Here is a 109557-nt window from a genome sequence, read left to right as displayed (position 1 = left end):
CCAAACCGTTGAGGAAGACGGATTGCTGACGATGTGGACGATCTGGGCGGCCTCGCAAGTCGAGCCACATTCGGTGCGCATCGTGCTGACCTATGATAACGGGCTTGAGAACAGCGAGGATGGCAAGCGGACGATCGCCGCCGCCTGCTATGGGCTGCGCCGGCCATTTGCGGCGCTCGAAGGTCACCTTGCCGGCCGACAGTGGATCGTCGGCGAGCGCTTCACCGTCGCCGATCTCAACATTGCCGAGGTGCTGCGCTATGCCCAGAGCGAGGCGGATCTTTTCGATGCACATCCGAACATCAAGGCCTGGATCGAGCGCTGCCAGTCTCGCCCAGCTTACAAGGCGATGCAGGAGGCCCGCGGCAAAGAGCCGATCGAAGTTTGAAACTTACGGGAAAAGCGCCAAGGTGACCGCCATTTCCTCGCGGATCCAGGCCTTGAAATCCTTGACCTTCTTCGGCTCGCGCGCGCCTTCGGCCGTCACAAAATAATGGCCGAAGCCGGTTTTCGCGCGAATGCCGAAGGGTGCCGCCAGCCGGCCTTCGGCAAGCGCGAAGGCGGCAAGCGTCTGCCAAGCGAGCATGACGCCCTGGCCGGCGATCGCCGCATCGAGGCAGAGCGAGGCATCGTTGAAGACGTGGCGCGTCGACAGCGTCGCGCCCGACAGCCCGGCCTCGCGCATCCAGACTTCCCAGCTGAACATGGCAAGGCCATCGATGATGGCAGGCAAAGCGAGGATGTCGGCGGGCTGTTTCAGGTTTGCCGCCATCTCGGGCGAACAAACGGGAAAGACCTCCTGCTCTAGCAGCAGTTCGGCCTTCACATCGGGCCATTTGCCGGCGCCGACGCGGATGCCAATGTCGACGTCTGAGATCGCGGGATTGACGAGATTGGTCGTTGCATCCAGCCGCAGCTTGATGTCGGGGTAACGTTCGGCGAACCGATGAAGCCGATGGACGAGCCAGCGGGCGGCGAAGACCGGCGCCACCGAAATGGTCAGGATCGTATCGTCCTTGCGGCTTGCGATCGAGACTGCCTGCGAAAGACGGGCAAAGCCTTCGTCGAGCGCTGCAAGCACCGGCCGGCCGGCTTCGGTAGCGATCATGCCCCGGGCGGTGCGCTCGAAGATCACTTGCCCCAACTGCGCTTCGGCCTTGATCACCTGCTGGCTGACGGCGCCGACCGAGACGCCGAGCTCGTCTGCCGCCGCCTGCAACGAGCCGAGACGACCGACGGCCTCGAGCGCGCGCAGGCCGTTTAGATGGACGCTATTCAGGTTCTTCATATAGTTTTTCTATAACGGCACCGCAGTAATCTCAATTGAAAAAGCATCGGCGCAGGCAGACATTGCAACCATCCAGGATCCCCGCTCGGCCAGCGATGGCACGATGCGCGGGAGAGCTTGTTCGGCACCAGCCGCCGGGTGATCATCTTTCCGTGCCGCTGGAGAATGCGAGGTTTGCCATGTCGTGGCTGAAGTTTTTCTTGAAGTCTGCCGCGGGCACGCAGATCGACCCGGCCTGGAAGGATGACCCGTTGCGGCATCCCGAGGTCCAACGCATGTCGCTGCGCGAAATCGCCGATCTGCCGCTGGGAGCGGATGCCGGTTTTCATGCCGAGGCCAGGCCGCAGCTGGCGAAATGCGCGTGGGCACCGCTGCCGCACATTTGCTGAATTAGACGTGGCGATCGCGCCGGTGGTGAATGCAGGAAGCAGCGCTGGAGGGCGTCCTTCTAGGCTCCGCCCTTTGGGCTGCGTGCCTCAGGATGAGGAGCGTTGGAGAGTGCCGCAGCCAATTGGAGGCGTTGGTGGTTCCGAACCGAAGCGCTCCGAGAGCCTTATCCTGAGGTGCCCCGCAGGGGCCTCGAAGGACGAGGCGGGCATGCTGCCGTTGAAGCATGCCGTTCATTATCTCGTCGGATTGCCCGGATCCTCGCTGACGCCGACGCGGTGGCGATAAACCATTTCCCAACCCTTCCAGCCGTTGAACAGAAGAAGGGCGGTCGCGATCAACGACAGCACCAATCCGGTCGGCACGATGAAGTCGCCGCCTTCGGCCAATCGGCGCCAGAGGTTGACGGCCTCGATCAGGACGAGGACGACATTGCCGATCATATGGAACCAGGCGTCGCGCAGGTCGCGAATGCGGCTGTCGCCGAGAAAGTCGGTCAATCCGGCAACGGCCGCCAGCGCCGCCATGACAAGGCCGGCGCCGAGCATCCAGTTGGTCGCATCTGCCCAGGCGGGATCGCCTGATCTGGCGTAGAAGATGTCGACGACCAGCGTGCCGACGAAGGCAGCGACCGGGAACGGGATCAACATCGGGTGGATCGGATGACCGGCAATACTCAGGGTGCTTTTCGGATTCATCTTATTGTCCTCCGACCTTTTTCAAAGCGTCTTCCCTATGGGCGGCTATATGATCGCTCTTGTCGCTCTTGATCTCGTACTGGGGCGACGCCTCGGTCGCCCGATGGCGATGCCCTTTGTAATGGAAATCCCGGGTGTGGATCGCAATGATGCGGCCGGAGACCTGCCCGGCCTCCGAATTCCAGGTAACGTGACCTCCCCGAGCAAATTTGGCCATGTCGAACAACTCGCCGGATTCCAGTTGCATCTAACATCTGAACCGCCTTGTTTGTTCCCGTCATAATCGACGTGCTGAAACCTGCGGCTGTGGAGAAGAGAGGCCGGCACAGAAGGTCCGCGCCTCGCAAAAAGCATCGCCCGGCAGAAGCCTCTCTGCCGATATGCGCTTATCCGCGTTGATCGCCAGCTCATCAAGGAGAGCCCACTATGAAAGACGTCGTCGCTTTGGTCACCGGCGGGAGCCGCGGCATAGGGCGCGGCATTGCCCTTGCTCTGCTTGCCGAAGGCGTCACCGTTCATGTGACCGGCAGGACGCGTTTCGAGGCGGAGGCAAAGCAAGCGGGATCGGCGGGATCGCTCGAGGGGCTCGAGTTTGAAGCGGCAAAACTGCCGGGGCGCCTTTCCGTCCATCGATGCGATCACGCTAGCGACGCCGACAGCGAGCGGGTGGCCGAAGCGATCCGGGCCGGCGGCAGGCTGGATATTCTGGTGAACAATGCATGGCCGGGCTACGAACGTATGCTGGAAGACGGGGAATTCACCTGGCCCAGGCCATTTTGGGAGCAGCCGGTGTGGCGGTGGGAGGCGATGATTGGCACCGCGCTCAGGGGCGCTTTCATGATGTCGCGCGCGGTCGCTCCGTTGATGATCTCGGCGCGACGCGGCCTCATCGTCAACATCTCCTTCTGGGCCGCCCAACTCTACGATGGCAATGCGGTCTATGGCATCGCCAAGGCCGCCGCCGACAAGATGGCCGCAGACTTCGCCCATGAGCTGCGCCCTCACAGTGTCGCCGCCGTTGCGATTTATCCGGGGCTCGTCCGCACCGAAGCCGTTCTTGAGAACGCCGAGCATTTCGACATGAGCAATTCGGAATCACCTCAGTTCATCGGCCATGTCATTGGCGGGCTGTGGCGCGACCCGCTGCTCATGTCGAAATCCGGGCGGGTGCTGATCGCCGCGGCATTGGCGCGGGAATACGGCATCGCCGATGTCGACGGCACCCGGCCGGTTCCGCTTAGCGCTGCCGACTTTGCCGGGAACGCCGGGCCCTCTGCCGGAGCCAGCGAACTGGAAGACTGTTGAAATATCGAGGGCCCGATGATAATTGCTGAGTCGGGTCTGCAGTTCACCCAGGCATCGCCGTTCTTCGGAACACGCTAAACCTGACAATAACCGAGATATGGACATCGATCCCGTGCCATGTCGGAAGGGCGATCACCGGTAATCCATCCGGAACGGCACGACCAAAGGATAGGTCATGTCCAGAAAACTCATTCCTCTCCAGGTGAGCGATGCGTCCTCATTTGCCAAGTCGCTGCGCCTCCAGCTCTCCGCCCACGAAGGGCTTCCATCTCACCTCCAATTCTTGAACATGCTGGCACGGGCTGCCGGTTACGGCAATTTCCAGAGCCTGCGTGCAAAAGCCGGTCCCGCAAAGAGCGAGGGGCAGCTACCGGCATCCGTGCCTGCCGCCTATGTCGAGATCGACCGGAAGCATATCGATCGCGTTCAGCGCAGCTTTGACGAAGAGCTCCGCCTAGTGCGCTGGCCCTCGCGGCGCATGGATCAGATCACGGCGCTTTGGCTTCTGTGGTCACAGATTCCCTCGACCACGGAGATGTCCGAGAAGGAGGTCAATGCTCTTCTTCGCGACAGGCACCTGTTTGGAGATCACGCATTGCTGCGTCGGGAACTCTGCGAGCTCGGACTGATGAGCCGGACGCGCGACGGCAGCGTCTACCGGCGCGTCGAACGGCCGATGCCGATACACGCATCGGCAATCCTCAGTCAGCGTTCCGAACGCCAAGCGAGCTGATGCCGACCTCCGCGGAAGCGCCTGATCGAAGAGAGCCTTCGATCAGGCGCCTCATTCTTCTTGCGTATCATCATCGCCGCCCTGCCTCTTGCGGCGCGGACGGAGATTGCCGAAGCCCATATAGTGATCGGCATCCGAGGTGTTCCATCGGCCTGCGAGGAAGATGATCCCAATGGCCGCGGCAACGATGAGCAAGGCGTAGATCTTGTCCATGCCTTCAATGTAGCGCAGGCGGAGATCGATCAAGGTCGTGGCGACACAAGGCCGAAGTGATCGATCGAAACGCAACTTCAGCTTGAACGAATCCCACTTCGCGTTAGCCTGCGTTCTCAGGCCCATCGCCGCCCGAGTCGGCTCGCTTCATATCCGAGGGAATAGACATGCCGGCTTTGATCGAAGCACGGGGCGTCAGCAAGCGCTTCCGGCAGCACAAGAGATTTCCGGGTCTCATCGGCGCCTTCAAGACGCTGGTGACCAGCGAATATACCGAGGTTCAGGCCGTTTCCGATATCAGCTTCGATATTACGGCCGGCGAGGCAGTCGGCTATCTCGGCCCGAACGGCGCCGGCAAATCGACGATGATCAAGATGATGACCGGCATTCTGGTGCCGAGTTCAGGAACGCTTTCGGTGCTCGGCCGCACGCCGCATCTCTCCCGCATGGATAATGCGCGCGAGATCGGCGTCGTCTTCGGCCAGCGCAGCCAGCTGTGGTGGGATCTGCCGCTGATCGACAGCTTCACCCTGCACCAGCGCATCTATGATATCCCGGCCGCCCGCTATACGAACAATCTGCGCCAGTTCAGCGAGCTGCTCGACCTCTCGCCCTTCCTCGACCGGGCGGTGCGCCAGCTCAGCCTCGGCCAGCGCATGCGCGCCGAGATCGTCATGTCGCTGCTGCACGATCCGAAGATCCTGTTTCTCGACGAACCGACGATCGGGCTCGATGTGGTCGCCAAGGATGCCGTGCGGCGCTTTCTCGCCGAGATCAACCGGGAACGCGGCGTCACGATCATCCTCACCACTCATGATCTGCAGGACATCGAGACGATCTGCCCGCGACTGATCATGGTCGATCACTCCAGGCTGATCTTCGACGGCGAATTGCGCAGCCTGCGCGCCGCCCTCGGCTCGGCCCGGCGGCTGACGCTGGAATTTGCCAGTGACCCGGGGCCATTGCGGCTCAGCACGGCGTCGCTCGTCAGCGATGAGGGCCTGCGCAAGGAATATCTGATCGAGCGCGAGGACGTGTCGCTGGTCAAGATCCTTTCGGAGGTCGGTAGCGACCGCGACCTCAAGGATGTAGCGCTGCACGAGCCCGACATCGAAGAGGTCATCCGCACCTTCTACCAGGGCCGCAACGCCAGGGCCCGAGCCTCATGAGCACCTATCTCGCCTTCACCCGCAACGCCCAGGCGCCCACACCATGAGCGCTTATCTGGCCTTCACACGCAGCGCCTTCCACGCGCAGCTCGCCTACCGCAACGAGGTCTGGGCCAACATCTTCGGCAAGCTGGTGCAGGTCGTCGCCCGCGTCGCCATCTGGCTCGCCGTTTATGCCGGCGTCGGCGCGACCGTCGTCGACGGCGTCTCGCTGCAGCAGATGGTGACCTACGCCCTGCTCGGCGGCGCTGTCATGGGCGCCACCCGTCCTGAAAGGGTCATCGGCGAGATCGGCCGGTCGCTCAAAACAGGCGATATCGCCGTCTGGCTGCTGAAGCCGCTTTCCTATCCGCTCTATCTCTTCGCCAATGAATGCGGCAGCTTTTCCTACCGCCTGGCGACGCAGGTGATCCCGACCGTCGCCTTCACCGCCTTGTTTTACGGCATGCTGGCGCCGGCGAGCCTGTTTCACGGTCTGATGTTTATCGCCTTCTGGGCGCTATCTTTCGTGCTGATCTTCCTGATGTCGGCGCTGTTCGGGCTGATCGCCTTCTGGCTGATGACGAGCTTCTCGCTGGACTGGATTCTCGGCGCCCTGCTGCATCTGTTCTCCGGCCTGCTGGTGCCCTTCTGGTTCTTCCCCGAGCCCTTAGCGACGATCGCCCGCCACTTGCCCTTCGCCTGGGTCGTCTATTATCCCAATGCGGTCTATCTCGGCAGGCTTTCCGTCGCCGATACCTGGCTGCATCTCGGCCTCGGTCTCGGCTGGGCCGGACTGTTCCTTTTGGGCGTGCTCTGGCTATGGCGCCTGGCCTCGCGCCGCATAACCGTGCAGGGAGGCTGATCGTGCTCCTCCATCACCTCCGCGTCATTCCGATTCTGGTGCGCATGCATGTGCGCTCGCAAATGGAATATCGCGGCGCCTTCTGGCTCGACCGGCTTGCGCAGATCCTTTCCTATGGCAGCGTCTTTGCCACGATCGGCATTCTGCTTGCCCGCTTCCAGACGCTTGGCGGCTGGACCTGGCCGGAGCTGGCGCTGCTCTTCAGCTTTCAGCTGCTTGCCTATTCTCTCGGTGCGGCTATGAGCTTCGTGCAATTGCGCGATCTCGAGGAGCTGGTGCGACTCGGCACCTACGACACGCTCCTGGTCAAGCCGTTCAGCCCCTGGGCCTATCTCGTCTTTTCCGGCCTCAATATCGGCTATGCCGGCCATATTATCCTGGCAGTGCCGCTGCTCTGCTGGGCTGTCCTGTCGGTCGACTTCGCCTGGTCTGCCGCGTCCGTGGCGTTCCTGCTGGCCGCGATCGTCAGCGCGACGCTGCTCACCGGTGCGATGATCACCATGATCGGCGCGACGGCACTGATGTGGGTACGCTCGAACCACCTCTTCTCGATCTTCTTCGGCTTCTGGGAACTGACGCGTTATCCGCTCAACATCTTTCCCGGCAGCATCCAGCTGACCCTGATCACCGCCGTGCCGCTGGCGCTGACCAGCTCGGTCCCGGTCGGCGCCCTGCTCGGAAAGCCGATCCCGATTCTCGGCGATTGGGCCGAGCCGGTGGCGCTCGCCGCCGGCCCGGTCTGGGTGCTCATCGGCATCGCCCACTGGCGCTACGCCACCCGCAAATACCAGGGCGCCGGCGGCTGATGATCGGCCAGCCGAGAACACCCTCATTGACCTGCCGCCCTTCCGCTCTTATATAGCTAGACAGTCTAGCCAGGAGCAGTTTATGGAATGGCAATTGCAGGACGCGAAGAACCAGTTCTCGAAAGTGGTGCAGAAGGCGCGAGACGAAGGACCGCAAGTGGTCACCTTGCGCGGTGAGCGCGCGGCTGTCGTATTGTCCGCCGGCGATTACGACGCCCTGCGTGCCGGCCGTCCGACGCTGGTCGATGATCTGCTGGGCGGCCCTGCCTGGGACGATGATCTCGCCGATGCGGTCGAAGCGAGGGCCAAGAGTCCCAGCCGTGGCGTGACCTTCTGATGTATCTCGTCGATACCAATATCGTCTCTGAGGCGCGACGCAGCACGCCGCAGGCGGTTTCCTGGCTGCGCTCCGTCGATCCGCTGAGCATCCATCTGAGCGCGTTGACGCTCGGCGAGATCATGCGCGGCATTGCCCTCAAACAGAGGTCGGATCCGAAGGCCGCGACCCACTTAGCCGAGTGGCTGCGCAAGCTGCGCCACGACCATGGCAGCCGTATCCTTCCGGTGACCGATCAGATTGCCGTGGAATGGGGCCGCATCGCAGCAATCCGGCCGCGCGGCGACATTGATGGACTGATCGCTGCGACGGCGATCGTCCACGATCTCATCGTCGTCACCCGCAATGTCGGCGATTTCCGCGACACCGGTGCATCCGTAATCGACCCCTGGCAGACGTCAGCGTGAATGCAGGGGCGGCTACGACCGGCCCCGCATCACAGACGGGTTTTAACATCTCAGGGCGGATCAGCCCCGGTCATAGGCCAGCGCCCGCTGGACGGCGGGGCGCTGCAGCATGCGGGCGTGATGGTCGCTGACCTTTGCGAAACGGGCGGGATCGACGCCGTCGGACGGCAGCCAGTCGGTCATGACGAAGAGATAGGGATCGGCAAGCGAATAGGTCTCGCCCATCACCCACGGGCCCTCGAACATCTTCTCTTCGATCAGCATGAAGCAATCGGCCATATTCTGCGGCACCTTCGCCTTCATCGCCTCGAGCGCCGCCGGCTCGTCGGCCCAGCGGGAGCCGCGCGGGCGGTGGGCATGGTTCACATGCACGGTCGAGCAGAGATAGCTGTTCAAGGATTGCAGCCGCGCCATTTCGAAGGCATCGCCGAGCGGCGCGAGCTTCGCGGCCGGGGCGCTTTCAGCAATGAAGCCGAGGATCGCCGGCGTTTCCGTCAGCACGCCGCGCTCGGTAACGAGCGCCGGCACCCGGCCCTTCGGATTGATCTTCAGATAGTCCGGCGAACGCTGCTCGCCGTCGCGGAAGTTGAGCTTTTTTATTTCGAATGCAAGGCCGGATTCTTCGAGAGCAATCAGGCTTGCGAGCGCGCAGGTTCCGGATGCGTAATATAATGTCAGCATGGTTATCGACTCCCTTTCGGCACGTCTTATAGCGCGGGGATTGGTGCGCCGGAACCGGGGGAGATGGCGGTTGCCTAGGCTTTCGGGAGCCGGACAATGAACGGCGTGCCGGGAGGCTGCCCCTCATCCGGCTGCCGCCACCTTCTCCCCGTTCTGACGGGGAGAAGGGGCATGCCGCACCCGCTTCCTCTATCTCAAGGTTGCGTTTGGCACGTCCCCTCTCCCCGTCAGAACGGGGAGAGGGCTAAGTGAGGGGCGCCCCACGGGACACCCTTACTCACCCGCAGCCCGGCACATCCTCCAGCCGATGCCAGACCGGGATGCCGCGTTCCCTGGCGATGCGAACGTCGTTATCCGCGCCCTTCGATTCACCCGGCAAGCGCAGCACGCCCTCGCAGAGCTGCAGCAGCCGGCCGGCGACCGGGTGGAAGATCTGCTCGTAGAGCGCATCGCCGACCGATCTGCCGCCGGCGGCGTGCCAGATCGGCAGGGCCACCCATTCGCCGATCATCGGCACATGGCCGGCCTCGAACAAGGCATAAGAGGGTTCTTCCAGCCGCTTCAGGTTGGCGGCCATCTTTTCCGGGTCGTCGCCCGTCCCGGACCGATAAGGCCCGGCAATCAAAATCAACATGATCCACTCCATCGCTCCGCTTCTGTGCGAGCACTCCCGGCCTCATGCACGGGATTTCCTGAAAATGCACGATATTTCTTGAATGTCGAGTCATTTCATGCAAGATCATGCCATCTCGTGAATTTTCGTGCGGAGACACAATGCTGACGACGCAGCGCAAGACCCTGATTCTCGACATCTTGCGCCGCGACGGCCAGGTGATCGCCAAGCGTGTCGCTGAGGATTTTTCGCTTTCGGAAGACACGATCCGGCGGGACCTCAGGGAAATGGCGGCGGAGGGACTCTTGAAACGCGTGCATGGCGGTGCGATGCCGCTGGCACCGGAGCTGCCGGATTTCACGGCGCGGCGCAGCGTCTCGTCCGAAATCAAGGCGCGGCTCGGAGCCGCGGCGGCGGCGATGGTCAGGCCGGGGCAGATGATCTTCCTCGACGGCGGCACGACGACCGCCGAAATCGCCCGGCATTTGCCGCGCGACATGGCGCTGACGGTCGCGACCCACAGTCCGACGATCGCGGCCGAGCTCGAGCACCATCCGACGGCCGAGGTGATCCTGGCCGGCGGACGGCTCTACAAACATTCAATGGTGGCGACCGGCGCTGCGGCGATGGCGGCGATTTCGCAGCTGCGCCCCGATCTCTTCTTCCTCGGCGTCACCGCCGCCCACCCCGTGCACGGGCTTTCCACCGGCGATTTCGAGGAAGCGGCGATCAAGCGGCATATCGCCCGCTGCGCAGCCGAAACGCATGTGCTGCTGACGGAGGAGAAGTTCGATCTCGTCTCGCCCTGCCCAGTGCTCGGCATTGCCGAGGTGGCGGGACTGATCGTGCCGACGGAAATGACGCCCGAGCGGCTGAAGCCTTATCGCGACCTCAACGGTACAATCACTGCAGCCTAATCATTCGCTAAAAAGTCAGGGCACAAGATCGTGCGAAAACCGCGCACAGTTTTCGGCATCATGCCGAGAAGACAGAGGTCGCTCTGATATCGCCGACATGGATGCCGTTCCAGTTGCGCATCGGCATCGCGGAAAAGGCCCTCAAGGCTGCATGCACCGTCTCTTCAGTCTCGAAGAAGCGGGCGAGTGTGGCCGCCACCATGGCTTCGGCGGCGCGGGTGGCGCCATCCTCGCATTTGAGCGCCATGGCGATGCCCTTTTCCGGGATGGCGGCGCAGAAGACGCCCTCGGCCCCCGTCTTGACGAAGATGCGGCCGGGGGCGACCTGCATCAGCTTGGTGCAGGCGCGGCCGGAGCCGGCGACATAGAAGGGCTCGGCCATGCAGGCCTCGATCAGACGCCGGGATGCTTTGGCGCGTAAGGGTTCCAGGCCGATCCCGGTCGCCATCTTCGCAAAGCCGTGGGCCAAGCTGCGCAAAGGCACGGCGTAGGTCGGGATGGAGCAGCCGTCGGTGCCGCAGCTCTCGGCGCCGAGCACGGCTCCAGTCAGGCTTTCCATCACTGCTCGGATCTCGACCTGCAGCGGGTGCTCGTAGCCGACATAACCTTTTGGGTCGATATCGCGGTGGCAGCAGGCGCAGATGAAACCGGCGTGCTTCCCCGAGCAATTGTTGTGCAGCGCCGTCGGTGCGCCGAGCGTGCGGGCCTGATGGATCAGGACTTTCTGGTTCATCGACCAGTGGGCGCCGCATTCCAGCGCTTCGGCATTGCGGCCGGCACGCGACAGCATCGAGGCGGCAAGCGCCACATGTTCGTCCTCGCCATTATGCGAGGAGCAGGCGAGCGCCAGCTCCTTATCACTGAAGCCATAGGCATCGGCCGCACCGCTCTCGACAAGCGGCAGCGCCTGCATCGCCTTGCAGGCCGAGCGTGGGAAGACGGCGGCGTCGATGTCGCCGAGCGAAAAGACAAGCTTGCCGTCGCCATCGACGACCGCCACCGCGCCACGATGACGGCTTTCGACGAGCAGGCCGCGGGTGACTTCGACGGTGACGGGATTGGTCATGGGCTCTCATCCGAATGCTGGCGGGATGCGGCAGGCATAACGCGTCGGAGCGCGAAAGCCAACGGGGTTCAGATGGCACCACAATCCGGCGACGGCCGTGAGTTTGGTGCCTCCTCCGTCATCCCAGGCCCTTCAGCCCGGATCCAGCCGGGCTCGACCAGGCAGGCCGGTCGGTCGGCCATCACCTCATCCAACACCCATCACAGAAACTGACGCAAGCGATCGAAAACTATCGTTTCTCTGATGTGTCTGTTGCGGCTAAGAGTGGTGCATCAGGAACCGCCCCCATGTCATCCAGCTTTTCCCTCATCCTGCGCGACAACAGGATCCGCATTCCCGCCGTAACGCTCGTCGCGCTTGCCTTTACCTATGCCTCGACCGTGCCTTACCAGTCGATCATCGGGATCAACGAACTGGGCTTAAGCAACGGCGCCTATTCGGCGCTGGTGTTCTTCTCGGCGATCGTCAACGTTGCGACGAGTCTGACGCTCGGCATCTGGTCGGACAGGCTGAAGGAGCGCCGGCCGCTGGTGCTGGGGCTTTCGGTCGCCGGCATGCTCGGCTTCGGGTCGATCGCGATCATTCACAGCCCGGCAATCTTTATCTTTTCGACGCTGCTGCTGGTGCCGATGAGCGGCTCCACCTATTCGCTGCTCTTCGCCAGCCTGCGCGCCAGGACCAACCAGATGGAGCGTGGCGAGGGCGCGGCGGTGACGGCGACGGTGCGGGCGCTGTTTTCCGGCTCTTGGGCGCTGGCGCCGGGGCTGATCGGCCTTTATCTCGTCAATTCGCCATCGATGACGCCGGCCTATGGCATCGCGGCACTCGCCAGTTGCACCTGCTTCTGCCTGTATTTCTTCTTCGCCCCCGGCAACGGCAGCGCCGGCCCTGCTGCCGATCCGGTGGGTTTCCTCGCTTCGCTGAAACGGATCTTCATGCCGAACGTGCTGATCCGCGTCGTCATCATGTCGCTGCTCTTCGCGTTGCAGCGGCTGAACGGCATGCTTCTGCCGCTGATCATCACACGTGCGGCGGGCGGAAACGTCGCCGATGTCGGTTTCATCGCCGGGCTGACGGCGCTTCTCGAAATGCCGTTCATGATGATGTGGGGCCTAGCGCAGCGGCGCTTCCGCACCGCGCATGTGCTGGCCTTCGGCGCGCTGATCTACTGCGCCTACCTGCTGCTGCTCGGATTTGCTTCCGCGCCCTGGCACATCTATGCGCTGCTGCTCGTCAATGCCTGCGGCGCGGCGGCAATCCTCAGCGTGCCGATCACCTATCTGCAGGACCTGATCGCCGACCGGCCGGGGCTCGGAACCTCGCTGCTCTCGCTCAATACCTTCATCGGCACCGGCATCGCCGCCGGGCTCTTCGCATTCGGCACATCGCTCACCGATTATTCCGGCACCGCCTTCGTCGGCGCCGGCGCGGGTCTCGCGGCGATCGGAGCGTTGCTCCATCTGGAAAGCAGCAGGCGGCAGGCGCGGCAGCCGGCCTGAGTGCGGCGCAGGGCACACGCCCGCTTCAATCGCCAAGGCTTACCGCGTCGTGATGCGGTAGGCGCAGCGGCGGGCGCCGGTGAGGATATGTTCGCTGCGCTCGACGTCGGCGCTGAGGACAGCGCGGAACGTTTCGAGTTCGGAGCGGCAGAAGCCGGCGCAGGCGGTGGCCGCCGCGCAGATCGGACAGTGATTTTCAACCAGCATGAAGGAGCCGTCCGCCTCCTGCCAGCTGTCGGCCATATAACCCTCGCGGGTGCGGATCGCAGCCAGGCCCTCGACACGCGCGGCCAGGTCGCCGGCGTTTTCGAGCTCGTGGCGATAGCGCTTCAGGGTCTCGGCCTCGCGGGCGGAGATGACGGTGTCGAGCGCTCCCGCTCCAAGCTGATCGACGAGGGTACCGAGGAGAGCGGCCGTCAGTTCGGCATGGCCGTCGGGGAAGCGGCGATTGCCGGCCGCCGTCAGATGCCAGAGCTGACGCGGCCTGCCCCTGCCGGCAGCGGCAACAGTGACCGGCTCCACCAGCCCCTCCTCTGCCATCTTCGCCAGCTGCTGGCGGGCCGCCTCGCCGGAAATGCCAAGCGCATCGCCGATCGCCGAGCCAAGCTGCGGGCCGTCGGTCTTGAGCAAGATCAGAATTCGGTTGGCCGGGGACTGACGCATATTTTCCAAGCGAAGCCTTGTTTTAATTGGAGCGACGTGTAATTTTCCAATTTATATCTTGGAAAATAATTGCCCGCCAGCAAAAACATTGGGAGCCTCCCATGTCCGATATCGACCAGACCATTGCCATTCCGAATGCCAGTTCCGTCTTCCGCCTGTTCCTGCCGGAACACCTGCCGGCGACCTTCATGCTTGCCAGCGGCGTGACGCTTTACGCGGTCGAGAGTTATATCACCGCCACCATCACCCCCTCGATCGTGCGCGATATCGGCGGCCTTGCCCTGATTTCCTGGGTGACGAGCTTGTTCGTGGCGGCCGCCATTCTCGGTTCGATCTTCGTCGCCATGCGCCCCCGGGGAATCGGGCTCCGTGTGGTCTATGTGATCGCGGCGCTGATCTTCGGCGTCGGCAGCATAGTCGCGGCAATCGGTCCCTCGATGCCGGTGGTGCTGATCGGCCGCGTTGCCCAGGGCCTGGGCACTGGAGCGCTGGCGGCCCTCGGCTATGCCTTCATCCGCTACGTCTATCCGGAACCATTATGGCCGAAAGCCTCGACACTCTATGCGGCGATCTGGGGTGTGGCGACCGTCATCGGGCCGACGCTCGGCGGCTTCTTTTCCTCAGGCAGCAATTGGCGCTACGCCTTCGTCGTGCTCGTGCCGCTCGGTCTTGCGATGGCGGCGCTGGCGCCGCGGCTTTTGCCCGAGGTCAGGGACGAACGCGAACAGGCGGGAACACCGGTCCTGCAGATCGGGCTGCTGCTTACCGCCGTGCTGATGGTCAGCACGGCCGGCGCGATCGACGTGACAGCCGTCAAGGCCGTACTGATCATCGCCTCGGTCGTCGCGGTCTCTGCCATGCTCGTTATCGAGGGCCGAAGCCGCAACCGGCTGCTGCCGTCCGGCGCCGTCAACCTTTCCCGGCCGATTTGCCGCGTCTATCTGGCGATGCTCGTCATGACCGTCGTGCTTGTCAGCGACGTCTTCATTCCTTATTTTCTGCAGGTGCTGCATGGAGTAACGCCGCTGATCTCGGGTTATCTGGTGGCGCTGGTCGCCCTCGGCTGGACCTTCGCCGCCTTCCTCAGCAGTTCGTTGAGCGGCCGACAAGCTTATCTGGCGATCATTGCCGGCGCGCTGATCGAGACGGCGGCGACCGCTTCGCTGGTTCTGTTTCTCGCCAAGGACAATCCGCAGGGGCATTTGCCGCTCATCCTGCCGGCGGCGGCCGCCATGTTCATGATGGGCTTCGGCATCGGTCTCGGCTGGGCGCATTTGGTCGCCATGGTGCTGAAGCTCGTCGCCAGCAACGAACAGGACAAGGCATCAGCGGCAATCCCGACGATGAGCTCGCTTGGCGGCGCCTTCGGCGCGGCCTTCGCGGGCGTCATCGCCAATGGCGCCGGCCTCGTCGATCCGGGCGGCATATCAGGCGCGCTGTCGGCGGCGCACTGGCTTTATCTGCTGATGGCGCTGCCCGGCGTTTTGGCGGTCGGCGTATCTATAACGCTCGGCCGACGCGCAGCATGATCTTGCCGACATGGCTGCCCTCTTCCAGCAGCCGGTGCGCCTCAACGACGTCTTCGAAGGCGAAGACCTTCTGAACGACGGGGGCGATGGTGCCTGCTTCGAGCAGCGGCCAGACCTCCGAGAGCAGATCGTCGCGAATGGCTCGTTTTTCCTCGGCCGTGCGCGGGCGCATGGTGGAGCCGGTGACCGTCAGACGCTTGACCATGATCGGCGAGAGATTGACCTTTTCGGCGACGGCCCCGCCCAGGAAGGCGATGATCGACAGGCAGCCGTCCTTTGCAAGCGAGGCGATGTTGCGCTCGAAATAGGCGGCGCCGATCATATCAAGGATGACATCGACGCCGTGACCAGTCTCGGCCTTGATCACCGCGGCGAAATCCTCGTCCCTGTAGTTGATGGCGCGTTTGGCGCCGAGCCTTTCGCAGGCCTCGCATTTTTCCTTTGAGCCTGCCGTGGCGTAGACCTCGGCGCCGAAGGCGCGGGCGAGCTGGATCGCCGTCGTGCCGATACCGCTCGTGCCGCCATGGATCAGCACGCTTTCGCCTTCGGTCAGCCCGGCCATCTGGAAGAGATTGGCCCAGACAGTGAAGAAGGTCTCGGGAAGGGCCGCGGCCTTGACCGCATCATAGCCCTTGGGAAAGGGCAGAACCTGCCCTGCCGGCAGCAGGCAATATTCGGCATAGGCGCCGCCATTGGCAAGCCCGCAGACCTTGTCGCCGACCGCGTGGCCTACGACACCCGGGCCGACGGCGACGATTTCGCCTGCCAGCTCCAGCCCCAGAATCGGGCTCGCATCCTTGGGTGGAGGATAGCTGCCCTGACGCTGGGCAATATCGGGACGGTTGACGCCGATCGCCTCGGCGCGCACGAGGACCTCGCCTTCGCCGGCCTTCGGCAGCGGACGCTTGCCGATCACCATCACATCAGGCCCGCCGAAGGACTTGAGATCGACGAAACGCATTTCCTGAGGCAGTGACATGGCGCGGCCCTCCTGATCCCGGAGGTTCGGAATAGATCAGCCCGGCCGGCTTGGGAAGGCTAGAAGCGGCAAGGGCGTCAATTCGCCTCGCCCAGGAAATGGAAGGCGAGACCCTCCTCGCTCTCCTTGGCGGCCGACTTGATGACGGCAATTTCGGCGCTGACTCGGTTGATATCGTCGATGACGAGGCCTTCCGGCAGATCGAGAACGCCAATCGAGCAGCGCATCAGCGGGAACAGAGCCTCGGTGCCGGTGCGGTCGTGGCCGAGGATACGGCCGGCGGCGCGGTGCTCGTCGGAATAAAGATCGAGCACGTCGTCGTGGAAATCGCTGATCAGCCGGTCGAGGATCTCGGTCAGCTCCTCCTTGGTCCAGCCGACGACGCCGATGAAGAAATCGTCGCCGCCGACATGGCCGAGGAAATGGCGCTCGGCGAAGAAATAGCGGCGCATCAGCGCGGCAAACAGCGAGATCGCGTGGTCACCGAGATGGAAGCCGTAAGCATCGTTGAAAGGCTTGAAATTGTCGAAGTCGCAATAGCAGAAATGCCGGACCTCATCGCCGTCGCGGCCGGACTGGCGCATGAAATCGCGGATGGCGTGGTTGCCCGGTAGGCCGGTCAGCGGGTTCTGGTCCTGGGCGGTCTTAAGTTGCTTCTCGTTGATGACCTTGATCAGCGAAGCGGCGGAAACGACGCCGGCATAACGCATATTGTCGGTCAGGATCAGGCAATCGCTGCCTTCCATATTGGCGAAGATCGCCATCAGCTGCTCGGCATCGCTGTCGAGGCCGACGATCGGCGCCATCTCGACGAAATGCGAAATCGAGCGCTCGTACATCTTGTTCTTCAGGAGGTCGCGGCCAAAGGGCTGATAGATATATTCCTTGAGATGATGCTCATGGATAACGCCGCGCGGCTCGTCATTAGCGTTGAGGACGGGAAAGAAGGCCTGGCGCGGATTGCGGCGGAAGAGCTCGAAGACGCTGTCGATGCTGTCGTTTTCGTAGACCGTCGGCAAGAGCTCGATCTGCTTGCGGATGAGGATTTCGTCGAGCGACTGGCTGCCGCGCTTGCTCTTGCCGAGCTCCTGCAGATGCGGAAAGGATGGGGCCAGCTCCGACATATGCGTCGTCGGCCGCGAGATGAACCAGCCCTGGACGAGGTCGACGCCATATTCGCGGCAGGCGATGAATTCGGCTTCGGTCTCGATGCCTTCGGCGATGACGCGCGTTCCGAGCACGTGGGCGATGTTGACGATGCTCTTCAGCAGATGGCGCTTGCGCGGGCTGCGGTCGATCTCAGCTACGAAATGGCGGTCGATCTTCAGATAGTCCACGGCATGATCGCAAAGCAGTTTCATCTCGCCGTGACCGACGCCGAAATCGTCGATCGCCAGCTTGAAGCCGGCCTTGCGCAGCGTGGAAACCAGGGCGGCGAATTCCGGCACGCTGGTATTGTCGAAACGTTCGGAAAATTCGAAACAGATGGAGGACGGCGGAATATTGGCTGTCCGCAAATGTTGCAGCAGGCTTTCGACCAGGCGCTCGCCATTGGGGATCAACCGGACGTCGAGATTGAGGAACAGGGTCGAGGTGGAGAAATTCGACAACGTCGCGAACTTGGCGAGCGCACGGCTGGCGACCATCTGTTCGAGCTGCAGCAGTTGGCCGGTCCGATGCGCCTCGTCGAGAATGTCGGCCGGCGTGTCGTAGCCGATGCGTTCCTGGCCGCGCATAAGGGACTCGTAACCGAACACCGTACCGGTGCCGGCTTCGACGATCGGCTGGAAGGCGTTCTCGACCACGAGCTTGGCAAGAGTTACCATCTGATCGCTCGCATAGCGGCGCAGGACGCCAGGCTCGACGGCGCCAGCCAAGGATATTGCAGTGTTCATTGTGGGCCGATCTCCACTGCGACTTGTTCTTCTTGCTCAGAAACCTGCCGCAGAAGGATCAACGAACCCTTTCGCCAATATGAAAGTTTTGTGAAAGACGCGGATCCCCGCCACGCTCCCGCGTGAATTCGAATTCACGAGCACAATCAGGCGCTTGTTCAGGCGGAGCGACGGCGCTGCGCCTCGTGATCGGCGAACATGTCGGCGACGCATCTGCCGCCGGAGGCGACGCTCTCGTCATCGAGGAGATCTGCCTTGATTTCGCCGAGCTTGCGGGCGGTATCCCAGAGGCGAAGCGCCTCGCGGACGACCTCACTGCTCGAGGCGTAACCACCCGTGTCGACGGCGGCACGGATGCCCGCTGCCTGTTGCGGAGAGAGGGAAACGGTGACCATCGGCATGAACTTCCTCCCTTTTTTTCTTCAGGCAGAACCCTGCCGTTGGGGGACGCATGACCATTTTCGGCATTCCCGGCGCTTCAAGCCGGCGCCTTGGTGCGTTCGCACAACCATCCGGCATGCCGGACGGTCCTAATCCGTAAAGTCTAATCCCCCGCCATTCCCTTGTCAAAAAAGAAAAGGTCCATCGCGGTTCAACTGCGCAAGCCAAGGCCAACGGCGATCATCGTCCACCCCTGGACCATCAGGTCGAAGGCTAGAAAAAGGCCAAGGATCCAGAGGCTGTTGACCGGCCAGCCCAGTGCGATGACAAAGCCGGCCAGCGCCGTCATGACGCCGCTTGCAGCGATCCAGCGCCAACCCTTGAGCGGTCGCATGCGCATCCCGACCCAGAGACGGAATATGCCGGCCACCAACAGCGCAATGGCAAGAAACAGGGTCAAGGCGGCCGAGGTGAAGATGGGATTGACGAAGGCGCAGATACCGGCAAGCACGTAAAGCACGCCGCTCAAAGCCCAGAAGAGCACCTGATCCCAGCGGCGCAACTGAAAAGCGTGGACGAGATAGATGACGCCGCCGGCCAGCATGAGCATGCCGACATAAAAAACCGAGGCGACGGTCGCCATCAGCAAATTGCTGAGGGCGATGAGGCCGCAGATAAGAAGCAGAACCCCGAGGCCGAGGAACCATACCCATTTCGACCGCAGCGAGGATTCCGGCATTTCGTTGAAGACGCTGGTCATAGCACACCTCCTGATCACTTGAATATGTTGCCCCAGCTCTTCCGGAAAAGATGTGAGCCAAATCAATTCGCCGAAGATTTTTGTTGATTGATCAATCAATCAAAAATACCATGCCGCGGTTTTCAAAGGGTTGCGGTCTTGCCGAAAGTTGGAATGGAGCCGGTGCGCCGCAAGGCGCTTGTCGATGCGGCGCTGCGGGTGATCGGCGATCACGGCTCGCTTGCCGTCACCATGTCCGACATCGCCCGCAAGGCCGGCGTCTCGCCTGCCCTCGCCCATCATTATTTCGGCAGCAAGGAGCAATTGCTGATCGAGACGATCCGCTCGCTGCTGAGACAGTTGCGCAGCGATACGGTGGCAGCACTCAAGGCAGCGAAGACGCCGCGTGAACGGCTTTCGGCGGTGATCCGCGTCAGCTTCCACGCCGACCAGTTCGCGCCGGAGACGATTGCCGCCTGGCTTGCCTTTTATGCCGAAGCGCAGCGTTCCGAGGAGACGCGGCGCTTTCTAGTGATCTATGCCAGCCGGCTGCGCTCGAACCTGCTTGCCGATCTCAAGGCGCTGCTGCCGGCCGACGCCGCAGAACGCATCGCCGAGGGCGCTGCGGCGATGATCGACGGGCTCTATATCAGGCAGAGTCTGAAATCGGCGCCGATCGGCATCGAAGCCTCGATCGCGCTGACGGAGGATTATCTGAACGCGCTTCTATCCACCACCTCCCCCAAGGACAAATGACATGAAAGCCCAGCCGAAAGCCTCGCACTTCATCGACGGCGAATATGTCGAGGATACCGACGGCACCGTCATCGAGAGCCTCTATCCCGCTACCGGCGAAGTGATCGCCCGGCTGCATGCCGCAACGCCTGCAATCGTCGAAAAGGCGATTGCAGCCGCCAAACGCGCCCAGCCGGAATGGGCGGCGATGAGCCCGATGGCGCGCGGACGCATCCTCAAGCGCGCCGCCGAGATCATGCGCGAGCGCAACCGTGAGCTTTCCGAACTGGAGACGCTCGATACCGGCAAGCCAATCCAGGAAACGATCGTGGCCGACCCGACCTCGGGTGCGGATGCCTTCGAATTCTTTGGCGGCGTCGCACCCGCCGGCCTCAACGGCGCCCATATCCCGCTCGGGCAGGATTTTGCCTATACCAAGCGCGTGCCCCTCGGCGTCTGCGTCGGCATCGGCGCCTGGAACTATCCGCAGCAGATCGCCTGCTGGAAAGCTGCCCCGGCGCTTGTCTGCGGTAATGCCATGGTGTTCAAGCCTTCCGAGAACACGCCGCTCGGCGCCCTGAAGATCGCCGAGATCCTGCATGAGGCGGGATTGCCAAGGGGGCTCTTCAACGTGATCCAGGGCGACCGCGACACCGGGCCGCTGCTCGTCAACCATCCCGATGTCGCCAAGGTGTCGCTGACCGGCTCGGTGCCGACGGGCCGCAGGGTCGCGGCCGCCGCCGCCGGCAGCCTCAAGCATGTGACGATGGAGCTCGGCGGCAAGTCGCCGCTCATCGTCTTCGACGACGCCGATCTCGATTCGGCGGTCGGCGGGGCGATGCTCGGCAATTTCTATTCCACCGGCCAAGTCTGCTCGAACGGCACGCGCGTCTTCGTGCAGAAGGCGATCAAGTCCGAATTCCTGAAGCGGCTGAAGGCGCGCACCGAGGCGATGCTGATCGGCGACCCGCTTGATGAGGCGACGCAGGTCGGGCCGATGGTCTCCTGGGCGCAGCGCGAGAAGGTGATCGCCTATATCGAGAAGGGCAAGGCCGAAGGCGCGACGCTTGTTGCCGGCGGCGGCATTCCGAACAACGTTTCGGGAGAAGGATATTACGTGCAGCCGACCGTCTTTGCCGATGTCACCGACAATATGACCATCGCCCGCGAGGAGATCTTCGGGCCGGTCATGTCGGTGCTCAATTTCGACGATGAGGACGAGGTGATCGCGCGCGCCAATGCCAGCGAATTCGGCCTCTCCGGCGGCGTCTTCACCGCCGACCTCACCCGCGCCCACCGCGTCGTCGACCGGCTGGAGGCCGGCACGCTGTGGATCAACACCTATAATCTCTGCCCGGTGGAAATCCCCTTCGGCGGCTCGAAACAATCCGGCTTCGGCCGCGAGAATTCGCTGGCGGCGCTGGAGCATTATTCCGAGCTGAAGACGGTTTACGTCAGCATGGGGGCGGTGGCGGCGCCTTATTGAGAAATATGTGACCTTGCCCCTCACCCTAACCCTCTCCCCGTAAGAACGGGGAGAGGGGACGTGCCAAACGCAGCGTCAAGGTTGAGCGAAGCCGGTGCGGCATATCCCCTTCGCCCCGTTTACGGGGAGAAGGTGCCGGCAGGCGGATGAGGGGCCGGCTCTGAGAAAACAGGAAGCAGCCGGATCACGGCAGCTCAAGGAAAACAAAAAGATGCAACAAGCAGATTTCGTCATCATCGGCTCCGGCTCGGCCGGCTCGGCGCTGGCCTACCGTCTCTCGGAAGACGGCAGGAACAGCGTCCTCGTCATCGAGGCGGGCGGCAGCGATTTCGGGCCGTTCATCCAGATGCCGGCAGCGCTTGCCTGGCCGATGAGCATGAAGCGCTATAATTGGGGCTATCTCTCCGAGCCGGAGCCGAACCTCAACAACCGGCGCATCACTGCGCCGCGCGGCAAGGTGATCGGCGGCTCCTCCTCGATCAACGGCATGGTCTATGTGCGCGGCCATGCCGAGGACTTCAACCGCTGGGAGGAGCTCGGCGCCAGCGGCTGGGCCTATGCCGATGTCCTCCCGTATTTCAAGCGGATGGAGCATTCGCATGGCGGCGAAGAGGGCTGGCGCGGCACGGACGGGCCGCTGCACGTGCAGCGCGGCGGCTTCACCAATCCGCTCTTCCGGGCTTTCATCGAGGCCGGCAAGCAGGCGGGCTTCGAGACGACGGAGGATTATAACGGCAGCAAGCAGGAAGGCTTCGGGCTGATGGAGCAGACCATCTTTGCCGGCCGCCGCTGGTCTGCCGCCAACGCCTATCTGAAGCCGGCGCTGAAGCGTGACAATGTCAGGATCGTCTATGGCCTGGCGAGCAAGATCGTCATCGAGAACGGGCGGGCGACCGGCGTCGAGATCGAACGCGGCGGCAGGACAGAGGTGGTGAAGGCCAACCGCGAGGTGATCATCTCCGCCTCCTCCTTCAATTCGCCGAAGCTTCTGATGCTGTCCGGCATCGGACCGGCCGAGCATCTGAAGGAAATGGGCATCGAGGTGAAGGCCGACCGGCCTGGTGTCGGCGCCAATCTGCAGGACCATATGGAATTCTATTTTCAGCAGGTGAGCACCAAGCCGGTGTCGCTCTACTCCTGGCTGCCCTGGTTCTGGCAGGGCGTGGCGGGCGCGCAATGGCTGCTCTCCAAGGGCGGGCTCGGGGCCTCCAACCAGTTCGAGGCCTGCGCCTTCCTGCGCTCGGCACCCGGGCTGAAGCAGCCCGATATCCAATATCATTTCCTGCCGGTGGCGATCAGCTATGACGGCAAGGCGGCGGCCAAGAGCCACGGCTTCCAGGTGCATGTCGGCTACAATCTGTCGAAATCGCGCGGCAGCGTGACGCTGCGCTCGCCCGACCCCAAGGCCGATCCGGTGCTGCGCTTCAACTATATGAGCCATCAGGAAGACTGGGAGAAATTCCGCCACTGCGTGCGGCTGACCCGCGAGATCTTCGGGCAGAAGGCCTTCGACACCTATCGCGGCCCGGAAATCCAGCCGGGCGAAGCGGTGCAGAGCGACGATGAAATCGATGCCTTCCTGCGCGAACATCTGGAAAGCGCCTATCACCCCTGCGGCACCTGCAAGATGGGCGCCAAGGACGATCCGATGGCGGTCGTCGATCCGCAGACGCGGGTGATCGGCGTCGACGGCCTGAGGGTCGCCGACAGCTCGATCTTCCCGCACGTCACCTACGGCAACCTCAATGGCCCCTCGATTATGACCGGCGAGAAGGCGGCGGATCATATCCTCGGCAAGCAGCCGCTGGCGCGCTCGAACCAGGAGCCGTGGGTCAACCCGCGGGCGGCGGTCAGCGATCGCTGATATCGAGTCGTTGGGTCTCAGAGAAATCCGATCCACCGTCCCGCCAATACAGCGGCGATCCAGATCGCGATAGACAGGGCTGCGGAGAAGCGCAGGCTTGACCGTATCAGGCCAGTAGCGATGAGTGTTTTCCACCCTTGCCCGGAATGAACCATCACTAGGTTGAGCAGGCCCAGCCCAATCAGCCCGAGCTTGGCGAGAAAGGCGGGGTTCACGGCATATTCGACCGCCCGCACGCTGAAGAGGCAGAAGCCGGTCGCGATCGCCAGGACGAGGCCGACTCCGGCCGAATGGGAGAGAAACGGCGCGACGACTTCGACGGGTACCTTGCGGAAGCAGCCGGCAAGCCTGAGATCAAGCGGCAGAATGGCGCCGACCAGGAGGCCGATCGACAGAATGTGAGCGGCATTGACGATCATATAGAGCGTCCCCGAGCGCCTCAGAGCAACCGCGGGTGCCGTGGCCGACAGCCATTCGAGAATGTCGATCACGACAGCTCAGTTCGTCCGGATGCGGTCGGGATAGATATCGTAGCGCTTCTCGCCGATGGTGATGCGGACTGCCTTCATCCGCTTTTCCTTCGGATCCTGGGAACGGTTTCCGAGCGCCACGACCTGATCGCCGGGCTTTGCGACGCCTTCGACGAAGCCGGAGCGTTCCGTCTGCCGCGGATTGCCGAGTTCGACGCGCCAGACACCGTCATCGGCGGTAGCGACATCGAGTGTCGGATGCGGCCAGCCCATCGATATTTTCTCGATGGTGCCGCGCAGCTCGATCTGGTCCGCCTCGGCCCACGACCAGCCGTGATGGGCGGCAGCACCCGTGGCGAAAACCGCCAAGAGCATTGCCGCGGCTAGTACCCGCTTTACTGAAACTATCGGCATGATGGTTCTCCCTACCCGAATGGGCAGGCAGGTGGAGCATGCCGGCGGGAAGGAAAGGTATTTCACCAAATCTTGAAGAAAGAGGTGGTTCCCTTCCAGCAAACCGGTTTAGGAAGAGGCCTTATCCAATATTCCCAGGCCTGCCAGTGTCCTATCGCAAGTCCAGACTTCTTCGCAGATCCCGTGTCCTCTGGGGCTCCTTTTCGCTGTGGCGTCCGCGGCTGATCTTCTGGTTCGGCGCCTTCGCGATCGGCATCATCAGCGTCGGCTTCGCCAGGCTTGCCGATCTGGCGCAGCGCGGCTTTGCCGGCGTAACCGCCTCCGGCCAATGGGGTTTTTTGCTGCCGCTCATCATCACCCCGCTCGGCTTCATGCTGTCGGCCTATCTCGCGGCAACATTCTTCCCGAACGCGCAGGGCAGCGGCATTCCGCAGGCGATTGCCGCGCGCCATCTGCGCGATGCGGAGGACCGCACGCGGCTGCTGTCGCTGCGGCTCGTCGTCGGCAAGATCCTGCTGACCGTTCTGGGGCTCGCGAGCGGCGCATCGATCGGCCGTGAGGGACCGACCGTGCAGGTGGGCGCATCGATCATGCTGGCCGTCGCCCGCTTCGGTGGCATGGCGCAGGCGCGCGGGCTTATCCTCGCCGGTTCGGCGGCCGGCATCGCCGCGGCCTTCAACACGCCGCTCGCCGGCATCGTCTTCGCCATCGAGGAAATGAGCCGGACCTATGAGTCCCGAGCGAACGGCCTTGTTTTAACGGCCGTCATCCTTTCGGGTCTTGCCGCCCTCGGACTTGCCGGCAGCTACAATTATTTCGGGTCCACCGCGGTCGCCCCGGCCTCGGTGGGCGACTGGGAACTGGTGCCCATCTGCGGCATCGGCGGCGGCGCACTGGGTGCGGCTTTCAGCGGGCTTGCGCTCCATCTCGGACAGCAGGTTCGCCGGTGGGCACATCCGCAGCCGCTGCCGCGGATGGTGATGCTGGCAGCGGCCTGCGGGCTTGTCGTCGCGGCGATCGGCATCCTCTCGGGCGGCATGACCTTCGGAACGGGCTACGACCAGGCGAAAGGCGCCGTCGAGGGCAATCCCCTGCCCCTGCTGTTCTTCCTCGAAAAGCTTCTTGCGGGCTTTCTGTCGATGATGTCGGGGATTCCGGGCGGCATCTTCGCGCCCTCGCTCTCCGTCGGCGCCGGCTTCGGCAGCACGATCGGCCAGATCATGGGCAGCAGCATAGCGCTTGCGGCTATTCTCGGCATGGCCGGATATTTCTCCGGCGTGGTGCAGGCACCGATGACCGCCTTCGTCATCATTCTGGAAATGACCGGCGACCATCAGGCCGTCATTCCGATCATGGCGGTATCGATGATCGGCTACATCACCTCGCGCATCCTGTCGCGCGAGCCGCTCTATCACGGCCTGTCACGCGTCTTCATCGCCGCAGCGATCCGAGCCCGGCGCGCCAGGGAAACGGCTGAGAGCTGATCAGGCGAGCAGGCGGGTGACTTCGGCGCCTTGCCGCGGGGCGACGGCATCGGCGATCGTAGTCGAGAACAGCACCTTGCGTGTGGCGTCGGCCACTTTGGCGAAGACGTGTCTGATTTCGCAATTCTGTTCGCCGTCGCAATCGTCGCACCTGCGATAGGCGGTGATCGACAGGCACGGCAGCGGGGCGATCGGACCATCGATGATGCGCAGGATTTCGCCGAAGGTGATGGTGTGGGCGGGCTTGAGCAGGAGATAGCCACCCTGCTTGCCCCGGCGGCTGACGACGATGCCGTGATGTTTGAGGTCTAGCAGGATCTGTTCGAGGAACTTCTTCGGGATCTTCTGCTGCGCAGCGATATCGGAAATCATCACCGGTTCGTCGGCATCGGCATCCGCCAGAACCGTCAGCGCCCGCAGAGCATATTTCGCCTTTTGCGTAATCATCTCAGACCGTCAACACACACAGGCAGCGCGAATCTTCGCACCGCTTCAAGATTACTTTCGCCTCTATTGCACAACCAGCATGAACGGAATTTGAACGCGCCGGAGAAAGACTTGAGAGACAAGCACTTCGGCCTTGTTTTTCATTCTTGGCCAAGCTCAAGCAATTTATGCTAAAACAGCGCGTCCCGCACCTTTTTCAGCATCAATTCAGATTTCCGATTGACAGGCTGCGTGTAACTCTACTAATTTTATAGACATTCAAGCTGCCAATGCCGATTTCCATCCGCGGGCGGCTGCTTTTCTGCATCGCGGCAGCTTCGGAGAGATATTTGCTCCTGTGGCCGCAGCTTTCGAAATCCCTTTTTCTGTCCGATCCAGGCTTGAACTGCGATACTCCGGTCAACTAAGGACAGGATTCTCATGACTGTTATCAATCCGAATGCAGAAGCCGAGGCGCTGAACGACAAGCTGGCAGGCCTCGACCTTGCCGGACGTCTGTCGCTGGTGGCAGGCCTTGGCGGCCGCGTGGTGTTCACCACCTCGCTCGGGATCGAGGACCAGGTGATCACCGCCGAAATCGGCACGCACCGCCTGCCGATCGACATTGCGACGCTGGAAACCGGCCGCCTGTTTGCCGAGACGCTTGATCTGATTACCGAGACGGAAGCCCAGTACGACATCCATATCCAGCGCTTCGGGCCTGAGAAGGCCGATATCGACGCCTATGCTGCGCAATACGGCCTCAATGGTTTCTACGACAGCGTCGAGGCCAGGCATGCCTGTTGCGGCGTGCGCAAGCTGAAGCCGCTTGCGCGTGCGCTCGAAGGCGCGACGATCTGGATCACCGGCCTGCGCCGCGGGCAATCGGCCAACCGCGCCGAAACGCCCTTTGCCGAATATGACGCCGAACGGCACCTCCTGAAGGTCAATCCGCTGGCCGATTGGGACATCGAGGCGATCAAGGCCTTCGTTTCCGAAAACGGCGTGCCGGTCAATCCGCTGCATGCGCGCGGCTACCCCTCGATCGGCTGCGAGCCCTGCACGAGGGCGATCAAGCCCGGCGAGCCGGAACGCGCCGGCCGCTGGTGGTGGGAGCAGGACGAGAAGCGCGAATGCGGCCTGCATGTCGCCGAAGAGGCCGCGGCAATCGCCGCACAATAACCATCTTCCCGGCTTTTCGGATCAGGGCGCGGCGATCGCCGCAGCCATGGGGGAAGCGAGTTTCCCCGGGAGAGCCACAATCGAGAAAAGCTTGCGGGCAGCCGCAAGGACCGACAGTCTGGAGTAAGACATGCCCGATAGCCGTCCGGATACGGAACTCAGCAATCCCCAGAGCGCCAAGGCGCCGCTCGACCCGCATCTGAAGGCGCTGGAAAACGAATCCATCCACATCTTCCGCGAAGTCGCAGCCGAATTCGAGCGTCCCGTCATGCTCTATTCGATCGGCAAGGATTCCTCGGTGCTGCTGCACCTGGCGCGCAAGGCTTTCTATCCCGGCCGCGTGCCCTTCCCGCTCTTACATGTGAACACCGGCTGGAAGTTCCGCGAGATGATCGCCTTCCGCGACGAGACCGCTAAGAAGTACGATCTCGATCTCATCGAGCATATCAATCCGCGAGGCGCGGCCGAAAACATCACGCCCTTCACTCACGGCTCGGCGGCCTTCACCGACATCATGAAGACCGAAAGCCTGCGCCAGGCGCTCGATGCCGGCCAATTCGACGCCGCTTTCGGCGGCGCGCGGCGCGACGAGGAGGCGAGCCGCGCCAAGGAGCGCATCTATTCCTTCCGCACGCCCGACCATCGCTGGGACCCGCGCAATCAGCGGCCGGAACTCTGGAACATCTACAACGGCATGATCCGCAAGGGGGAGAGCGTGCGCGCCTTTCCGCTGTCGAACTGGACCGAGGTCGATATCTGGCGCTACATCCAGGCCGAGGACATCCCGCTCGTGCCGCTCTACTACGCCCGCAAGCGCAAGTTCGTCGAGCGCGACGGCATGATCATCCTTGCCGAGGATCCGCGCCTCGAGCTGCTGCCCGGCGAAGTGCGCCAGGAGGGCATGATCCGCTTCCGCACGCTCGGCGACTTCCCGCTGACCGGCGCCATCCGCTCCGAGGCGAGCACGCTCGAAGAGGTGATCGCCGAACTCGAAATTGCAACGGTGTCCGAACGCCAGGGCCGCGCCATCGACCGCGACCAGTCCGGCTCCATGGAAAAGAAGAAGCGTGAAGGATATTTCTGAGATGACCGCAGTCCAAACCGCCGTCTCGGCCGCAACCGTCGCCAGCCTGCCCGCCGCCGAGCCGCAGAAGGCTCAACGTGACTCGCGCCCGCTGCGCCTGATTACCTGCGGCAGCGTCGATGACGGCAAGTCGACCCTGATCGGCCGCCTGCTCTGGGACACCAAGGCCGTCAAGGAAGACCAGGCCGCCACGCTGCAGCGCGATTCCACCGGCAAGCAGAACGACCTCGGCCTGCCCGACTTCGCGCTCTTGCTCGACGGCTTGCAGGCCGAACGCGAACAGGGCATCACCATCGATGTCGCCTATCGCTATTTCTCGACCGACAAGCGCTCCTTCATCGTCGCCGACACGCCCGGTCACGAGCAATATACCCGCAACATGGCGACCGGCGCCTCGACCGCCGATCTCGCCATCCTGCTCGTCGATGCGCGTCTCGGCATCCTCGAACAGACGCGCCGCCACGCGACGATCGCCTCGCTGCTCGGCATCAGGCAGTTCGTGCTTTCCGTCAATAAGATCGACCTGACGGGCTATGACCGCGCCGGCTTCGAGAAGATCAGCCACGAATTCCGCGAATTCGCTCTGTCGCTCGGCGTCAAGCAGATCACCGCCATTCCGATGTCGGCGCTGAAGGGCGAAAATGTCGTCTATTCCGGCCAGGGCGCCATGCCCTGGTACACTGGCCCGACGCTGGTGGAAACTTTGGAGCTTGCGACCGTGCGCTCGTCGCAGACGGTCGGCTTCCGCCTGTCGGTGCAGCGTGTGTCGCGTCCGGGCGAAAGCTTCCGCGGCTACCAGGGCACGGTTGCCGGCGGCTCGGTCAAGCCGGGCGACAGCGTCATGATCCTGCCGTCGGGCATGGTCGCCAACGTCTCCAAGATCGTCACCTTCGATCTCGTGCGCAACGCCGCCGTTGCCGGCGACGCGATCACGCTGGTGCTCGACCGCCAGGTCGACGTGGCACGCGGCGACATGATCGTCTCGATCGACGCCCAGCCGCAGGTCGGCCTGGCCTTCGACGCGCAGATCGTCGCGCTGCAGCCCGAAGGCATCGAGCCCGGCAAGCGCTACTGGCTGAAGAGCGGCAGCCGCCGCCAGCGCGTCCAGGTGCAGCCGCTCAGCCAGCTCGAATTGAAGACCGGCACCTGGAACCCCGCCCAGCGGCTCTACATGAACGCCATCGGCAAGGTCCGGCTTGCCTTTGACGAAGCGGCGATCTTCGATCCTTACGAGCAGAACCGCCAGTCCGGCTCCTTCATCCTGATCGATCCGGAGACCAACAACACGGTCGCCGGCGGCATGGTGACCGGCAAACGCACCGAACTCGGCGGCCTGCACAATGGCGAAGCCCGCGTCATCCTCTCGCTGCCGGCCGACTTGGCCGAGCAGATCATGGCCAGCGAACTCTTCGCCAGCCGCAGCCACGAGGCCGAGGTCCGGCGGATGACGGCAGCCGAGGCGGCCGAGTTGTGGTCGAGCGCCGCAAGCGATATTTGATCATGGATCAAGGGGCCAGCCAGACTGGCCTCTTTTCCAAACGCGGACTCCCCAAGCAGACCTCCGCTGAGAGGTTGCAGCCCTGAGAACAGTCACTTGACCGCCCTGCGAACGGTTTCGATGAGAAGACCGAAATCAGTGGGCTTTTCCAGGATGACCGCGCCCGCGAGGACTGGGTCAGATGCAAGTTCATGGGCAGGACTTGCTGTCGCCAGAACGATCGGGACATTCAACTGGCGAAGCTTCGCAGCTACCGCGGTCACTCTTGCCTCGCCGAGATGAACGTCAAGGACAGCAACGTCAGGTCGATCCTGCTCCAGCAGATCGAGAGCGCGCTCGTTCGATGACACCGGGCCAAGCACCTGCAATCCGGCAGCGGTCAGTTTACGTCGGAGTTCATCGGCGATGAAGAACTCGTCCTCGACGACGAGGACCTTGGTCGCGCCTGCCCTCGTGTCGACAATATCGCTCACATGACCTCACATCGGGAATTTGATCGTCGCAGTGAAACCACTGGGAGGATAGTTAAGTTCCACGCTTCCACCGATATGGGCGGCGAGGCCCTCGATTAGTTCGGTCCCGTAGCCCTGGCGTACAGACTCATGAATAGGCGGCCCTGCTTCCTCGCGCCACTGACATACGAGCCACGTCCGGTCCCGCGGCCCGGCTTCCATTTCCCACGTCACCCTTATCTTTCCGCCGGGCACCGAGGCAGCACCATGCTTCAACGCGTTCGTGCCGAGTTCGTGCAGGATCATGCTGACCGGGAGAACCTTTGAACTTCCAAATTCTACGGACGGTCCAGAGCATTCGAGCCGTTCCCAAACCGTCGCACCGACCGCGCCTCGCAGCAATGCTTCGAACTCAGTCAGCCCGCCAATGGCAGCAACTTCCTGAGCTCGAAAGGTGATATCCAGCCTTCCAAGCAGCGCTTCCTTGAAGCTTGCCACAGCCGGATCGTCGGTCCTGGTGTTGTTCACGACCGACTGAACGACGGCCGACAGGTTCCTCAGCCGATGCCGCATCTCGGCCACGATGAAGTCCATCTCGGCATCGTGGCGCCGGCGCTCCGTCACGTCGTCGAAGATGACCAGGATGTTGGGACTGTTGTTATCCGGATGAACGAGGCGGCGGGCATCGACAAGGAATGTACGCTGGCCGATCGTCGGGAATTCATGCTTCACTTCGAAGCCAATGACGGCGGCCGCCCGTGGGATCACCGAGGCTATGAGCTGCCGAAGCTCCGGAATATCCCATTGCCCATTTCCAAGCCGGAAGAAGTTCTGTGAGAGGATGTCGTCCCGCTCGACTTCGAAAGTCTTGATGAACGCATTGTTTGCGGTCGTCACACAGAAATTCTGATCCAGCACGACAACGGGCTGGGTCATCGTGTCGACGATGCCCTGGGCCTGTACGTGCCCGGTCTTCATCAGGCGATACAAATCTTCCAGCAACATCGATGGCATTCCCTCCTCACCGCACGCTTAACGAGTCGACAATATGAAGGCCCCACAGCCCCTGCGTCTAAAGTAATCTTTTCTGCATGGCTGGCAATGTCCGCCAGGTGGCGGCCCGGTCACCCGTGACAGCGTCATGGGCTGCCACCGGCTGCCCTGCCACCGAGACTATGTTTGCCATCCGTTGGCCGCTTTCTCCCGGTCGGATTCTGGCCGCGTGCTTGGAACTAATGACGGGCGAGACTGTTTCAGCTGTGACTTTGGCATGACGTTGACACGCCCTTCTGGCTGGGTAAGCCTCGATTTTGAGGAGACTTGCATCATGAAGAATTCGTCCACAATTCGTTCAGTCGCGGCTGCGGTTATCGCGGCAGCGGGAGTAAGCTTCGCCGGCTCCGCGCATGCCGACAGCGGTACGATCAGCTTCTCGGTCTACAAGGCTGCCTTCTTTGTGGGTGGCACTGGAGGCGAAGGCACGCTGACCTTCCATGGTCGCCGCTATCCCATCACTGTCGGCGGCATCTCGGGTGGCCTCGCCTTCGGGGCTTCTAAGACCAATTTTCATGGTACCGTTCGCCATATCCGCCGCGCTCAAGATGTGACGGGGGTCTACGGTGCGGCGGGTGGTGGCGGCGCTGTCGGCAAAGGGGCCCAGATGATCGTCATGACCAATGAGAAGGGCGCCGAACTCGAACTCTCGGGCAAGCAGGTAGGCCTGCAAGTCAACGCCGATCTCAGCGGCATTGCCATCACGGTAAAGTAAGGGCCGTCCCGAAGTGGTCGCGATGCGCAGAGTTGCTAGAGGCTTGCGGCCGGTCAGTGTGCGACAATTCACAGATTGGCCGCTAAAAAATCAGTGTTTGCAGAAAACGGACTTTTTCAATTCACGATTCGCTGTTTACCGCTTGCCCGCGGTCTCATGTGAGCACATTCTTAAATTGGATCCTGGCGGTGCGGTAAGACGAGAGGTCAGGCCTGCAACGCTCAATTTCGACCTCGCAGTACTTCACGTGGCGCCTTTGCTCGACTGATCCCGAGCGAGGAGGTTGTCCATGTCCACGCCCTATGTCGACCATCCGCTACAACCGGGCGACCGGGTCCCGAACGTTGAGTTTGATGCCATCTCGCACGAGGGGAAAATCGCACTTGATGATTTTCGTGGCCGCAGCCCGTTGTTGATCGGTTTGTTTCGAGGCCTGCATTGCCCGTTCTGCCGGCGCCATGTCGCCGCCATGTCATATCTCAACCCGGTACTGCGTGAGAAAGGCGTTCAATCCCTGGCTGTTGTAAACACCCCGGTCGAACGCGCGCGGCTCTATTTCCGTTACCATCCCATACCCGATCTTCTTGCTGCTTCCGACCCGGTACGGGCTTCGCACCAAGCCTTCGGCTTACGCGAGGTCGGGATCGATACGCTCATGGCGATACGGATCGATCTTCCGGGCGAGTTGCCCGAGCCTATGGACGTGAGGGCAATGGACGAATTTATCAATGAGAAGGAAGGATATCAAATGACGGAAGCCGATCAGCAGATGATGACCGCCGACCATGGGCAGCTTGTCGGTCAGTTCCTCATCGACCGGGAGGGCATCGTACGGTGGAGCTTTACTGAAGCTCTGGAGCCCGGGCTACAAACATTCAAGGCACCGAATTCCCAGGAATTGATGTCGGTAGCTTCCCAAGTCGCACCTTGAGAGGAAAACTCGCTCGACGCCCACCGCCCGGTGGTGAGTTCCGGAACTGCTGCGACCTTTTGCGGTAGAACACTCCGCATCACGCGGATATATAGATCATGCTGCGTTGGCTTTTTAGCGGTACCCGATGCCCAATTCTCCCGATTCCTCAGGTGAAAGCGTTAGCAGCTCGATCTCGGGTCGCAATCAGACAGCAGATCCGGCGGCGCAAGCGGCTGCCTCGGATCCACCAGACATTACCAAAGTCGACGACCCGCAACCGCCCCACGGATCCTTCGGCCAAACCAGACAGGCCGCGAGCAATCTATTGCATGCGCTGCGTCACGATTTGCGGGCAAGTGCCGCCTTGGCGAAGAGCAGGACGGCCGCTTCGCTTTTGAGGCGGAAGCTCAGGAGGTCGATGCGGCGGGCAGCCACATCGGCTCCAACCCAGTGGATGACCACCGCTCTGGCCAGAACCCGCCGCAGGATTCGCGATCGGCGCACCAATCCGGCTGAAAGCAGCCAGCCCCGGTCCCTTCTGGCGGGCTGGCGGAAATACGCTCTCGGGTCGATCCTTCTTGTCTGCCTCCTCGTCGGAAGCGTGCTGGTGTGGGCATTGAAAGACGTGCCCTGGAGCGAGATCCGGGATGGAACGTTGAAGCCGGTCGTGGTGCTGGAAACCGCCGACGGCGCGCCATTGGTGAGACAGGGGCCTTATCAAGGTCCCTATGCGCGATACGACCAGTTTCCACCCCATCTGATCGATGCCGTGCTGTCGATCGAGGACCGCCGGTTCATGGATCATTTCGGCGTCGACCCCAGGGGCATCGGCAGGGCGTTTCTGCGGAACTTGGAGGCCGGCGCGGTGGTGGAGGGCGGCAGCACCATCACCCAGCAACTCATCAAGCTGCAATATCTCGACAGCGACCGGACGATCAAACGAAAGATACAGGAGCTTGTCATCGCCGTCTGGCTGGAGTGGAAGCTCGGCAAGCGGGAAATCCTGACGCGCTATCTCAACAGCGTCTATCTTGGCGCCGGTGCGACCGGCATGCCCGCCGCCGCGCGCATCTATTTCAACAAGGATATCGGCGCCCTCAACCTTCCGGAGTCGGCGATGCTGGCGGGGTTGCTGCGGGCGCCCAGCCAATGGAACCCCATCGACAATTTCGAAGGCGCCCGGCAGCGCACCCTGGTCGTTCTCGACGCGATGACGGCCAATGGCAAGATCACCGCGCCACAGGCGACGGAGGCCAAGACGAGCTTTGCCAAGCTGCATCCAACGACGCCGACCCCGCGCTCCGGGAGCTGGTTTGCAGACTGGATTTCGCCGCAGGCGAGCGAAATCGCCGGCTCCTCGCCAGGGTCGACGACGGTGCGCACCACGCTGGTGCCGCAGTTACAGCAGATCGCCGAGAGGATCGTGAAACGGTCTTTGGACGGCGAAGGAAAATCCGTAGGAGCATCGCAGGCTGCGCTGCTTGCGATGACACCGGACGGCGCTGTCGTTGCCATGGTTGGCGGGCGCGACTACAAGGCGAGCCAGTTCAACCGCGCCGTCACTGCGATGCGCCAGCCGGGCTCCACCTTCAAGCTGTTCGTCTACTACGCAGCATTGAAGGCTGGGCTCACCTTGTCCGACCAGATTCTGGACGCACCAATTGAAATCGACGGCTGGTCGCCGGAAAATTCCGGCGGCAACTATAGTGGGTGGGTGACGCTCGCCGAGGCGTTCGCGCGATCGCTCAATGCCGCGTCGGTATCGCTTGCCCAAGAGGTCGGTCTGGACAATGTGATTGCCGCGGCGCGCGAACTCGGCATCGATGCGCCACTGGCCGACACGCCGTCATTGGCGCTCGGTACCTCCGAAGTCAATCTGCTCAATCTCACCAGCGCCTATGCCTCCGTCCAGCTCGGCAAGGCCCCCGTCAAGCCCTGGGGTATCATCGATTTCCAAGCGGCAGGGCAGCCAAAGGCCTTTCGCGTTGGCGCCCAATCGAAGCCGAATGTCGATCTTTCGCCTTACCAGTCCGACCTCCTCGGACTCCTGCAGTTGGTGGTCGAGCGCGGCACCGGACGTGGTGCAGATCCCGGCACCTTTGCGGCCGGCAAGACCGGCACCAGCCAGAACAATCGTGATGCCTGGTTCGTCGGCTTCACGGACGCCCTCGTCGTTGGCGTCTGGGTTGGTAATGATGATGACGCGCCGATGAAGGGGGTGACGGGCGGCGCCCTGCCCGCCCATATTTGGCGGGATTTCATCCGCGAGGCGACGATCGAGCCGACGCTCAACGGAGTGCGGTCGAGCGAAGCGGTCGTCGACGGTCAAGCCGCCCCGCAGTCCTGCAACATCACCGCCTGCTCGCGCAGCTACCGCTCCTTTCGCCCATCCGATTGTACCTATCAGCCCTATTCGGGCGGCCGAAGGCTTTGCGAAAAGTGATCTGGTTCTGCAGAGATCCAACCGCGGGGACTACCGGCCAAAAGCGTTTTTCAGCGCATCGACGACGACGCGGACGGAGGGAACGTCCTTGATATCGGCATGGACCACCAGCCAGACCTCTCTCGTCAACGGCTGTTCGGTCTCGATGCGCTGGAGACCGCTGGACTCCGCGACGGCGAAATCGGGGAGCATGACGACACCTGCACCAAGGCTTGCAGTTGCAGCCTGAAACTCCAAAACGGACGATCTCACAGCGATCGGCCGGCCGGCGGCCAGTTCGATCAGCCGCAATTGCTGCGGTGAGGCATTCATGGTTTCGTCGTAACCGATGAAGGTCCAGTCCGACGGCGGAACCGTTTCGAGATAGGCCTTCGATGCGTAGAGATGAAAGCTTGTCTCGCCGAGCTTGGCGACCGCGTAATCTCCGTCCTCCGGACGCGACATTCGCACGGCCACATCCGCCTCCCGCCTGTTGAGGGAGGCGAGGCGCTTTTCTCCGACAAGCGTGATCTCAACGCCGGGATGGTCTCGCCTGGCGGCTGCGATGGGTTTTGCAAGCAGCATGCTCGATAGCGCGGGAGGGGCACTGATCCTGACATGGCCGCGCAATTCCGTGGCGCTGCTGCGACCGAGTTGCTCGATGGCCGCTGTCTGGACGGCGACGAGAGCGGCGTATCTCGCAACCTGCTCTCCGTCCGACGTCAAGATGATGCGGCGTCCGCGGCGATCTACGAGTTTGCGTCCGAGACTGGATTCGAGCGACGAAACGCGGCGACTGACGGTGGCATGTTCGACGCCGAGTTGTCTTGCTGCACCAAGCAAGGTTCCCGATTGCGCGAGCGCCAGGAAATGCCGAAGGTCGTCCCAATCGAGTTTTGTGAAATCTCTCCCAACCATTGTGCAGCAATAGGGAATTTTCACCCATACCGCCATCGCTTAATTTGCCCGGATCAAGGAGATCACGAGCGATGACTGACCAGATCGTATGGCTGAATGTCCCCGGCGACATCACCCAATTCCATGTTGAGCAGCACCAGTGGGAAGGCCCCGGCCCTGGCGAGATCCGAATCCGTCACGAGGCGGTCGGAACGAACTTTCTCGATGTTTACCACCGAAAAGGTATCTACCCGATGCCGTCCTACCCCGCGGTGATCGGCGCCGAAGCGGCTGGAATCGTCGAGGCTGTCGGTTCGGGCGTCTCGATGTTCGGAAGAGGTGATCGCGTCGCCTATGCCGGGCCTCCGGTCGGCGCCTATCGCTCCGCGCGCAACATCGCCGCTGAAAGGGCGATCAAGCTGCCGGATACCCTTTCGGCAAAAACGGCGGCGAGTTCGCTCCTCAAAGGCATGACCGCCTACATGCTGTTGAAGAAGACCTATGATGTGCGTGCAGGAAACCACGTTCTGATCCATGCGGCTGCCGGCGGGCTCGGCAGCATCCTGGTTCGCTGGGCCAAGTCGCTCGGAGCCACGGTGATCGGAACGGTCGGTTCCTCCGAAAAGGCAGCCCTCGCCAGATCTTGTGGAGCCGATCACCTGATCGTCGGGCGCGGCGCCGATTTCGTCGCGGAAGTGAAGCGGCTGACGAACGGGCTCGGCGTCGACGTCGCCTATGACGGGATCGGCGGGGATACGCTTCTCAAAAGCATACACTCTGTCCGCCCATTCGGCATGGCTGTCACCATCGGTCAGGCCGCCGGCGCCATTCCACCGGTGCCTGTCGAGGAACTTCGCCCGGGCAAGGCGCTCTGCCATCCGAGCATCATGGCCTGGTGCGCCGACGTCGGACAATATCGCGAGGCTGCTCTCGCTGCGATCGGGGCGATGGAATCGGGGATCGTTTCGCAGATCGGCGCCGAATACCGTTTGGCCGATGTTGCGAAGGCGCACGAAGAGATGGAATCCGGGCGCGCGGCGGGCAGTATCCTGCTGATACCCTGATTGCTTCGAGAAAGAACACTGGCAGAGATCATGGATCGCCAGCGCTTCCGATCGCGCGGCGGCCTTCGACGGTCTGATCCGGTCGGGCGATCCACAGCGACCAGATGGAGATATTTATCCAAAAAATGGCATTATCTTATCCATTCCGGCCATCTACAGCGGGAAAACCTATTTCGATAGAATGCCGCCATCGAGGTGGGCGATCGGCAATGGACTGCCCGCGCCCTGCCTCGCAAAGACGGCGGCCTGTCTGGTCGTCTTCGAATGACGGGAAAGGATGAAAGACATGTCTACAACCAACAAGCCACTGATCGCAGTCACGGGCGCAACGAGCAAACAGGGGCGGAGCGTCGTTGCGACGCTTCTTGAAAGCCAGCGTTTCCGCGTCCGTGCTCTCACTCGAAGAAAGGATTCGCCCGAAGCCCTGCGTCTCGAAAAACTCGGCGCGGAAATCGCCGCCGTGCCCCTCGAACTCGGCCTTCAGAAGGAATTCGCTGCGGCATTCAAGGGCGCGGATGGCGCGTTTCTGATGACGCCGCCGATCGCCCCGCCAGAGACGACCGAAGCACCTCTCGGCCGGCAACTGGCGGACGCTGCCGTGGAGGCCGGCGTAGGGCACATCGTCTTCAGCACGCTGGAGAATGTCGACAAGATCACCGGTGGGACGAAATATGCGCCGCATTTTACCGACAAGGCGCGCGTTGCAGATTACATACGCGCCCTGCCGATTTCTCATTCCTTCGTCATGCTGGCATTCTTCTACACAAACCTTATCGAGTATTATGCGCCGCGGATGGAAGGCGACACCCTGCTCTTGCCGATTTACCTTCCGGAAGATTTCCGGGCGCCTTTTGTCGATCCGCTGACGGCGACGGGGCCTGTCGTCCTGGAGATTTTCTCAAATCCTGAGCGCTACAACGGCAAAACGCTGCCGATCGTCGGCGATATCATTTCTCCGCGGGAAATGGTCGAAACCTTCCGACGCGTCACCGGCCTCAAGGCCGAGTATCGAAATGCTTTCACCAGGGATGGCCTTCTGCGCTATTTCCCGGAATTTGCCGCCAACGAATTTCTGGTTCGAGAGCTTCTCGGAATGGTCGAATATGCGGTCGAATATGGCTATTTCGGCAAGGAACACGATCTCGAATGGAGCCGCCGGCTCAATCCAGAGACGCTCAACTGGGAGCAGTTTCTGCGGACGACGGGATGGCGCGGCGACAAGCGGTCGTTCGGAAGTTGAATCAGCGGCTTACGACGGCCGGATTCCCGGCAGCTTGGCAATCTCGGCGGCAAGAAAGTCGACCAGCAGCCGAACGCGGGCAATGGCTGCACGCTCCGGAACAATCAGCAAGCTTAGCGGAACCGGCGAAGGCCGATAGTCGCCAAGCACCACTTCAAGCCGGCCGTCGTCCAGCAGATCTTGAACCAGCCAGAGATGAGTAGGACCGATGCCGCGTCCGGCGGCAAGAGCTTCGCGCGCCGCAAGCCCGTGATCGACACGCAGCCGACCGCCGACCGGGATCATGAATCTGGCGCCATCGGGGGCGGAAAGAACGAGCTGGTTGCTGCCTGCCACATTGGACATCACGATGGTTTCGTAGCGTGACAGATCGGCCGGACGCTCCGGCCGCCCCCGGGCGGACAAATAGGCCGGAGCGCCAACCAGCAGCCGCTGGCTCTCTCCGACCGCATGAAGTTTCATCGAGCTGTCGGCGAGAGGTCCAAGGCGAAGCGCCACGTCAACGCCTTCGCGAACCAGGTCGATGCGTTCGTCCGTCAGGTTGAGGTCGATGCGGATGTCCGGATGCGTGTCTTGGAAGTCGAAGATCATACGCGTGACATGCATCACACCGAGCGCTGCCGTACAGGAAAGCCGAACAGCCCCCGCCGGAGCCTGACGGGCATCTCTGGCTTCCTCAGCGGCCTGTTCGACCAGGCGCAAGATCTGAAGGCAGGTGGTATAATAGCGACTGCCCTCCTCCGTCAGGGTGACGCGGCGGGTGGTGCGGCTGAGCAGCGGCACGCCGACAGCCTCCTCGAGTTCATTGAGGTGCCGCGTCACGGTGGATTGGCCGAGGCCCAGCTCCTTTGCGACCATTGACAGGTTGCCGCGCTCAGCGACCCGCACGAAGGTGCGCATCCTGTCGAAAGACAATCCGGTCTTATCCATTCTTAAGCACAGTGGTGGCCATCCGCTCCATATACGGAATAATCCTGACTGTGCCCAGACCTCAAGGCGCCCCACTTCCATTATGGCGGCACGTGACAGATTATCGTGTCGAACCGCGCGGCACGATGGAAAAGCCGCAATTGACCCTGTCTTCCCGGGGCGGCTCATCATGAATGGCATGCAGCAGCATGTCGGCGACGCGGTAGCCGATGTCCTGGCGCGGGATGTGCACCGTCGTCAGCGACGGCTCGATGAAGGGCGAAAATTCCAGGTCGTTGAAGCCACAAATGCCGACATCCTCCGGCACGCGGATGCCGCGCGCCTTGCATTCGATCAGCACGCCGAAGGCCAGTTCGTCGCTCTGGGCAAAGACGGCATCGACATTGGGCACGCGCTCGAGCAGGCGGGAAAACAGCTCTCTGCCGAGGCCGATACGGCTCGGCGCATCGCCGCCGATGATGAGATCCTCGTGGAAAAGGCCAGCTTCCCGCATCACCGCCTCATAACCCTCAATGCGCCGGCGCGAGCGGACATCGGCGCCGCGACCGATGAAGGCGATCCGACTATAGCCCCTCGACAACAGGAACCGGGTGGGCTCGGCGCCCGCCATATAATGATCGAGGCCGACGACCAGGCTTTGCGGCTCCTGACTAAGATCGGTGACATGGGCGATGGGACAGGGGGCGCTCGCCAGCAGCGGCAGAAGATCGCCGTAGTACTCGGCGCCGGCGATGATGACGCCGGCCGGCTTCTGGGTCAGGATGGATTTCAGCAGGCCGGCTTCACCCTCGCCATGGTGCAGCGTGCTCGAATATTGCACGGTGAACTCCGTGCCGCGGAAACAATCCTCGATACCGATCATCAGGGCTGCGAAGCCGTACTGGTGCAAGGCGGGGGTGATGACGCCGACAATGCCATTGTGGCGGCCGGCCAGCGCCCGGGCGGCAAGATTGGGGATATAGCCCATCTCCTCGACCGTGCGCAGAATCTCCTCGCGCAGATCCTCCGAGACGATTTCCGGATTGCGCAATGCACGCGAAATGGTGATCGGGCTCACGCCCACCTTCTTCGCCACGTCGCTCAGCTTCACATGCATCCCGCGCTCGGCTTTCCGCCCCCGCTCAACCGAATTCTTCATCGCCCCTCATATACCGTGGGCCAGACGCGCCTGCGGCCGATTCCCCGGTCATGACTTCCTGACGAAGAAATATTTTAGAGTCCACTAACTTTTATAGCCGCAACGGGTTCCGGAGATCCGACTTTGCCGAAGCGAGCGGGACCGCCTTTATCAGGCGAGACGGCCGACAGTTTGGCGGGGAACGCGGCGGCTGGCGCCGGCATCGGCGACGGATGTTAAACTTCAGTAATGTCTTACAAATCGGCAATATAAACATGATCAATATTTAATTTGTAAAGCCCTCCGGCGTGATCATATTTAATCCCGAGCGCGAATTCTTCTCCCCTCCTCCCCGATCGTCGCCTCCCGACGATCCGCGCCGGCGAACGGAGGAATTGGCGCACCTCATCCGACGCCAGGTCCCAGACATGGAACTGCGACGCCATCACAAGCCAACGTTCTCGCAAGGGATAACCACCATGTCACATATTCTCAGCAAACATCGCACAGCAGCACTTGTCGGGGCCGCCATCATCGCCGGCGCGGCATGCCTTCCCTTCGCCGTCAATTCGCCCAGCGCCTTTGCCGCACCATCGGACACGGGCGGTATTCTCGCCCCGAGCGGCTCCTTCGCCTCCGTCGTCGACGCCGACAAGCCTGCCGTCGTCACCATCACCACGACGATGAAGACGACGGATGTCAGCGCCGAGCAGGAATCGCCGATGGACGAGCAGTTCCGCCAGTTCTTCGAGGATCAGGGCATTCCCCTGCCACGCCCGGCCCCGCAACAGCGCGGCTCCCAGCATGCGATGGCGCTCGGCTCCGGCTTCATCGTCAACCCGGACGGCGTGATCGTCACCAACAACCATGTCATCGACAATGCGCTCGACATCAAGGTGACGCTCGACGACGGCACCGAGCTGCCGGCCAAGCTGATCGGCGCCGATCCGAAATCCGATGTCGCCGTTCTGAAGGTCGAGGCAGGCAAGCCGCTGCAGACCGTCGCCTGGGGCGATTCCGACAGGCTGAAGCTCGGAGATCAGATCCTGGCGATCGGCAACCCCTTCGGCATCGGCACGACGGTAACGGCAGGCATCGTCTCGGCCCGCGGCCGCGACCTGCATAGCGGGCCCTATGACGATTTCATCCAGATCGATGCGCCGATCAACCACGGCAATTCAGGCGGTCCGCTCGTCGATCGCGAGGGCAAGGTCGTCGGCATCAACACCGCCATCTACTCGCCGAACGGCGGCAGCGTCGGCGTCGGATTCGCCATTCCCTCCGACGAGGCCAAGGCGATCGTCGCCAAGCTCGAGAAGGATGGTTCGATCAATCACGGCTATCTCGGCGTGCAGATTCAGCCGGTCACGAAAGATGTCGCCGACGCCGTGGGCCTCGACAAGACAGGCGGCGCGCTGGTGGCTGCCGTCTCCGCCGATACGCCGGCTGCCCATGCCGGCCTGAAGCCCGGCGACATCGTCACCTCGGTCGGCGGCGAGACCGTCAAGACGCCGAAGGACCTGTCGCGTCTCGTTGCCGATCTTTCGCCGGGCACGCAGAAATCGCTCGGCGTCTGGCGCGACGGCAAGGCGATCGATCTCAACGTCACCGTCGGCGCCAATGCGGATGGCCGGAAGCAGGCTGCGGCGACAAGCCCGGAAGCGCAGGGCCACGTCTCCGGCCAGCCGAGCCTCGGCATCGGCCTTGCCGACCTGACGCCCGATGTGCGCCAGCAGCTCAACCTGCCGCGCTCCGTCAGCGGCGCGGTGGTCGCCAGCGTCAATCCGGATAAATCGGCCGCCGCCGCCGGCATCCAATCGGGCGACGTCATCGTCTCGGTCAACGACCGGCCGGTGCACAATGCCCGCGACGTCAAGGCCGCAATCGCCGAAGCCGGTAAGGCCGGCCGCAAATCCGTGCTGCTGCTCGTCGAACGCGACGGCAATAAAACCTTCGTCGCCGTACCCTTCAACGCGGCCTGAGGGCCGCGTCCGGCAGATCTTCATCGCCGTGCCTTTGCCGCGGCCACCGCCCCTCATCCGGCTGCCGCCACCTTCTCCCCGAAAACGGGGCGAAGGGGACAAGCCGCGACCTCTCGGTCTCTCGCCAAAAGTCTCGTAGGGCACGTCCCCTCTCCCCGTCAGAACGGGGAGAGGGTTAGGGTGAGGGGCAAGCCATCGACGCGGACCGGACAGTCGTGGCACAAGGCCGAGGATGGCGTCGGAATCTATGGCTGTCCGGCTCCGGTACAGAGCTGCGACCAGCCCTCGTAGCGCATGGTAAATGCCGGCATTTCTCATGAAAAACCAACAGACCGCCGGCTTTTTCGCGCCGGAAAGCGACACGGAAACAAGCAGTTGCGCCATTCCCTGACATTCTGGCTAACGGGCCTTCAACTGCCGCTGGACGAATTAACCCTACTGCCTTACCTTAATATCAGCATCAACTTGAATACATCCCGCCCTGTGACATCGTATTTTTCATGATCGCTAATTTGTTCCGGCACGGCGCGCCGGAACGGTGACCCGCCTTTCCCGAAAGGACCGGCTTCATGCAACAAGCAGCGCCGCAACATCAAACGGAGGGGTATGCCATGAATAACGTTGTGGAATTTCGTGCCAAATGCCCGAATGACAAAAGTCTGGCCGACTGTCGGGAAGCGCTTGAGCCGCAGGTGATGAAGCTCGTCGCCGAGGCCGTCGCCAGGGGCTACCCGCCGGCCGAAGCGGCCATGGTGGTCGCCGATATCGCCGACGATTATATCCTCATGCTGTCGCGCGAGCTGCGGCATTGATGTCGGCGTGCATAAGCATCCGCACGCCGATAAGCCGGTAGCAAGGGAATCAGTGGACCGCGCAGCGCCTGCCGGGGTAGCAGGGGGTACAGGAGACGAGACCAGCCGCGCGGCCCGGCGATCCAAACGCCGGATAGTGCCGGAAGTTCCGGCCCCGGCGTTATCGCCATTTCGGCAGGCGCGGCGGCGCGTTGGCCTGAATCTCGTGCAGCGGCGCATGAGACCCGAGCAGCTTCTTCAGCTTCTTCTCCTCCGCCGGGCCAATCCCAAACTTGCGGCAATGCTCGGCAACATCATGTTCCCGAGGCCCGGGAATACGAACTTGGCGATTGCTCATGCTCTTCATGTCTGTTTCCTCCTTGAAGAGGATAACAAACAGGCTTCGGTTTTGTTCGTTAGCAAAGTCTAATTTTAAGTAAGGCATCGGAGGCGGCAATATATCAGCCGAGCTGGCGCCGTTTTGCTGCGTATGACTTGCCCGGCCAAACAGCGCAAAGACGGCGCACCGCTCAACTGATCTTCAGCCAATGCCTGAGTGCCGCCACAGCCCCATCGCTGGCATAGGCAATGACCCCACCCGTCGTCAGCCCGGCGAAGGCAATCAGCCCTGAGATGCCATAACCGATCGATTTCATCCGTTTCCACTCTTCGAGCGCCGGGCCGACCGTCTCCTGGTTCTTCTCGACGGTTTCCTTGAGCGTCAGCATCTCGGCGCGGATCTGCGCATCGGCTCCGCCTGTCATCGCCACTCTCGTATCGAGATGGGCGATCTGCCTTGCCTGTTCGTCGAGCCGCTTGTGGATCACGGCTCGGCCCTCATGGGCATTGGCTTTTTCGTCGCTCATCTCCTGGCGCAGCAGCGCGACGTTTTCCTCGATGCCGGTCAGCCTTCCCTCCACGCGCCCGAGCGCGCGCAGGATATCGTCGTTGGATGTCATGGCAGGCCACCTCAGGAATTGAATTTCAGCTTTTCGGACTGGGCAATGCCGTTCGAAATCCGGTCGATCATGATCGGCTGCGGATGGATGAAGGAGACCGGCGAAAGCTCCCCGACAGACGGCGCCGGGCGCACTACGGAGCCAACCGGCATGACGACGGCGCTCACGCCCTGATAGGTGATGACGTTGCCGGCGATGCTGGCGACGACCTGCGTGCTCAAGCGCGCCAGGCCGTCCGGGCCGGAATAGATGTGCAGCGTCTGCTCGGGCCTGAAGATGCTCGCATCCGCGACGACAATCTGGTTATAGGTGGCAACGCCGTCAGTTCCGGCCTGCGCGGTCAATGTCGTGCTCGCAAGCTCCAGCATGCCGGGCCAGACACCGCCTCTGGAGGGGGAGACCCAAGCCGCGTAAGTATCGATTGCCGCGTCGCAGCAAGCCGATGTCTGCGCAAGAATATCATCGCGAAGCCGCCATTTGCCGGAAGCGTCCGTTCCATCCGACGGCCAGCTGTTGTTGGTGCCATAGACCTGATACTCGGCCCTGAGGCCGAGATCGTTGCAGGTGATCGTTCCGGTCGCCGGCGAAGTGCCGCCGGCGAAACTGTAGGTGAAGGTGTTGGCGTCGACGACCGATATTACATAGCTTCCATTGTAAGCGGTCGGCGTTGCTCCCGAGATACTGACGGTCTGGCCTGTCGCAAGTCCGTTGAGGCCGCTTGCGATGGTCGCCGTGGCGACCGTGCCGACCGAGGTCAGCGTGATGGCGCGTGTGACGGTCGTCCGCCCGAGCGGCGGGAAGGCAACGATTCTGGCGCCAGAATATTCGGCGCGCAGGCGGGTGACCAGGGAGCGATAATTGGTGGTGAAGAACTGCGTATAGGTCGAGGCCGTGTCGTTCTGCCCCATCTGATTTGTGATGACCGTGAACGGCCATTTATTGCCGTTGAAGGCGATGATTTCGCGGATGATGTCTCGGCGCCTGGTCGCGATCGAGGAGCCGCTGCCGGTATATTCGCGGACGGAGCCGGCGCCGGGCATGCCGATCAGGCAATGGGGGATGCGGCCAGGGCCACCATCCCTGTCGAGCCAGCGGCGCAGCCAGCCGAGGTTGCCGCGCGCATCGGCAGCGGAGGAATATTCCTGGCGCGCCTCGCCGATGCTGTCGACGAAAGCCAGCGCGACCGGCCTTCCATCCCAGTCGCCCTTGGCGACCATGAAATCGGCCCCCCAATATTGCGGCTGCGCCTGCGTGCCATAGCCGGTATCGAGGCTGACGGTGCTGTCGGCGAGCGGGCTATCCTTGAAGGCGAGAAGCGTGGCGAGATCGCCGGCGCCCCAGACGCGTTCGCCGCGATGTTTCTGAATGCGGTAGACCGGCCAGATCTTCTCGCCGACGGCGGTGTGATAAAATAGCCAGATTTCGATTTCGCTTTCCGGCGCGACGTCGGGGATGGTGAGCTCGTCCGTCCAGGCGCCATTCGTCTGGTCGGCAACGGTCACCGTGTTCGCCCCGGCGAAGGTGCACTGGTAGAAGACGCCGGCGACGCGGACGAACATGGCGTCGGCGACCACGGAATTGCCCGGCGTGCCGATCGTGCCGGTAACGACGGTTTCCTGCGGCGAATTTCCGCCTTCCGTCGAGGCGAAGCCGGAAAGATGGAAGCGGAAGGTCCGCGTCTTATATTGCGGCGTGTTGACGACGATCTTGGTGCAGACATAGTTCGTGCCGGAGGCGGCGGTGACGATCGCGCCCGAGGGCATGCGGTTGCGGGTGGCGAAGAACATGTAGCGGTCGGGGTCCCCGGCGCTGCCGCCCGCGCCGCTCAGCATCGGATTGGCAAGGGCGAGCGAAATGGCATTCATCATCGGCGTGTTCCGTATCGGCTGGTGAGGTCATCATAGAATTTGACGCTGCGCTCCTGGCGGGCGTTGGCGCGGTCGAGCGCCTGGCGCTCGCGGGCGAGGATCGCGACCAGCGGCTCGCCCTCACGGACAGGCGCATGCGCTTCCTGCCTTCTGAGATCGTCGGGCAGCGGTGGCAGCACGATGCCGGCGGCGACCTGCCCTTTGGCGACCGCCGCCGTGTTCAGGCGCTCAGTGGCGGAGCAGCCAGTCACGATCAGCAGCAGTGACAGCGCAAGCACGGTTCTTTTGCGAAAGCTCGAGTTCATAGGATCGGATCTCGTGTTCCAATGTGTCTCTGGCGGCCTGTTCGGCGGTCTTGGCCGCCTCCAGGCGCTTGCGGTGCTCCTCACCGGCGCCGGCCGCCGCATCGCGCTGGCGCTCCATCTCGGCCGCCCTGGCTTCGGCGGCGGTCTTTTCAGACATGAGGACGTAGCCGGCGCGCGCCTGGCGCGCCGCCGAGGGGTAGCCGATCGAGACGGCATAGAGGTGATAGAGCACGAGGCCGGCAGGGATGCCGGCGCCCATTTTCAGCGTATCGAGAAGGCCGAACATCAGATGCCCTCCAGGCAGAAGGCGCGCTCCTTCTGCCGGCGGCGCGTCAGGCCGGGAAAGGTGATGCCGGCGGCGCGATTCCATTTGAGGAGAGCCTCGCAGCCCTCCGCCGTCCTGCCCTGATTGATCAGTCTGACGACGCTGGAGCCGCATGCGGCCGTGACGCCGACATTGTAGGCGAAGGAGGTCAGCGCCACGAAGCGGGCATCCGGAAGCTGGGCCGTGACGCACCGCTCTATGCCATTGGCGTACCGCTGCAGCTCGAGCGAAAGCAGCGCCTTGCACTCTCCCACCGTCTTATAGTTGCCCGGCTTCACACCATTGGTGCTGCCGTAGCAGATCGTCCACGGCTGGCCTTGAGTGGCCGGGTCTGGATAGGCGTGCTGCCGAAGCCCTTCGAAACTTCCGACCAAAGCAACGGCCATCGCGGCCGCGGCGCTACCTTTCTGCAGGCGGTTTGCCATTCAGTTCTCCTGAGATTTTCTGCTGGACGAAGATGCGGGCGACGATCGCCGCCGCGGCGAAGAGCCCCGATGCCGTGGACATGGCGAGCTGGATGTAGAGGTTGCCGGACACCCAGGTTGCCGCGAGGACATTGGAGACGGGCTCGAGGACGATGAAGAGCAGCGCCAGCGCCATGAGGCGAACGCTCCAGGCGCGCCTCAGCACCGCGCGCCAGTTATGGACGAGCATGGGGTGGGCTCCAGATTCTGAATGTGGCGAGGCACTCGGCCCCTGCGTGGAGACGGGAGTGGGAGTTTGACGTTCAACGGTACGTGGTGGTCTTCCGCCGAGCGGAAAAAGGGGTGTGTAGTTCCTGAGTGTGATAGTGCATCATTGATCCTGAGCCGTCTGGAAGAGGATGCACTATGGGAAATGTTCTTCACGGCAGCGCCCGCACAATGCCGCGTCTTCGAACCATCCTCGCTGGCAATTGACAAAGAGGAAAAATTTTCATTTATGCCGGGCGTTGCCCGCGGCGGCAGGGAGACCGATCCCTATCCGGTCTTGGCGATCGGAATTGAGACTGCTCCGCGGCGGGTCTTTTGCTGCTTCGAGTTTTTCATTTCCGATCTGATGGTTCGCGAGCTTGCATCGATGCCGCCCATGAGCGGGAACGCACAAGGGGAAACATCCGGTCATGACTGTCCTCGCCGCCTGGCTTGTCATTGCAGCGATTTTACTATTCGGCCTGACCCTTCATCGTGCGCTTGTGCTTCGGTTGAACCGCGGCATTAATCCTTCTTTTCGTGACGGGACGGATCTGCTCCTCAGCGGCGTCTTGCCGGGACTTGCGCTCGTCGGCGGTTTGGCAACTGCTCTTGGGGCGATTCATTTGTTGCGCGCGGAAATCGTGCTGCCCCTTGCTGCCATGTTGATGATCTGGCGCCGGGATGATGTGCGGGCGATTTTTGGCGATTTGCGCAATTTGGCCGTAATGGGTGTGCGGGCGACCGCCAAGGGCAATCCATTCCCGCTTTTGGCCTCAGCTGCATTTATTGCCTTGACGGGGGTAATGTCGGTTACAGCGCTTTTCCCGGCAGGATCAGCTGACGTTTGGGCTTTTCAGATCCCACTCGCCCAAAGCATCGTTTCCCATGGGGGATTCGTCTCGCCGCAGATGAACAGCAATTTTTACGGAAACATACCGCTTTTCTTCAATGTACTTTTTGCTTGTGCACTATTGTTCGTCGACCATTGGCTCGCTGCGGGTCTGATGAATGTGGCGATATTCCTCGGATTCCTGCTGCTGCTCACAAGTTGTGCGCACCGCTGCCGGGCGGCTGGATTATTGCTGGTTTTCTTCCTGATCGCGTTCCAGCCCTTTTTTACACCAGGCGCCGCAGTTCCTCTGACAGACCTTCCCAGATCCTGTTTTTCGGTTGCCGCCGTCCTTTATCTTTGGCGTTACCTTGAGACCCGCAGGCCTTCAGAGATTGTCTGTTGTGCTTTGCTCTTGGGTGGGGCAGTCGGTGGCAAATATACCGAGCTTCAGATGGTTGGATTGATCGGCTTGGCGCTCTTGCCTTCGATCTTTCGCGGCAAACTGCCATTTTCGCTTTTTTTGACTTGCCTGGCCGCTTTTTTATCCCTTGCGGGCTACTGGTACGTCAGAAATCTCATTGTGCTCGGGAATCCGATCTATCCTTTCTTCTTCGGGCATCCCGGACTTTCGGACCAGTGGATGGCGGCTTATCGCGTCGAAGTCGGCCGCGCATTCGATCCGGCAAACCGGGTTTTCGTCACCGATCTGACAACCCTTCAAGGCTGGCATGACTTTTTCTTCATACTGCATGATTGGTTTCTGGATCGCCGCCAATACGCAATCGTCGCTCTCATCCTTATCGTCGGTGCGTTGATTGCGTCGTTTAGAAGGATTTTCCTGCTCGTCGCGATGACTGCTGCGATGTTCATCATCTGGTACGCCGTCATGTTCAACCACATACGATGGGCAACGCCCGCTTACCTATTGTATTACTCCACGGCGTATATCGGCGCGAGCTTGATAGTGGAGAAAATTGCAGCGGGCAGTGCTGCCCGGCCGGGTGGAATTTTATTCGAAATGTCGGCCCGTCTGCGGGAAGGACAGAGGGCCGTCAACGGCCATTTGTTTGCGTTTGCGGTGGTGCTCGTTACTGTCGTTGTGTTCTGTCTTCCTGCCGTTAAATACATGTCTCGCCCCAAACGCCAACCCTATACCTGGATGGAGCAGGGCGTCATGGATGTCCTGATTGGCCGGCAAAAACTCGATGATTTTCTGGGAGCCCAGCGTGAAGGTTACACCGTCTATCGCTATGTCGCGGCAAATGATTTGAGGATCGTATTTCAACCATTCGATACGGGTAGTACTTTAATTGCCGCCGCCTATACGGGAGGCAGAGATAAAGGGTGGTTGCTGCCGCCTTATATCTTTCCTGAATCCGAAAACGATGTGGACGCCTTTATAGAGCGCAATCACATCCGGTACTTTATCCGGGTGACAGAGAAACAGCATATAGTGGCCGATCGCATCGGCGCCGCCAAGTTCGCGTTGGCGGAAAAAACCATATCGCGAATGTTGCCGGAATCGACTTTGCTGCTGAAAGACGCATTTGGGTGGGAACTGTACCGGTTCAACGGTTTTCCCCCACAATGAAATCGGACGCGTCCGCAATTGCTTAGGTGTTTGGTCTTGGAATGGCCTGGTGCGGATTGATTTGAAGATTGAGGGGTCTTTTGTCCACGCATTGCGGGCGCTGCTATAGCAGATCGTCCACGGCTGGCCTTAAGTGGCCGGGTCTGGATAAAGCATGCTGCGGGAGCCTTTCGAAGGACCCGACCAATGCAACGGCCATCGCGGCTGCGGCGCTACCTTTCTTGAGCCTGTTCATCTTTGAGATTCTTCTGGTGGATGACGCGGGCGATGGGGGACATCAGAAGGATGCCGATCGACAGCCATTTCGGGATGAAGTCATCGAGGTGCGGCACGACATACGGCAGCAGCTCCAACAAGCAAGTAGACGCAACTCATGGACAGCGACCACGTGAGCACCGCGGCGCTTGTTGCGGATCAATTTCATGGGGTTTTTGCCTCAGTGTCAGCGGCTTATTAGAGTACTCGCAAGTACACTAATAGTTGTCTCTTGATAAAGTGTTCGCGCCGAGGTTACTTGGCCGCATGCGTTCATTTCAAAATTCGGGCAAAGTCGAAGGTATCGATACCGTCAGAGCGGTTGCCGCCCTGTCTGTTGTATTCGCGCACCTTCTTGGCCCGGCGATGCCCGGACTTTCGAAATACCTCTTCACGGGCCATCCGGCGGTAATTGCCTTCTTTGTAGTCTCGGGCTTCTGCATCCACTATCCGTACCGGGCGCGCATGCTTCAGGTCGGGCCATTCCTTGCCGGCCGCTTTATTCGGATAGTGCCGCCAGCCGCCGCAGCCTCCATCCTGGCGCAAGCGCTGGGTATGCGAGCCTACAATCCGATCGACGGCTATATTCTCTGGTCCGTCGTCTGCGAGGCAATTTACTACTGCCTTTATCCGCTTATCCTAGCCGTCTCTCGCCGGATTGGTTGGCCCTTGCTCATCGTGGCATCTGTCGTGGCCGCATATGGCGTAGCGATAGGCGTTGGCTCTGACCAATACGGAAACGCCAAAGCCTACGGACCACAACTCAATTGGGTTGTCGGGCTCCCCGCATGGCTCCTCGGCTGCTACCTTGCTGAAAATCTTCACCGTCTGAAGCTGCCAGGCAATGTTTGGGGCTGGCGCGCCGCGACTGCCGCAACTGCTTCTGCTCTCTATTGGGCGACGATGAACACCGCAGCCGGCTTTTACCTGACCATGGTGCCGTTCTCGGCGCTCGCCGCTTGCTGGATAATGGTGGAGATCAGGAACGCCTCTGAAAGGGGCCCCATCAATGCCTTGGAGGCCATCGGTGGCGCCTGCTTTTCAATTTACCTCGTCCACGTGATCGCGGCTGCGGCGATTGGATGGTTCGTGACGACGCCGATCGTCGTTTGCACCCTGTCGCTGGCGCTCGTCTATCCGTTCTACCGATGGATCGAAAAACCGTGCCATGGCGCAGCGCGCCGCGCCAAAGCAAAGATGGAGCAGTTAGAGGCCAGGCGTCGATTGGAAGAACGCGATGGGATCGCGATAAGCGACGGTGCGTAGCCGCTCAAAGGTGCTGGGGAACTCGATGCCTCCGGCAACGATTGCGTTACCCTTCAGGCGGCGTGCCATTGGCGAGGATTCCAATTCTGAGACGGCACCGCCCCAACACTATGCCACCTAATATCACAGCTGATTAAACGCGGTATTTAACGACTTTCGCCGGCGAGCCGACCGCGATTGCATAGTCGGGAATATCGGTCGTAACGACGGAGTTTGCTCCGATCACTGCGCCCGTTCCTATTGTAACGTTCATCAGTATTTTGGCGCCCGCGCCAATCCAAACATCATCACCAATTTCGACAAAACCGATTTCGGCCTTCTGCAGCCTGATTGGAACATCTCGCCTCATACCGTGGCTGTGATCGATAATTTGGACATCCGAGCCGATGAGGACATCGTTGCCGATCGATATGCGGTTCTTGGCCGTGATGATGTTCCCCCGCCCGATGACGGTGTTGCTTCCAATGAAAACCTTCGGTTCGGGCATCGTGAGTTGGAAGAAAGAATGGTCTTGGATCGTTACATTATTACCGACATTGAGGACTGCGTGCTTCACCATGCGGAACTCCGCGCTGCGCTTGACAACGAGGTTGGAGCCAGCGTGGCTGAAGTAGCGAATGCGCTTATAGGCCGTAACGAGACGCTGAAACAGTCCTCCGCGATTCCGGTATGATGCTTTGTCGGCTGTCATGATTTCCTCCGAGTTCGGAGGTGATTAGCTCACGACGCCAATAATTTCCAGAGACTGCGGTACATGCCCTCCCCGCAAGCTCCGGCACCTATTCATCGCACTACTCCTCGACCGGTAAGAAATCAGCATCATGCATTCCTCCCGCATGGGAAATAAAAGCCATCGGTCCAAACCCATATATTGCCGGCAGCGCCAGCGACCTGGCGGACTTGCTTGCTCGTATTCGTCCAAACATCTTGGCTACCTACGGCAAAGTTGCTTGCAACCTGGACAGCACCAGCGTTGCCGCCGTCGGCAGCGATGCCAGCAACCAGAATACCCTGCGCCGGATCATGAATCAGTAGAGCATTGGTCGTCGCGCTCGATGTGACTTCAAACCTCAGCTTCGCTTTGACCTTCACGCCATTTGGCACGGTTATCGAAAGAAGCGCGGAAGTCGTGGAGATGGTAGTATTGGCAGCGTCCTTGACCGGCGTCACAAAGGTATATTCGTCACGTGGATACAGAACAAACGGCCGAATGTTCGAGCTTCCGTCCGTCACTAACACGCCGACACATTTCACGATCGTATAGCCGGTAAGCAGTGTTGTAGTGATGCCGCCGATGGTCGGTGAGGTCGAGAAAACCACGTCGAAAGACAGGTCGGCATCCTTGCGCAAGGCGTATGCAAAGTATGTCGCATTTGCTGCGACGGCGCCGGCATCGAGGCCGCCCGCGCCCGTTCCGGCCGCAAATGTTCCCGTCAGCCTCTTTGTGAATGACGCGGCGCTGGAAACGAAACTCGAGCCTGACCTCGCCGAGCCGGAGGCAAAGTCGACATGGGTGTTCGGGTTGCTGCTGTTGTTGGAAAGGATGAGGCCGACGACGAAATCGCCTACTGCCGAACTGTCGGCCTTACTCTGGATCCTGGCGGCGAGCTTATCGGTGAAGAAGGCGGCGCCGGAACAGATGATGTTGACGCTATAGCCGTTCTTGAGGACAAGCGTGGCGGCGCCATCGATCGTCTCCGATCCGGTGGGATCAATCGTCACGTCCCCACCATCGGCAATGACGCAATAGTGCCAGTTTGCGCCGAGCGTTGCCGCTGCACTCAGGGTCAGCGTCGCTGCCGCGGTGAAGCGATGAACTGCATTGTCGTCGGACGCCAGCGCCGTGTAATCACCTGACTTCGCCGCATAGACCGAAACTTTTTCGAACGTGACGTCGACGCCGTTCTGCGTGAACCCTAAGAGCCCGCCGCCCTTCAGATAGAGGCCGGTCTGCGGGTTCGAGGCGAAGCCGACACCCGGGGCCGAAACCGTGCCGCTTGCCGCCTTGAGCGGCGCGGTCATCGGTGCCGAGCCGTCGCGGGGCAGCGAGTTAGTGATTTCGTTGCCGAGGTCGGTGGTCAGGGCGTTCCAGGGTGCGGGGTCGATGACCTGGCCGACAGCAGGCGTCGTTCCGGCGGGTTTCGAATAGACGCCGGTTGATGGGTTTCTGGGCATGACGTTGCTCCGAAAAGAAAAGGCCCCGCGATTGCGAGGCCATTGGTGGTGTGTAGTGATGGCGGGTGCATTTGTACGGATCGAGCAACCCCAAGATCGACAGCCTCAAGCTCGAGGATATGACAACGCGCCGTCTCTTCTAAGACAGGCACCGTCATCAACTGCCTCTTGGGCGGCGTGCTTGGTTTCATGGTGACGCTCGCAACATTGCCGCTGGTCGCCATACCGATCCAGATCGCCTTCGAGGGCGGCTAAGCCTGTCAAATCCATTCCCCCGGTCCATACCGAAAGCGTAATGGTCGCCATTTTGTGGGAAAATATGCTGGGGTTTACCAGCTGCCACCACCGCCGTTTCGGCTGCCAACTCTAAGAAGCGCGCGCGTCAGGGCGTTGGCGCCGGATTTACGACCGGCTGCCGGACGGGGTTCCGGCGGCATCAGACCGCGTCTTTTTAAGGCATTCATAGCGAATTCTGTCAAACCCTCGTCGACCGCGCCATCAAATGCATTTTGCACACGGTTGCTGAAACCACCTTCCCCGGACCCGAACCCTTCAAAAGCACCCTGCGCCATGCTCATCATTATACCTGACGGTAACTTAAAAGCTGCGTCAGAGGCTAGCTCTCCGGCCCCTTGCAATGTCGAGGAGATATAGGGATGTTGGTCGTCAAAGGCCTTATCCATCCCGCGCTGAATAGCCAGTGCGTTTTCATACCGCTCCGCAAGCGTTCTGCCCGGCAGCGGCGGAAACAACCCATCAGGCAGCATTGGGTCAAAAATGGGCGCCAGGAGTGCAGCTGTCCCAGCATTCGCTTCGTCGAGATAGGGGCCGACGCCCGTGCCGCGGGCGATAGCGCGTATGGCATTGTTGACCGAAAGATCGCCTGACTGTCCCGCATAAGGGTCAGCTCTAAGCTCGGCATATCTTCTCGGCGGGGCAGCCGGTGTTTTGTTGGGATCTGGCATTACGACCTCCTGTGGATGGTGATTGTGATCGACAAGGTTGCGGCACCTCGAGGCGCCTAGCCCGCGGACCGCTCATTGGATTCTGGTTTGAAGGAGTGGCATTCTCCGCTCGGCGAAACGCCAGCGGCGGGAGCATGCCTAACCGCGGATGATGCCGGCGAGCTAGCTAGACGGCGGCGAAGGGACATGCTTTCTCACGCAACAGTGCGCTTGCCGCCGAAGAACGACGGCAGGAGACCGGGAGCCCTTGCCGGCGGAGTTGAAGGCGTGGCCGTCGGCACAGCGGGAGCTTCGGTTGTAGCCGCCCGCTGCCCTTAATCCGCACGCCTGATCTCCAGCCCACCCATCAGCGCCTGCGCCAACCGCGCCGCTCCCTGCCACGGAGATTGCACCGGGCTCATATCCATGCCCTGCTGCAGCATGGCGTAGGCCAGCCGCCTGCGCTGATCGTTGACGTCGCCCTGCGTCTTGCCGGTGTCGCCGGCGAAAATATACGCCCTCATGCCACTGCCCTTTCGTAGTTGACGCGGTCGAAACCGTCTGCATGTTCGAACACCGCGTCAGGATGGATCTTGCGCACGTCGTCGGACATCAGGCCGATCTGCATCTGGCCCCCCTCCTTGTAGCGGAAGGCGTAGACCGGCAGGCCGTTGTCCAGTGTGCCGACGCGGCGGATGTCTTCCTTCAGCCGCCGGTCGGATTTCGCCCAGCCGCCGAGTAGTGTGCCGCCGAGACCGAAGAGGCCGCCCATGGCGGCATTCGCCTGGGAGACCTGGCGGTCGTAGAGGCCCATCTTCTGGTTAAAATTCTCGTTGATCAGGCCGGCCTGGTCGACGGTCGGCAGCTGCGTCGTCGGCGTATTGACGTAGCTCGGCTGGTGCACCTGCGAGCCAGACATCAGCGCCGAGATTTCGTTCAGCGGCTGGTTGCGCTCGGTCAGGATCGAATTCTGCGCATTCGAATACATGTCGCCGAGATACTGATCGGAGGCGGCCTGCTTGCGGGTGGAGAAATCGCGCATGGCGTTGTCGTAAGCCGCCGAGCCCATGGCGATGCCCTTGTCTGCCAGGCTCTGCTCGAGGCTCGCCTGATCGCGGTTCCATTGGTTGTCGAAGCCGGAGCGCCAGTGATCGTTGACGTATTTGTCGACATTGCCGGCGCTGAGATCGACATTGGTGCCGAGGATGCCGGAGACCTTGGCGGTCTGGTCGTTGGCGAGCCTGGCCAGGCCGAGCTGCGTCTGCTGCGTCTGGTCGTAGATCGCCTGGTTCTCGGGCGAATAGGACTGATAGGCGGAATAGGTCGGCAGCTTGTAGGTCTTGCCGTTCTGGTCGGTCATCGTCTGGTAGCCGCTGACCTTGTATTCCAGCGAACCATCCGGCGTGTACTGGTTGGTGTGGCTCAACCCCGCATTGGCGATGGCGGTGTCGACGTTGGTGGCCGTCTGCGCCGCTGCGGTCTGGGTCGGATCAGGCGTCTTGGGGGCCTTTGGCGTGGAGACCATAGGGAAAATCCTCTTTCATGATGGCGTAAAGCAGCGCGTCGCAATCGCCGAAATAGCCGCGCTGGCGGCCTTCCAGCTCAGCGCCCACTCTGGCGAGCAGCCTCTGGGCGCGGCTGTTGTCGGCGCGGGTGCGGCAGGTGGCGCGGCGGCAGCCGAGCTGGTGGAAGACGTAGTCGAAGACTGCGCGCATCAGCGTCAGCGACAGCCGGTCGGCGGCAAGCGAGATCTCGATATCGTGCTCGGTCCAGACGTTGAAGACCAAGCCGGCGAGAATCCCGCCGCGGTTGACATGGGCAAGCGTCGTGTAGGGCGGGTGAAAGGTGACGCCGATCCTCGCCCCCACCCAGGCGGCGATCTCGGCGCTGGGTTCGCAGACGATCAAATCGGCGCGCCCCTCTCGTAAAGCAGCGAGCCGCCGACAACAGCGGCTTCCGAGACGGAGCCCGACGAGCCCGAGATCAACGCGCGGATCGTGGGCGCCAAGGCCGAACCCGCGCCGCCGGCGGAGGCGAATTTGCGCACCAGCGAAATGCCGGGGAATTTCGAAACACCCCAGATTGCCGTTCCCCATTTCGCCGCCGCATTGTTCTCGACGGACGACAGAAGCGCTGTCGGCACCTTCGTCTGGTAGTCGACCGAGATGCCGCCATACATCAGCGTGGACATGCCGATCTCGGCCGTCACCCCGATCAGCTTCGAGAGCTTGGTCGAGAGCCCGTCGCCGAAGCGGCTCCAGGCGCCGACCATCAGCGCGTCGATCGCCGCGCCATTGTCGTTTGCCCCGACCTCGGCCTCGTAAAGCGTGCCGTCGGCGGCGCCGAAGAACAGCCGGTCCTGCCATGTCGCCCAGCAGGAGGCGGGCATGCCGACGAAGCGGCACCAGGCGCCGGTCTCGGTGTTCATCACATATTGATAGGGGCCGAAGGAGGACGGCAGGTTGACGATCGCCATCTGCCGCGCCGGAAAGCTCGAAAGCTGCCACTCCAGCGAGCTCGTGCCGGTCGCCGCCACGGTCGCGCGCCATGTCGGGCCGATCCGGGCGGTAATGGCGCCGAGGCTGGTGGCGCCGCGATCGAGCTGCACCGCCTTGGTGATCGGCACGATGCCATCGGTCGTCATGATCGCGAGATCGGCGCCGACCGAAAGCAGGCACCGATCGAGCCCAAGCGGCCGGCCGAGCTTGAAGGTGCCGATCAGGCCCCAATTCGAAGCACTGGAAGGATCGGAGCCCTGGAAGACAATCACCTCGCCTTCCGAAGAGATCAGCACCAGGCACTGCTGCAGGCCCGTGGAAACCGGGATCGTCCAGACGTTGATCGCCACCAGCGTGCCGCCATATTTCATGTTGCCGCCGACCGGCAGCACCGTCGCCGCGCCGCTGACGGCGTCGGTGGCGAGGTACCAGACATTGGTCGAGTTCTTTTCGATGAACCACAGGCGCGAGCGATAGGCGGTGACGGCGCTGAGCAGCGAGGCATCCGGTATGCCTGTTATCATCGTCGAGGCGACATAGGGCGTGGCGGCCGAGCCCTTTTCCAGCTGGGCATTGGTCACCGTTCCCGTCACGGTGACGGTGAGCGTGCCCGCCGCCGACGTGAAGGTGAGCGACACCCGATTGCCGGCGCCCGTCCCGTTCAGCGTGCCGGCGAAGGCGCCGGAGAGCGTCACGGAACCGGTGCCGAAGAAGCTCAGCGTATAGGCCACATTCTTGACGGCGACATTCTGGGTGGCGAGCGTTGCCGTGCCCACCAGGAAATTATTCGTCCAGGAGCTGCCGTTGAAGATCAGCGGCGTGTCGAGGCCGTTGACGAGGCGCAGGAATTCCTGGCCGGCGGGGTTGGTATATTGTTGCACCGACCAGTGAGCGCTGGCGAGGCCTGAGACGACAGGCGCGCCGGCCGCACCGCCCACCGTGACGTCGAAGATCTTGTCGCCGGCGGCGGCAAACAGCCTGTTGGACACCCCGGAATAGGGAATGACGGTCTGCACATCGGCGCCGAGACCTGTGGCAAAGGCGAGGAAGCCGTAGCGGGCGCGCACACGGTTGGCCTCGGGAAAGAAATTGTCGAGCTGGAAGGCCGCATCTTCGGGCATGTCGGCCATCTCGACATCGGTTCGCCAGCCGCCGATCGGCGCGATCCAGTCTTTGCCCGGCGAAACGCGGCGGGTGCGCCCATTCGGGGGGACAGGTCTGCGGGTCATGGCGTCACCGTGATCGTGCCGGGCCAATAATTCTCGAGCGCCTGTCCCCTCGCCGGCAGCGAGAGGTCGACAGGCCCAGCGGCGCGGTCGGCGCCGATGGCGGCTTCCTTGGATCGTTCGAAACTGGCGAGCTCCTCGCCGTAATCGAGGCCCTTGGCCCGTTTCCAGCGCCAGATCAGCGAAAGTTCGAGCAGCTCTTCGGGAAAGAGCGCCGTGTCGGTGTCGCCAACCCAGTTGGCGGCAGTGGTCGCGCCGCCATTCACGGCCACCCAGAAGCCGGAGACATAGGCATACTCGATCGTCTCACTCGCAACATTCGGGTAGATATCGAGCCTGCCCGCCGCCATTCGCCAGATCTGCGGCACCGGGGTGGCATTGAGGATGGTGTGGCGCTGCCATGCCTGCGGCTCCACCGGGCCGTTGAGCGCTGAGAGACGGGAGACGTTCCAGATCCGCGCATTGGCGGCGAAGCGATCCCAGTCGCCGGGCGGTTCGGCCGGCTCGGGGGCAGCACCCGTCGCTTCGAATTGCCGCCGCACCATCAGCGCCGACCAGTCATGGGCCCGCATCAGGTCGCGGCCGGCGCGGGTGGAAAGGATGCGCAGCTGCATGATCTGCGGATCCGCAGACGACATGACGGCCGTCGGCGGATCGAGATCGATCTCCGCGCAGACGTTCTGAATGATGGTCAGCAGCGACATGCGGGGATCTCCGGTTCAGAGCAGTTGTGAGTGTGGCGGAAAGGCGAATTGAGGTTGTGACGCGTGGCCCCCTCATCCGCCTGCCGCACCTATGCCTGGGCCGAGCCACTGGTCTCGGCGCGTCCTTCGAACCCCCGCTGGGGAGAAGAGGGTATCGAGACGTCGCGGCAAATCCCTTCGCCCCGTTTGCGGGGAGAAGGTGCCGGCAGGCGGATGAGGGGCAGCTTGTTTTCAGGGGTCTTCAGCGCGTCTTCAGGCCCCTTGCCGGCCACGGCCCCTGCCGTCGCCGTCCTTTTCAAGCGCCTCGAAGCGCAAGGCCATCTCCTTCATCTGCTCCTGCAGACGGCCGACCTCTTCCTTCAGCCTTTCGTTTTCGGCGGCGAAGGCCGAGGCGGCGCTGGAGTTTTCGGCGGCCGCCAGATAGGCGCGGGCGGCGGCAGTCAGCTCGTTGGCGCCCATGCCGACCTTCTGTTTGGCAGTGTCGGAAAGCGCGGCGAGCTGCTCGACGGTGTAGATGTTGATCGCCTCCAGCTCCTTGATCTGGCTGGGCTTCAGATAGGGCCATTGCGATAGCGGTGTGCCGGTCAGTTGCTCGCGCGCGGCAGCGCCGTCCTTGAAGCGCTTGTAGGCGTCGGCGAAACGTTGTTTGTCGTTCTCGGTCACCTCGCGGTAGACCTCGGTGTGCTTGTCACCTGCGATGAAGATCCGGACGAATTCCTTGTCGGCAAAGATCGGCCGGCCCTCCTTCTCGGTCAGAAAGGTCTGCTCGACCGGCTCGAGGCTGAAGGAGGCATAAATTCCGGTGTTGCTGTCGGGCATGGTGTTTGCTCGCTGTTGATGGCGGGGAAATGGGGGATGGCGATGTCGTGCGGATGGCTGCCCCTCACCCTAGCCCTCTCCCCGCTCGCGGGGAGAGGGGACGTGTCCCACGATCGGTCCGAGGGGAACGGAGAGGTCGCGGCATGTCCCCTTCGCCCCGTTTACGGGGAGAAGGTGCCGGCAGGCGGATGAGGGGCACACCACGCATAGAAAGGTCGGCGTCTTGTTTTAATTCACCTTCGACAGAAACGGCCGCATCAGCGTCGCCTCCAGCACCCCCGTCGCCGTGATGGTGATGCTGGTGCCGTTGGCCGTGGCATTGGCCGAGAGCGTGATGCTCTGGACAATGCCGTTCGGACTGTAGGTGATGCCCGAGATGGTCGTGCCGCCCGGAATGCCGGTGCCGGCAACGGCCGCGCCGATGAACGGACCGGAACCGGCACTGAGGCCGGAGAGGTTCGTCAGCACGGCCGAGCTGTTGACGGTGGTTGCCGTAAACGTCTGGTTGGCGGCGGCAAAGTTGACATTGGCGATCGCCTTGGTGCCGACGGTGGCGGATGCCGGGGCGCTCGCCTGGCCTGCGGTGGTGGTGGTTTCGGCAACGACGAGGGCCGCCGTTGCACTCGCCACCTGGGCCGGCGCCTGGCCGTTGCGCTGCAGCCAGATGTAATAGGTGCCGGGTTGAAGCGTCACGGCACTGAGCGGGCCGCCGGTCAGCGTCGGCGGCTGGGCGGCGCCGGAGAAGACACCGCAGCGCTGGCCGACGACGGCGGCGGCCGTGGTCAGCAGCGAGGCGACATAATCCCGGGTCCACTGGAACCACTGGCCGGGCTGCAGGGTGGTCTGCGAGGCGAGCACCAGCTGGCAGTAGACCCATTCGGATTCGCGGTCGCCGCCGGCGATGGCGCCGAGGGCGAAGTTCGGCCCCGGAATGCCGGAGCCGGCGACGATCGGGCCTTCGACGACGAACGGGTTCGCGCCAAGACGATCGGTCTGGGAAATTGCGATGGTCATTGGAGGTGATCCTTTCGTTCGATCAGGCGAACAGCACGCCCTGCAGGAAGGCGTTGTTCATGGTGAGGTTGCCGGCGAAGCCCATCAGCTGGACGAAGGCATCCTGGTTGGTGTTCATGCGCTCATCACCGATCGGCGCCATGTCGCGGTCGCGGTGCGGGCGGTAGAACAGGTATTTGGTGTTGAGGAAGAACATCTGGTTGGAAGGCGCGCCGCCGCCGAAGCCGCCGTCGAAGATCACGTCGGCGCCCATGTACTGCAGCGACTGGAAGCCGGCCATGCCCTTGTCGGCGGAGGTGATGCGCTGGATCGCCTGCAGCGACTCCCAGTAGAGGCGGAAGAAGTTGTTGTCGGCGACGACGAGATCGGGCGCGTCGGAGCCGCGCACGCAGGACATATAGAGCCGGTTCATGTAGCTCTGGATGTTGGCGTTGGTGGCGGCTGCACCGCCATCGGCCGAGGCCGAGAATTTCTGGTTGCGCCAGAAACCCCAGGTGGCGCGCGAAATGCCGCCCACGGTGCCCGAGGTCGGCGAGGTCGAGATCAAGAGCTGCAGGCCGCCGATCTGCCGCCCACCATCGGCCGTGCCGTCGGAATAGCAGTCGAGGGCGATGTTGTTCTTCAGCGTCGTCTCGGCATTCTCGATGCGCTGCTCGAGCAGATCGAGGATCGCATCCTCGCCGGAGTTCTGCAGCTGTTCGAGGCCGGACATGGAGACGGCGACGGCGGCCTGCTTGAGGTCGTATTCGGCGGCGGTGATGACGTCGGAGGGCTGGACGTTCAGGATATCGTAGCCGGAATAGCGCTTGAAGGTGCTGTTTTCCTGGTACTGCAGTTCCTGGACGATGGTGCGGCCGCCGGAGACGGGCTTCTTGCGGCCGCGGCTGTTGAGACGGGTGAGAAGACCGTTGTTCTTCGTCACGTCGTCGGCGACCGTGCCGCTGCGGTTGCGCAGCGTCGTGGTGACGATTTCAGAGAGGTTGGGCGAAATGGGCATTGATGATTCCTTTGATCAGAATTGGCCTTTGATCAGACTTGACCGCGCGCGGAGCGCATGGCGTCGCGAAGCGAGTCTCGGATTGACGTGGGCTGGCCTCTTGCCGCATCGCGGGTCGGGCCCGGAGCGGAAGATCCAGAGATGGATCGCGAGGCGCGGCGGGCTTGATCTGCCGCTGCGGCCCTCTGGGCTTGCTGGTCTCGGACGAAGGCGGGCGCAGTCTGGCTGATCAACTGCTGGCGAATGTCCGGGCGCATCCAGCATGCGGCGTCGTAGGCGTCCTGCAGTGTCGATGCCCGCCCGGAATTGATGAGGGCGACCATGTCGTCGAGAACGTCTTCGGCATGCGCATTGGCCGGATCGGAAAGAAAGGCATCGACTTGAGTTTCGGTGTCCCTCTTCCTCAAAACATGTTCGACCGTGGCCTCGACATTGATCGGCCCGGTCTGGCGTTGGGGCTGCGGTCCTGCCTGCTCATGGCGCTGCATCGCCTCCCCCGCCCGGCCGTTGACCAGGGCGTGAAGATTGACGCCGGCCACCTTGGCGACGTGGAGCACGGTGTTGACGGGATCGCGGATCAGCGCGTTTTCCCATTCGATCGCCCGGCGCATGACATCGGCATGGGTCATGCCGGCCTGGCGGACGATCGGAGTAAACTCCTCGAGGCCCTTGTAATCCTGCAGGACGCGGAAGCCGCGATCGACCTCCTGCTCGCGCTTGGCGATCGCCGCCTGCACCTCGTTCGGCAGGCTTGCAAACTGCGCCTTGGCTTCCGCCGACCAGCCGGGCGGCACCCGGCTGACGGTGGTGGCGGGCTGCTGGCGGCTGGCGATCTCGCCTGTCTGCTGTACGCCATGAGCCTCGGCAGCCTGCCCTACCCTGGCGGCAGCAGTCTGCTCCTGCCCCTTGGCCAGGAAGCGGCCGTTTTCGCCGTCGCGCGGCTGGCCCGGCAGATCGCCCGGTCCGCCTTCGACGGTGTCGATCGCCGCTTTCAGGCTGTCGCGGACGCTGACCGGCTTGTCCGCGCCAAAATCTTCGCTGCCGTTGCCGGCCTCGTTCAGGTCTTCCATATCCATCTTGGGGATTTCCTATTTCGGGGATTGATGCCCGTTCAGGTTCAGGCGTTGTATTCGGCGTAGACCCGCCGCAATTCGTTGCGGATCGCCGTTCGATCTGCCTTCGGCCTTTCGATCGGCTGCGGCCTCTCATTGCCGATCTCGACCACGCCGGCCGCCCGATAGGCGGAACGCAACTTGGCTTTCGAGGTGTAATGCCGGCCGTCATGCATCGACTGGATCTCGATCGTGTCGCTGACGAAATGCGGTGCCGGCAGGTCCGACTGCGCCAGGTTCCTCACCCGCATGCAGTTGTGCGGCCACGCGTCGAGCGCGTGCCAGCCGCCGCACACGCGGCAATAACGTTCTCTCATCTTTGCCTCTCGGGATTATTGATAGGCCGGCTGCGCCTGGAACTGCTGCAGCGCCTGCGCCGCCGCCTCGCCGCGCGCCTGGTCCAGGGTGGCGCGATGCTCGATTTGGGCTTGCGCCACGCCAAGCTCGGCCTTGCGCCGTTCGGCGCCGGCCTTCACTTCAGCCGTCTTCAGCTTGAGCATCTCGGCGGGCGAAGGCTGCGGTTCCGGTTTCGGCGCGCTGGCCGCCTCGGAGAGCTGCGCGCCCACCTGCTCCAGCATGCTTTCAAGCTGGCGGCCGGCGCGGAAGCCGCGGGCGGCAAAGAGCAGCGTCTCGACCATCACGGGCACCAGCATCGGGTTCTGCTGCGCCATGGCGCCGGCCTGCTGCATGAAGCCGCCGACCATCTGGACGAATTCCATGCGCCGCTGCTTTTCGGCGTCCTCGTCGGGTTCGATCGTCGAATCCGTTTCGATGTCGATCTGGAAGCCGCGAATGCTGTCGTTGCGCAGGAGCCGCACCACTTCGTCGATCGTCGGCTGCCCCATCAGCTGTTGCAGCTGCGGCGGAACTTCGGGCGCTGCCATTTCGGGGAGCGATTGGGCCGGTTGACCCATCTGCTGCGCCCGCATCGCCGCCTGCCCGGCTGCCATCTCAATCTGCTGCATCTGCATTTGCACCTGCTGCTTCTCGGCCATGGACGGCAGCTTGATACCGCTCACCAGCATCAGCGTTTCCGGCTGGAACTGGTCGCAGATGATTTCGCCGGCGAGGCGGATGATGTCGCGGGCGAAGCGGGCAAGCTCTGCCTGGCGGTCGCGGATGCGGATCGAGCCCCACTGGCTCTTGATGCGCTGCGCCGTCGCCGTCTCCGACGCTTGCGTGTCGCCGCGCACGATGTCGGAGATGCCGGTGATCTGGTAGACGTCCTCGATCAGCTGCTTGCGCGCCGCCATGCAGGCGACGATCACCTTCTGCACCTCGTCGATCGGCAGCGTCACCACCGCCTTCGAGCCGCCCTTGTCGGTGAAGGCCGCCCATTCCGGAATCGGCACCATCACCATGTCGTTTTCGGGCCGCATCGCCTTTTCGATCGCCGGCGAGACCGCGCCGTCGCCGGAGGGATAGAACACTTTCAGCCGCAGCTGGTCGGTCAGCTTGTTGATGCGCCTGGTCAGCAGGTCGATCTCGTCACATTGCTGCTGGTAATAGACATAGTCGGGAACCGGGATCAGCGAGCTCGTCGACATCGTGCCATAGGCGGGACGCGGGCAAGGCCAGAAATGGGTGAGATCGAGCGGCGGCTCAGAGACCTCCAGCGCCACCGGCGAGCCGTCGGCGATCCAGACGGTGTAATTCTCGCTCTTGCACCAGATTTCCCAGACATGGGTCTTGCCCTCGTTCTCGGCGCGCTCCGCCTGGCTCTCGCCCTTGCGGCTGCCGGCAGCCTCGGCCGCGCCCGAGACCATCGCCTCACGGCCGAAGCGTTTTTCCATCTCCTCGCCGCTCATCGGCACGCGCCGCGCCACCCAGGTGACATCCTTCCAACGGCGGGCCGGCGAATGCAGGAAATCCGACCAGTGCACATAATCGATGCAGACGCGCTCGTCGGCGATCGTTTCGAGGGCTGCACCCATCTCGCCTGGCAAGCCACCGACCGGCAGGTTCGAGGGCGCGACGCCCATGTCGAGCGGCTCGAAATCGGCCTCATAACGCAGCCACACCGTGCCGCGGGCGCAGAGCAGGAAATCGTCGCGCACCGCCCGCATGATCGAGTCGAGATCGGCCTCGTCGCCTGTGTAGGCGAGATTGCGCTCGACAATTTCCGAAGCGATGCGCGCGACGGGATCCGCGTCCTTGAAGCGGCGCTCGACGACCGGCTGCGGCACGCGGGCATAGACGGCCGGCTGCAGCACCGCGGTATTGGCCCAGAGCATAGGAAAGCGGCGCTTGGCGGCGCTCATCTGGTCCGACTGGTCGAGATAGATCTTCTCGATCTTGACGCAGCGGTCGTGCCAGGACTTGAAGTAGCGCTGGGCGCGCTCGAGCTCCTGCTGCCAATGGGCGCCGACCTTCGCCGGATCCCAGTGCTGCCCGCCCTCCAAATCAGTTGACTCGTCTTCCATCAAACACGCTCGCTGTATTCAGGGGTGGAATCGGCAAATTGGTTGAATGTCATGGTCTGCAATGTCGGCAGCGGCTTGCGCTCGGGCTTCAGTGGCTCGGGCGCGAGGCCGCTGAAGATGATCGCCAGCCCCCCGAAGGCGTCGGCGCCGTGCGAGGCCCAGTTGTGCAGCGGCTCGTCGCGGAAGACGCCGAGATCCTCGTCCCAGTCCTTGCGGTAATTGCGCAGGCATTTGATGCCCTCGGCGCAGCCGGCCTGGTCGAACTCGACCTTTGCCAGGATGCGCCGGGTGCCGTTGATGCGGTCATGCACATAGGCGCGCTCGACCTTGCGGACTGTGCCGAGACCACGGGCCTTGACCTCTCTCAGCATGACCTCGATCCGGGTCATGCCGCCGCGCGTCCATTCCCTGACCTTGATGTCATGCGGCATGTTGTGGACGCCGTAGACATAGCCATGTTCGCCCGCCCGCCGCTCCAGCTCGTCGAGCATGCCGTCCATGCCGGTGCCGGTATGCTCGAAATAGCCGATCATCCTCACCCGGCCGGGCAGCACCTGGAACAGCCAGACGCTGTTGGCATCGTCCATGCCGATGTCGGAGATGGTGTGGACGGGATAGCCTTCCACATGCGGGAAGACACCGATGCGCTCCTCGGCGTCGGCGATCGCCATCTGATCGGCATAATAGGCGCCTTCGACACTCGCCTCGAAGGCTTCGGCGGGCGTCGAGGGATATTCGCGCTTCATGTCGCCGAGCTGGGTTTCGGCCTTCTTGACGTACCAGGCCTTCTGCCCCTCTGTCAGCGTGATCCCCTGCTCGGCAAGCTCCTGGAAATATTTGAGGAAAGCGTCGCTGATGATGACGCCCTCGGGGGCGATCGAATATTGCGGCTCCTTCCACCAGGGGAAGAAATGGAACTTGAAGTCGAGCTCGGTCAGCTCGAGCGCCTGGCGCTGCTTGATCTGGGCATCCTCGCAGAGCGCGTAGAAATGCCCCTCCTGGCCCTCCGCCGTGCTTTCGACGAAAACCAGCTGGCCGGCCTGCACCGTATTCAAGGCGCCGGTCCTGACTTCCCGCGCCTTGTCGGGATATTTGGCGCAGAGCTTTCCATATTCGGAAATATGCAGATATTGCAGCGTTCCCGAGCGCAGCGACGTGCCGACGCGGATGCTCGAATTGTTGGCGAGCAGCAATTCGCTCTGGTTGGTCCTGACGACAGGCACGGCGCTGCGGATGCCATCTGGCAGATTGTCATATGGATATTTGATCTTGTCCCGGAAGATCGTCTGCACGTCGCCGAGCGTATGGGCGATGGTGCCGGCTCTTATATCCCGGTTGAAGACGCAGGCATCGAGCATGAATATCTGGATGAAGGTGGTCAGCCCAAGCTGGCGGGCTTTCAAGAGCACGTTGAGATAATGCATCTCGTCGAAGAAGCTCGTCTGCATCAGGTTCATCTCGAACCGGACGCGCCTGCCCGCCTTGTCGGTGATCCAGTAGAGATTGTTCAGCCGCCAGCGCCAGTCGGAAAACTGGTCAACCGCAGCTTGGAAGTCCGCGCGTCCTGCCATTGACCGCCTCCAGCAATTGCGAGACCTCACCGGTCACGCCCTGTTCAGGCTCGACCTTGGCGCCGTATTTCTTCGGCCTGAGCTTCTCGGCGACCCATTGACGGGTGGCGATGCGCAGCTGCGAGCGCCTTATCGCCTCGCCGTTCTCCTGCCAGCCGGTGGTCTCGCCGGCCGCATTCTTCTTTTCGATCCAGTCGTCGCTGCTGTTGTCGGCGATCTCGACCATCTCGTCGACGAAGCTGTCGGCCATGATCTCGCGCGCCAGCGCGTATCGCGCCCGGAACGCCGCCTTGTCCTCATCCGCCAGCCAGGAGAGCACGGTCGATTTTGACGGCATGTCCTCGTCCCGGCAGATCGAGCGCAGGCTTTCCCGGTCGGCGATGCGCGCACAGATTTTTTCCGCCAGCGCCTGGCTGAACTTGCTCGGCCTGCCCATCGGTCGGCGTCTGACGCTCAGAACAAGGCGATAATGTTGGAGGCCGTGGTCCCGGTCAGCGCCACAATTGCAGCATGAACGGGAAGGATTGTCCCGGCCGGCACGCTCTTGAAGATGACGGGATCCACATCCCGCCGCGGCGCAATCGCCACATCGCCGGCCGTGCCGATATAAAGCGCACGCGCCCCGACAATGGCGGTATCGTTCGGCGTCACCACCGCGGCCCGCGAGGCCGGAGCAATCGAAGGGTCCATTGCAGTTCTCCCTGGAAAAGGCGGCTCTTGATCCCGACGCAGCTGCATCAGGCGCTGTTTCGGTAGATTGCGACAGAACGCACTCCCCACCTCCGTCATCCCAGGGCTTGACCCTGGATCCATGCCCGTTGCCGCTAGTGGAGGCCGACGTGGATCCTCGGGTCAAGCCCGAGGAAGACGGAGCAAGAGGTGAGCGCTGTGCCAAACCCGCGTTGTGTTCGATGACGCCGGCCAGAAAGCCCTGCCGAATGACGCACACCATCGAAGCGTCGCCGGCCTTCACCGCCGGCATCACCTCTGAATTCAAATTTCGCAGCTTGGATTTACGGTAGGATTAAATGATCCGGCGGGGGGTGATCAAGAACTTTCCAGCGTAGAAATTGCCTTCGACGCCGGCTCGGAATTGGCGGAGACAAATTGATCAAACGTCGGTCCGAACGTCCCTCCACTCTTCGTCATCCCAGGCCTTGAGCCTGGGATCCATGCTCGCATCTGGTAGAGACCTGCCGTGGCTTCTCGTCAAGGGTAAGCCCGGCCCCTCACCCTAACCCTCTCCCCGCACGCGGGGCGAGGGGACGTGCCCTTTTGAGAGGTCGGAGAGGACGGAGAGGTCGCGGCATATCCCCTTCGCCCCGCGTGCGGGGAGAAGGTGGCGGCAGCCGGATGAGGGGCGGGAGCGTCGACAAATCTAGCAGCTTGGATTTACGGTAGGGATTAAGTGATCCACCGGGCGGTGATCAAGGACTTTCGACCGCAGAAATTCACTCCAATGCCGATTCGAAATCTGCGAAGACGAATTGTTCAAACGTCGGTCCAAAACGCCCCTCCACCCCGTCATCCCAGGCCTTGAGCCTGGGATCCATGCTCGCGTCTGGTAGAGACCAGCCGTGGCTTCTCGTCAAGGGTAAGCCCGGCCCCTCACCCTAACCCTCTCCCCGCACGCGGGGCGAGGGGACGTGCCCTTTTGAGAGGTCGGAGAGGACGGAGAGGTCGCGGCATATCCCCTTCGCCCCGCGTGCGGGGAGAAGGTGGCGGCAGCCGGATGAGGGGCGGGAGCGTCGACTGCGAACAAATCTAGCAGCTTGGATTTACGGTAGGGATTAAGTGATCCACCGGGCCGTGATCAAGGACTTTCGACCGCAGACGCACGCAATCGAAGTATCGCCGGCCTCCACCGCCGGCATCACCTCTGGACTCAAATTTCGCAGCTTGGATTTACGGTAGGAATTAAATGATCAGCCGGGGGGTGATCAAGGACTTTCGAGCGTAGAATGCCTTCGATGCCGGCTCGGAATTGGCGGAGACAAATTGGTCAAACGTTGGGCCGAACGTCCCTCCACCCTCCGTCATCCCAGGGCTTGACCCTGGGATCCATGCCCGCTGCTGGTGGAGACCGGCCGTGGATCCTCGGGTCAAGCCCGAGGAGGACGGAGCAAGGGGTGGGCACGGTGCCACACCCACAGTGGTGTTCGATGAGGCACGCCGGAAAGCCCTGGCGAATGACGCACGCAATCGAAGCATCAGGCTTCGGTATTCCTCATAATACAGGCGAACCGCAGCCCACATCGAACCCACCGGCACCTTAGGTCGTATGCCGGAGAAGGCAAGACGGCGCCCCTCCTGAAATCGGAAAAACCAAATGCGTTCAATGCCTGGATAGAGCCACCAAGCGATACCATCCAACATGAGCCAGGAATATACTGTCACCAGCCTGCCGATCACAGATGGAGGAGTCTGTGAACACCACCATCTCAGCACTTCTTCTTTGCCTCGCCACTTTTATCGGCGTGCACCTGTCCGCGAACCCGGCCGATGCCGAGGAACTGGTGCGGTTCGAAAGCGCCCCCGTCAAGCTCAGCCCGTTTCGCATCCGCAAGGCCCTCGAACAGGGAGAAATTCTCTCCCAACCGCAGGGCACGCCGTTGCTCGGCTATCTATCCCGCCCTGCCGGCGACGGCCCCTTCCCGGCGGTGGTCATCCTGCATGGCTGCGATCACCTGCGTTTGAGCGTCAAGGAGCTTTGGCCGAAACGGCTGGTGAGATGGGGCTATGTCGTGCTTGTCGTCGACAGTTTCACCACCCGCAAGCTCGACGACACCTGCCGAAGCACGCTTCCAGAACGCGTCTTCGATGCCTATGGCGCTTTGGATTTTTTGTCGAAATCAGGCTTCGTCGATATCAGGCGCGTGGCCTTGATGGGCTTTTCGGCCGGCGGCACCGCGGCGCTGGACGCCACGAAGATCGATGGCAACGAGCAGCTCATGGAGCGCAAGTTCAGGGCGGCGGTTGCCTATTATCCCGCCTGTGACGCCGATCGCGGCGACCCGACAGTACCGACCCTGATCATGACTGGCGAGAGAGACAATTGGAGCCGGGCCGAACGATGCCAGAAGAGGCTTGCCCGCCTCAGCGACAATGCCCCGCCCGTCGAGCTCAATGTCTACAAGGGCATCTATCACAATTTCGATGAGCCGGAGTTCATGGTGGGACGGAGAGTGCTGGGCCATATCGAAAAATACGACCGCGACGCCGCGGCAAAGTCCATGCGCAGCGTTTACGCCTTTCTACGCAAGTACCTGGCAAACTAAGCCTGCCTGATCTCAGGAGGATCGATCGCGGCGCAGCTCCCCCCAACCTCCGCCATTCCAGGGCCTTAGAGCCTGGATGCCTCCCGCCGGTTGCCCGGCATTTACCGTCACCCCAACCTCCGTCATTCCAGGCCTTGAGCTGCCTTGAGCCTGGGATCCATGTCCGCTGCCGACGTGGGGCCGGTGTGGATCCTCGGGTCAAGCTCGAGGAGGACGGAGTGTGAGGCGATCTCTGCGGCAAATCAATCCAGGGCGATATTTACGCTCCGAACTGAACGCCTAAACCTCGCTCGGCCGCCCTGACGTTGCCTGGCTCGCCGAGGACGTGAACGCCTCTTCGGCGCTCGGCACTTTCCCCTCCGGCGTCAGATCGTCGACGGCCTTCGGAAGATCGCGGCTCAGCCGCCCGAGGATCTCCTGATGCGAGAGGCCGGTATTCCTGGCGATCTCGTCCAGGACATCCGGGCCGAGGGCTGTGGCAAGTTCGCCGTCATTGATTTCGGCATTCTGGCCGCGGCGCACCCAGGATTCCATCTTGTCGCCCTGGCCGTTCTGCTGGAACGTCTTCAGGAGGTCGCCGAGACCGCCGCTAACGATGCTGCCGGACGTCAATCCACCGAGAAGGCCGCCCAAGCCGCCCAAACCACCGCCGGAGCCGGCCAGCCCGCCGAGAATACTGCCGAGCCCGCCTGATGGCTGGCCACCTCCGGCGCCTGCCTGCTGCGGGTTCTGGAGGCCGCGCAGGAGTTCCCGGATCTTGTCCCTGTTCTGGTAACCGGCAACCGCAAGAACGGCGAGAAGCGCCTTCATTTGACCGCTCATCATGATGAAATCCTCCTGTGGTGCTCCGTGGGTTCAAGCCAGCCGGAGCGCTGTATGGGCGCAATGTTCACAAAGTTGGAAAGCTCCCCGCCGGCGGGCGGAAGATCCCGTGCCGGCGGCATTGTTCGACTGTCTCAAGGCCGCATCAGATTTCCGGGCAACCGCGCCGGTTAGCAAAGATCATCCGATCCGGCCCGCGGCGGGTCATGCCCTCGACGACGATGCTGCGCGGCGACATGCGCACGATTCGGGCCCGGCGCAGGCCTTCGCTGCGGGCGATGTCGAGCGCATCGTCGGGATCGCAGCGGCGCGGCCCCCGGCGGTCGTAGCGGTCGTAATCGCGATCACGGTCACGGTCGTAGACGCCGACGCCGCCGGGGCCGATGCGCAGCTCCATATCCTGGGCGGCGGCAATCGTCGGTGCGATCGTCAGGCCGGTCATGGAGGCCAGGCCGATCAACACGAACTGAAGAGACTTATGCATGGATTCCTCCCATGGCCTTGTTTGCTTATCGCCATACCAACATCGCCATCGGGATTTTGTTCCGTGAGGCCGGAGGAGCCTGCGGGGAGAAAGCAAGGGCCTGCACGACAGCGCGGAGCCGCTCAGCGTGCTCGGGCGTGATGCTCCAGCCAGGCGACTGCGAAGCTGCAGATCGAGGCCGCATCAACCAGCACCGATGGCGCGTCTCCAACCAGGCCCTGTGCGCCCTGCCCGCCGGCGAGAAAGGCGCTGACGACCCCGGCGAAGTAATCGCTTTCGAGGCCGGGCACGACCGGGTCGCCGGTATCGAATTCCTCGAGCATGCGCCATACCACGCCTGCTGGCGTGGCAAAGGGCACCTCGTAGCGGCGCAGGCGCTTGTTCGGGATTTCAGCCAGGTGCTCGGCATGGTGGAGAAGGGTCATCGTGTCGAGCGGGGCTCCGGCCATGAGGACCTTGCCGCCGGCCGCCACGAGTTTGGCGAGCGGCGAGCCATCGCCATAGCCGTAATCGAGCGGATGATCGGCAGTGAGCCAGTCGGCCCTGGCGCCGATCGCCGCGACCGAGGCGCCCGGATTGCCGCTGCGCCGCGCCCCTGGCGTGGTTCGAAGGAATTCCGGGAAGATGCCGTTATCGCGGATCGCCCGGGAGCTCATGGGATCGAAAGGCGCAATATGGTCGCGCCATTCGAAAGGAACGCGGCCGTTCTCGTCAAGCAGTTCGTCATAGGCGCCGTTCCAGTCCGCATAGGCGACGATGGTGCCCGACGGGCCGACGACATCGCGCAGCGCATCGATGAACATGTCGGGACCGTTGAGCAACCGCCCCAGTCTGCTCATGGCGGCATGAACCATGACCATGTCGCCGGCGCGAAGTCCGAGCTTTTCCAGATCCTGGCTGAGCGAGAGACGGGTGTGAAAGTGCGGAGCGGTCATCGGCCAACGATCAGCAGGACACGACCCGGAGTCAATGCTCCCGGGCGGACTCAGGGCACCATCGCTCGCAATACCCTGCTGCCGCTCACGCGCCTCGTGCCTCCGCGCCCGCGGCGGGCTTCCGTATGGTGCACCACTTTCAAGGACATGAACCTGGTGGACCCTCTACCGCCGATCGGTGCCCCCTGGGCCATCCTTGCGATCTATGAAAGCTTCGGCTTCATCCACCACGCGTTCCTTGATGGCATCATGAGCATCGGACGCAACGTCCACGGCCTTGTGATAGACTTCCGACGCTACCTCTTTGCCTTGCGCGACGACGTCCTGGGCCTGATGGCTGAGGCTATCTCTCGTGCTATCTGCGGCTTCGCCGACCAACTCATCCTCGGTATCGGTATGGGGCAGCGCCGCGCCGATCGCTGCACCGACCGCGAAAGCCAGGGCACCGCCGACGAGCGGCTGGTCGCGGAAATGGGTGAGGATCGACTCGTTGAGTCTGCTCGTTTGCTCCTGAAGACTGGTCGCCGCCGAAGAGGATCGGCTCGACAGCGAGCTCGCCGCGTCAGACGCACGGGTGCCGAGGTCGCTCGCGGCGCTTTTCGCCTGCTCCCATTTCTCCGCCGCCCAGCCGGTTGCCGCGTCGAGCATTGCACCAGTCTCGTCGGCGATCTGATTGATCTGCTTTCCGCTAGCGTCGGCGAAGCCACGATAGGTCTTGCCCGCCTCGTCCATGAAATGGCCGGCACGACCTCCTGTTTCGTCTGTCAACGCTTTCAACCTCTTGCCGGATTCATCGGCAAAATGGCTGTAACGGGCTCCGTTTTCCATTGCCGGCGGGCCAATCCGGCGAACCCGTCCAGTCGCCGGGTAAAGCGGGTATTCAGGATCCTTGCTCCAGGTCGCCGTGTCGCCTGATGAAGGACTGCCTTTTGCCATGAGCCAGGCGAGGCTCACGCCCATCAGCGCGACCGGCAGAGGGTTCGCCTTGAGGGCGTGGCCAAGATTGCTGACATACTCTGCGCCGCCGCTTCCCTTGGCATATGCGATGACCTCATCGATGAGCTGGCCCGGCGACATCCGTTCCTGAATCGCGTCAATCCGATCTCCTATGCGGCGGCGGTCTTGGTCGATCTCCCACTGAAGCTCGGCCGATGTTTTTTCCGTTGAATTTTCCATCAGATTTTGTCCTTCACAACATCAACGTCGCGGCGAAGCGAAGTCGCAGTACGATCCAGTTTCATGTTGTTGGCGCGAAGCGCGGCGAGGCCCCGGGAGACCAAGCCCCAAGCGATCCCGGCAATGATGATGCCGACGATCAGAGAGGCGAGCGCACCTGCAGTGGTTTGGGTAAAACCCTGTGTCACGAGGAAGGCCGCGAGACCGCCGACAAGCGCACTCAGCAGGACGCCGACTGCCCCGATCGCCAGGACCAATCCGAATAGGAGAACCTCCACGCCGCTGAGCGCCTGCGAAAGTTTTTCCGAGGCTTCCGTCTTGGCAAGGTCGATTTCCTTGCGGAGCAGGCCCGTGACATCACCCAAGAGGCCACTGACGAGCTCGGAGAGGGGTGTGTTCTCTGAAGTTTTAGCCATTGTTCTCGCCTCCGGTCGTTGCGGCGCCGGGGCGCAGGCCAATCGACGGTTCGCGCGCCGCGGCAGCTGTTTGCCTTTTCGCGGAGGCCGTCAGGAAGCGGCTTGCCGCCAGGCCCGCAAGTGCGGCGATCCCGAGAAAGGCGAGCGGTTGCCTGCGCCCGAAATCCTCGGCCATAGTGGCGATTTCGCCGATGTCCTTGCCTTCCATCCGCCGAGCGACGGTCTGCACGCTCCGCCCGATTTGCCTGGCGTATCGCCCGACCTCAGCCTGACCGGAGCTCTCCATTTCGGCGCCAGCTTTCTCAAGTGCCGTTGCAACGCCGCCAACCTGGCGAGCAGCGAAGCTGGTGCGTTCGGAAATGACTTCCTTGGCTTTCTCGACGGCCGTGTCGGCGCCTTCCTTGATCGCTTCCTTGGCGGCGGAAATGTCTTCGCTCACCTTCGCTTCCAGATCGGAAACGGACGTGCGCGTTCCCGGCGAAGAACCAAAAGCTGGGGATGAGGACGGTGTCTGCGCCGTTGCGCTTCTTCCTGCCGGATCTGTGAAATCGTTTTGCATGTCTAACCTCCCATGTCGTGGCGGCGACTGCCGCAGCCCCGAACCACGGGTGCCCCGCTTTGTTCCGCGAATGCCAAACGTTCCGCTTCGGCATGGCTCAAATCTGCGACTGCAATGAAGCAGCGCCGTCCTCGGCTCCTTCTTGATCTTTGGCAGGCGTGACAATGGACGCTGCGACGTAACGCTCCTCCCTGTCGCCATCGTTGAAGTAGTAGACGGCGAGCAGGGATCCCTCACCGCGTTTTACCATTCTGGGATAACCGAGATCAGCCGTGCCGCCGTCGCTGCGGATGACCTTCTCGGCGCCCCATGTCTGGCCGTCATCGAAACTCATGCGCATCCGGATCCCGAATGGCGGATCACGATAGCCGTAGACGAGCAGCAGCATGCCTTCGATGCGTCCGAGCGCTGGCGGGTTGCCATTGCTGCCGGTGTCGCCGACAATGCAGCCTTTCCGTGTCCAGGTCTTCCCTTCGTCGTCGGAGGTGAAGGCTTCTATCCAACCCTTGCCACCGCCCCTCCCCATGCAGCGCGTCAAGGTCAGCATGGCGCCACCGGAAAGCGCCACCGATGCCGGCATGATCGAATAGCCCTCAGGTTCCGGGCCGACAAAGCCTTGAAGGACGAAGCTGCGCCCGCCGTCCGCAGTGCGCGCGCAGAACACCCTGCCTTCCGAACCGTCCTCTTTGGAGGTGCTGAGCATGAAGAGCGCATGTTCCCTGCCAAGAGGCACGATATCGGTGCGCGCCGAGATCGGAAGGTGCAAACCGGTGAAACGATACGGACCCTGCCATGTCAGGCATCGATCCCGGCTGACATAGAACCAACTGACCGCGTCGCCCTCTACATCGGTTCTGGCGCACATGACGATCGTCTCGGGATCGAGAAAGTCTATGGGTTCATCCAGACGGCCGAGGTCATCACGAACCGACAGATGCGGACGGATCTTGAGATCGGCGTTCAGGTGCTCATCGGCCGAAAGCGAGAGCCCCCCGGGCACCCGGCCGCAGAACGGCTCGTCCATCCATGTCAGTCCGCCGTCCAGGCTGCGTGCCTGCCAGGGTACGAATGGATAATCACGGTCCAGTTCGTGCAATTCCCCCTTCGCTCCGAGTTTGCCGCGCGCGAAGACGACAACGATTTCCTCACCCCAGGACCAGAGGCCATAATTTGCCGGCCAGGCTGCGAACTCGCCCTGTCTCCTGTAGATTTCAATATGGCGGAATTGCATGTTCATTGGGGCTTCCGCTGTCATAGCGTCTCGACTGGAAGTGCCCGCACGAGCAGTTCATCCTGGCCGAGCAGCCGTTCGAGTTCGCGACGGTATTGGCGCCACCACGCCCGATCGAGACTGCCCACCATGACTTCGATCACGATGACGGTATCTTCTTCAGTGCCCTCGTCATTGGACCAAAGCCCTTTTGCGGGGGAATTGAGATAGGCCGTCACACCGCCATGGCGCTCCGTCATCTCGCGCTGAATTGTCGCGATAATGTCTCCGATGTCCGGCGCTGCCGGAATAAACAACTGAATCAAATGCATGTGGAATTCTCCTCGTATCGCAAACTTCGCAGGTCTGACGAGGTTCCAGCCCGGCTCTAAATCTGGTGCGATGTCATGGTGTCAACTCCGCGCCGAAATCGCCGATATCCGTCGGACGACAAGGAAAGCGGCAGCAGGCGGTGGTCGCCGTCGTGCAAGGTGCTCCGGCCGCGGTGGCGAGCCCAGACGCAAGGTGCCGGCATAGGGCTGATCAAGCATCCCTTTTCAGTTCATCCCGAAGACAGATACCAATTAGTATTGACTCATCAATTAGTCACGACTATTGTGTTTGCATGATCGAGACCACCCCAATTACCACCGTCATGCGCGCCCTTGCCGATCCTACCCGACGGGCGGTGTTCGAGCAGATCGTCCTCTCCAAGGAGATCACCGTCGTCGAACTGACACGGGCGAGCACCGTCACGCAGGGCGCCGTCTCGCAGCACCTCAAGGCGCTGAAGCAGGCGGGCCTCGTCGCCGAGCGCCCCGAGGGCCGCAATGTCTATTACCGCGCCGAGCCGGAAGGCCTTGCGCCGCTTGTCGACTGGATGAGCCATTACGGCACCTTCTGGCGCGAGCGTTTTGCCGATCTCAGAACCTTGCTGAAGGAAATCGATCCATGACCGACACCGCATTGAAGCCCGACACGCAGGAGATTGTCGTCGACGAAGTGTTCCCGCACGCGCCGGAAACAATCTGGAAAACGCTGACGTCAGCCGAGCTGATGGGCCGCTGGCTGATGATGCCGGCGGGCTTCGAGCCGGTCGTAGGCAAGCGCTTCACCTACCAGACGACGCCGGCCGGCGCGTGGGACGGCACCATTCGCTGTGAGGTGCTGGAGGTGAAGCCGAATGAGCGTCTCTCCTATGCCTGGAAAGGCGGACATGCCGAGAATGCCGGCTACGGCTCGCCGCTCGATACCGTCGTCACCTTCCTTCTCTCCAGGACGGAAAACGGCACACGGCTGCGCCTCGTTCATTCCGGCTTCCTGCTTCCTAGGAATGAAACCGCCTTCCAGAAGATGGGCGAAGGCTGGAAGAAGGTCGTGAAGAATATCGGCGCCCTCGCCGGCAGCGAGGACTGATCCGCACGAGCCACAGTCACAAATTTGTTCAGGAGAAAGCAATGAGCAAGCCTTATACCGGCGGCTGCGCCTGCGGCGCCATCCATTACGAGATCTCGGCCGAGCCGATTGCGATGAACGACTGCCAGTGCCGCGATTGCCAGCGGACGAGCGGCACCGGCCACGGATCCTATCTGACCTTCCCGAGCCGGCAGGCGGTGAAGCTTGAAGGAGTGGCCAGCCACTGGCAGATGGTCGCCGACAACGGCAATGTCAAAACGCGCGGCTTCTGCCCGGCCTGCGGCGCGCCTGTTTACCTGACCTTCTCATACATGCCCGATTTCTTCACCATCCACGCCGCCAGCCTCGACGAGCCCGAGCGATATCAGCCGCAAATGGCAACCTACACCGTCCGCGGCCTTGCCTGGGATCGGGTCGATCCCGACGTGGCGAAATTCGAAAAGATGCCGCCGATGTGAGGCTGGCGCAGCGCCTGCAAACATGGCGCTCTCGGGTGCTCGGTCGCGCGCGGCGAAGGGTCCGCTCACGACATCGTCGCTTGCCCACCAGGGGGTCGAGTTTCTTCCTGCCATTGCGGATTCCATAAATTATCTTGACATTTCGCCGCGTAGAACATAACCATTTAGCTATATAGCTAACTGGTGATGCATGGACGACAGGCTTGATGCGATTTTTTCCGCCCTCTCCGACCCCACACGCAGAGCAATTCTCGCGCGGCTTGCCAACGGCAAGGCGACCGTAGCCGAACTCGCGGACCCCTTCGAGCTGTCTCAACCCGCCATCTCAAAGCATCTCAAAGTCCTGGAACAGGCCGGGTTGATCCGCTCCGGCCGGGAAGCGAATTCGCGTCCCCGCATCCTCGAGCCGGCAGCCTTGAAGACAATTGCGGATTGGATCGCCGATTACAGGCGCTTCTGGGATGAAAGCTTCGATCGTCTCGATGACTACCTCTCCAAGGTACAAGGAAACGAAAATGACCAATCCCGAGACCGAAACAGACAATAGCCGTGAGTTGGTTCTCGTGCGAAGGTTCGATGCCCCCTGCGATCTCGTTTTCAAGGCATGGACCGACCCGAAAGCCCTGGTGCAATGGTGTGGCCCTCACGGCTTCACGGCGGTCGGCGACAGGCTGGAAGCCTGGCCAGGCGGCAGACACCGCGCCTGTCTGATTGCACCGGATGGAGAAGAGCATTGGGTCGGCGGAAGATATCTGGAGGTCGAGCCGCCGCACAGGCTTGTCTTTACCCATGCCTGGGAGACCGCAACCGGCGAAACCAGCCCCGAAACGATCGTCACGATCACCTTCAGGGAAAGCGACGGAGGCACGGAAATGACTTTTCGGCAGAGTGGATTTGCCAGTGCGTCCTCGCTTGAGGGTCATGAATCCGGTTGGTCTCAAAGTTTCGAACGATTGGACTCTTTTCTGGGAACCGCCGAAGGGCAAAATCATGGGTAAGGCGACAATGAAGCTTTACTATTGCGAGACGCTCAATCCGCGAAAGGCATGCGCCGCCGCGCGTTTTCTTCAAGCCGACGTGGAATTCGTAAGGGTTGACCTGGCGAGCGGAGAACAGCGAACCGCGGAATTCCTGGCGCTGAACCCGAACGGGAAAGTCCCGGTGCTGCAGGAGGAGGCCGGAACCTTATGGGAAGCAAACGCCATCATGTGCAGGCTGTCCGACACAGCCGCGTCGGATTTCTGGCCGCATGACCATCGGCAGATCGGCGTGCTGCGCTGGTTGAGCTGGGATGCCAGCCATTTCACGCGGCATGGAGCAACGCTGTGGTTTGAAAGTTTGATCAAGCCGTTGTTCGGCGGGAAGCCTGACGTCGCCATGATCGAAGACGCGAAGACGAGTTTTCGGCTCCATGCCCGGGTGCTCGACGATCATTTGGCCGAGAACAGCGTCGCCGTCGGGAAGACACTGACCGTTGCCGATTTCGCACTGGCAGTTGCACTTCCTTATGCAACCGCTGCCGACATACCACTCGCCGAATTCCGGCATATCCAAAAGTGGTACGCACGGCTTGAAGAACTGGATGCTCGGCAAAACCCTTTTCCAGCCTGAGAGGCACGCGCCAAGGGCTATTGCGGTTTGATAGGTGTTATCGCCGAAGCCCCGCTGAGGACATCGTCGTCTTCGACCTCTTCTCCGCAGCAACGATTCGTGCCTATATTGCCGCTATGCCGAGCACACCACGCCGTAATAGGCCGCGTTGCTGCAAAGCGTCCTGGGCATTGCCAAACCGGCGGGTACATTCTGTCGTGAGCACCACAAAGTACTTGCTGATCTTGCCGCTGATGGCGGTCATCGCCTACATGGCGATCGTGGCTCTGGTCTATTTTTCGCAGGCAAGACTGCTTTATCCCGGAGCCGGCGCCACACCTGCTCCGGACCACCCGAGTTGGGGCGAGTCGGTCCACGTCAAGACGCCCGACGGCGAGATGCTTCAGGGATTGTACAGCCAGAGCGACAGCGACAAGCCCTGCGTGCTCCTGTTTTTCGGAAACGGTGACCGCGTCGACAATTACGCGTTTCTCGCTCAGGCGCTGGCCGCGCACGGGATCGGCTTGCTGGCGATTTCCTATCGCGGCTATCCCGGATCGACCGGCTCACCCAGCGAACAGGGGCTGCTGACCGACGGCATCGCCGCATTCGACTGGCTTTCGGCACACGCCGGAAGCGAGATCGTTGTGCTCGGCCGGTCACTTGGCACCGGCGTAGCCGTGAACACCGCCGCGAAGAGGCCGGCCGCCGGGGTCATTCTTGTATCGCCGTACCTGTCGGTTCTGTCGGTTGCGCAGGCGCGCTATCCGTTCCTCCCGGCTGAAATTCTTCTCAAGGATCCGTTTCGCTCGGACCTCAACATAGGCAAGGTCAGACAACCGAAGTTGTTCCTCCACGGCAGGCTTGATGACAGCATCCCACTGTCTTCAGGGCAGGCGCTGTACGAGATCGCACCCGAACCCAAGCGAATGGTGATCTATGACAGTGTGGGTCACAACGACATCTTCAGCGATAGCCTGGTCGGCGACGTGGTCCGTTTCGTGGAAGCGCTGAAAGGAAGCGGTCCCAGATCCCGTCAGGAACAGGAGCCGGTTCCCGGCGTGATCGAGCGATAGATGGCTTGACTGTGTGATCAGCAGACAGTTAGCGCTTTTGGCGTCACGCACCGCCACCACATAATCGTTTCGCTTTTTCAGATTGAGGGCCACGCATGCGCGGCCTACGCATGCGCCGGCCGCCAATGCGGATAGGTGACATAGGCGGTGAGCGCGCCCTCCTCATGCGAGCGGATCGTCACGGTCTCGCCCTTCGGCATGTAGACGATCTCGCTCGGCCCGGCGCTGACCGTTCCCGCCTCTGTCGAAACCGAAAGCCGCCCTTCCAGAACGATCATGACATCGTCGACCGCCATCGTTTCGGTCAGGCTCTGGCCCGGCGCGTAACGTCCGTAACCGATGGTGATCGGCCCGCCATGCCGCTCATCGACGAGATTGCCGACGCGGATATCTGCCTCCTGCCCGGGGGAACGCTCCAGCGAAGCGTCAGCAATCGTGAATTTCTGTATCTTCATCGTCCACCTCCATGCCGCCGGCTTAGGTAACGCGGAAATCTCCTGCGCCAAGTCCGCAGCTTGGCGCGAGCCACGAAAGCCCCGACTTCATCGGCGCATAGAGTGGCAAAGGCCGCGTCGTCCGCACCCATTAGCCAGCCTGCAGCTGAGCTCCAGTGCACCAAGGGCGTGTGAGGAGTGACAGAGTTCTACCAACAAAGAGCTAATTGGAAAGTCCAAAGGATCGGAGCATAGTCCGCGCAGTGGAGTTCAGCGCGCGTGGGGAAAAGCGGGACACTGGACTCCCGCAGCCACGCCTCGACGACTTAGCAGACAACATTGACAGGTTGATGCGGAGGTAGCGTGATGGCGCAGGGCGTTGTTTCTCTCAGCGGGACTCTGACTCAGAATCAGACCTTGGCGGCAAACGTCACCGATGTTGACGGGTTACCGTCAGGGACGGTCATTACCTATCAGTGGCAGCAGAGCAGCGATAACGGTGCCACTTGGAGCAACATAACAGGTGCAGCCACAGCCGCCCTGACCTTGCAGCAGGCTCAAGTCGGAAAGCGGGTGCGGGCAACCGCTGCTTACACCGATGCTTTGGGTAACCAGGAACTGGTTGCCAGCACCACCAATACCGCCGTCGCCAACGTGAGCGACATAGGCGTAGTCGCGATCACCGGTACACCCGTACAAGGCCAAGCCCTGACCGCCGCGGTCTTGGATCTGGATGGGCTCGCCAATGTATCGATCAGCTATCGCTGGCAGCAACTGATCGGAAACACCTGGAGCAACATCGCAAACGCCACCGGCTCGACGTGGACGCTTCAGGCAGCGCAGGTCGGCAGGCAGGTCCGCGTCCAGGTAACCTATACCGATCAGTCGGGAGGAACCGAAAACAATCGAACCAGCCTGGCCACATCCCCGATCGTCGCGAGCAATCCTGCCGGCAACGACATTGGCGTCGTCTCCATCATCGGGGCCGCAAATCAAAATCGCACGATCGCGGCGGGTGTTACCGATGTCGACGAGCTACCGGCCGGGACCATCGTCGCTTACCAATGGCAGCAAAGCAGCGATGGCGGCGGCACGTGGGGCAACATTGCCGGCGCCACTGCGAAAACCCTCAGCCTGCAGCAAGCACTGGTTGGGAAGCAGGTTCGGGCGACCGCCACCTACACCGATGCCCTTGGCAACAACGAGACGGTCGCAAGCGGTCCGACGACGGCAGTCGCCAACGTGAACGACGCAGGCGTGGCGACGATCACCGGTACGCCCGTTCAGGGCCAGGCCCTGACCGCGGCCGTTACCGACCTCGATGGGCTCGCCAACGTGTCGATCACCTATCGCTGGCAGCAGCTGATCGGGACGACCTGGACCGACATCGCCGGAGCCACCGGTCCGAACTGGACACTCCAGGCAGCGCAGGTGGGCAGGCAAGTCCGTGTGAGGACCACTTACACCGATCAGCTGGGTGGTGTCGAAACCAACCGGGCGAGCGCGCCGACCGCAGCGATTGTCAGTGCCAACAACCGTCCGGGTGTGCTTGGCATCAGCGGGACCGCGACGCAGGGTCAGGTGCTGACGGCCGCTGTCACCGACGCGGACGGTGTGCCGGGATCGGTGAGCTATCAGTGGCAGCAGAGCAGCAACGGCACCACGTGGAGCAATATTGGCGGAGCGACTGCCAACACGCTGACCCTGCAGCAGGCCCAGGTCGGCAATTTCGTGCGGGCAACAGCCAGTTACATCGACAACCTCGGCAACAGCGAAAATGTCACCAGCCCGGCGACGTCCTCGGCAGTCGCCAATGTCAACGATCCCGGCGTGATCTCGATCACTGGCATAGCGAGCCAGGGCCAGACCCTGACCGCCAGCCTCAGTGACATCGATGGCCTGCCGGCAAGCGTCACCTATCTTTGGCAGAGCAGCGACAACGGCACTACGTGGAGTGACGTCGCGGCCGGGCAAAGCCTGACCCTCGGCAGCAGTCTCGTCGGCAAGCGCGTGCGGGTGAATGCCACTTATACCGACCTGCGTGGCACTGGCGAGACCGTCGTGAGCGCGGCGACTGCCCCGGTTACATCAGTAAGCTCCAGCCCCGTCAGCCTCTTCACCACCCAGACGCCGGCCCAACCCAACTTCACCGACGGGCCGGGAGTGGACTGGGAAGTCGGGATGCGCTTCGTCAGCAGCAATACCGGTTCGATCCAGGCGGTCCGCTATTACAAGTCTCCCAGCGAGACCGGCACGCATGTCGGCCGCATCTGGTCGGCTACCGGGCAGCAGCTGGCAAGCGTCACCTTCACCAATGAGACCGCCTCAGGCTGGCAGCAGCAGACCTTGGCAAGTCCGCTGGTCATCAATGCCGGCACCACCTATGTCGTCTCGGTCAATGCCAACAGCTACTATTCGGTGACCTCGAACGGCTTCGCCAATCCGATCAGCAATGGCGGATTGACCGCCCCGGCCGGCGCCGGTGTCTACAACGAAACCATCGGCACGTTTCCAGCCCTCGTCTACCAGAACGAAAACTACTTCCGCGATGTCGTGTTTTCTGCCGCGGCGGCCAATCCCGACAACCACCCGGGTGTGCTTGGCATCAGCGGGACGGCGACGCAGGGTCAGGTATTGACGGCCGCCGTCACCGACGCGGACGGTGTGCCGGGATCGGTGAGCTATCAGTGGCAGCAGAGCAGCAACGGCACCACGTGGAGCAATATTGGCGGAGCGACTGCCAATACGCTGACCCTGCAGCAGGCCCAGGTCGGCAATTTCGTGCGGGCAACAGCCAGTTACATCGACAACCTCGGCAACAGCGAGAATGTCACCAGCCCGGCGACGCCCTCGGCAGTCGCCAATGTCAACGATCCCGGCGTGATCTCGATCACTGGCATAGCGAGCCAGGGCCAGACCCTGACCGCCAGCCTCAGTGACATCGATGGCCTGCCGGCAAGCGTCACCTATCTGTGGCAGAGCAGCGACAACGGTACTACGTGGAGTGACGTCGCGGCCGGGCAAAGCCTGACCCTCGGCAGCAGCCTCGTCGGCAAGCGCGTGCGGGTGAATGCCACTTATACCGACCTGCGTGGCACTGGCGAGACCGTCGTGAGCGCGGCGACTGCGCCGATTACCTCAGTAAGCTCCAGCCCCGTCAGCCTCTTCACCACCCAGACGCCGGCCCAACCCAACTTCACCGACGGGCCGGGAGTGGACTGGGAAGTCGGGATGCGCTTCGTCAGCAGCAATACCGGTTCGATCCAGGCGGTCCGCTATTACAAGTCTCCCAGCGAGACCGGCACGCATGTCGGCCGCATCTGGTCGGCTACCGGGCAGCAGCTGGCAAGCGTCACCTTCACCAATGAGACCGCCTCAGGCTGGCAGCAGCAGACTTTGGCAAGCCCGCTGGTCATCAATGCCGGCACCACCTATGTCGTCTCGGTCAATGCCAACAGCTACTATTCGCTGACCTCGAACGGCTTCGCCAATCCGATCAGCAATGGCGGATTGACCGCCCCGGTCGGCGCCGGTGTCTACAACGAAACCATCGGCACGTTTCCAGCCCTCGTCTACCAGAACGAAAACTACTTCCGCGACGTCGTCTTCTCTGCTGGATCAAGCGTTGCCTTGCGGGACAACGCCACCATCTACGTCAGTGAAACAGCGGGCGCTGCAACAATCACCGTCGTTCGCACAGGCAGTACGAGCGGACAGCTGACACTGGAGTACACGACCAACGAGATCGGCGGAGCCGGAGCGGCACAGGCTGGAGCGGACTATACGTTGCCGACCTTCAATGGCCGAGCCAATACCGGGCAAGTTGTTTTCGAGGACGGCGAGAGCAGCAAGACGTTTGCCATCCCAATCGTCAATGATCCTGATGCCGAAGGGACGGAGACATTTTCTGTCGGCATCCAGAATCCCGGGCCTGGTGGCTCCCTGGCAGCGCCGCGGACTGTTCTGGTCTCCATCGTCGACAACGATTCCGCACCAACCATCTCCCTGAACAATCCGGTCATCACCTTGTCGGAGGCGGCCGCCGCCGCCACCATCACGGTTCAGCGCAGCGGAAACATCGATGCCACGGCCACCGTCGCATATGCAACGAGCAATGGCAGCGCGATCGCGGGCTCCGATTATACGACAACAACGGGCGTGCTCACCTTTGCCGCAGGGCAAGCGATCCAGACCATTTCTGTTCCGCTGCTCAACAACACGACGGCCGAGAGCAACGAAAGCTTCACTTTAACCTTGAGCAACCCGACAGGTGCTGTCCTGGGGAGCCAAACGACTGCGACCGTCAACATCCTGGACGACGACAGCAACCTCGGCAATCTGGTCCGACAGACCGTCGTGTCCGGCTTGACCGAGCCAACGGCCCTCGATTGGACCCCCGATGGCCGCTATATGGTTGTCGCGCAGCAGAATGGCATTGTGCGGGTGGTGGACAACGGCACGCTGAGATCGACGCCGCTTGTCGATTTGTCCAGCCAGGTCAACTATACGCCCGGAGACCGGGGGATGCTGGGGCTGGCAATTCATCCGAACTTCGCGGCAAATCCATACGTCTATCTGCTCTACACCTACGATCCGCCGGAAACCGCGACTGGAACCGGCCTGGCGGGACCGGATACCAAAGGGAACCGTCCTTCGCGCCTCGTTCGGCTTACGGTCAACCCCAACACGATGATTGCCGATCCGGCCAGCATGGTCGTGCTGGCCGGTACCAACAGCACCTGGGCATACACCAGCCGTCCGGATCTCGACAGTACCGGCGCTGTGAACATCCCGCCGTCCGGCATCGTCAACGGCACCACCATCACCGCCCCTGCAAGCCAGATCGAGGTGGGAACACAGGACAACGATCCAGATCGCGCTGGAATCCAGAACCAGAATATTCGGGACTATCTGGCGACGGACAGCGACTCCCATTCCAATGGAGCACTCCATTTCGGACCCGACGGCATGCTGTACTTCAGCAACGGAGACGGCACCTCATACAATTTCATGGACCCTCGCACGGTTCGCGCTCAAGACGTTCACAATCTGTCCGGCAAAGTCCTGAGGATAGATCCGATGACCGGCGCGGGCGTTCCGGGGAACCCCTTCTATGACCCCGCAGATCCGAACAGCAATCAGTCCAAGGTATTCTATTCGGGCGTGCGCAACGCCTATCGCTTCACCTTCGATCCAGTGACCAACCTGCCCGTGCTCGGAGATGTCGGCTGGACCACTTGGGAGGAAATAAATACCGGCCCTGCAGGATCGAATTTCGGTTGGCCCTATCTGGAAGGTCCTGGCCGAACGGGCGGCTACCAGGATCTCCCTCAGGCGATCAGCTTCTACAACAATGGGAACCGAAACAGCCCTTCTGATCAGGCTGCTGTTTTTCCGCTTCTATCGAGAAGCCACGGTTCGCCCGACAACGCCACTGCGATCACCGTCGGGGACTTCTACAACGACAACACCCTGATGTTTGCGGATCTTGTCAATGGAAATGTCTACACCGCAACGATGAACGCAAGCCGACAGATCTCGAACGTACAGGTCTTCGATACGGGCGTCCCCTATCTGGTAGACATTCAGAAGGGACCGGACGGCTGGCTTTACGGCGCTGATTTGGGCACCGGTACTATCCGTCGCTGGGCAGACCCCAATGCGCCGACCGGCGCGACCCTGTTGACACCGACTTGAGCCGCAGCATTCAGGATGGGATTGGTGGCGCGGCTCAATCGGTCGTCGTGAACAAGGCTGCCAGCGTGACCGGTGTTTCACACCCACCTTGAACGATTCATTTGATAAGCAGATGTTTACCGTCGCGACGCATGGATAGGTGTTCATGTCAATTTGATTGCAAACTGCTATATAGCTTCCCACTCTCATCGGCACGGACGGCGATCTGCCCCTGGACCCGAACGCTCCACACGTCGTTGGCAACTCCACCCGCCAGTCGTTCGACGCGAACCGCGTCTTCACCCCAATGCCTGAGTGCGTCCCATCCCATCGGCAATATCCCTAGCGGACCGTTTTTGAAATCAGTGGGAGAAGTAAGGAAGGTTTGCGCCGCCGCAATGGCTGTTCGTCCTCTTCAATACGGCGGATTTCGGATGGTCCCGAAGTTGAATGTCTCAACCATGGTGCTGATAGGGTCAGGGAAGTAGGGGTGGCAACGGGTTTGTCTTTCACGACATACTCGTTTTGCTCCTCGTCTCCCCATCATGATCAACGCAACCGCATGATTGTCTATTCGGAACATAACGCGCGAACGACAGTTCCGCAGTCTGGACCATTACGGCATTGGTTGAAACCATTTTAACCGGATTCATTGCAAGACATTGTGAGTCATGCGCTGGAGATGCCATTGAAAAGCGTAATTTTGGTTTTCGCTGGATTGTCAATCAGCTGTTCGACGGCAGTGGCCCAGGAACCGCAGCCCCATCCAGTGCTGAGTAGGGAGCAGTTTCTGTCCTACGCCGCTGGCGCAGTGGTTGCAGGCATGTACTGCGGGAAACTCGAGTTGAACGCCGATTTCTTCTTGGGATACGAATACGCTACCGGCGTTTATCCGCCCTTCGACCCCGATTTCCGGCCTGAGATGGCGAGGGTTGAGAAGGACGCCAAAAGCGATCTCGACAGCTACTGTAAGCTGGCGCGACTGATGTTCTACAAGGGCAACAAACCTAAACCATTGGCAGCCCCTCTTCTGGTCGACAAGCAGTGACAGCACCTTTCCTTGGATTAGTTCTGATGACCGCAATTGGCGGACGGCGGGCCTGAACGGCCTTTGGATCACTAATGATAATAGGGGCATATATGGGCAAGGTTATCGACTTCGATCCGCGAAAGCGTCGGAAGTAGAAGGCGAGAGGCAAACCGCCGCACGGACCGCAGAGGCGCTATGCCCGCAAAGGTCCAAACAACAGTCACTGGGAGAGCTTGCACGAACAATCTGTCGTTCGATACCAGTGAAACACAAACAGCGACCCGCAGCGGGAAACAAAATGCGCCCAGCTTTTAGATATATTGCAGCAGCAATTGGATCTGTCGTTCTCATCAGCGTTGGCGTGGTCGTGAAGGGGCTGCTTGATGCCAATGACCTCATTGACCGCTTTCGGTTATGCAATTGAACCCGGAAATGGCACGGAGTGTGGTTGCTGCGACTCGTTCGCGCCACTCTAGTGCTTTTCCCCAGAGTCGGACGACCCGGTTGGTCAGAAGCGACAGGACGTGATGGTTACTCGCTCGATGAGCGCGGCCGCGCCTTCATAGTCGTAGGCGTCCGCTATCGCAGAAACTATGAGATCAGAAAACGCGGCGGTTACGTTGCTTTCTTGCGCTTCGCAGGAAATATTCCTTTAAATGCTCTATCAATACGTAAGAGATTAGAATGTTAAACATCGTGAACGTTGTAAGTCGGAAGTCACCCTATCGGTCTGAATTCTGTTTCTTATGATCTAAATGCCCACGTCCATGTCCAAAGTTCGGCGCATGCGCGCTCTTGACGGCTTGCGCGGCCTGGCAGCGCTCGGTGTCGTGGCCTATCACTATCTCGACACACCCGCTTACTATGGTCTCCTCGGCGTCGAGCTGTTCTTTGTCATCAGCGGCTTCGTAATCCTGATGACGCTGGAGCGCGTTCGCTCGCTTTCCCAATTTGCCATGGGCCGTGCCTGCCGCCTGTATCCCGCTTACTGGCTTTCCGTCGCGGCCGCCGGCCTATTCTTGTGGGCAACCAACCAGACTCCCGGGCAAACCGTCCTCATCAATGCCACGATGCTACAGGCTTTCCTCTACGCGCCCAATCTCATCAGCCCATATTGGACCCTGGCGTACGAACTCGTGTTCTACGCTGCGATGGCCATCGTGTTTGCGGCCAAACGCCTTCGGAATATCGACGTTGTTGCGGTTGCTTGGCTGGCCCTCATGATCCTGGTCAGAAGCCTCATGCTCCTGACTGGACATGGCTTTCGCCTCTACAACGACTGGATGGTGCAGTCGCTGCTCATGCCGCAGTTCGGCCACCTGTTCATCGCCGGCATGATGCTCTACCGGATCAATACCGGCCGGGCGACGATGTTGACCCGGGTGGCGCTCGTCCTTTCCGTTCTTTACTCGCTCTTCGGCCGTCCGGATTGGGCGCATATCGGTCCGCTCCTCTATTTCTCAGTCAATGCGGCGTTCGTCGTCGCCGTGTGGGCCGCCTCGACGGGCCGGGCACGAGCTTTGGCCACACCATTGCTGGCGGAGCTGGGGGTCTGCTCCTATTCGCTCTACCTGTTGCACTTGCCCGTGAAGCTGATTTTGAGCCATCTTTTCGGTCAACTGAGCGAGCAGCCGTGGTTCCCCTTCATTGTCCTTTTCCCAGCCGCCGTCGGGGCCGCGCTTCTTTCACGGAGATACGTCGAACAACCTGCTCAGCTGTGGGCCAGGAAGCGGCTCGAGCCTGCCCCTGCGACGGCCGAAAAAACTGTTTGAATCGCGCAAGCTGCGGAGACGGTGCGGTTTTTCAGCTCAAGCAAGAGAAGACGAGACGGGCGTCACCAGTGTCGTCATCTGGCCCAGGCTATTCGAGCGTTCACGACGGGTTGCGCTCGGTGCCTCGACGGTGGCGGTCAACGGTCGCATCCAGCGGGAGTTGGAAGGCCACATTCGGCCCGAAGTGTCGGGCCGTGCGGAGCGTCGCTTGGGAGCGGACCGGAAAATTGCCTCCGCACGACCCAACTCTGAGATGGGGTGGATCGCAAGCTGAAAGGCGTGTGCGATCCGAAGTAACTGCCTCTCTGCCGCGATCCGGTGACTTAACCTCACTGTGCTGCCTGTGGTTCCAGTACAATACCGGACAAAAGCCCTCGCAAGGGGGCAAGTCTTGGCAGGCGACGCCAGGCATTGTGGAGATTGGAACATGAGCCGCCGCCAAACATTATGTGCTTGCAACCTGGCTCATTCCCATTGAAGGAGATTCCACGTGAATAACTTAATCTGGCTCGTCGGCGCCGTCGTCATCGTGCTCGCTATCCTGAGCTTCTTCGGCTTCCGTTGAGAAAGAAGTGCGGCGGCTCAACTGCACCATCCATGAACGCAGGAGCACGCCGCTACGCCGGACGAAGAACCCGACCGGCGCAGCATGTTATATGGGGAGCATTAGCAGCGACTTAAATGTCTGCTGTCGTACCCACTGTGGATCGAGGCTGTCCGGTCGAACTCGCGACTGGATGCGTCCGCCTTTGATGGCGCCCCACATGGATACGGCGCCATGAGGCCGCGGGTGTTAGAACCCTTCACTTTGATACGATCCGCGGATGAATTCGATTGAACATCACTCGGCGATTTCTTTCGAATTGTCTTGGAAGTGGGCTCGGGCAGTCTCGTCAAGATGGATCAGCTTGTCGATCGATTCCTCAACAGCGGCGGGGTGATCGGGCATAGTGCGGTTCCGGTACGATGCCGGACAAAAAAAGCCCCGCCGAAACGGGGCAAGTCTTGACAACACGGATCGCACAGGAGGAACACCCGTGCTTTCCTGTTGCCTCAACGAACGAGGGACCGGCTAGGTTCCGTTACAGCGTTGGAGATAGTTAAACTCAGCTTCGGCCTTCTTATTAGGCCAATCTCCGCTTGCTACGGTTTCGATTTTCGCCAGCCGGCCGCTCAAGTCGTCTATGTGATCCGGAACGGCCTGCAGTGGAAGGATGTGCTGTTTATCCGAGCTCGTCGATCTCGCAATCACGAGATGAGGTGTTGAATGGCCCTTCCGACGAGCCGCAGTTCGTCGAACTGCGTCACAAATTCATAGGATATGACAAAGAAACCAGAGAAGAACAAACCTGGAAAGCGCTCCTCAGCCGTTAGCACAGACGGCATCAATAGCTTCTGAAGAGGGCGTGCAACCAGAAGGGCTGTGCACACGCCTACAAAAGCGCCACCCAGGATGTCGGTCGCATAATGATAGCCAGCATAGATGCGCGGCAGGCAAATCACGAACGTCGACCAGATGAAGCAGGCCGCACCAAGCGGTCGGGATGCACGCCACATCGTTGTCGATACCGCGAAGGTCAGCGCGGCATGGTCACTGGGGAAGGAACTCCAATGCTCAAGCGCTTTCGGATCAACGCCCAAAGGCAGCACGAAGTCGGGATTGCCTGAATGCAGCGGCCTGAGACGCTCTGGCAGAAACAGTTGTATAAATCGCGATATGCCAATTCCGAAGAACATGTCGATGATGCATTCGACAATAACCGGCTTCCACTTCTTTCGAAAAAACCATAAAAACCATAATAATATAAATAGAGTCAGAAATTTTACAGTGTTCAAGTCAAGAAAATGAATAATGAACTTATTCGCTATAATCGACTTGGATGAATATTGACCCATCAGCTTCATCACGAAGGTGTCGAGACCGTTCAGCATTTGAGAAGCCAGCCAATTTCTTTGGTTTGGAATGATCTATGATGTATAGTTATGTCATCATCCCATTAAGACCACTCCGCGCAGCCGGCGACACAGCAATAGTGCTCGATAATCAGGTTAGCGCCCGGCGCCGATGATGCCTTTATGCCCTTGTCCACTCACGGTGATTACAGCAAACTCGTTTGCACCGGCTCCCCGTCGTTGCTGATGATGGTGGAGCCATAGGCCTCGCGCGAGATCACCCTGATTGCATCGTTCGGCAGCGGGCGGGCGAGCGCCTTCGCCTCTTCCCAAGGGGCGCGCATCCACACGTCGACTTCTTCTTGCGTCAGCAGCAAGACCGGCATCGCCTTTCCATGGATCGGTTTGACGACATCGTTGGGGTCGGTGGTCAAGAAGCCGTAGAGGTCGTCGGTCGTAAGACCATCCTTGACTTTCCGAACGCTTTGCCATTGCGGAACGTGGATCCCAGCGAAGAACATCAACGGCCTGCTGTCGTCACGGGCGAACCACGCGTTCGGCGTGCTTCCACCGTCCTGTTTGCTGGCGGGATCGGGTTCGGCAAAACTGGTCACCGGCACTATGCAACGGCTCTGGACGCCGAACCATTTCTTCCAGTGCGAAACATTGAGGTTGCGGACGTTGGTGACGCCCTTATCCGGCTCCATCCGGATGAGCATGTCCATGTCGACGGGCTTGGCTTTTTGGCGCAATTTCTCTGCCCGGGCCTCAGCTGCCTGTTTGATCACGAAGAATGGCGAAGGAAGACCCCATCTCGCATGGACAAGCTGCTTGCGGCCATCTGCTGTGTTGCGGACGATCGGGCCCAATTGGTCCGGGTTCATCTGGTAGGCCGGCATCAAGTTGACCAGACTCTCGACGTCTTGAGCCCACTTATTGACCCAATCCTTCGCATCCATCCGGTATAGATTGCACACATCTCCCTCCTTCGGCGTCCAGGCCCCATTGCGGGCCACTTCGTCCGTATCGATAAACTGGCCGTCCCAGCGATCCCTGAATTGCTCTGCAGCTTCGCGGCTGCTGAAGCAAAAGACAAGATAGCTATCCCACTCGATCGACGCCCTATAGCTCTTCGATCTGCTGTCCAGTGCGAGCGCGGAGGTGATGACCGTACCCCGATCGTGAACGGAATAGGGGTGTTCGCCCGAGTGATAGTTGCCCCACCAGAGTATGACGTGATGAGGAAGATCAGTGTTTAGGCGCCAGCGGGCGCTAGGGTTATCTCGGCGCGACGCCATCCTACAAAACTCCGTCTTCCCAGATTGGTTTTTTGACCGACGTCACTTTCACCAGTCGGCGCACTGGAAGCTTGCCGATTTCAGCCCCCCAAATCTGGACGACCTTCAGGTTCATGTATTCCCTTCGGTCGCAGAGCTGACACCGGAAGCGGCCGGCCAAGCGATCGAGGCTCACGTCCTTCGTCAGCTTCAACAGATCTCGCGGAAAAAACCGGTAAGTCCTTCGACACAGCTGGCACGTTACCTCGAGCAATTGGTTAGCATCAGCCGCGTCGCGCAGGGTCCACCCGCGCAACTTCTTGGAATAGTTGATTTCCGGCATGGTCAGTCTCGGTCGTATCTCGGCCGCCACCCACGCGTGATCCCTCGGCCCATAGCGCCTTCGGTCAGCACTAGCTGCCAGCGAAGGTGACGGATGTCTGCCAGGAGCGTTCCTATCGCCGCTTGCACATCGCCTTTGTGATAGGCAAGCACCTCGGCAATCTCATCATCAACCATGGCTTCGCCAATCGGCTGCTCGCGCATTCCGTGCTCCATACTTTCAGATTGGCGGCCGCACGCCGATGTTCTCATTATGTTCACGCGGGCGATGGAGTCAATAATCCTCTGTTTCTTTTCGAGGGCGGCTGATGTCCTGGCAGTGTGGAGGGCGGTTCCGCCTCTCAGCGAAGCTGACGACGCTGCGGACCAAGATTAACCGGGCTGATGATCTCGGGGCCGGTATTCTTCAGATTGTCAACGCCCGTGCCGATCGGCCACATGGTCAAAAGGTCGGCCGAGTATGGCTTCATCAGGTCGGATGGATTTGGATCGGGAGATAGCCAGCGCTCATAGTCTTGCCGACGGAGAATGACCGGCATTCGTTCACTGATTGTCGTCATCATCTCATTCGGCGCGCAGGTGACCACGGCGAAGGTGCGGATATCGATGCCGGCTGGGTGGCGCCAGAGCTCCCAAATGCCTGCGAGAGCAAACAGAACGTCCGTCTTCATCGCGATAGCATAGGGTTGCTTGTCTCGGCTGTGAGCGGAGATCAACTTCCACTCAAAGAATCCGTTGACTGGGATCAAGCAGCGCCGAGACCGGTAGGCAGGCCCGGCGAGTCTGTGTGCGGCAATCTTTTCGCAGCGAACATCGATCAATGGAAGACGCCGGTCGGTAGGCGTTCTAGATGCCGGCGCCAGTCCCCACTTTGCTATTGCAAAGACCGGGGCACCGATACCGGTTCCCGACGCTGCTTCTTGGATGATGATCGGATAGACTTGGCCTGGTGAGCCGTTGTATCGAGGGATGCGGTCAACCAAGCCGTCAAGCTCCCCGTATCCGGCGAAAGAGAAACTACGCGCGAGCTCGTGAAGCGATTCTTTGATGTAAACGCGACTACACATTCGGCATTCCATGGGGAGACTACTTATTTAGATATAACCCTCCCTCAGCAGGTCAAGGCAGCAGAAATGTTTTCCTCGCCGCGACTTATGAAGTGTCAATACTCAATATGGGTCAATTGCATTTTAAGATATGGCTGTTCAACTTGCGGTATGACAACGCCGCCTTTTTGCTATCATTGGCTATCAGAAGTCCAGCTCGGCATTCGGGAATATCGGGACGCTGCTGCTTGCTGCGCGAAAAGAGGGCCAGCTGGTCTACGTCGGATCGGTCGGAACTGGCTCCAGGGCAAACGACGCGCTGGAGCTCCGCGCTGCGATGGACAAGCGTAAGGCGTCAGCGCCTGCTGTGAAGTCTACCGGCCGTCGCCGCAACCTGGTTTGGATCAAGCCTACACTCGTCGCCGAAATCGAACATCGAGCATGGACACATGATGGAAAGCTGCGCCACCCGTCATACAAGGGATTGCGGGACGCTGCTGATAGTGCGGCAATTTTTGATTTATAGGAGATGGCGATTGATGGTGATAGGCTGCCACCAAGTCAGCGAGATGGCGCACTTTCTTTGACATTCATGCTGAGCACTGGATTCTTTGGGAGGCTAGGGTGACGAAGCGCCTGTGTATCAATTGTCTAGTAGGTTTCGTTCTCTGTTTACTTGGTGCGTACGCCCTAAGTATTTTCAGCGGTGGCGTGGAACATATAAATGGATTCGCGAGATACATATACAATATTCTTTGGGCGCTTCTTGCGATACTGTTCCTGCCGGGCCCAGCGAGTTATTTATTCTCGCGGTCGTGGCCGGAGGTATGCAAGGATGAAGCCAATAGGGAATTTGTGCGCAAGAACCCCTTGTTGATTTTTTTCGTCTGGCGCGAAATCAGGGACGAGGGATTGGACGTGCAGCATTAGTGGCAGTATGCCGTTAACCTGCAGGAAATCGCGCTCGCGAAGAAACCGCAGATCACGCGGTGCCATCAACATCGCCATCTTCGTGCAGCTCATTCACCGGCAGATCATTAAGGGGCTGCGCGAGGTGCAGGATAACGCGGCCGCTTTTGACTTGAAAGGGCAAGGCTAAATAGTTCCCGCCAGGCCAAAAACTATGAAAATCAACATGACAGAGGTCACTACCACGAAAGAAGGTCCGGCGATAAAGAACTTCTCTTTTGGCTTCATCAACACGCAATCATCATCACCTCCGCGATCGGCCCAGTGGGCCTCGGGCCCGAAATCTTCGGTGAAATTGAAGCCGTTTCTACTGTAGAAGATGACCGATCTGCTAAACCAATACCAGTAGTAGGCGCAAAAGGGGCCCACGATGCACAGGGCAATCCATAGCTGAATTCGATCTTCGCTCAATCAAGCATTCCCATCAACATCGCCATCTTTGTCCAGTTCGTGCACCGGAAGTATTCTTCTCCGTCCTCTCCCAGGCGATGAACCTGATGGCGTCGCAACGCCGTTGCTTTCATCAAGGACGTCCGCCTCGTGGCAACTATTGTAAAACGAAGCGCTTCTGCTCTTGCTCGACACGTTCCGGTGGATAGCAACCCTTCGCCCAGCTATAGCTGAATGCGAGTCTATCAAACTTCCCTTGGAATTCGTTGACGGACCACTGCAGCAAAGCTCCTCGCCAAAACATACCTGCCAGCTTCTGGCAACCGAACCGAACACATCGGAGGTAGACGGCATCGGAGGGCGTACAAGTAAAGCCAAATGCCTGCAGCTTACTGGCGAGGAGAGCTGGATTGCCGTTCGCTTCACTTACAAGGCTATCCACCCATCGCTCATATTCCTTGACGAGAAGCGGCGGTTGGCTGTCAGCGCGTAAGGCCGCCGCTTTGGCGGGGTAACACCAGGCAGAAATACAAAGTATGAACAGCAACCGATAGACACGATAATTGCTCAAGAGGCGCTCCTAAGTCGCGGCTTTCAGCCGAGAGGTTTCCATCTATCAAAATAGCAGCGAAACCTCCAATCCGAGTGTCACATTGGTGGGACAAGGTAGCTTAGGAGAAAAGCGCATAGAAAGATGCGGGAGCCGGGCCGTTGTCATACGCACCTGCGCGTGCAATTCTGTCGCGTAGACTGTTTGGGCAAGGTGCACATGGCGGCAACAACATTCGCATCTCCACCCTGGTGGAGAATTGCAGTTGCACTAATCGTAGTGCCTTTGGTGGCATCCGTCGCATATGCCGTTTACGCACCCGCCTATCAGGGCCTGCCGGATATGATGGAGCGCGTTGTCCAAACGACTGCAGTCGTCGCGTTCTTCGGTGCGTATCCGCCAACCGTTGCATTGGGGATACCATTGATCCTCTACCTCAGGGGACGAGTACGGGCATCTCTTGCAAATTGTGCGATGGTCGGGGCCTCCATTGCGACCTTCCCGTGGTTTTGCCTAGCTATATTTTTCGGCCCCGACGAGGCCTACACGAATGATCACATGACCTACCAACACGGGATGATGACGTGGTGGGGATTGCTGGAAGCAATCGAATTGCTCACAGAAACAGCTGTATTCGGAATTGCCGCGGGGGGATTGTTCTGGCTGATCGCCGCGGCCGGCATCGAAAAACAGCCCCCTTCTAAAGTGTTTGAATAGCGGCTCTCGGTATCGCCTGATGACGGTGCCGGACATTGGTCATGGGGTCTCGGCTGCCGTAACCGTTATTCCGACGGGTTGGAGAAGCCGCGGTAGAAGCGTGTCGGCTGCAGCAGCGAACTGGTGATGTTGGCGATGATCGGCCCATCCGCCTCGCTCTTCGCCTTCGCTTCCTTCCACTCCGGATCGGCGATGAACTCGGCCCATTTTTGCTCGCGCTCCGCCAGCGACCGCCATTCGAGCAGGTAGGTCAGATCGTTGCTGGAAGAACCGATCATCGTTGTCCAGAAGCCGAGTGAGCGGATGCCGAGCCGTTCCCAGATCGCCAGCGTCGCGGTCTCGAAACGCTGTTGCAGTGCCGGCAGCCTCTCCGGCAGACAAGTATAGATGCGCAATTCGTGGATCATCGGATGCCCCTCATGAATGCCCTTTTGGAGCGTCCTCAAGCCGCTCACGGTAATGAGGGGCAGCTTATAAAGTTTCGTAGGGTAATCAATGGTTCCGCGGCGCCCATCCTCGAAAGCGAGGATCGGAGCTCAGGCGCATTTCGAAAACCAGTACGAACTGACCGGCCCCCGGCCGCATGCTGCCCCCCCGGCCGTCGAGGTATTGGCGCGAAGATTTCAGTGTGCGCCGCCCGTTTCCTCCTGTGCCCTCACGATGGCGTCCGCTTCCTTGCCGTATAGCTCCTCGAAGTGGTCGAAGGTCTTGGAAAAGTATCCAATGCCCTGCGTCGCCGAGCGCAGCGCCCGCGCCAGATCGTCAAGCGCGCCGCCAGGAACTAGTGCCCGGAAGATGTCCCATCCCTTGGCGTTTTCATCCCGGTCGAAGCCAAGAACCTGACCCTTGAGAGCGGAAACGATCTGGACGAGGCTGCCGGAATAGATCGACGGAATGTGAATTTCGCTGCGGAAGACCGGTTGCATCAAAACGGCCGAGCCTTCGGAAAGCGCCTGTCGCACTCCCATTTTCGAAGCAGTCCTGAAGGCGTGTTCCGAACTGTCGACAGCATGGTGCTGACCATCGAACAGCGTGACGCCGACATCGATGACCTGGAAGCCGAGCGGCCCTTTCTCCATCGCTTCGCGCGCGCCTGCTTCGACGGCAGGGATGTAGTTGCGCGGAACGACGCCACCCTTGACGGTTTCGTTGAAGGTGAAGCCCCGGCCACGCTCGTTGGGGCGAATGCTGAGCTTCACATCCGCGAATTGACCGGCGCCGCCGGTCTGTTTGCGATGCCGGTAGTGAACCTCGGACGGCTTCGCGATGGTTTCACGATAGATCGGGCGGGGCGTTCGATCTGTTACCTCGATGTGGAAGACGTCGGACAGGGTTCGGCAGAGATCGCGCAGATGTACCGGCCCCTGGGCGCGGACGAGCTGGGCGCCCGTGCCTTCCTCCTGCAGAACGACAAGACCGCGATCCGTCTCGGCAAGTTTTGCCAGCGTTTCGGAGAGTTTGTTTTCATCGCGTTCGCTGCCCGGGACCAGGATCCTTTCAAGCATCGGCGTCGGTGGCTCGGTCCATTCGGGCGGGGCGAGCGCCGCGTTTGATGTCAACAGCGACGGGACGGGCAAGTGGTCGGACTTGACTGTTGCGAAGACATCCCCCGGTGCAGGCGTGATCGCCGAACTGGACCGTCCGTTTGCGGGATCCTGCACGGCGCCGAGGCCGGAGCCGCCGAGTGATGCGCCTTGCCGCAGTCCCTCGCCAAACGCACGCACCAGCACAGTCTTGCCGATATTCTGACGATGATAGGCATGGAAGCTCACGGCGGTCAGCTTGTTTTCATCGACATTGCCCGCACGAGCCAGGCGCTGTCGAAGAGCCGTAACCTGCGGCGCCTCGTGGCGCAGCGCTTTCATCAGCCTCATCATGCCGTTGCCGTGACTTGCGGCGCCGATCAGGACCGGAATAATCCTGTTTTCGCTCAGAACCCGCGATGAAATGGCATAGAGCGCGTCGCTGGGCGGCTCGCGATCTTCGATCAGTTCCTCAAGAAGCCAGTCATCGAATTCGGACAGGTGCTCCAAAAGCTCGTTGCGCGCTTCGTGCTCGCGCTCGGCAGCACTTTCGGGGATTGCGATCAGCGCCGAAGTCTGGCCTTCCCGGTAGCGCCACGCCCGTTCCGAAATCAGATCGCAACTGCCGACGATCCTGTCTCCCTCGCGGATCGGGATCTGGCGAAGCAAAAGTGTGTGGTTGGCGTAGTCTTGAAGCGCGGCGATCACATCCCTCAGCCGCCCTCTCGGTTCGTCCATCCGGTTGACGAAGAGGATGCACGGCGTCCCCGAGGCTTCGATTATCCGCAGATAGGGCGCGGCGAGCACGGCCTCTTCGGGAGCCGGAGAAACACACAGAATGCAGGCGTCGCTGGCAAGAAGCGCGTGCTGCACATGCGCCAAGGCTTCGTTCGGTCCCGGCGCATCGAGCGCGCACCACGCCTCATTTCCAAAGGTGAATTCCGTGAGGTTCAGTCCATAAGGGGAGCTGGATTTTCTCGGCGTTCCCTCCAACGAGCCGAGCTTTTCGACGACCGTCGATTTTCCAGTCTGCGAGGGTCCAAGTACGGTAAAGCAACGCATCGGCATTCCTCCAACTGCCATAGACACAAGTTTCAGCCATCATAGGATGCCCTGAACCGCTGCAAGGCGCCAGAGGCGTTCAGTTTCACAATGCTTTGACCTAAAGACGTAGGAGCTGTTCTCGAATTGCCAGCGGGACTGACCGCAGGGGCTGCAGACGCATCCAAAACGATCGATCCTGTAGTGATTTGTCAGATGCTGCGCCGCCGGCGAGTTGGGCGGAAACGCACCCTCAACCTCCGTCATTCCAGGCCTTGAGCCTGGAATCCATGGCCACAGCCGATGATGCCGGCGTGGGTCCTCGGGTCAAGCCAAAGAGGGAAGACGGCTTGATGGAGGTGGAGGTCGCCGGGGCATTACCGCTTACCTTTTGTTGACTCACCCGCGCTTGAACAATAACTTGGGAACTTGGTCGTGGGGCTTGTCCTCAAATGACGGATCATTCTCTTCAGCGTCGCCTTGCCGTCATCGTCGTTGCCGATGTGGTGGGATATTCACGCCTGATGGAGGCTGATGAAGTCGCAACGCTTGAGAACCTCAGGGAACTCCGTTCGGGCACTATCGAGCCGGCTGTGATGCGTCATAACGGTCGCATCTTCAAGGTCGTGGGCGACGGCTTCCTGATCGAATTCGGCAGCGCGGTGGACGCGGTCGCAGCAGCGTTGGAAATGCAACGAGCCACCACAGCTGTTGAGGCTTCCGAAGACAGGCGCCTGCTTTTGCGCGTGGGCGTCAATCTGGGAGATGTCATCGACGACGGTTCAGACGTCCTCGGCGACGGGGTCAATGTCGCGGCGCGCCTCCAGACGCAGGCAGCTCCGGGAGGTATCTGCATATCATCAAGCGTTCACGGCGAGATCGTCGGCGAGATCGCCGATCAGTTCTTCGATGCAGGCGAACGCTACCTGAAGAACCTGACCCGCCCAGTCCACGTGTGGCATTGGCCGGATGCGCTGCAGAGCATATTGCCGCTGCCGGAAAATCCCTCGATCGCTGTATTGCCGTTCACGAATATGAGTGGGAATGAAACGGACGAGCCTTTCGTCGACGGCTTGACCGAAGACCTAATCACCGACCTTTCCCGCACGGCTGGCCTGTTCGTCATCGCGCGCAATTCCGTCTACGGCTACAAGGGCAAGCCGATCGACGTACGGCTCGTCGCCCAGGAACTCGGCGTCCGCTACGTCCTCGAGGGGAGCGCCAGACGCGCAATGGGCCGTGTCCGCATCAATGCTCAATTGGTCGACGCGCTTGGCGGCCAGCACTTGTGGGCCGAACGGTTTGACAGGACGTTGGAAGATGTTTTCGAGTTGCAGGATGAGGTCAACGCCAAGATTGTTGAAGCTCTCGTCGGCCGGCTGACCATTCCCGCGCCGCGCAATCGGCCGAAGAACTTCGAGGCCTACGATCTGTGTGTGCGCGCCCGCCTGCTGACGGAAGAGTCGCCGCAAACCGAGCGTGAGGCCTATATGCTGCTCCAACGCGCGGTCAAGCTCGAGCCATCCTATGCCGAGGCGCTCGGTCTGCTCGCCTATAACCGTTGGCTTGCCTGGACTCATTTCGGCGAGCCCGAAGATCCGAACCGTCGGATGGCGGTGACATCAGCGCAGAAGGCAGTCGACCTCGATCCCAACGATGCCGGCTGCCGTTACGTTCTGGGGACCATTCTGGCTTATGAGCGGCGATGGGAAGAATCCGAGGCCGCCTTCGCCATGGCCCTGAAACTCGACCCCAACCACGCCGACACCTGGGCCGCCATGTCTGATATGTCCGTGCTGGACGGCAGGATTGCCGACGGACTGGCGCAGATCGAAAAAGCTCTGCGGCTCAATCCCTATCCGGCCTGCTGGTATCTTTGTCACCTTGGGCAGGCGCAATACGCTGCGCGTGACTATGAGGCGGCAACCGCTACACTGCGCAGGAAAGAAACGTATCGCACCAACTCACGCAAATTCCTGGCTGCTGCGCTTGCGCAGTTGGGCCACCATGAGGAGGCGCGGCGAGAAGCGGAATTGTTCCTGATCGCCCACCCTCATTTCACGATCAGTCATTGGCTCAGTTCCCAGCCGCTGCGCGACGCATCTGTACGAGACCACTTTGTCGACGGCTTCCGAAAGGCTGGCCTGCCGGAGACGTGACAGTGGGCGGGGACTGTCCCGACGCGTTTGTGACAATCGCTCCTTTCGACAGCCCAATTGCCGTGCAACATTGATCGTCGTGAATACGTCCAACGAGCCTAATGATCGGATCCCGGCGCCGCGCACACAGCACCTGCCGGCAGCATCCTTCGCACACTTGACCTCGTCACAGGAGAACGAAATGTCCAAATCCATCCTCGACATGTCGATGTCACTCGATGGCTACATCGCCGACGATAACGATTATCTTGGAGGCGAGGATGGAGAGCGGCTGCACCACTGGGCGGGCGCGGACGGGGGATCCGCTCAGGCGGGGCTCGTCCGTGAATTTGAAGCCGAATGGAAGGCGGCGGGTTCAGTCCTTGCCGGCCGGCGGACCGCAGAGCTCATGGATCACTGGGGAGGCAGTCATGACGGTGCACCGATCTTCGTGCCCAGTCACCGGCCCCCGCCGCCCGCCGCGCGTTGGGGTTATCCGTTGGTGACCTACGTGAATGACGGAATCGAGAGCGCGATGGCGCTGGCGAAGGCTGCGGCCGGCGATCGGGACGTGCAACTGCGGGGCGGTTACACGGCGCAGGAAGCACTCCGGGCCGGGGTGCTGGACGAGATCCAGATCCATCTGATCCCAGTGCTGCTCGGTCGCGGCCGCCGGCTGTTCGATGTTTTGCCGTCAGAGATCGAGCTGGAGCTTGTCAGGGTAATCGACACGCCGCAGGCGACACACATCCGGTATCGTGTCCGTCGCCCAGCCAGTTCCTAAGGGTCTGGCGCGGGCGCATTTCTGCCAGCTCTGTCCCCACGCTATTATTCGAACGGCAATACGCGCCTAGTCAAGGTGCGGAGCAAACAGCGCTCGCGATGATTGCGCAAGAGCCGATAATCGTAGCGATTTGCGAGGCGCCGCGCTGCCGGCGAGTTGGGCGGAAACGCACCCTCATTCTCGGTCATTCCAGTCCTTGAGCCTGGAATTCCTAGCCACAGCCGAGGAGGTCGGCCTGGATCCTCGGGGCAGGCCCGAGGACGACGGAGGGGGGACCTTCTGCCGATATGGTATGCGCGCGCCAAAGGCGCACGCACCGCCATCGCAGGCCTCAGCGGAAACCGCGGCACGGCGAGGCACCAACAGCGCGAACATTGCCACTTCTACTTGTCCTCCCCTTCCGCCTGGATGCGATCCAACACGGCTTCCGGCGCGACGTCCTTCTTTAGCTCTTCGACCTCGTGGTCCGCCTCGGTCGGTACTTCAAGCTTCTTTGCAATGGCTTCGACCATGGCGATCAGGCGTGTCGTCTCGTGTTCGTTTAATAAGCTGATCTGGAGGTCGAGGTCGGCGCGGATATTGTCTTGTGCAGCCATTCGGTTCTGGTTGATCAAGACAAACGTCGAGAGAAAGATCGCCTCGACCGAAGCCTCCATAGCGAGAATCACCAAAGAGGGGTCCCAGGGTGGAACCTGCGGGAGCAATCCTAGATTGGCGATGATCCAGACTCCGTAAAACACGATGTGAATGTAGACGAACATCATGGAACCGGCGAACTTGCTGATCAAAGCAGCGGAACGCTCCTGAGCAGACGCTGCATTTTGGCTCTGCCGGCGGCGCTGCATGATAGCTTCGATGTTACGGGTTAACGCAGGCGTTAATCCTTCCGCGGGCGGTGTTGTCGGGCTTTTGCGCTCCGGATGGTCGTCGTTCATTCCGCAATCCTCGGATCTGTAATTGATGGTTTCCACCTTTGCCGAAAACTGCCCTACGAAGATCCGGTTCAATGTTGGCTGCAATTCCCTGGGGCGAACGTCGCCCCGGCAGTTTGCGCCAAGCGTTGCCGCCGTCGTTCTGCAATATCTCGCATTGAGTGGAGTTGACTGTGGACGCGGCGAACTCAGACAGCAATCAAGTGTCATGCGGCAACTCTGCGCTGGCGAGTAGGCTTGACCGAAAGATTGCACGCGCTTGACGACCGGGCGACTAGCTACCTCCTCCGCCGGCCCGTGTGGAACATTCGCCACCGAGTGCGGTTGTGGGCCAGTTCAAAGGAGGACGCGGCATGTACCATCACGTCAAAAAGCTCATGTACACCGTTCGGGTGGATGAGCCTGATCCCCGATTCGGAAATATGCTCCTTGAGCAGTTCGGCGGGGCCAACGGCGAACTCGCGGCGGCAATGCAGTATTCGATCCAAGGCCTGAACTGCGAGGATCCCGGGCGGAAAGACCTGCTGATGGATATCGGCACCGAGGAGCTCAGCCATCTCGAAATCGTCGGAACGCTTGCCAGAATGCACCTAAAACCCTTGAAGTCCGTTCGCGAGGAGGCTGAAGCCGATCCTTTGATTGCCATTGCTGGAGGCGGCGGCGTGAACCTCTTCAATTCCATGGGCAACCCCTGGACGGCCGACTATCTGAAAATAACCGGCGAGCTGGACGTGGACTTGCGAAGCAACATCGCAGCCGAAGCCCGTGCGAAGATCGTCTATGAACGCCTGATCGACTTCTGCCGCGATTCCGGCACGAAGGACGCTCTGCAATTTCTCATGACAAGAGAGATCACCCATATGCGGGCATTCCAGCTCGCACTCGAAAGCATGGGTAAACCTCCCCTCAGTGTTGGAAGAATCGCTCCCACACCGGGGCTCGTCGACCAATTCTTCAACGACTCGACGGGCGAAGGCGACCTCGGCGAGGTCGATGTTCGCGGCCCGTGGAACGAAGGAGAGCCCTGGAAATTCGTCGAGGCTCCGGCGTTCCAGGGGTTCAAGGGCGCCGACAAGGCTGCACCGGCAATCGAAGCGCGAAGCGCGCCGCCGGAAAGATCGGAAGGGATCGAGGCGGTGCTCGTGGACGAGCTTCGCGACCTGCTGCATGCCGAAAAGCAGTTGCTCAAAGCGCTCCCCAAGCTGCAGAAGGCAGCCCGCTCCCAGCAACTGCAGACCTTGCTGCAGAAACATCTTGCCGAGACCGAAGCGCAGGTCGAACGGCTGAACGAGTGTCTGCGAGTACTCGGCTCCGCGGCAAGAGCAAAACCTTGCAAGGGAATGGCTGGCCTGATCGAGGAGGGTGAAGAGGTAATGGCGGAAGGCAAGAAGAGAGAAGACGCTCCTGCAGATCTGGCTCTCATCGGTGCAGCATTGCGCGTCGAACATTACGAAATTGCCGCTTACACCACCGCGCGTAATCTTGCCCTTCAGCTTGCACAGCCGGCGGTCGCTCAATTGCTGACATTGTCGCTGGGTGAGGAACAGAATGCGGGCCATCTCTTGGATCAGCTTGCTCAACCGCTTATGTCGGCGGCAAGAATGCCTGCCAGCGTCCGTTGACGTGGCTGGTAATCGTGGCACCCGCGGAGGCGTCAGAGGCGCCGCCCGCGGGTGCCGCTTTACGGCAGAAATTGGGCTAAGGCTCTATCGCACGCCTCCCCGTCGGGCTTCCCGGCAGCGGCTCAACTTTGATTTGCGAGATCGTGAGCGCCGACGCAGAGCAAGGCTCAGGCTCACCCTGTCCACAAACTTTCCTGGAAATGCAGTGGTGGGGCTCAGAAGCGACGGCATCCCTTAGCGCGCTAGAGGGCTAGCCTCGTTCAGATCGTTTCGAATCGCAGTGGCCGCTATGCCCGCCTGCCCCATTGCGGTCCCGATCTGATCCAAGCCGATGACCACGTCTCCCGCTGCATAAAGGCCAGGAAGGGTTGACCTTTGGTGACTGTCGACGATGACGCAGCCGTTCTCCGACAATTCTGCGCCGACCATAGCTGCCAGTTCCGACCGAACGTCCGATCCTAGCGCCGAGTAAATAGACGAAAACACGCCGATGCTCGAAGCTGTTGCGATTGTGATCCTATCGCGCTCAGGGTCGATAGATTTTATCGGACCTTCCTGGACGCCGATCCGCAAGTCCCGCAGCCGATTGAGCTCAATCTCCGAGAGCTCGTGTTCCTCTTGCGGAGTAATGATCGTTACGTGTGTCGTATAACTCCGCAGGAACAGCGCCTCTGCAAACGCTCTCGATCCGCAACCGATGACGGCGACTGGCTTGTCGGTGATCTCGAACCCGTCGCACACAGGACAGTAGCGGATAAGGCCGCGCGCAACAGCCTCGTCATGTCGCTCGGCCAACATCGGTGGTTTGCGGTCGATGACGCCGGTGGCGAGAAGCACTGTTCGCGCCCGCATGCCGCCGTGGCTGGAAACAACGTGAAAGCGGTCATGCTCCTGCTGAAGCTGGCTGACGCCCTCACTGCGGATCTCAACTTTGTACCTTTGAAGCTGCGTGCGCATCCTGGCGAGAAGCTCCCTTCCGCTGATACCCTCCGGGAACCCTGCGAGGTTATGGGAAATCGGAATGGTGGCGGCACGACTGCTATGGTCATCGAATACGGTTGTCGAAAGGTGGTAGCGCGCGAGATAAACGGCCGCAGTCAAGCCAGCAGGTCCACCTCCGATGATAATGCAGTCGCGCATCATGTCTCCAGACCGTCGCCGCTCAAGATGTCGGAAGGCGTTGGAATAACTCACATCGCCTGCATCGACCAGGTAGACCGCTCCGAGGAAGCCGTCCGGCGTCCGCTGCTCGTCAGGCGGATACCAAGATGGTGATCATCGCTAGTGCAAAGCCAACGCCGGCCCCAGCGAGGCCCGGTGTCATATAACCGGTAAATCTCCCGGCTTGGCCGTGCCTGATCTCATCAGCCGTCCCGAGAACGGCCGCCAGGCCGGCAGCAATCCAGCATGCAAGCGTCAACGTTCCCAAAAGTATCGCCCAGTGCGGTGCGTCGATTGAAAGCACGGTCATGCGAATACCCTCGCGGCGAGCGCCGCCTCCATGAACGCCCTGCGGGCTCCCTCGGCACTTCCACGGCGAGCGATGGCATCGACGCATCTCGCTTGGCGATGCCGAACTCACGAGAATTGGTCGACGGCCAGCGATGGAGAAGCGCCGCAAGCGCCGCATCCGGGCCCTCAATGCGCTCACGCATGCCGTCGCCGATCCGGACGTATACCGGTGGCTTCCAAGTGACATGGAAGTCGATATTGATAACCTTTTCCATTGCGGACCTCATTGCCAGGTGTTCCCTGACAACCGCCTTCCGTTGTCCGAGTTCCCAAGCCCTAATGGTTGGTCCGTTATCGGACAGCTTGGAAGAGAGGATGGAAGAAGACGAACCGCTCGGAGGACATCATGAATCTGTTCAGCGCCGCCGACGAGCGCTTCGGCGGGACCGACATACTGGTCAACAATGCCGGCATCATAAAGCTGGCTCCGATTGCCGATATGGGCGACGCGAGTTTCGAGCAGCAGATCGCCACAAACTTCACAGGGACATTCCGCGCCGTTCGCGAAACAGCCCGTCGGCTCCGCGATGGTGGGCGCATCATCAATTTTTCTTCCGTCGTCGGCGCTTACGGGCCGACTTACGGCGTCTATGCGGCAAGCAAAGCCGCCGTCGAGGCGATCACGCACGTCGGCTCGAAGGAGCTCGGCCGGCGCGGCATTACCGTCAATGCGGTGGCGCCCGGTCCCGTTGAGACCGAACTGTTCATGTCCGGCAAGCCCGACGAGCTGGTCCAGAGAATCGTCGGTACCATTCCGCTCGGGCGCCTGGGCCAACCGGATGACATTGCCTCAGTCGTTTCCTTCCTGGCCGGCCCGGAAGGCGGTTGGGTGAACGGTCAGGTGTTACGCGCCAATGGCGGCATGATCTGAAGCAGAACCCACAAGAAGGGAGATTCCAATGCCATTCATTAATATAAAGACACCTGAGGGCGCGCTTAGCCGCTCCCAGAAGGAAGAAATCGTGCAGCGCGCCACCGACATGCTGGTGGAGTATTTCTCCGAGGCGGCACGGCCACACACAATGGTGCTGATGGAGGAAGTGAAGGACGGCGGATACGGGCGTGCCGACGAGATTTTCATCCTTCCGCATGCCTATCGCGTCAAAGAAGACGGTTGATCCCCGGAGTGCTCGGAGCTGGTGCGGAGGTTCCCCACCAGCTTGCATAACCAGGCAGAGAGCGCCGGTCTGGAGAACGCGAGCAGCGTGATCTGCCACGCCATTTTCGCGCAGCGGGCGGTGTCCGGATTTATGAGGGGATGATCGCACCAGGGACACGGTGGCAGCAATCTAGTTGGCGGGCGGATTGGTTACTCTTGCAGGTTGCTCAGCAGGTTTCGACTGCCTCATGTTCTTATTGGTATGGTCCGCGACGAAGGAACAAACACAAGGCCCGGGAGTTAATGCGGTAGTCGGGCGTAAGCGTAATCGGAGCGTGGCGCTCTCCCCATCCCTCGGGTGTCCGAGGTTGCTTCCAGCTTTCGAGCTGTGACGCGGGGTTCGAATCCCTGCCCCGACAGCCATATCCGCTCAATCGAACAAAGCCTGCGATTTCTCGTCAGGATACCTGACCTATAGCACTCCTTCTCTGAGGGATGCCTGATCACCTCGCCATCGAACTGCACCACTAACCTGCGGGTACAAGCTGGCTAAGCCTACGATCCCTCGAAACAAAGATAGCTGAAATCATGCAGTCTCTCCATCAGTGATGGATGCTTCCCTCCGGCCACAGTGCTTTCACCCTCGCAGCCTTCTCCTCGTGAGTGTTTCTGTCATCCAATGCATAGTTCGGCACGACCCGGTTCGAAAACTTTTAATTTAGACCGAAGAAGGCCTCTATGTGCAAATGGTCGTCGTCCGCCAATCGCACGGCGACAGAATGCGTCTTTCGAGTATCGAAGGAGAGCTTCTTTCGATGGCGCTGGGATCGTTTTCCTCACAAGACGCCAGGATGCTACCTGTCTCGAGGTCCAAACGACTCGTTTGCGCGGCGCAACTTATCCGGGCGCTGACCACTAGCTCTGACTGTGCCTCAGGCTTTCTAATTAGCCCGGCGGTCGTATCAGCCGCCTTGCGGGCGGAAACGACGCCTCATGAAATTCGATGCGTTGAAGAGTTTGAAGGAGTTCACGGAGCGTCAAACCCATCTCGTTGATCCTCATCAGCCAAGGAACCGTCGCGGCGCCCCGATTCAACCTTTCAGACCAATTCGGCTAATGGAAAAGGATTACGGAACGCGGCGCATCAGTTCAGGTTAGATGATTGCGCGGCATCCCTCGGAGGATACGAGCTGGTACTAAACGTCAAATCTTTGCTCATTGGAGGAGGCTTTCCGATGAAGATCGCCCAGATCGCACCCCTTGCTGAAAGCGTCCCACCGAAGCTTTACGGCGGAACGGAGCGCATCGTCTCTTATCTGACAGACGAGCTGGTCCGTCAGGGCCACCAGGTAGCGCTTTTCGCCAGCGGCGACTCTGTTACTGACGCCAAACTGGTAGCGTGCTCGCGCATCGCCCTGCGTCTCAATCCTGCAGTCAGGGACCACGTGCCGCACCATATTGTCATGCTGGAGGAGGTACGCCGCCGGGCACACGAATTCGATGTCCTACACTTCCACATTGATCTGCTGCATTTCCCATTGATTATGGACTTCGCGGACCGAACCGTGACGACGCTGCACGGACGGTTGGATCTACCGGACCTTCGAACATTCTACCAAGCTTTCCCGGACATACCGCTGGTGTCGATCTCAAACAATCAGCGGCAGCCGATGCCGCCGGTCAACTGGGCAGGCACCGTTTACCATGGGCTCTCGGACGAGATTCTACCCTTCACCGCAAAGCCGAAAGGAAACTATCTTGCTTTCCTCGGGCGCATCTCGCCGGAGAAGCGACCCGATCGAGCCATACAGATTGCTGCTAAAGCAGGGATCCCCCTGAAGATCGCGGCGAAGATCGACAATGTCGACAAGCATTACTGGGAAACGGTGATCGAGCCTCTGGTGAAGAGCCATAGAAACGTGGAGTTCGTCGGAGAGATCAACGAACATCAGAAGGCGGATTTTCTCGGAAATGCCGGTGCATTGCTCTTCCCGATCGACTGGCCAGAGCCCTTCGGAGTGGTGATGATCGAGTCAATGGCATGCGGAACCCCAGTCATTGCGTTCGGCTGCGGTTCCGTCCCGGAAGTGATTGACGTCGGTATTTCCGGTATAATCGTCGATACAGTCACCGAAGCCGTGGAAAACATCGACCGAGCGCTGCGCCTGGACCGCCGCAGAGTTCGCGCAACGTTCGAAAAGCGCTTTTCTGCAAAGCGCATGGCGCGCGATTATCTCGATATCTACCGAACTCTGCCAGGTGTACGTACCCATGGTGCACGCATGCGCCGTGCGACCAGGGCTGCTCTCGGGGTGCAGACCGCTGCATGATGGCGAAGATGGTGGCTGCGACACCGTTTGAAGATCAACTGATTACCGGCGCTATCGATCTCGGTTTCGATTTACGATTTGGGGTATCGCTGCATCAATATGTACTTCGGCAGCCAGTTGACCGTGGGCGTCCC

110 protein-coding genes and 6 pseudogenes (1 of these 116 only partly in view) are annotated in these 109557 nt (G+C 61.2%); 47 read left to right on the top strand and 69 right to left on the bottom strand.

The annotated features are described in order from the left end of the window. Window positions 1-388 carry the 3' portion of a glutathione S-transferase family protein gene (locus ACQ7C1_RS14205; protein ID WP_430958721.1) on the top strand. The gene continues 278 nt to the left of window position 1, outside the view, so 388 of the gene's 666 nt are visible here — the last part of the coding sequence; its start codon lies off the left edge, out of view; it ends in the stop codon at window positions 386-388. A gap of 3 nt (window positions 389-391) precedes the next feature. On the opposite strand, the gene ACQ7C1_RS14200 is transcribed toward ACQ7C1_RS14205, so the two are convergent. After that, a complete protein-coding gene (locus ACQ7C1_RS14200; RefSeq protein WP_430958720.1) occupies window positions 392-1288 on the bottom strand; it encodes a LysR substrate-binding domain-containing protein in 897 nt (298 codons plus the stop codon). A 179-nt stretch (window positions 1289-1467) separates the two neighbouring features. On the opposite strand from ACQ7C1_RS14200, the gene ACQ7C1_RS14195 reads away from it, so the two are divergent. After that, window positions 1468-1677 carry a hypothetical protein gene (locus tag ACQ7C1_RS14195; RefSeq protein ID WP_430958719.1) on the top strand — a complete coding sequence of 70 codons (210 nt, stop codon included), beginning with the start codon at window positions 1468-1470 and terminating at the stop codon, window positions 1675-1677. A 234-nt stretch (window positions 1678-1911) separates the two neighbouring features. Here ACQ7C1_RS14195 and ACQ7C1_RS14190 read toward each other — a convergent pair whose 3' ends face one another. Together ACQ7C1_RS14190 and ACQ7C1_RS14185 are read right to left on the bottom strand one after the other, a co-directional pair. Then, window positions 1912-2373, bottom strand: coding sequence for a DUF2231 domain-containing protein (locus ACQ7C1_RS14190; protein WP_430958718.1), 462 nt, complete (start codon window positions 2371-2373; stop codon window positions 1912-1914). 1 nt (window position 2374) lies between these two features. Further along, window positions 2375-2590, bottom strand: coding sequence for a DUF2945 domain-containing protein (locus tag ACQ7C1_RS14185; RefSeq protein ID WP_430958810.1), 216 nt, complete (start codon window positions 2588-2590; stop codon window positions 2375-2377). 209 nt (window positions 2591-2799) lie between these two features. Here ACQ7C1_RS14185 and ACQ7C1_RS14180 point away from each other — a divergent pair, with 209 nt between their 5' ends. Both ACQ7C1_RS14180 and ACQ7C1_RS14175 read left to right on the top strand, forming a co-directional pair. Then, window positions 2800-3678: an SDR family NAD(P)-dependent oxidoreductase gene (locus ACQ7C1_RS14180; protein WP_430958717.1), complete on the top strand. Its 879-nt coding sequence runs from the start codon at window positions 2800-2802 to the stop codon at window positions 3676-3678. Between the two features lie 175 nt (window positions 3679-3853). Further along, entirely contained in the window at window positions 3854-4411 is a 558-nt protein-coding gene (locus tag ACQ7C1_RS14175; protein WP_430958716.1) for a DUF2087 domain-containing protein, read from the top strand. Between the two features lie 51 nt (window positions 4412-4462). Here ACQ7C1_RS14175 and ACQ7C1_RS14170 read toward each other — a convergent pair whose 3' ends face one another. Further along, window positions 4463-4750 carry a hypothetical protein gene (locus ACQ7C1_RS14170; protein WP_430958715.1) on the bottom strand — a complete coding sequence of 96 codons (288 nt, stop codon included), beginning with the start codon at window positions 4748-4750 and terminating at the stop codon, window positions 4463-4465. A 41-nt stretch (window positions 4751-4791) separates the two neighbouring features. On the opposite strand from ACQ7C1_RS14170, the gene ACQ7C1_RS14165 reads away from it, so the two are divergent. The 5 genes from ACQ7C1_RS14165 to ACQ7C1_RS14145 all read left to right on the top strand — a co-directional run bounded on the left by ACQ7C1_RS14165 (window position 4792) and on the right by ACQ7C1_RS14145 (window position 8187). Then, window positions 4792-5793, top strand: coding sequence for an ABC transporter ATP-binding protein (locus ACQ7C1_RS14165; RefSeq protein ID WP_430958714.1), 1002 nt, complete (start codon window positions 4792-4794; stop codon window positions 5791-5793). A 43-nt stretch (window positions 5794-5836) separates the two neighbouring features. Then, window positions 5837-6637 (top strand): ABC transporter permease, encoded by an 801-nt coding sequence (locus ACQ7C1_RS14160; protein WP_430958713.1) that lies wholly within the window; start codon window positions 5837-5839, stop codon window positions 6635-6637. 2 nt (window positions 6638-6639) lie between these two features. Continuing rightward, entirely contained in the window at window positions 6640-7443 is an 804-nt protein-coding gene (locus tag ACQ7C1_RS14155; protein ID WP_311044522.1) for an ABC transporter permease, read from the top strand. Between the two features lie 82 nt (window positions 7444-7525). Next, window positions 7526-7780 (top strand): type II toxin-antitoxin system Phd/YefM family antitoxin, encoded by a 255-nt coding sequence (locus ACQ7C1_RS14150; RefSeq protein WP_097599927.1) that lies wholly within the window; start codon window positions 7526-7528, stop codon window positions 7778-7780. Continuing rightward, window positions 7780-8187: a type II toxin-antitoxin system VapC family toxin gene (locus tag ACQ7C1_RS14145; RefSeq protein WP_183703443.1), complete on the top strand. Its 408-nt coding sequence runs from the start codon at window positions 7780-7782 to the stop codon at window positions 8185-8187. The genes ACQ7C1_RS14150 and ACQ7C1_RS14145 overlap by 1 nt, the downstream gene beginning before the upstream one ends. Window positions 8188-8247: 60 nt before the next feature. Here the strand turns inward: ACQ7C1_RS14145 and ACQ7C1_RS14140 are convergent, their stop codons facing one another. Beyond that, complete coding sequence (locus ACQ7C1_RS14140) at window positions 8248-8868, bottom strand: glutathione S-transferase family protein (RefSeq protein WP_430958712.1); 621 nt, start codon at window positions 8866-8868, stop codon at window positions 8248-8250. A 277-nt stretch (window positions 8869-9145) separates the two neighbouring features. Next, a complete protein-coding gene (locus tag ACQ7C1_RS14135; protein WP_097601544.1) occupies window positions 9146-9502 on the bottom strand; it encodes a DUF4406 domain-containing protein in 357 nt (118 codons plus the stop codon). Between the two features lie 140 nt (window positions 9503-9642). Here ACQ7C1_RS14135 and ACQ7C1_RS14130 point away from each other — a divergent pair, with 140 nt between their 5' ends. Then, window positions 9643-10398, top strand: a complete 756-nt coding sequence (locus tag ACQ7C1_RS14130; protein WP_430958711.1) for a DeoR/GlpR family DNA-binding transcription regulator — start codon at window positions 9643-9645, stop codon at window positions 10396-10398. A 58-nt stretch (window positions 10399-10456) separates the two neighbouring features. Here ACQ7C1_RS14130 and ACQ7C1_RS14125 read toward each other — a convergent pair whose 3' ends face one another. Then, window positions 10457-11464, bottom strand: a complete 1008-nt coding sequence (locus ACQ7C1_RS14125; protein WP_430958710.1) for an asparaginase — start codon at window positions 11462-11464, stop codon at window positions 10457-10459. A gap of 170 nt (window positions 11465-11634) precedes the next feature. On the opposite strand from ACQ7C1_RS14125, the pseudogene ACQ7C1_RS14120 reads away from it, so the two are divergent. After that, window positions 11635-12963: pseudogene (locus ACQ7C1_RS14120) on the top strand (hypothetical protein); the annotation flags it as partial. A gap of 39 nt (window positions 12964-13002) precedes the next feature. On the opposite strand, the gene ACQ7C1_RS14115 reads toward ACQ7C1_RS14120, so the two are convergent. After that, window positions 13003-13626: a helix-turn-helix transcriptional regulator gene (locus tag ACQ7C1_RS14115; RefSeq protein ID WP_430958709.1), complete on the bottom strand. Its 624-nt coding sequence runs from the start codon at window positions 13624-13626 to the stop codon at window positions 13003-13005. Window positions 13627-13727: 101 nt separating this feature from the next. Here ACQ7C1_RS14115 and ACQ7C1_RS14110 point away from each other — a divergent pair, with 101 nt between their 5' ends. Next, entirely contained in the window at window positions 13728-15155 is a 1428-nt protein-coding gene (locus ACQ7C1_RS14110; protein ID WP_430958708.1) for an MFS transporter, read from the top strand. Here the strand turns inward: ACQ7C1_RS14110 and ACQ7C1_RS14105 are convergent. The 4 genes and pseudogenes from ACQ7C1_RS14105 to ACQ7C1_RS14090 all read right to left on the bottom strand — a co-directional run bounded on the left by ACQ7C1_RS14105 (window position 15127) and on the right by ACQ7C1_RS14090 (window position 19170). After that, a complete protein-coding gene (locus ACQ7C1_RS14105; protein WP_430958707.1) occupies window positions 15127-16134 on the bottom strand; it encodes an NAD(P)H-quinone oxidoreductase in 1008 nt (335 codons plus the stop codon). The genes ACQ7C1_RS14110 and ACQ7C1_RS14105 overlap by 29 nt on opposite strands. Before the next feature lie 77 nt (window positions 16135-16211). Continuing rightward, window positions 16212-18110, bottom strand: a pseudogene (locus ACQ7C1_RS14100) (GGDEF domain-containing protein). 77 nt (window positions 18111-18187) lie between these two features. Further along, window positions 18188-18430, bottom strand: coding sequence for a ribbon-helix-helix domain-containing protein (locus ACQ7C1_RS14095; protein ID WP_064801122.1), 243 nt, complete (start codon window positions 18428-18430; stop codon window positions 18188-18190). 191 nt (window positions 18431-18621) lie between these two features. Beyond that, complete coding sequence (locus tag ACQ7C1_RS14090) at window positions 18622-19170, bottom strand: HdeD family acid-resistance protein (protein ID WP_085777365.1); 549 nt, start codon at window positions 19168-19170, stop codon at window positions 18622-18624. Between the two features lie 138 nt (window positions 19171-19308). Here ACQ7C1_RS14090 and betI point away from each other — a divergent pair, with 138 nt between their 5' ends. The 3 genes from betI (at window position 19309) to betA (ending at window position 23234) form a co-directional block, all read left to right on the top strand. Continuing rightward, entirely contained in the window at window positions 19309-19905 is a 597-nt protein-coding gene (gene betI, locus ACQ7C1_RS14085; protein ID WP_430958706.1) for a transcriptional regulator BetI, read from the top strand. Between the two features lies 1 nt (window position 19906). Beyond that, window positions 19907-21370 carry a betaine-aldehyde dehydrogenase gene (betB, locus tag ACQ7C1_RS14080; protein WP_430958705.1) on the top strand — a complete coding sequence of 488 codons (1464 nt, stop codon included), beginning with the start codon at window positions 19907-19909 and terminating at the stop codon, window positions 21368-21370. 211 nt (window positions 21371-21581) lie between these two features. Further along, window positions 21582-23234 (top strand): choline dehydrogenase, encoded by a 1653-nt coding sequence (betA, locus tag ACQ7C1_RS14075; protein ID WP_430958704.1) that lies wholly within the window; start codon window positions 21582-21584, stop codon window positions 23232-23234. 17 nt (window positions 23235-23251) lie between these two features. Here the strand turns inward: betA and ACQ7C1_RS14070 are convergent, their stop codons facing one another. Together ACQ7C1_RS14070 and ACQ7C1_RS14065 are read right to left on the bottom strand one after the other, a co-directional pair. Beyond that, window positions 23252-23725: a DUF6644 family protein gene (locus ACQ7C1_RS14070; protein ID WP_221114584.1), complete on the bottom strand. Its 474-nt coding sequence runs from the start codon at window positions 23723-23725 to the stop codon at window positions 23252-23254. Window positions 23726-23731: 6 nt separating this feature from the next. Further along, entirely contained in the window at window positions 23732-24118 is a 387-nt protein-coding gene (locus ACQ7C1_RS14065; RefSeq protein ID WP_430958703.1) for a DUF6152 family protein, read from the bottom strand. 140 nt (window positions 24119-24258) lie between these two features. Between ACQ7C1_RS14065 and ACQ7C1_RS14060 the strand changes: the two genes are divergently transcribed. After that, a complete protein-coding gene (locus ACQ7C1_RS14060) occupies window positions 24259-25602 on the top strand; it encodes a chloride channel protein (protein ID WP_430958809.1) in 1344 nt (447 codons plus the stop codon). Here ACQ7C1_RS14060 and ACQ7C1_RS14055 read toward each other — a convergent pair whose 3' ends face one another. After that, window positions 25603-26049: an RrF2 family transcriptional regulator gene (locus ACQ7C1_RS14055; RefSeq protein WP_430958702.1), complete on the bottom strand. Its 447-nt coding sequence runs from the start codon at window positions 26047-26049 to the stop codon at window positions 25603-25605. Between the two features lie 420 nt (window positions 26050-26469). Between ACQ7C1_RS14055 and ACQ7C1_RS14050 the strand changes: the two genes are divergently transcribed. The 3 genes from ACQ7C1_RS14050 (at window position 26470) to cysN (ending at window position 29792) form a co-directional block, all read left to right on the top strand. Next, window positions 26470-27210 carry a phosphoadenylyl-sulfate reductase gene (locus ACQ7C1_RS14050; protein ID WP_430958701.1) on the top strand — a complete coding sequence of 247 codons (741 nt, stop codon included), beginning with the start codon at window positions 26470-26472 and terminating at the stop codon, window positions 27208-27210. Between the two features lie 130 nt (window positions 27211-27340). After that, entirely contained in the window at window positions 27341-28294 is a 954-nt protein-coding gene (gene cysD, locus ACQ7C1_RS14045) for a sulfate adenylyltransferase subunit CysD (protein ID WP_064692172.1), read from the top strand. Between the two features lies 1 nt (window position 28295). After that, on the top strand, window positions 28296-29792 hold the full coding sequence (gene cysN, locus ACQ7C1_RS14040) for a sulfate adenylyltransferase subunit CysN (protein WP_430958700.1): 1497 nt from the start codon (window positions 28296-28298) through the stop codon (window positions 29790-29792). Window positions 29793-29884: 92 nt separating this feature from the next. Here cysN and ACQ7C1_RS14035 read toward each other — a convergent pair whose 3' ends face one another. Further along, the gene (locus tag ACQ7C1_RS14035; protein ID WP_097601519.1) at window positions 29885-30265 is read right to left on the bottom strand and encodes a response regulator; all 381 of its coding nucleotides are present in this window, start codon (window positions 30263-30265) and stop codon (window positions 29885-29887) included. 6 nt (window positions 30266-30271) lie between these two features. Further along, entirely contained in the window at window positions 30272-31258 is a 987-nt protein-coding gene (locus tag ACQ7C1_RS14030) for a PAS domain-containing protein (protein ID WP_430958699.1), read from the bottom strand. 313 nt (window positions 31259-31571) lie between these two features. Here ACQ7C1_RS14030 and ACQ7C1_RS14025 point away from each other — a divergent pair, with 313 nt between their 5' ends. The 3 genes from ACQ7C1_RS14025 (at window position 31572) to ACQ7C1_RS14015 (ending at window position 35368) form a co-directional block, all read left to right on the top strand. Continuing rightward, window positions 31572-32012: a hypothetical protein gene (locus ACQ7C1_RS14025; protein WP_430958698.1), complete on the top strand. Its 441-nt coding sequence runs from the start codon at window positions 31572-31574 to the stop codon at window positions 32010-32012. A 289-nt stretch (window positions 32013-32301) separates the two neighbouring features. Further along, window positions 32302-32943, top strand: coding sequence for a peroxiredoxin-like family protein (locus ACQ7C1_RS14020; RefSeq protein ID WP_430958697.1), 642 nt, complete (start codon window positions 32302-32304; stop codon window positions 32941-32943). Between the two features lie 436 nt (window positions 32944-33379). Then, complete coding sequence (locus tag ACQ7C1_RS14015; RefSeq protein WP_430958696.1) at window positions 33380-35368, top strand: PBP1A family penicillin-binding protein; 1989 nt, start codon at window positions 33380-33382, stop codon at window positions 35366-35368. Window positions 35369-35398: 30 nt separating this feature from the next. Here the strand turns inward: ACQ7C1_RS14015 and ACQ7C1_RS14010 are convergent, their stop codons facing one another. Continuing rightward, window positions 35399-36265 (bottom strand): LysR family transcriptional regulator, encoded by an 867-nt coding sequence (locus ACQ7C1_RS14010; protein ID WP_430958808.1) that lies wholly within the window; start codon window positions 36263-36265, stop codon window positions 35399-35401. Window positions 36266-36336: 71 nt separating this feature from the next. Between ACQ7C1_RS14010 and ACQ7C1_RS14005 the strand changes: the two genes are divergently transcribed. After that, the gene (locus ACQ7C1_RS14005) at window positions 36337-37308 is read left to right on the top strand and encodes a quinone oxidoreductase family protein (RefSeq protein WP_430958695.1); all 972 of its coding nucleotides are present in this window, start codon (window positions 36337-36339) and stop codon (window positions 37306-37308) included. Window positions 37309-37594: 286 nt separating this feature from the next. Further along, window positions 37595-38548, top strand: a complete 954-nt coding sequence (locus tag ACQ7C1_RS14000; protein WP_430958694.1) for an NmrA/HSCARG family protein — start codon at window positions 37595-37597, stop codon at window positions 38546-38548. A gap of 9 nt (window positions 38549-38557) precedes the next feature. Here ACQ7C1_RS14000 and ACQ7C1_RS13995 read toward each other — a convergent pair whose 3' ends face one another. Then, window positions 38558-39478 (bottom strand): LysR family transcriptional regulator, encoded by a 921-nt coding sequence (locus ACQ7C1_RS13995; RefSeq protein ID WP_430958693.1) that lies wholly within the window; start codon window positions 39476-39478, stop codon window positions 38558-38560. A gap of 100 nt (window positions 39479-39578) precedes the next feature. After that, window positions 39579-40616, bottom strand: coding sequence for a LacI family DNA-binding transcriptional regulator (locus ACQ7C1_RS13990; RefSeq protein WP_221138772.1), 1038 nt, complete (start codon window positions 40614-40616; stop codon window positions 39579-39581). 458 nt (window positions 40617-41074) lie between these two features. Between ACQ7C1_RS13990 and ACQ7C1_RS13985 the strand changes: the two genes are divergently transcribed. Next, complete coding sequence (locus ACQ7C1_RS13985) at window positions 41075-42577, top strand: DegQ family serine endoprotease (protein ID WP_430958692.1); 1503 nt, start codon at window positions 41075-41077, stop codon at window positions 42575-42577. A 611-nt stretch (window positions 42578-43188) separates the two neighbouring features. Then, window positions 43189-43389 (top strand): hypothetical protein, encoded by a 201-nt coding sequence (locus tag ACQ7C1_RS13980; RefSeq protein ID WP_430958691.1) that lies wholly within the window; start codon window positions 43189-43191, stop codon window positions 43387-43389. A gap of 160 nt (window positions 43390-43549) precedes the next feature. Here ACQ7C1_RS13980 and ACQ7C1_RS13975 read toward each other — a convergent pair whose 3' ends face one another. The 7 genes from ACQ7C1_RS13975 to ACQ7C1_RS13945 form a co-directional block, all read right to left on the bottom strand. Further along, window positions 43550-43735, bottom strand: coding sequence for a hypothetical protein (locus ACQ7C1_RS13975; protein WP_020920687.1), 186 nt, complete (start codon window positions 43733-43735; stop codon window positions 43550-43552). A 163-nt stretch (window positions 43736-43898) separates the two neighbouring features. Then, the gene (locus ACQ7C1_RS13970) at window positions 43899-44327 is read right to left on the bottom strand and encodes a DUF1515 domain-containing protein (protein WP_221138770.1); all 429 of its coding nucleotides are present in this window, start codon (window positions 44325-44327) and stop codon (window positions 43899-43901) included. Between the two features lie 11 nt (window positions 44328-44338). After that, window positions 44339-46195 (bottom strand): hypothetical protein, encoded by a 1857-nt coding sequence (locus ACQ7C1_RS13965; RefSeq protein WP_430958690.1) that lies wholly within the window; start codon window positions 46193-46195, stop codon window positions 44339-44341. After that, entirely contained in the window at window positions 46192-46419 is a 228-nt protein-coding gene (locus tag ACQ7C1_RS13960; protein ID WP_430958807.1) for a hypothetical protein, read from the bottom strand. The genes ACQ7C1_RS13965 and ACQ7C1_RS13960 overlap by 4 nt, the downstream gene beginning before the upstream one ends. Window positions 46420-46423: 4 nt before the next feature. After that, window positions 46424-46786 carry a hypothetical protein gene (locus tag ACQ7C1_RS13955; protein WP_430958689.1) on the bottom strand — a complete coding sequence of 121 codons (363 nt, stop codon included), beginning with the start codon at window positions 46784-46786 and terminating at the stop codon, window positions 46424-46426. Continuing rightward, window positions 46786-47250 carry a lysozyme gene (locus ACQ7C1_RS13950; RefSeq protein ID WP_430958688.1) on the bottom strand — a complete coding sequence of 155 codons (465 nt, stop codon included), beginning with the start codon at window positions 47248-47250 and terminating at the stop codon, window positions 46786-46788. The genes ACQ7C1_RS13955 and ACQ7C1_RS13950 overlap by 1 nt, the downstream gene beginning before the upstream one ends. Continuing rightward, on the bottom strand, window positions 47225-47479 hold the full coding sequence (locus tag ACQ7C1_RS13945; RefSeq protein ID WP_430958687.1) for a hypothetical protein: 255 nt from the start codon (window positions 47477-47479) through the stop codon (window positions 47225-47227). Before ACQ7C1_RS13945 ends, ACQ7C1_RS13950 begins: the two co-directional genes overlap by 26 nt. Window positions 47480-47927: 448 nt before the next feature. Between ACQ7C1_RS13945 and ACQ7C1_RS13940 the strand changes: the two genes are divergently transcribed. Continuing rightward, on the top strand, window positions 47928-49922 hold the full coding sequence (locus tag ACQ7C1_RS13940; protein ID WP_430958686.1) for a hypothetical protein: 1995 nt from the start codon (window positions 47928-47930) through the stop codon (window positions 49920-49922). A gap of 132 nt (window positions 49923-50054) precedes the next feature. Here the strand turns inward: ACQ7C1_RS13940 and ACQ7C1_RS13935 are convergent. Further along, window positions 50055-50157, bottom strand: a pseudogene (locus ACQ7C1_RS13935) (lysozyme); the annotation flags it as partial. After that, the gene (locus ACQ7C1_RS13930) at window positions 50135-50278 is read right to left on the bottom strand and encodes a hypothetical protein (RefSeq protein WP_430958817.1); all 144 of its coding nucleotides are present in this window, start codon (window positions 50276-50278) and stop codon (window positions 50135-50137) included. The gene ACQ7C1_RS13930 and the pseudogene ACQ7C1_RS13935, both read right to left, overlap by 23 nt. Before the next feature lie 166 nt (window positions 50279-50444). Between ACQ7C1_RS13930 and ACQ7C1_RS13925 the strand changes: the two genes are divergently transcribed. Next, window positions 50445-51443 carry an acyltransferase family protein gene (locus ACQ7C1_RS13925; RefSeq protein ID WP_430958685.1) on the top strand — a complete coding sequence of 333 codons (999 nt, stop codon included), beginning with the start codon at window positions 50445-50447 and terminating at the stop codon, window positions 51441-51443. Between the two features lie 133 nt (window positions 51444-51576). On the opposite strand, the gene ACQ7C1_RS13920 is transcribed toward ACQ7C1_RS13925, so the two are convergent. From ACQ7C1_RS13920 to ACQ7C1_RS13840, 17 genes are all read right to left on the bottom strand, one after another. Further along, window positions 51577-52134, bottom strand: coding sequence for an acyltransferase (locus ACQ7C1_RS13920; protein ID WP_430958684.1), 558 nt, complete (start codon window positions 52132-52134; stop codon window positions 51577-51579). A 128-nt stretch (window positions 52135-52262) separates the two neighbouring features. Next, a complete protein-coding gene (locus tag ACQ7C1_RS13915; RefSeq protein ID WP_430958683.1) occupies window positions 52263-53618 on the bottom strand; it encodes a hypothetical protein in 1356 nt (451 codons plus the stop codon). Window positions 53619-53947: 329 nt separating this feature from the next. Next, window positions 53948-54583 carry a hypothetical protein gene (locus ACQ7C1_RS13910; RefSeq protein ID WP_430958682.1) on the bottom strand — a complete coding sequence of 212 codons (636 nt, stop codon included), beginning with the start codon at window positions 54581-54583 and terminating at the stop codon, window positions 53948-53950. Window positions 54584-54897: 314 nt separating this feature from the next. Beyond that, window positions 54898-55086: a hypothetical protein gene (locus tag ACQ7C1_RS13905; RefSeq protein WP_430958681.1), complete on the bottom strand. Its 189-nt coding sequence runs from the start codon at window positions 55084-55086 to the stop codon at window positions 54898-54900. Continuing rightward, the gene (locus tag ACQ7C1_RS13900) at window positions 55083-56087 is read right to left on the bottom strand and encodes a tail fiber domain-containing protein (protein ID WP_430958680.1); all 1005 of its coding nucleotides are present in this window, start codon (window positions 56085-56087) and stop codon (window positions 55083-55085) included. Before ACQ7C1_RS13900 ends, ACQ7C1_RS13905 begins: the two co-directional genes overlap by 4 nt. Next, on the bottom strand, window positions 56053-56469 hold the full coding sequence (locus ACQ7C1_RS13895) for a GNAT family N-acetyltransferase (RefSeq protein WP_430958679.1): 417 nt from the start codon (window positions 56467-56469) through the stop codon (window positions 56053-56055). The genes ACQ7C1_RS13900 and ACQ7C1_RS13895 overlap by 35 nt, the downstream gene beginning before the upstream one ends. Then, window positions 56466-58289 carry a hypothetical protein gene (locus ACQ7C1_RS13890; RefSeq protein ID WP_430958678.1) on the bottom strand — a complete coding sequence of 608 codons (1824 nt, stop codon included), beginning with the start codon at window positions 58287-58289 and terminating at the stop codon, window positions 56466-56468. Before ACQ7C1_RS13890 ends, ACQ7C1_RS13895 begins: the two co-directional genes overlap by 4 nt. Then, on the bottom strand, window positions 58286-58990 hold the full coding sequence (locus ACQ7C1_RS13885) for a hypothetical protein (RefSeq protein ID WP_430958677.1): 705 nt from the start codon (window positions 58988-58990) through the stop codon (window positions 58286-58288). The genes ACQ7C1_RS13890 and ACQ7C1_RS13885 overlap by 4 nt, the downstream gene beginning before the upstream one ends. 252 nt (window positions 58991-59242) lie before the next feature. After that, window positions 59243-59809: a hypothetical protein gene (locus ACQ7C1_RS13880; RefSeq protein WP_430958676.1), complete on the bottom strand. Its 567-nt coding sequence runs from the start codon at window positions 59807-59809 to the stop codon at window positions 59243-59245. Between the two features lie 228 nt (window positions 59810-60037). Beyond that, entirely contained in the window at window positions 60038-60823 is a 786-nt protein-coding gene (locus ACQ7C1_RS13875) for a hypothetical protein (protein WP_430958675.1), read from the bottom strand. A gap of 22 nt (window positions 60824-60845) precedes the next feature. Continuing rightward, complete coding sequence (locus tag ACQ7C1_RS13870; protein ID WP_011424439.1) at window positions 60846-61820, bottom strand: phage major capsid protein; 975 nt, start codon at window positions 61818-61820, stop codon at window positions 60846-60848. A gap of 32 nt (window positions 61821-61852) precedes the next feature. Continuing rightward, window positions 61853-62896, bottom strand: coding sequence for a hypothetical protein (locus ACQ7C1_RS13865; RefSeq protein ID WP_430958674.1), 1044 nt, complete (start codon window positions 62894-62896; stop codon window positions 61853-61855). Between the two features lie 41 nt (window positions 62897-62937). After that, on the bottom strand, window positions 62938-63249 hold the full coding sequence (locus ACQ7C1_RS13860) for a hypothetical protein (protein WP_430958673.1): 312 nt from the start codon (window positions 63247-63249) through the stop codon (window positions 62938-62940). Window positions 63250-63264: 15 nt separating this feature from the next. Then, on the bottom strand, window positions 63265-65355 hold the full coding sequence (locus tag ACQ7C1_RS13855) for a hypothetical protein (protein ID WP_430958672.1): 2091 nt from the start codon (window positions 65353-65355) through the stop codon (window positions 63265-63267). Continuing rightward, window positions 65355-66926 carry a terminase gene (locus ACQ7C1_RS13850; RefSeq protein WP_430958671.1) on the bottom strand — a complete coding sequence of 524 codons (1572 nt, stop codon included), beginning with the start codon at window positions 66924-66926 and terminating at the stop codon, window positions 65355-65357. The genes ACQ7C1_RS13855 and ACQ7C1_RS13850 overlap by 1 nt, the downstream gene beginning before the upstream one ends. Beyond that, the gene (locus tag ACQ7C1_RS13845; RefSeq protein WP_430958670.1) at window positions 66892-67362 is read right to left on the bottom strand and encodes a terminase small subunit protein; all 471 of its coding nucleotides are present in this window, start codon (window positions 67360-67362) and stop codon (window positions 66892-66894) included. Before ACQ7C1_RS13845 ends, ACQ7C1_RS13850 begins: the two co-directional genes overlap by 35 nt. 17 nt (window positions 67363-67379) lie before the next feature. Further along, entirely contained in the window at window positions 67380-67616 is a 237-nt protein-coding gene (locus tag ACQ7C1_RS13840) for a spike base protein, RCAP_Rcc01079 family (protein WP_064692138.1), read from the bottom strand. Window positions 67617-69340: 1724 nt separating this feature from the next. Between ACQ7C1_RS13840 and ACQ7C1_RS13835 the strand changes: the two genes are divergently transcribed. Further along, entirely contained in the window at window positions 69341-70204 is an 864-nt protein-coding gene (locus tag ACQ7C1_RS13835) for a dienelactone hydrolase family protein (RefSeq protein ID WP_430958669.1), read from the top strand. A gap of 279 nt (window positions 70205-70483) precedes the next feature. Here the strand turns inward: ACQ7C1_RS13835 and ACQ7C1_RS13830 are convergent, their stop codons facing one another. The 8 genes from ACQ7C1_RS13830 to ACQ7C1_RS13795 form a co-directional block, all read right to left on the bottom strand. Then, window positions 70484-71029 (bottom strand): YidB family protein, encoded by a 546-nt coding sequence (locus ACQ7C1_RS13830; protein ID WP_430958668.1) that lies wholly within the window; start codon window positions 71027-71029, stop codon window positions 70484-70486. Between the two features lie 142 nt (window positions 71030-71171). Next, window positions 71172-71510 (bottom strand): hypothetical protein, encoded by a 339-nt coding sequence (locus tag ACQ7C1_RS13825; protein WP_085777340.1) that lies wholly within the window; start codon window positions 71508-71510, stop codon window positions 71172-71174. A 122-nt stretch (window positions 71511-71632) separates the two neighbouring features. Beyond that, the gene (gene aac(3) / locus ACQ7C1_RS13820) at window positions 71633-72445 is read right to left on the bottom strand and encodes an aminoglycoside 3-N-acetyltransferase (RefSeq protein WP_430958667.1); all 813 of its coding nucleotides are present in this window, start codon (window positions 72443-72445) and stop codon (window positions 71633-71635) included. Between the two features lie 165 nt (window positions 72446-72610). Continuing rightward, window positions 72611-73621: a DUF3618 domain-containing protein gene (locus ACQ7C1_RS13815; RefSeq protein WP_430958666.1), complete on the bottom strand. Its 1011-nt coding sequence runs from the start codon at window positions 73619-73621 to the stop codon at window positions 72611-72613. Next, window positions 73621-74037, bottom strand: a complete 417-nt coding sequence (locus ACQ7C1_RS13810; RefSeq protein ID WP_430958665.1) for a phage holin family protein — start codon at window positions 74035-74037, stop codon at window positions 73621-73623. The genes ACQ7C1_RS13815 and ACQ7C1_RS13810 overlap by 1 nt, the downstream gene beginning before the upstream one ends. After that, entirely contained in the window at window positions 74030-74596 is a 567-nt protein-coding gene (locus ACQ7C1_RS13805) for a nutrient deprivation-induced protein (protein ID WP_430958664.1), read from the bottom strand. Before ACQ7C1_RS13805 ends, ACQ7C1_RS13810 begins: the two co-directional genes overlap by 8 nt. Before the next feature lie 97 nt (window positions 74597-74693). Beyond that, a complete protein-coding gene (locus ACQ7C1_RS13800) occupies window positions 74694-75833 on the bottom strand; it encodes a sialidase family protein (RefSeq protein WP_430958663.1) in 1140 nt (379 codons plus the stop codon). Window positions 75834-75847: 14 nt separating this feature from the next. After that, window positions 75848-76138: a hypothetical protein gene (locus ACQ7C1_RS13795; protein ID WP_430958662.1), complete on the bottom strand. Its 291-nt coding sequence runs from the start codon at window positions 76136-76138 to the stop codon at window positions 75848-75850. 293 nt (window positions 76139-76431) lie between these two features. Here ACQ7C1_RS13795 and ACQ7C1_RS13790 point away from each other — a divergent pair, with 293 nt between their 5' ends. From ACQ7C1_RS13790 to ACQ7C1_RS13760, 7 genes are all read left to right on the top strand, one after another. Then, window positions 76432-76761 (top strand): ArsR/SmtB family transcription factor, encoded by a 330-nt coding sequence (locus ACQ7C1_RS13790; RefSeq protein WP_097601500.1) that lies wholly within the window; start codon window positions 76432-76434, stop codon window positions 76759-76761. Continuing rightward, entirely contained in the window at window positions 76758-77222 is a 465-nt protein-coding gene (locus tag ACQ7C1_RS13785) for an SRPBCC family protein (protein WP_430958661.1), read from the top strand. The genes ACQ7C1_RS13790 and ACQ7C1_RS13785 overlap by 4 nt, the downstream gene beginning before the upstream one ends. A 41-nt stretch (window positions 77223-77263) precedes the next feature. Further along, window positions 77264-77680 (top strand): GFA family protein, encoded by a 417-nt coding sequence (locus ACQ7C1_RS13780; RefSeq protein WP_097601498.1) that lies wholly within the window; start codon window positions 77264-77266, stop codon window positions 77678-77680. Between the two features lie 190 nt (window positions 77681-77870). Further along, the gene (locus tag ACQ7C1_RS13775) at window positions 77871-78227 is read left to right on the top strand and encodes an ArsR/SmtB family transcription factor (protein ID WP_097601497.1); all 357 of its coding nucleotides are present in this window, start codon (window positions 77871-77873) and stop codon (window positions 78225-78227) included. Continuing rightward, window positions 78196-78678, top strand: coding sequence for an SRPBCC family protein (locus ACQ7C1_RS13770; protein WP_430958660.1), 483 nt, complete (start codon window positions 78196-78198; stop codon window positions 78676-78678). Before ACQ7C1_RS13775 ends, ACQ7C1_RS13770 begins: the two co-directional genes overlap by 32 nt. Further along, window positions 78671-79291 (top strand): glutathione S-transferase family protein, encoded by a 621-nt coding sequence (locus ACQ7C1_RS13765; RefSeq protein ID WP_430958806.1) that lies wholly within the window; start codon window positions 78671-78673, stop codon window positions 79289-79291. Before ACQ7C1_RS13770 ends, ACQ7C1_RS13765 begins: the two co-directional genes overlap by 8 nt. 197 nt (window positions 79292-79488) lie before the next feature. Beyond that, complete coding sequence (locus ACQ7C1_RS13760) at window positions 79489-80346, top strand: alpha/beta hydrolase (RefSeq protein WP_430958659.1); 858 nt, start codon at window positions 79489-79491, stop codon at window positions 80344-80346. A 104-nt stretch (window positions 80347-80450) separates the two neighbouring features. On the opposite strand, the gene ACQ7C1_RS13755 is transcribed toward ACQ7C1_RS13760, so the two are convergent. Then, complete coding sequence (locus tag ACQ7C1_RS13755; RefSeq protein ID WP_430958658.1) at window positions 80451-80801, bottom strand: ethanolamine utilization protein; 351 nt, start codon at window positions 80799-80801, stop codon at window positions 80451-80453. 345 nt (window positions 80802-81146) lie between these two features. On the opposite strand from ACQ7C1_RS13755, the gene ACQ7C1_RS13750 reads away from it, so the two are divergent. Then, on the top strand, window positions 81147-86477 hold the full coding sequence (locus ACQ7C1_RS13750; RefSeq protein ID WP_430958657.1) for a DUF4082 domain-containing protein: 5331 nt from the start codon (window positions 81147-81149) through the stop codon (window positions 86475-86477). A 196-nt stretch (window positions 86478-86673) separates the two neighbouring features. Here the strand turns inward: ACQ7C1_RS13750 and ACQ7C1_RS13745 are convergent. Beyond that, window positions 86674-86787, bottom strand: a pseudogene (locus tag ACQ7C1_RS13745) (aminoglycoside phosphotransferase); the annotation flags it as partial. Window positions 86788-87144: 357 nt separating this feature from the next. Here ACQ7C1_RS13745 and ACQ7C1_RS13740 point away from each other — a divergent pair. Together ACQ7C1_RS13740 and ACQ7C1_RS13735 are read left to right on the top strand one after the other, a co-directional pair. Continuing rightward, a complete protein-coding gene (locus ACQ7C1_RS13740; RefSeq protein ID WP_430958656.1) occupies window positions 87145-87504 on the top strand; it encodes a hypothetical protein in 360 nt (119 codons plus the stop codon). Window positions 87505-88271: 767 nt separating this feature from the next. Beyond that, on the top strand, window positions 88272-89258 hold the full coding sequence (locus ACQ7C1_RS13735) for an acyltransferase family protein (RefSeq protein WP_430958655.1): 987 nt from the start codon (window positions 88272-88274) through the stop codon (window positions 89256-89258). A gap of 1248 nt (window positions 89259-90506) precedes the next feature. Here ACQ7C1_RS13735 and ACQ7C1_RS13730 read toward each other — a convergent pair. From ACQ7C1_RS13730 to ACQ7C1_RS13710, 5 genes are all read right to left on the bottom strand, one after another. Next, complete coding sequence (locus tag ACQ7C1_RS13730) at window positions 90507-91190, bottom strand: phosphatase PAP2 family protein (RefSeq protein ID WP_430958654.1); 684 nt, start codon at window positions 91188-91190, stop codon at window positions 90507-90509. Window positions 91191-91357: 167 nt separating this feature from the next. Further along, a complete protein-coding gene (locus ACQ7C1_RS13725; RefSeq protein WP_097597842.1) occupies window positions 91358-92128 on the bottom strand; it encodes an SOS response-associated peptidase in 771 nt (256 codons plus the stop codon). A 322-nt stretch (window positions 92129-92450) separates the two neighbouring features. Beyond that, complete coding sequence (locus tag ACQ7C1_RS13720) at window positions 92451-92771, bottom strand: hypothetical protein (RefSeq protein WP_183703566.1); 321 nt, start codon at window positions 92769-92771, stop codon at window positions 92451-92453. Between the two features lie 2 nt (window positions 92772-92773). Further along, window positions 92774-92974: a hypothetical protein gene (locus ACQ7C1_RS13715; protein ID WP_085779998.1), complete on the bottom strand. Its 201-nt coding sequence runs from the start codon at window positions 92972-92974 to the stop codon at window positions 92774-92776. A gap of 137 nt (window positions 92975-93111) precedes the next feature. Beyond that, entirely contained in the window at window positions 93112-93837 is a 726-nt protein-coding gene (locus ACQ7C1_RS13710) for an SOS response-associated peptidase (RefSeq protein ID WP_430958653.1), read from the bottom strand. A 172-nt stretch (window positions 93838-94009) separates the two neighbouring features. Between ACQ7C1_RS13710 and ACQ7C1_RS13705 the strand changes: the two genes are divergently transcribed. After that, the gene (locus tag ACQ7C1_RS13705; protein ID WP_430958805.1) at window positions 94010-94342 is read left to right on the top strand and encodes an ATP-dependent carboligase; all 333 of its coding nucleotides are present in this window, start codon (window positions 94010-94012) and stop codon (window positions 94340-94342) included. A 456-nt stretch (window positions 94343-94798) separates the two neighbouring features. Here the strand turns inward: ACQ7C1_RS13705 and ACQ7C1_RS13700 are convergent, their stop codons facing one another. Beyond that, window positions 94799-95023 carry a hypothetical protein gene (locus ACQ7C1_RS13700; RefSeq protein ID WP_430958652.1) on the bottom strand — a complete coding sequence of 75 codons (225 nt, stop codon included), beginning with the start codon at window positions 95021-95023 and terminating at the stop codon, window positions 94799-94801. Between the two features lie 309 nt (window positions 95024-95332). Beyond that, window positions 95333-95746, bottom strand: coding sequence for a hypothetical protein (locus ACQ7C1_RS13695; protein WP_430958651.1), 414 nt, complete (start codon window positions 95744-95746; stop codon window positions 95333-95335). Between the two features lie 198 nt (window positions 95747-95944). Here ACQ7C1_RS13695 and ACQ7C1_RS13690 point away from each other — a divergent pair, with 198 nt between their 5' ends. Continuing rightward, window positions 95945-96442 (top strand): hypothetical protein, encoded by a 498-nt coding sequence (locus tag ACQ7C1_RS13690; protein ID WP_430958650.1) that lies wholly within the window; start codon window positions 95945-95947, stop codon window positions 96440-96442. 65 nt (window positions 96443-96507) lie between these two features. Here ACQ7C1_RS13690 and ACQ7C1_RS13685 read toward each other — a convergent pair whose 3' ends face one another. Both ACQ7C1_RS13685 and ACQ7C1_RS13680 read right to left on the bottom strand, forming a co-directional pair. Next, window positions 96508-96849, bottom strand: coding sequence for an NIPSNAP family protein (locus ACQ7C1_RS13685; RefSeq protein ID WP_183703581.1), 342 nt, complete (start codon window positions 96847-96849; stop codon window positions 96508-96510). Window positions 96850-97065: 216 nt separating this feature from the next. Continuing rightward, window positions 97066-99027: an elongation factor G gene (locus ACQ7C1_RS13680; protein ID WP_430958649.1), complete on the bottom strand. Its 1962-nt coding sequence runs from the start codon at window positions 99025-99027 to the stop codon at window positions 97066-97068. Between the two features lie 431 nt (window positions 99028-99458). Here ACQ7C1_RS13680 and ACQ7C1_RS13675 point away from each other — a divergent pair, with 431 nt between their 5' ends. Continuing rightward, on the top strand, window positions 99459-101165 hold the full coding sequence (locus ACQ7C1_RS13675) for an adenylate/guanylate cyclase domain-containing protein (RefSeq protein WP_430958648.1): 1707 nt from the start codon (window positions 99459-99461) through the stop codon (window positions 101163-101165). A gap of 181 nt (window positions 101166-101346) precedes the next feature. After that, window positions 101347-101928: a dihydrofolate reductase family protein gene (locus ACQ7C1_RS13670; protein ID WP_430958647.1), complete on the top strand. Its 582-nt coding sequence runs from the start codon at window positions 101347-101349 to the stop codon at window positions 101926-101928. 383 nt (window positions 101929-102311) lie between these two features. On the opposite strand, the gene ACQ7C1_RS13665 is transcribed toward ACQ7C1_RS13670, so the two are convergent. Then, window positions 102312-102863, bottom strand: coding sequence for a DUF1003 domain-containing protein (locus ACQ7C1_RS13665; RefSeq protein WP_430958646.1), 552 nt, complete (start codon window positions 102861-102863; stop codon window positions 102312-102314). Between the two features lie 350 nt (window positions 102864-103213). On the opposite strand from ACQ7C1_RS13665, the gene ACQ7C1_RS13660 reads away from it, so the two are divergent. Further along, window positions 103214-104482 (top strand): DUF892 family protein, encoded by a 1269-nt coding sequence (locus ACQ7C1_RS13660; RefSeq protein WP_430958645.1) that lies wholly within the window; start codon window positions 103214-103216, stop codon window positions 104480-104482. 234 nt (window positions 104483-104716) lie between these two features. Here ACQ7C1_RS13660 and ACQ7C1_RS13655 read toward each other — a convergent pair whose 3' ends face one another. From ACQ7C1_RS13655 to ACQ7C1_RS13645, 3 genes and pseudogenes are all read right to left on the bottom strand, one after another. Then, complete coding sequence (locus tag ACQ7C1_RS13655) at window positions 104717-105625, bottom strand: NAD(P)/FAD-dependent oxidoreductase (RefSeq protein ID WP_430958644.1); 909 nt, start codon at window positions 105623-105625, stop codon at window positions 104717-104719. Window positions 105626-105734: 109 nt separating this feature from the next. Beyond that, window positions 105735-105953, bottom strand: a complete 219-nt coding sequence (locus tag ACQ7C1_RS13650) for a hypothetical protein (RefSeq protein ID WP_430958643.1) — start codon at window positions 105951-105953, stop codon at window positions 105735-105737. Next, a pseudogene (locus ACQ7C1_RS13645) lies at window positions 105950-106209 on the bottom strand (DUF982 domain-containing protein). The gene ACQ7C1_RS13650 and the pseudogene ACQ7C1_RS13645 overlap by 4 nt, the downstream one beginning before the upstream one ends. A gap of 128 nt (window positions 106210-106337) precedes the next feature. Here ACQ7C1_RS13645 and ACQ7C1_RS13640 point away from each other — a divergent pair. The 3 genes and pseudogenes from ACQ7C1_RS13640 to ACQ7C1_RS13630 all read left to right on the top strand — a co-directional run. Further along, window positions 106338-106865, top strand: a pseudogene (locus ACQ7C1_RS13640) (SDR family oxidoreductase); the annotation flags it as partial. A 28-nt stretch (window positions 106866-106893) separates the two neighbouring features. Continuing rightward, entirely contained in the window at window positions 106894-107112 is a 219-nt protein-coding gene (locus tag ACQ7C1_RS13635) for a tautomerase family protein (RefSeq protein WP_430958642.1), read from the top strand. 1216 nt (window positions 107113-108328) lie between these two features. After that, the gene (locus tag ACQ7C1_RS13630) at window positions 108329-109423 is read left to right on the top strand and encodes a glycosyltransferase family 4 protein (protein ID WP_430958641.1); all 1095 of its coding nucleotides are present in this window, start codon (window positions 108329-108331) and stop codon (window positions 109421-109423) included. Window positions 109424-109557: the final 134 nt, after the last annotated feature.

Source organism: Rhizobium sp. Nf11,1, from assembly GCF_050587665.1.
GTDB lineage: Bacteria > Pseudomonadota > Alphaproteobacteria > Rhizobiales > Rhizobiaceae > Rhizobium.
This window is presented reverse-complemented; position numbering and strand designations above follow the sequence as displayed.

What these genes read in the sequence shown, in the direction of transcription:
- ACQ7C1_RS14180 (WP_430958717.1), top strand. Translation starts at nt 2,800, where the DNA reads ATGAAAGACGTCGTCGCTTTGGTCACCGGCGGGAGCCGCGGCATAGGG.
- ACQ7C1_RS14055 (WP_430958702.1), bottom strand. Translation starts at nt 26,049, where the DNA reads ATGATTACGCAAAAGGCGAAATATGCTCTGCGGGCGCTGACGGTTCTG.
- ACQ7C1_RS14135 (WP_097601544.1), bottom strand. Translation starts at nt 9,502, where the DNA reads ATGTTGATTTTGATTGCCGGGCCTTATCGGTCCGGGACGGGCGACGAC.
- ACQ7C1_RS13920 (WP_430958684.1), bottom strand. Translation starts at nt 52,134, where the DNA reads ATGACAGCCGACAAAGCATCATACCGGAATCGCGGAGGACTGTTTCAG.
- ACQ7C1_RS13940 (WP_430958686.1), top strand. Translation starts at nt 47,928, where the DNA reads ATGACTGTCCTCGCCGCCTGGCTTGTCATTGCAGCGATTTTACTATTC.
- ACQ7C1_RS13985 (WP_430958692.1), top strand. Translation starts at nt 41,075, where the DNA reads ATGTCACATATTCTCAGCAAACATCGCACAGCAGCACTTGTCGGGGCC.
- ACQ7C1_RS13715 (WP_085779998.1), bottom strand. Translation starts at nt 92,974, where the DNA reads ATGCGCGAGCAGCCGATTGGCGAAGCCATGGTTGATGATGAGATTGCC.
- ACQ7C1_RS14005 (WP_430958695.1), top strand. Translation starts at nt 36,337, where the DNA reads ATGACTGACCAGATCGTATGGCTGAATGTCCCCGGCGACATCACCCAA.
- ACQ7C1_RS13845 (WP_430958670.1), bottom strand. Translation starts at nt 67,362, where the DNA reads ATGGGCAGGCCGAGCAAGTTCAGCCAGGCGCTGGCGGAAAAAATCTGT.
- ACQ7C1_RS13925 (WP_430958685.1), top strand. Translation starts at nt 50,445, where the DNA reads ATGCGTTCATTTCAAAATTCGGGCAAAGTCGAAGGTATCGATACCGTC.
- ACQ7C1_RS13990 (WP_221138772.1), bottom strand. Translation starts at nt 40,616, where the DNA reads ATGAAGAATTCGGTTGAGCGGGGGCGGAAAGCCGAGCGCGGGATGCAT.
- ACQ7C1_RS13710 (WP_430958653.1), bottom strand. Translation starts at nt 93,837, where the DNA reads ATGTGTAGTCGCGTTTACATCAAAGAATCGCTTCACGAGCTCGCGCGT.
- ACQ7C1_RS13675 (WP_430958648.1), top strand. Translation starts at nt 99,459, where the DNA reads ATGACGGATCATTCTCTTCAGCGTCGCCTTGCCGTCATCGTCGTTGCC.
- ACQ7C1_RS13770 (WP_430958660.1), top strand. Translation starts at nt 78,196, where the DNA reads ATGACCAATCCCGAGACCGAAACAGACAATAGCCGTGAGTTGGTTCTC.
- ACQ7C1_RS14105 (WP_430958707.1), bottom strand. Translation starts at nt 16,134, where the DNA reads ATGTCACTGCCTCAGGAAATGCGTTTCGTCGATCTCAAGTCCTTCGGC.
- ACQ7C1_RS13965 (WP_430958690.1), bottom strand. Translation starts at nt 46,195, where the DNA reads ATGATGAATGCCATTTCGCTCGCCCTTGCCAATCCGATGCTGAGCGGC.
- ACQ7C1_RS13810 (WP_430958665.1), bottom strand. Translation starts at nt 74,037, where the DNA reads ATGGCTAAAACTTCAGAGAACACACCCCTCTCCGAGCTCGTCAGTGGC.
- ACQ7C1_RS13865 (WP_430958674.1), bottom strand. Translation starts at nt 62,896, where the DNA reads ATGGATATGGAAGACCTGAACGAGGCCGGCAACGGCAGCGAAGATTTT.
- ACQ7C1_RS13685 (WP_183703581.1), bottom strand. Translation starts at nt 96,849, where the DNA reads ATGATCCACGAATTGCGCATCTATACTTGTCTGCCGGAGAGGCTGCCG.
- ACQ7C1_RS13970 (WP_221138770.1), bottom strand. Translation starts at nt 44,327, where the DNA reads ATGACATCCAACGACGATATCCTGCGCGCGCTCGGGCGCGTGGAGGGA.
- ACQ7C1_RS14090 (WP_085777365.1), bottom strand. Translation starts at nt 19,170, where the DNA reads ATGACCAGCGTCTTCAACGAAATGCCGGAATCCTCGCTGCGGTCGAAA.
- ACQ7C1_RS14160 (WP_430958713.1), top strand. Translation starts at nt 5,837, where the DNA reads ATGAGCGCTTATCTGGCCTTCACACGCAGCGCCTTCCACGCGCAGCTC.
- ACQ7C1_RS13860 (WP_430958673.1), bottom strand. Translation starts at nt 63,249, where the DNA reads ATGAGAGAACGTTATTGCCGCGTGTGCGGCGGCTGGCACGCGCTCGAC.
- ACQ7C1_RS13950 (WP_430958688.1), bottom strand. Translation starts at nt 47,250, where the DNA reads ATGGCAAACCGCCTGCAGAAAGGTAGCGCCGCGGCCGCGATGGCCGTT.
- ACQ7C1_RS13800 (WP_430958663.1), bottom strand. Translation starts at nt 75,833, where the DNA reads ATGAACATGCAATTCCGCCATATTGAAATCTACAGGAGACAGGGCGAG.
- ACQ7C1_RS13735 (WP_430958655.1), top strand. Translation starts at nt 88,272, where the DNA reads ATGCGCGCTCTTGACGGCTTGCGCGGCCTGGCAGCGCTCGGTGTCGTG.
- ACQ7C1_RS14030 (WP_430958699.1), bottom strand. Translation starts at nt 31,258, where the DNA reads ATGCCATCGATGTTGCTGGAAGATTTGTATCGCCTGATGAAGACCGGG.
- ACQ7C1_RS13670 (WP_430958647.1), top strand. Translation starts at nt 101,347, where the DNA reads ATGTCCAAATCCATCCTCGACATGTCGATGTCACTCGATGGCTACATC.
- ACQ7C1_RS14015 (WP_430958696.1), top strand. Translation starts at nt 33,380, where the DNA reads ATGACCACCGCTCTGGCCAGAACCCGCCGCAGGATTCGCGATCGGCGC.
- ACQ7C1_RS13870 (WP_011424439.1), bottom strand. Translation starts at nt 61,820, where the DNA reads ATGCCCATTTCGCCCAACCTCTCTGAAATCGTCACCACGACGCTGCGC.
- ACQ7C1_RS14130 (WP_430958711.1), top strand. Translation starts at nt 9,643, where the DNA reads ATGCTGACGACGCAGCGCAAGACCCTGATTCTCGACATCTTGCGCCGC.
- ACQ7C1_RS13755 (WP_430958658.1), bottom strand. Translation starts at nt 80,801, where the DNA reads ATGAAGATACAGAAATTCACGATTGCTGACGCTTCGCTGGAGCGTTCC.
- ACQ7C1_RS14010 (WP_430958808.1), bottom strand. Translation starts at nt 36,265, where the DNA reads ATGGTTGGGAGAGATTTCACAAAACTCGATTGGGACGACCTTCGGCAT.
- ACQ7C1_RS13660 (WP_430958645.1), top strand. Translation starts at nt 103,214, where the DNA reads ATGTACCATCACGTCAAAAAGCTCATGTACACCGTTCGGGTGGATGAG.
- ACQ7C1_RS13805 (WP_430958664.1), bottom strand. Translation starts at nt 74,596, where the DNA reads ATGCAAAACGATTTCACAGATCCGGCAGGAAGAAGCGCAACGGCGCAG.
- ACQ7C1_RS13765 (WP_430958806.1), top strand. Translation starts at nt 78,671, where the DNA reads ATGGGTAAGGCGACAATGAAGCTTTACTATTGCGAGACGCTCAATCCG.
- ACQ7C1_RS13880 (WP_430958676.1), bottom strand. Translation starts at nt 59,809, where the DNA reads ATGCCCGACAGCAACACCGGAATTTATGCCTCCTTCAGCCTCGAGCCG.
- ACQ7C1_RS13780 (WP_097601498.1), top strand. Translation starts at nt 77,264, where the DNA reads ATGAGCAAGCCTTATACCGGCGGCTGCGCCTGCGGCGCCATCCATTAC.
- ACQ7C1_RS14185 (WP_430958810.1), bottom strand. Translation starts at nt 2,590, where the DNA reads ATGGCCAAATTTGCTCGGGGAGGTCACGTTACCTGGAATTCGGAGGCC.
- ACQ7C1_RS13945 (WP_430958687.1), bottom strand. Translation starts at nt 47,479, where the DNA reads ATGCTCGTCCATAACTGGCGCGCGGTGCTGAGGCGCGCCTGGAGCGTT.
- cysN (WP_430958700.1), top strand. Translation starts at nt 28,296, where the DNA reads ATGACCGCAGTCCAAACCGCCGTCTCGGCCGCAACCGTCGCCAGCCTG.
- ACQ7C1_RS14110 (WP_430958708.1), top strand. Translation starts at nt 13,728, where the DNA reads ATGTCCGATATCGACCAGACCATTGCCATTCCGAATGCCAGTTCCGTC.
- ACQ7C1_RS13910 (WP_430958682.1), bottom strand. Translation starts at nt 54,583, where the DNA reads ATGCCAGATCCCAACAAAACACCGGCTGCCCCGCCGAGAAGATATGCC.
- ACQ7C1_RS13955 (WP_430958689.1), bottom strand. Translation starts at nt 46,786, where the DNA reads ATGTTCGGCCTTCTCGATACGCTGAAAATGGGCGCCGGCATCCCTGCC.
- ACQ7C1_RS13720 (WP_183703566.1), bottom strand. Translation starts at nt 92,771, where the DNA reads ATGCCGGAAATCAACTATTCCAAGAAGTTGCGCGGGTGGACCCTGCGC.
- ACQ7C1_RS14165 (WP_430958714.1), top strand. Translation starts at nt 4,792, where the DNA reads ATGCCGGCTTTGATCGAAGCACGGGGCGTCAGCAAGCGCTTCCGGCAG.
- ACQ7C1_RS14125 (WP_430958710.1), bottom strand. Translation starts at nt 11,464, where the DNA reads ATGACCAATCCCGTCACCGTCGAAGTCACCCGCGGCCTGCTCGTCGAA.
- ACQ7C1_RS13790 (WP_097601500.1), top strand. Translation starts at nt 76,432, where the DNA reads ATGATCGAGACCACCCCAATTACCACCGTCATGCGCGCCCTTGCCGAT.
- ACQ7C1_RS13850 (WP_430958671.1), bottom strand. Translation starts at nt 66,926, where the DNA reads ATGGCAGGACGCGCGGACTTCCAAGCTGCGGTTGACCAGTTTTCCGAC.
- cysD (WP_064692172.1), top strand. Translation starts at nt 27,341, where the DNA reads ATGCCCGATAGCCGTCCGGATACGGAACTCAGCAATCCCCAGAGCGCC.
- ACQ7C1_RS13650 (WP_430958643.1), bottom strand. Translation starts at nt 105,953, where the DNA reads ATGACCGTGCTTTCAATCGACGCACCGCACTGGGCGATACTTTTGGGA.
- betA (WP_430958704.1), top strand. Translation starts at nt 21,582, where the DNA reads ATGCAACAAGCAGATTTCGTCATCATCGGCTCCGGCTCGGCCGGCTCG.
- ACQ7C1_RS13690 (WP_430958650.1), top strand. Translation starts at nt 95,945, where the DNA reads ATGGCGGCAACAACATTCGCATCTCCACCCTGGTGGAGAATTGCAGTT.
- ACQ7C1_RS14200 (WP_430958720.1), bottom strand. Translation starts at nt 1,288, where the DNA reads ATGAAGAACCTGAATAGCGTCCATCTAAACGGCCTGCGCGCGCTCGAG.
- ACQ7C1_RS13795 (WP_430958662.1), bottom strand. Translation starts at nt 76,138, where the DNA reads ATGCATTTGATTCAGTTGTTTATTCCGGCAGCGCCGGACATCGGAGAC.
- ACQ7C1_RS13680 (WP_430958649.1), bottom strand. Translation starts at nt 99,027, where the DNA reads ATGCGTTGCTTTACCGTACTTGGACCCTCGCAGACTGGAAAATCGACG.
- ACQ7C1_RS13905 (WP_430958681.1), bottom strand. Translation starts at nt 55,086, where the DNA reads ATGAGGGCGTATATTTTCGCCGGCGACACCGGCAAGACGCAGGGCGAC.
- ACQ7C1_RS13975 (WP_020920687.1), bottom strand. Translation starts at nt 43,735, where the DNA reads ATGAAGAGCATGAGCAATCGCCAAGTTCGTATTCCCGGGCCTCGGGAA.
- ACQ7C1_RS14095 (WP_064801122.1), bottom strand. Translation starts at nt 18,430, where the DNA reads ATGCCGATGGTCACCGTTTCCCTCTCTCCGCAACAGGCAGCGGGCATC.
- ACQ7C1_RS14140 (WP_430958712.1), bottom strand. Translation starts at nt 8,868, where the DNA reads ATGCTGACATTATATTACGCATCCGGAACCTGCGCGCTCGCAAGCCTG.
- ACQ7C1_RS13900 (WP_430958680.1), bottom strand. Translation starts at nt 56,087, where the DNA reads ATGGTCTCCACGCCAAAGGCCCCCAAGACGCCTGATCCGACCCAGACC.
- ACQ7C1_RS13630 (WP_430958641.1), top strand. Translation starts at nt 108,329, where the DNA reads ATGAAGATCGCCCAGATCGCACCCCTTGCTGAAAGCGTCCCACCGAAG.
- ACQ7C1_RS13835 (WP_430958669.1), top strand. Translation starts at nt 69,341, where the DNA reads ATGGAGGAGTCTGTGAACACCACCATCTCAGCACTTCTTCTTTGCCTC.
- ACQ7C1_RS13840 (WP_064692138.1), bottom strand. Translation starts at nt 67,616, where the DNA reads ATGGACCCTTCGATTGCTCCGGCCTCGCGGGCCGCGGTGGTGACGCCG.
- ACQ7C1_RS14150 (WP_097599927.1), top strand. Translation starts at nt 7,526, where the DNA reads ATGGAATGGCAATTGCAGGACGCGAAGAACCAGTTCTCGAAAGTGGTG.
- ACQ7C1_RS13890 (WP_430958678.1), bottom strand. Translation starts at nt 58,289, where the DNA reads ATGACCCGCAGACCTGTCCCCCCGAATGGGCGCACCCGCCGCGTTTCG.
- ACQ7C1_RS13635 (WP_430958642.1), top strand. Translation starts at nt 106,894, where the DNA reads ATGCCATTCATTAATATAAAGACACCTGAGGGCGCGCTTAGCCGCTCC.
- ACQ7C1_RS13815 (WP_430958666.1), bottom strand. Translation starts at nt 73,621, where the DNA reads ATGGAAAATTCAACGGAAAAAACATCGGCCGAGCTTCAGTGGGAGATC.
- ACQ7C1_RS14020 (WP_430958697.1), top strand. Translation starts at nt 32,302, where the DNA reads ATGTCCACGCCCTATGTCGACCATCCGCTACAACCGGGCGACCGGGTC.
- ACQ7C1_RS14195 (WP_430958719.1), top strand. Translation starts at nt 1,468, where the DNA reads ATGTCGTGGCTGAAGTTTTTCTTGAAGTCTGCCGCGGGCACGCAGATC.
- ACQ7C1_RS13825 (WP_085777340.1), bottom strand. Translation starts at nt 71,510, where the DNA reads ATGCATAAGTCTCTTCAGTTCGTGTTGATCGGCCTGGCCTCCATGACC.
- ACQ7C1_RS13875 (WP_430958675.1), bottom strand. Translation starts at nt 60,823, where the DNA reads ATGACCATCGCAATTTCCCAGACCGATCGTCTTGGCGCGAACCCGTTC.
- ACQ7C1_RS14025 (WP_430958698.1), top strand. Translation starts at nt 31,572, where the DNA reads ATGAAGAATTCGTCCACAATTCGTTCAGTCGCGGCTGCGGTTATCGCG.
- ACQ7C1_RS13855 (WP_430958672.1), bottom strand. Translation starts at nt 65,355, where the DNA reads ATGGAAGACGAGTCAACTGATTTGGAGGGCGGGCAGCACTGGGATCCG.
- ACQ7C1_RS13885 (WP_430958677.1), bottom strand. Translation starts at nt 58,990, where the DNA reads ATGTCGCTGCTGACCATCATTCAGAACGTCTGCGCGGAGATCGATCTC.
- ACQ7C1_RS13775 (WP_097601497.1), top strand. Translation starts at nt 77,871, where the DNA reads ATGGACGACAGGCTTGATGCGATTTTTTCCGCCCTCTCCGACCCCACA.
- ACQ7C1_RS14065 (WP_430958703.1), bottom strand. Translation starts at nt 24,118, where the DNA reads ATGCCGATAGTTTCAGTAAAGCGGGTACTAGCCGCGGCAATGCTCTTG.
- ACQ7C1_RS14050 (WP_430958701.1), top strand. Translation starts at nt 26,470, where the DNA reads ATGACTGTTATCAATCCGAATGCAGAAGCCGAGGCGCTGAACGACAAG.
- ACQ7C1_RS13915 (WP_430958683.1), bottom strand. Translation starts at nt 53,618, where the DNA reads ATGCCCAGAAACCCATCAACCGGCGTCTATTCGAAACCCGCCGGAACG.
- ACQ7C1_RS13785 (WP_430958661.1), top strand. Translation starts at nt 76,758, where the DNA reads ATGACCGACACCGCATTGAAGCCCGACACGCAGGAGATTGTCGTCGAC.
- ACQ7C1_RS14000 (WP_430958694.1), top strand. Translation starts at nt 37,595, where the DNA reads ATGTCTACAACCAACAAGCCACTGATCGCAGTCACGGGCGCAACGAGC.
- ACQ7C1_RS14115 (WP_430958709.1), bottom strand. Translation starts at nt 13,626, where the DNA reads ATGCGTCAGTCCCCGGCCAACCGAATTCTGATCTTGCTCAAGACCGAC.
- ACQ7C1_RS13730 (WP_430958654.1), bottom strand. Translation starts at nt 91,190, where the DNA reads ATGCTGAACGGTCTCGACACCTTCGTGATGAAGCTGATGGGTCAATAT.
- ACQ7C1_RS13980 (WP_430958691.1), top strand. Translation starts at nt 43,189, where the DNA reads ATGAATAACGTTGTGGAATTTCGTGCCAAATGCCCGAATGACAAAAGT.
- ACQ7C1_RS13750 (WP_430958657.1), top strand. Translation starts at nt 81,147, where the DNA reads ATGGCGCAGGGCGTTGTTTCTCTCAGCGGGACTCTGACTCAGAATCAG.
- ACQ7C1_RS13655 (WP_430958644.1), bottom strand. Translation starts at nt 105,625, where the DNA reads ATGATGCGCGACTGCATTATCATCGGAGGTGGACCTGCTGGCTTGACT.
- ACQ7C1_RS13995 (WP_430958693.1), bottom strand. Translation starts at nt 39,478, where the DNA reads ATGGATAAGACCGGATTGTCTTTCGACAGGATGCGCACCTTCGTGCGG.
- ACQ7C1_RS13830 (WP_430958668.1), bottom strand. Translation starts at nt 71,029, where the DNA reads ATGATGAGCGGTCAAATGAAGGCGCTTCTCGCCGTTCTTGCGGTTGCC.
- ACQ7C1_RS14170 (WP_430958715.1), bottom strand. Translation starts at nt 4,750, where the DNA reads ATGGGCCTGAGAACGCAGGCTAACGCGAAGTGGGATTCGTTCAAGCTG.
- ACQ7C1_RS14190 (WP_430958718.1), bottom strand. Translation starts at nt 2,373, where the DNA reads ATGAATCCGAAAAGCACCCTGAGTATTGCCGGTCATCCGATCCACCCG.
- ACQ7C1_RS13665 (WP_430958646.1), bottom strand. Translation starts at nt 102,863, where the DNA reads ATGAACGACGACCATCCGGAGCGCAAAAGCCCGACAACACCGCCCGCG.
- ACQ7C1_RS14145 (WP_183703443.1), top strand. Translation starts at nt 7,780, where the DNA reads ATGTATCTCGTCGATACCAATATCGTCTCTGAGGCGCGACGCAGCACG.
- ACQ7C1_RS14175 (WP_430958716.1), top strand. Translation starts at nt 3,854, where the DNA reads ATGTCCAGAAAACTCATTCCTCTCCAGGTGAGCGATGCGTCCTCATTT.
- betB (WP_430958705.1), top strand. Translation starts at nt 19,907, where the DNA reads ATGAAAGCCCAGCCGAAAGCCTCGCACTTCATCGACGGCGAATATGTC.